The organism is Chryseobacterium arthrosphaerae, from assembly GCF_001684965.1.
Lineage (GTDB): Bacteria > Bacteroidota > Bacteroidia > Flavobacteriales > Weeksellaceae > Chryseobacterium > Chryseobacterium arthrosphaerae.
The window spans coordinates 2,595,221-2,710,563 of record NZ_MAYG01000001.1 but is presented as its reverse complement, the minus strand read 5'-3'; the positions used below and the strand labels follow the sequence as shown (position 1 = coordinate 2,710,563).

Annotated in this window: 105 protein-coding genes, 1 other RNA gene and 1 pseudogene (2 of these 107 running past the window's edge); 79 read left to right on the top strand and 28 right to left on the bottom strand. The window is 36.6% G+C overall.

The window, feature by feature from the left end; genetic code table 11:
- Positions 1–1,060: the 3' portion of an asparagine--tRNA ligase gene (gene asnS / locus BBI00_RS12160; RefSeq protein WP_065399018.1), read on the top strand. It extends 389 nt beyond the left edge of the window; 1,060 of the gene's 1,449 nt are visible here — the last part of the coding sequence; its start codon lies beyond the left edge, outside the window; its stop codon occupies positions 1,058–1,060.
- A 159-nt stretch (positions 1,061–1,219) separates the two neighbouring features.
- On the top strand, positions 1,220–2,683 hold the full coding sequence (rpoN, locus tag BBI00_RS12155) for an RNA polymerase factor sigma-54 (RefSeq protein WP_065399017.1): 1,464 nt from the start codon (positions 1,220–1,222) through the stop codon (positions 2,681–2,683).
- A 399-nt stretch (positions 2,684–3,082) separates the two neighbouring features.
- Here the strand turns inward: rpoN and BBI00_RS12150 are convergent, their stop codons facing one another.
- Genes BBI00_RS12150 through BBI00_RS12140 form a run of 3 tightly spaced genes read right to left on the bottom strand, consistent with a single transcriptional unit; the run spans position 3,083 to position 5,921 of the window.
- Positions 3,083–4,702 (bottom strand): AMP-binding protein, encoded by a 1,620-nt coding sequence (locus tag BBI00_RS12150; protein ID WP_065399016.1) that lies wholly within the window; start codon positions 4,700–4,702, stop codon positions 3,083–3,085.
- 60 nt (positions 4,703–4,762) lie between these two features.
- Complete coding sequence (locus tag BBI00_RS12145) at positions 4,763–5,437, bottom strand: MFS transporter (RefSeq protein ID WP_065399015.1); 675 nt, start codon at positions 5,435–5,437, stop codon at positions 4,763–4,765.
- Positions 5,430–5,921 (bottom strand): RNA polymerase sigma factor, encoded by a 492-nt coding sequence (locus tag BBI00_RS12140; RefSeq protein ID WP_027374652.1) that lies wholly within the window; start codon positions 5,919–5,921, stop codon positions 5,430–5,432. The genes BBI00_RS12145 and BBI00_RS12140 overlap by 8 nt, the downstream gene beginning before the upstream one ends.
- Positions 5,922–6,114: 193 nt before the next feature.
- Here BBI00_RS12140 and rnpB point away from each other — a divergent pair.
- Positions 6,115–6,439, top strand: an RNA gene (rnpB, locus tag BBI00_RS12135) — RNase P RNA component class A.
- A gap of 81 nt (positions 6,440–6,520) precedes the next feature.
- Here the strand turns inward: rnpB and BBI00_RS12130 are convergent.
- Together BBI00_RS12130 and BBI00_RS12125 are read right to left on the bottom strand one after the other, a co-directional pair.
- Positions 6,521–7,390 carry a polyphosphate kinase 2 family protein gene (locus BBI00_RS12130; protein WP_065399014.1) on the bottom strand — a complete coding sequence of 290 codons (870 nt, stop codon included), beginning with the start codon at positions 7,388–7,390 and terminating at the stop codon, positions 6,521–6,523.
- A 166-nt stretch (positions 7,391–7,556) separates the two neighbouring features.
- A complete protein-coding gene (locus BBI00_RS12125; protein WP_065399013.1) occupies positions 7,557–8,018 on the bottom strand; it encodes a DUF1573 domain-containing protein in 462 nt (153 codons plus the stop codon).
- Between the two features lie 128 nt (positions 8,019–8,146).
- Here BBI00_RS12125 and BBI00_RS12120 point away from each other — a divergent pair, with 128 nt between their 5' ends.
- From BBI00_RS12120 to BBI00_RS12100, 5 genes are all read left to right on the top strand, one after another.
- Positions 8,147–10,762 carry a valine--tRNA ligase gene (locus tag BBI00_RS12120; protein WP_065399012.1) on the top strand — a complete coding sequence of 872 codons (2,616 nt, stop codon included), beginning with the start codon at positions 8,147–8,149 and terminating at the stop codon, positions 10,760–10,762.
- 93 nt (positions 10,763–10,855) lie between these two features.
- Positions 10,856–11,491 (top strand): DUF4241 domain-containing protein, encoded by a 636-nt coding sequence (locus BBI00_RS12115; protein WP_065399011.1) that lies wholly within the window; start codon positions 10,856–10,858, stop codon positions 11,489–11,491.
- Between the two features lie 68 nt (positions 11,492–11,559).
- Entirely contained in the window at positions 11,560–12,450 is an 891-nt protein-coding gene (locus BBI00_RS12110; protein WP_065399010.1) for a ribokinase, read from the top strand.
- An 88-nt stretch (positions 12,451–12,538) separates the two neighbouring features.
- Positions 12,539–13,381, top strand: coding sequence for an alpha/beta hydrolase family protein (locus BBI00_RS12105; RefSeq protein WP_065399009.1), 843 nt, complete (start codon positions 12,539–12,541; stop codon positions 13,379–13,381).
- Entirely contained in the window at positions 13,381–14,025 is a 645-nt protein-coding gene (locus BBI00_RS12100; RefSeq protein ID WP_065399008.1) for an HD domain-containing protein, read from the top strand. Before BBI00_RS12105 ends, BBI00_RS12100 begins: the two co-directional genes overlap by 1 nt.
- Here the strand turns inward: BBI00_RS12100 and BBI00_RS12095 are convergent.
- On the bottom strand, positions 14,022–15,254 hold the full coding sequence (locus BBI00_RS12095) for a porin family protein (RefSeq protein WP_065399007.1): 1,233 nt from the start codon (positions 15,252–15,254) through the stop codon (positions 14,022–14,024). The two genes, BBI00_RS12100 and BBI00_RS12095, sit on opposite strands and share 4 nt — an antisense overlap.
- 68 nt (positions 15,255–15,322) lie before the next feature.
- Between BBI00_RS12095 and BBI00_RS12090 the strand changes: the two genes are divergently transcribed.
- The gene (locus BBI00_RS12090) at positions 15,323–15,922 is read left to right on the top strand and encodes a hypothetical protein (protein WP_083988487.1); all 600 of its coding nucleotides are present in this window, start codon (positions 15,323–15,325) and stop codon (positions 15,920–15,922) included.
- 61 nt (positions 15,923–15,983) lie between these two features.
- Here BBI00_RS12090 and BBI00_RS12085 read toward each other — a convergent pair whose 3' ends face one another.
- The 6 genes from BBI00_RS12085 to BBI00_RS12060 all read right to left on the bottom strand — a co-directional run bounded on the left by BBI00_RS12085 (position 15,984) and on the right by BBI00_RS12060 (position 22,936).
- The gene (locus tag BBI00_RS12085) at positions 15,984–16,214 is read right to left on the bottom strand and encodes a hypothetical protein (protein WP_065399006.1); all 231 of its coding nucleotides are present in this window, start codon (positions 16,212–16,214) and stop codon (positions 15,984–15,986) included.
- 176 nt (positions 16,215–16,390) lie between these two features.
- Positions 16,391–17,281 carry a DUF72 domain-containing protein gene (locus BBI00_RS12080; RefSeq protein ID WP_065399005.1) on the bottom strand — a complete coding sequence of 297 codons (891 nt, stop codon included), beginning with the start codon at positions 17,279–17,281 and terminating at the stop codon, positions 16,391–16,393.
- 99 nt (positions 17,282–17,380) lie between these two features.
- A complete protein-coding gene (locus tag BBI00_RS12075) occupies positions 17,381–19,525 on the bottom strand; it encodes a T9SS type A sorting domain-containing protein (protein ID WP_065399004.1) in 2,145 nt (714 codons plus the stop codon).
- A gap of 303 nt (positions 19,526–19,828) precedes the next feature.
- Positions 19,829–21,487: a ribonucleoside-diphosphate reductase subunit alpha gene (locus BBI00_RS12070; protein WP_065399003.1), complete on the bottom strand. Its 1,659-nt coding sequence runs from the start codon at positions 21,485–21,487 to the stop codon at positions 19,829–19,831.
- Between the two features lie 55 nt (positions 21,488–21,542).
- On the bottom strand, positions 21,543–21,833 hold the full coding sequence (locus BBI00_RS12065) for a hypothetical protein (protein WP_065399002.1): 291 nt from the start codon (positions 21,831–21,833) through the stop codon (positions 21,543–21,545).
- Positions 21,834–21,961: 128 nt separating this feature from the next.
- Positions 21,962–22,936: a ribonucleotide-diphosphate reductase subunit beta gene (locus BBI00_RS12060; RefSeq protein ID WP_065399001.1), complete on the bottom strand. Its 975-nt coding sequence runs from the start codon at positions 22,934–22,936 to the stop codon at positions 21,962–21,964.
- Positions 22,937–23,361: 425 nt separating this feature from the next.
- Here BBI00_RS12060 and BBI00_RS12055 point away from each other — a divergent pair, with 425 nt between their 5' ends.
- The 46 genes from BBI00_RS12055 to BBI00_RS11830 all read left to right on the top strand — a co-directional run bounded on the left by BBI00_RS12055 (position 23,362) and on the right by BBI00_RS11830 (position 71,983).
- On the top strand, positions 23,362–24,051 hold the full coding sequence (locus tag BBI00_RS12055; protein WP_065399000.1) for an ABC transporter ATP-binding protein: 690 nt from the start codon (positions 23,362–23,364) through the stop codon (positions 24,049–24,051).
- A 77-nt stretch (positions 24,052–24,128) separates the two neighbouring features.
- On the top strand, positions 24,129–25,358 hold the full coding sequence (locus BBI00_RS12050; RefSeq protein ID WP_065398999.1) for an ABC transporter permease: 1,230 nt from the start codon (positions 24,129–24,131) through the stop codon (positions 25,356–25,358).
- Between the two features lie 96 nt (positions 25,359–25,454).
- Positions 25,455–26,726 (top strand): ABC transporter permease, encoded by a 1,272-nt coding sequence (locus BBI00_RS12045; protein ID WP_065398998.1) that lies wholly within the window; start codon positions 25,455–25,457, stop codon positions 26,724–26,726.
- A 104-nt stretch (positions 26,727–26,830) separates the two neighbouring features.
- Positions 26,831–28,042 carry an efflux RND transporter periplasmic adaptor subunit gene (locus tag BBI00_RS12040; RefSeq protein ID WP_065398997.1) on the top strand — a complete coding sequence of 404 codons (1,212 nt, stop codon included), beginning with the start codon at positions 26,831–26,833 and terminating at the stop codon, positions 28,040–28,042.
- Positions 28,043–28,261: 219 nt separating this feature from the next.
- Positions 28,262–29,791 (top strand): glycosyltransferase family 39 protein, encoded by a 1,530-nt coding sequence (locus tag BBI00_RS12035; RefSeq protein WP_065398996.1) that lies wholly within the window; start codon positions 28,262–28,264, stop codon positions 29,789–29,791.
- Between the two features lie 102 nt (positions 29,792–29,893).
- Positions 29,894–30,799, top strand: coding sequence for an NAD(P)/FAD-dependent oxidoreductase (locus BBI00_RS12030; RefSeq protein ID WP_065398995.1), 906 nt, complete (start codon positions 29,894–29,896; stop codon positions 30,797–30,799).
- Positions 30,800–30,950: 151 nt separating this feature from the next.
- On the top strand, positions 30,951–32,216 hold the full coding sequence (glyA, locus tag BBI00_RS12025; protein ID WP_065398994.1) for a serine hydroxymethyltransferase: 1,266 nt from the start codon (positions 30,951–30,953) through the stop codon (positions 32,214–32,216).
- Between the two features lie 55 nt (positions 32,217–32,271).
- Positions 32,272–32,730, top strand: coding sequence for a regulatory protein RecX (locus tag BBI00_RS12020; protein WP_083988486.1), 459 nt, complete (start codon positions 32,272–32,274; stop codon positions 32,728–32,730).
- Between the two features lie 600 nt (positions 32,731–33,330).
- On the top strand, positions 33,331–35,259 hold the full coding sequence (locus tag BBI00_RS12015; protein ID WP_065398993.1) for a polysaccharide biosynthesis protein: 1,929 nt from the start codon (positions 33,331–33,333) through the stop codon (positions 35,257–35,259).
- Positions 35,260–35,297: 38 nt separating this feature from the next.
- Positions 35,298–36,119, top strand: coding sequence for a polysaccharide biosynthesis/export family protein (locus BBI00_RS12010; RefSeq protein ID WP_065398992.1), 822 nt, complete (start codon positions 35,298–35,300; stop codon positions 36,117–36,119).
- 7 nt (positions 36,120–36,126) lie between these two features.
- Positions 36,127–38,502 (top strand): GumC family protein, encoded by a 2,376-nt coding sequence (locus BBI00_RS12005; protein ID WP_065398991.1) that lies wholly within the window; start codon positions 36,127–36,129, stop codon positions 38,500–38,502.
- A gap of 3 nt (positions 38,503–38,505) precedes the next feature.
- The gene (locus BBI00_RS12000; RefSeq protein WP_065398990.1) at positions 38,506–39,798 is read left to right on the top strand and encodes a nucleotide sugar dehydrogenase; all 1,293 of its coding nucleotides are present in this window, start codon (positions 38,506–38,508) and stop codon (positions 39,796–39,798) included.
- Positions 39,799–39,805: 7 nt separating this feature from the next.
- On the top strand, positions 39,806–40,996 hold the full coding sequence (gene lhgO, locus BBI00_RS11995) for an L-2-hydroxyglutarate oxidase (RefSeq protein WP_065398989.1): 1,191 nt from the start codon (positions 39,806–39,808) through the stop codon (positions 40,994–40,996).
- A gap of 41 nt (positions 40,997–41,037) precedes the next feature.
- Complete coding sequence (locus tag BBI00_RS11990) at positions 41,038–42,162, top strand: DegT/DnrJ/EryC1/StrS family aminotransferase (RefSeq protein ID WP_065398988.1); 1,125 nt, start codon at positions 41,038–41,040, stop codon at positions 42,160–42,162.
- Positions 42,163–42,173: 11 nt separating this feature from the next.
- Positions 42,174–42,746 carry an acyltransferase gene (locus BBI00_RS11985; RefSeq protein WP_065398987.1) on the top strand — a complete coding sequence of 191 codons (573 nt, stop codon included), beginning with the start codon at positions 42,174–42,176 and terminating at the stop codon, positions 42,744–42,746.
- 10 nt (positions 42,747–42,756) lie between these two features.
- Positions 42,757–43,767: a Gfo/Idh/MocA family protein gene (locus tag BBI00_RS11980; RefSeq protein ID WP_065398986.1), complete on the top strand. Its 1,011-nt coding sequence runs from the start codon at positions 42,757–42,759 to the stop codon at positions 43,765–43,767.
- An 8-nt stretch (positions 43,768–43,775) separates the two neighbouring features.
- Positions 43,776–44,819, top strand: a complete 1,044-nt coding sequence (gene wecB, locus BBI00_RS11975; RefSeq protein WP_065398985.1) for a non-hydrolyzing UDP-N-acetylglucosamine 2-epimerase — start codon at positions 43,776–43,778, stop codon at positions 44,817–44,819.
- 2 nt (positions 44,820–44,821) lie between these two features.
- A complete protein-coding gene (locus tag BBI00_RS11970) occupies positions 44,822–46,096 on the top strand; it encodes a lipopolysaccharide biosynthesis protein (protein WP_065398984.1) in 1,275 nt (424 codons plus the stop codon).
- Positions 46,090–46,710: an acyltransferase gene (locus BBI00_RS11965; protein WP_065398983.1), complete on the top strand. Its 621-nt coding sequence runs from the start codon at positions 46,090–46,092 to the stop codon at positions 46,708–46,710. The genes BBI00_RS11970 and BBI00_RS11965 overlap by 7 nt, the downstream gene beginning before the upstream one ends.
- An 11-nt stretch (positions 46,711–46,721) precedes the next feature.
- Complete coding sequence (gene hisH / locus BBI00_RS11960; RefSeq protein ID WP_065398982.1) at positions 46,722–47,342, top strand: imidazole glycerol phosphate synthase subunit HisH; 621 nt, start codon at positions 46,722–46,724, stop codon at positions 47,340–47,342.
- Entirely contained in the window at positions 47,342–48,103 is a 762-nt protein-coding gene (locus BBI00_RS11955; protein WP_065398981.1) for an AglZ/HisF2 family acetamidino modification protein, read from the top strand. The genes hisH (BBI00_RS11960) and BBI00_RS11955 overlap by 1 nt, the downstream gene beginning before the upstream one ends.
- Entirely contained in the window at positions 48,100–49,257 is a 1,158-nt protein-coding gene (locus BBI00_RS11950; protein WP_065398980.1) for an N-acetyl sugar amidotransferase, read from the top strand. The genes BBI00_RS11955 and BBI00_RS11950 overlap by 4 nt, the downstream gene beginning before the upstream one ends.
- 1 nt (position 49,258) lies before the next feature.
- Entirely contained in the window at positions 49,259–50,437 is a 1,179-nt protein-coding gene (locus BBI00_RS11945) for a glycosyltransferase family 4 protein (protein WP_065398979.1), read from the top strand.
- A gap of 5 nt (positions 50,438–50,442) precedes the next feature.
- Positions 50,443–51,708: an O-antigen ligase family protein gene (locus tag BBI00_RS11940; protein WP_083988485.1), complete on the top strand. Its 1,266-nt coding sequence runs from the start codon at positions 50,443–50,445 to the stop codon at positions 51,706–51,708.
- A gap of 80 nt (positions 51,709–51,788) precedes the next feature.
- The gene (locus BBI00_RS11935) at positions 51,789–52,859 is read left to right on the top strand and encodes a glycosyltransferase family 4 protein (protein ID WP_228394755.1); all 1,071 of its coding nucleotides are present in this window, start codon (positions 51,789–51,791) and stop codon (positions 52,857–52,859) included.
- 2 nt (positions 52,860–52,861) lie between these two features.
- Positions 52,862–53,479: a CatB-related O-acetyltransferase gene (locus BBI00_RS11930; RefSeq protein WP_065398976.1), complete on the top strand. Its 618-nt coding sequence runs from the start codon at positions 52,862–52,864 to the stop codon at positions 53,477–53,479.
- A gap of 9 nt (positions 53,480–53,488) precedes the next feature.
- The gene (locus BBI00_RS11925; protein WP_165602519.1) at positions 53,489–54,400 is read left to right on the top strand and encodes a hypothetical protein; all 912 of its coding nucleotides are present in this window, start codon (positions 53,489–53,491) and stop codon (positions 54,398–54,400) included.
- Between the two features lie 12 nt (positions 54,401–54,412).
- Positions 54,413–55,555, top strand: a complete 1,143-nt coding sequence (locus BBI00_RS11920; protein WP_065398974.1) for an N-acetyl sugar amidotransferase — start codon at positions 54,413–54,415, stop codon at positions 55,553–55,555.
- On the top strand, positions 55,552–56,166 hold the full coding sequence (hisH, locus tag BBI00_RS23340; protein ID WP_065398973.1) for an imidazole glycerol phosphate synthase subunit HisH: 615 nt from the start codon (positions 55,552–55,554) through the stop codon (positions 56,164–56,166). The genes BBI00_RS11920 and hisH (BBI00_RS23340) overlap by 4 nt, the downstream gene beginning before the upstream one ends.
- Before the next feature lie 6 nt (positions 56,167–56,172).
- The gene (locus BBI00_RS23335; RefSeq protein ID WP_065398972.1) at positions 56,173–56,937 is read left to right on the top strand and encodes an AglZ/HisF2 family acetamidino modification protein; all 765 of its coding nucleotides are present in this window, start codon (positions 56,173–56,175) and stop codon (positions 56,935–56,937) included.
- A gap of 50 nt (positions 56,938–56,987) precedes the next feature.
- Positions 56,988–58,022, top strand: coding sequence for a polysaccharide biosynthesis protein (locus tag BBI00_RS11905; RefSeq protein ID WP_065398971.1), 1,035 nt, complete (start codon positions 56,988–56,990; stop codon positions 58,020–58,022).
- A gap of 12 nt (positions 58,023–58,034) precedes the next feature.
- Positions 58,035–58,463 (top strand): WxcM-like domain-containing protein, encoded by a 429-nt coding sequence (locus BBI00_RS11900; RefSeq protein WP_065398970.1) that lies wholly within the window; start codon positions 58,035–58,037, stop codon positions 58,461–58,463.
- Entirely contained in the window at positions 58,460–59,578 is a 1,119-nt protein-coding gene (locus BBI00_RS11895; RefSeq protein ID WP_065398969.1) for a polysaccharide biosynthesis C-terminal domain-containing protein, read from the top strand. The genes BBI00_RS11900 and BBI00_RS11895 overlap by 4 nt, the downstream gene beginning before the upstream one ends.
- Before the next feature lie 4 nt (positions 59,579–59,582).
- Entirely contained in the window at positions 59,583–60,794 is a 1,212-nt protein-coding gene (locus BBI00_RS11890) for an O-antigen ligase family protein (RefSeq protein WP_123902270.1), read from the top strand.
- Positions 60,742–61,878: a non-hydrolyzing UDP-N-acetylglucosamine 2-epimerase gene (gene wecB / locus BBI00_RS11885; protein WP_065398967.1), complete on the top strand. Its 1,137-nt coding sequence runs from the start codon at positions 60,742–60,744 to the stop codon at positions 61,876–61,878. The genes BBI00_RS11890 and wecB (BBI00_RS11885) overlap by 53 nt, the downstream gene beginning before the upstream one ends.
- Positions 61,879–62,091: 213 nt before the next feature.
- Positions 62,092–63,081 carry a glycosyltransferase family 4 protein gene (locus tag BBI00_RS11880; protein WP_228394754.1) on the top strand — a complete coding sequence of 330 codons (990 nt, stop codon included), beginning with the start codon at positions 62,092–62,094 and terminating at the stop codon, positions 63,079–63,081.
- A gap of 14 nt (positions 63,082–63,095) precedes the next feature.
- Positions 63,096–63,707 (top strand): sugar transferase, encoded by a 612-nt coding sequence (locus BBI00_RS11875; RefSeq protein ID WP_065398965.1) that lies wholly within the window; start codon positions 63,096–63,098, stop codon positions 63,705–63,707.
- The gene (locus BBI00_RS11870) at positions 63,700–64,668 is read left to right on the top strand and encodes an ATP-grasp domain-containing protein (protein ID WP_065398964.1); all 969 of its coding nucleotides are present in this window, start codon (positions 63,700–63,702) and stop codon (positions 64,666–64,668) included. Before BBI00_RS11875 ends, BBI00_RS11870 begins: the two co-directional genes overlap by 8 nt.
- The gene (locus BBI00_RS11865) at positions 64,658–65,299 is read left to right on the top strand and encodes an HAD family hydrolase (protein ID WP_065398963.1); all 642 of its coding nucleotides are present in this window, start codon (positions 64,658–64,660) and stop codon (positions 65,297–65,299) included. The genes BBI00_RS11870 and BBI00_RS11865 overlap by 11 nt, the downstream gene beginning before the upstream one ends.
- A gap of 34 nt (positions 65,300–65,333) precedes the next feature.
- The gene (locus BBI00_RS11860; protein ID WP_065398962.1) at positions 65,334–66,470 is read left to right on the top strand and encodes an aminotransferase class I/II-fold pyridoxal phosphate-dependent enzyme; all 1,137 of its coding nucleotides are present in this window, start codon (positions 65,334–65,336) and stop codon (positions 66,468–66,470) included.
- 14 nt (positions 66,471–66,484) lie between these two features.
- On the top strand, positions 66,485–67,054 hold the full coding sequence (locus BBI00_RS11855; RefSeq protein WP_065398961.1) for a sugar transferase: 570 nt from the start codon (positions 66,485–66,487) through the stop codon (positions 67,052–67,054).
- Between the two features lie 15 nt (positions 67,055–67,069).
- Positions 67,070–67,615 carry a dTDP-4-dehydrorhamnose 3,5-epimerase gene (gene rfbC, locus BBI00_RS11850; protein ID WP_065398960.1) on the top strand — a complete coding sequence of 182 codons (546 nt, stop codon included), beginning with the start codon at positions 67,070–67,072 and terminating at the stop codon, positions 67,613–67,615.
- Between the two features lie 95 nt (positions 67,616–67,710).
- Positions 67,711–69,012: a 30S ribosomal protein S12 methylthiotransferase RimO gene (gene rimO / locus BBI00_RS11845; RefSeq protein WP_065398959.1), complete on the top strand. Its 1,302-nt coding sequence runs from the start codon at positions 67,711–67,713 to the stop codon at positions 69,010–69,012.
- A gap of 374 nt (positions 69,013–69,386) precedes the next feature.
- A complete protein-coding gene (locus BBI00_RS11840; RefSeq protein ID WP_065398958.1) occupies positions 69,387–70,127 on the top strand; it encodes a hypothetical protein in 741 nt (246 codons plus the stop codon).
- Between the two features lie 2 nt (positions 70,128–70,129).
- Positions 70,130–70,861 (top strand): hypothetical protein, encoded by a 732-nt coding sequence (locus BBI00_RS11835; protein WP_083988483.1) that lies wholly within the window; start codon positions 70,130–70,132, stop codon positions 70,859–70,861.
- Between the two features lie 750 nt (positions 70,862–71,611).
- The gene (locus BBI00_RS11830; protein WP_065398957.1) at positions 71,612–71,983 is read left to right on the top strand and encodes a septal ring lytic transglycosylase RlpA family protein; all 372 of its coding nucleotides are present in this window, start codon (positions 71,612–71,614) and stop codon (positions 71,981–71,983) included.
- 70 nt (positions 71,984–72,053) lie between these two features.
- On the opposite strand, the gene BBI00_RS11825 is transcribed toward BBI00_RS11830, so the two are convergent.
- The 4 genes from BBI00_RS11825 to BBI00_RS11810 all read right to left on the bottom strand — a co-directional run bounded on the left by BBI00_RS11825 (position 72,054) and on the right by BBI00_RS11810 (position 76,560).
- Positions 72,054–72,818: an exodeoxyribonuclease III gene (locus BBI00_RS11825; RefSeq protein WP_065398956.1), complete on the bottom strand. Its 765-nt coding sequence runs from the start codon at positions 72,816–72,818 to the stop codon at positions 72,054–72,056.
- A complete protein-coding gene (locus BBI00_RS11820; protein WP_065398955.1) occupies positions 72,815–73,108 on the bottom strand; it encodes a YciI family protein in 294 nt (97 codons plus the stop codon). Before BBI00_RS11820 ends, BBI00_RS11825 begins: the two co-directional genes overlap by 4 nt.
- Before the next feature lie 110 nt (positions 73,109–73,218).
- Positions 73,219–74,763: a T9SS response regulator signal transducer PorX gene (gene porX / locus BBI00_RS11815; RefSeq protein WP_065398954.1), complete on the bottom strand. Its 1,545-nt coding sequence runs from the start codon at positions 74,761–74,763 to the stop codon at positions 73,219–73,221.
- A 132-nt stretch (positions 74,764–74,895) separates the two neighbouring features.
- On the bottom strand, positions 74,896–76,560 hold the full coding sequence (locus BBI00_RS11810; protein WP_123902269.1) for a S41 family peptidase: 1,665 nt from the start codon (positions 76,558–76,560) through the stop codon (positions 74,896–74,898).
- A 229-nt stretch (positions 76,561–76,789) separates the two neighbouring features.
- Between BBI00_RS11810 and BBI00_RS11805 the strand changes: the two genes are divergently transcribed.
- The 9 genes from BBI00_RS11805 (at position 76,790) to BBI00_RS11765 (ending at position 84,864) form a co-directional block, all read left to right on the top strand.
- Entirely contained in the window at positions 76,790–78,016 is a 1,227-nt protein-coding gene (locus BBI00_RS11805; protein WP_065398952.1) for an HD domain-containing protein, read from the top strand.
- Positions 78,017–78,087: 71 nt separating this feature from the next.
- The gene (gene lpxD, locus BBI00_RS11800; RefSeq protein WP_065398951.1) at positions 78,088–79,119 is read left to right on the top strand and encodes a UDP-3-O-(3-hydroxymyristoyl)glucosamine N-acyltransferase; all 1,032 of its coding nucleotides are present in this window, start codon (positions 78,088–78,090) and stop codon (positions 79,117–79,119) included.
- A complete protein-coding gene (locus BBI00_RS11795) occupies positions 79,112–80,509 on the top strand; it encodes a bifunctional UDP-3-O-[3-hydroxymyristoyl] N-acetylglucosamine deacetylase/3-hydroxyacyl-ACP dehydratase (protein WP_065398950.1) in 1,398 nt (465 codons plus the stop codon). The genes lpxD and BBI00_RS11795 overlap by 8 nt, the downstream gene beginning before the upstream one ends.
- Positions 80,510–81,298, top strand: coding sequence for an acyl-ACP--UDP-N-acetylglucosamine O-acyltransferase (gene lpxA / locus BBI00_RS11790; RefSeq protein WP_047095900.1), 789 nt, complete (start codon positions 80,510–80,512; stop codon positions 81,296–81,298).
- Position 81,299: 1 nt separating this feature from the next.
- Positions 81,300–81,650: a hypothetical protein gene (locus BBI00_RS11785; RefSeq protein ID WP_123902268.1), complete on the top strand. Its 351-nt coding sequence runs from the start codon at positions 81,300–81,302 to the stop codon at positions 81,648–81,650.
- A 26-nt stretch (positions 81,651–81,676) separates the two neighbouring features.
- Positions 81,677–82,243, top strand: coding sequence for an elongation factor P (efp, locus tag BBI00_RS11780; protein WP_065398948.1), 567 nt, complete (start codon positions 81,677–81,679; stop codon positions 82,241–82,243).
- A 67-nt stretch (positions 82,244–82,310) separates the two neighbouring features.
- Positions 82,311–83,213, top strand: a complete 903-nt coding sequence (locus BBI00_RS11775; protein WP_065398947.1) for a UDP-3-O-(3-hydroxymyristoyl)glucosamine N-acyltransferase — start codon at positions 82,311–82,313, stop codon at positions 83,211–83,213.
- 90 nt (positions 83,214–83,303) lie between these two features.
- Positions 83,304–84,176, top strand: coding sequence for a succinate--CoA ligase subunit alpha (gene sucD / locus BBI00_RS11770; RefSeq protein ID WP_065398946.1), 873 nt, complete (start codon positions 83,304–83,306; stop codon positions 84,174–84,176).
- Positions 84,177–84,192: 16 nt separating this feature from the next.
- Complete coding sequence (locus BBI00_RS11765) at positions 84,193–84,864, top strand: porin family protein (RefSeq protein WP_065398945.1); 672 nt, start codon at positions 84,193–84,195, stop codon at positions 84,862–84,864.
- A 253-nt stretch (positions 84,865–85,117) separates the two neighbouring features.
- On the opposite strand, the gene BBI00_RS11760 is transcribed toward BBI00_RS11765, so the two are convergent.
- The 3 genes from BBI00_RS11760 to BBI00_RS11750 form a co-directional block, all read right to left on the bottom strand.
- Entirely contained in the window at positions 85,118–86,428 is a 1,311-nt protein-coding gene (locus tag BBI00_RS11760; protein WP_065398944.1) for an ABC transporter permease, read from the bottom strand.
- 3 nt (positions 86,429–86,431) lie between these two features.
- On the bottom strand, positions 86,432–87,343 hold the full coding sequence (locus tag BBI00_RS11755) for an ABC transporter ATP-binding protein (RefSeq protein WP_065398943.1): 912 nt from the start codon (positions 87,341–87,343) through the stop codon (positions 86,432–86,434).
- A 104-nt stretch (positions 87,344–87,447) separates the two neighbouring features.
- Positions 87,448–87,798 carry a T9SS type A sorting domain-containing protein gene (locus BBI00_RS11750; RefSeq protein WP_065398942.1) on the bottom strand — a complete coding sequence of 117 codons (351 nt, stop codon included), beginning with the start codon at positions 87,796–87,798 and terminating at the stop codon, positions 87,448–87,450.
- Between the two features lie 118 nt (positions 87,799–87,916).
- Between BBI00_RS11750 and hemB the strand changes: the two genes are divergently transcribed.
- Positions 87,917–88,906, top strand: coding sequence for a porphobilinogen synthase (gene hemB / locus BBI00_RS11745; protein ID WP_065398941.1), 990 nt, complete (start codon positions 87,917–87,919; stop codon positions 88,904–88,906).
- Between the two features lie 129 nt (positions 88,907–89,035).
- Here the strand turns inward: hemB and BBI00_RS11740 are convergent, their stop codons facing one another.
- The 3 genes from BBI00_RS11740 to BBI00_RS11730 form a co-directional block, all read right to left on the bottom strand.
- Positions 89,036–89,224 carry a bacteriocin gene (locus BBI00_RS11740; RefSeq protein WP_065398940.1) on the bottom strand — a complete coding sequence of 63 codons (189 nt, stop codon included), beginning with the start codon at positions 89,222–89,224 and terminating at the stop codon, positions 89,036–89,038.
- 47 nt (positions 89,225–89,271) lie between these two features.
- Positions 89,272–90,000: a hypothetical protein gene (locus tag BBI00_RS11735; protein WP_065398939.1), complete on the bottom strand. Its 729-nt coding sequence runs from the start codon at positions 89,998–90,000 to the stop codon at positions 89,272–89,274.
- A gap of 72 nt (positions 90,001–90,072) precedes the next feature.
- Positions 90,073–90,366 carry a TM2 domain-containing protein gene (locus tag BBI00_RS11730; RefSeq protein ID WP_065398938.1) on the bottom strand — a complete coding sequence of 98 codons (294 nt, stop codon included), beginning with the start codon at positions 90,364–90,366 and terminating at the stop codon, positions 90,073–90,075.
- A gap of 154 nt (positions 90,367–90,520) precedes the next feature.
- Here BBI00_RS11730 and lptB point away from each other — a divergent pair.
- The 4 genes and pseudogenes from lptB to BBI00_RS11710 all read left to right on the top strand — a co-directional run.
- Positions 90,521–91,246 (top strand): annotated as a pseudogene (gene lptB, locus BBI00_RS11725) (LPS export ABC transporter ATP-binding protein); the annotation flags it as partial.
- A gap of 419 nt (positions 91,247–91,665) precedes the next feature.
- The gene (locus tag BBI00_RS11720; protein ID WP_065398937.1) at positions 91,666–93,492 is read left to right on the top strand and encodes a DKNYY domain-containing protein; all 1,827 of its coding nucleotides are present in this window, start codon (positions 91,666–91,668) and stop codon (positions 93,490–93,492) included.
- Between the two features lie 165 nt (positions 93,493–93,657).
- Positions 93,658–95,385, top strand: a complete 1,728-nt coding sequence (locus tag BBI00_RS11715; RefSeq protein WP_065399721.1) for an ABC transporter ATP-binding protein — start codon at positions 93,658–93,660, stop codon at positions 95,383–95,385.
- A gap of 60 nt (positions 95,386–95,445) precedes the next feature.
- A complete protein-coding gene (locus BBI00_RS11710; RefSeq protein WP_065398936.1) occupies positions 95,446–96,396 on the top strand; it encodes a helix-turn-helix transcriptional regulator in 951 nt (316 codons plus the stop codon).
- A gap of 110 nt (positions 96,397–96,506) precedes the next feature.
- Here BBI00_RS11710 and BBI00_RS11705 read toward each other — a convergent pair whose 3' ends face one another.
- The gene (locus tag BBI00_RS11705) at positions 96,507–96,998 is read right to left on the bottom strand and encodes a DinB family protein (protein ID WP_065398935.1); all 492 of its coding nucleotides are present in this window, start codon (positions 96,996–96,998) and stop codon (positions 96,507–96,509) included.
- A 171-nt stretch (positions 96,999–97,169) separates the two neighbouring features.
- Between BBI00_RS11705 and BBI00_RS11700 the strand changes: the two genes are divergently transcribed.
- The 6 genes from BBI00_RS11700 to BBI00_RS11675 all read left to right on the top strand — a co-directional run bounded on the left by BBI00_RS11700 (position 97,170) and on the right by BBI00_RS11675 (position 104,558).
- Entirely contained in the window at positions 97,170–97,754 is a 585-nt protein-coding gene (locus tag BBI00_RS11700) for a hypothetical protein (RefSeq protein WP_065398934.1), read from the top strand.
- Positions 97,755–98,100: 346 nt separating this feature from the next.
- Entirely contained in the window at positions 98,101–100,521 is a 2,421-nt protein-coding gene (locus tag BBI00_RS11695) for a TonB-dependent receptor plug domain-containing protein (RefSeq protein ID WP_065398933.1), read from the top strand.
- Between the two features lie 195 nt (positions 100,522–100,716).
- Positions 100,717–101,286: a cob(I)yrinic acid a,c-diamide adenosyltransferase gene (locus BBI00_RS11690; protein ID WP_065398932.1), complete on the top strand. Its 570-nt coding sequence runs from the start codon at positions 100,717–100,719 to the stop codon at positions 101,284–101,286.
- A complete protein-coding gene (locus BBI00_RS11685; protein WP_065398931.1) occupies positions 101,276–101,905 on the top strand; it encodes a thiamine diphosphokinase in 630 nt (209 codons plus the stop codon). Before BBI00_RS11690 ends, BBI00_RS11685 begins: the two co-directional genes overlap by 11 nt.
- A 260-nt stretch (positions 101,906–102,165) precedes the next feature.
- Positions 102,166–103,041 carry a tyrosine-protein phosphatase gene (locus BBI00_RS11680; protein WP_065398930.1) on the top strand — a complete coding sequence of 292 codons (876 nt, stop codon included), beginning with the start codon at positions 102,166–102,168 and terminating at the stop codon, positions 103,039–103,041.
- Between the two features lie 122 nt (positions 103,042–103,163).
- Positions 103,164–104,558: a type III PLP-dependent enzyme domain-containing protein gene (locus BBI00_RS11675; RefSeq protein WP_065398929.1), complete on the top strand. Its 1,395-nt coding sequence runs from the start codon at positions 103,164–103,166 to the stop codon at positions 104,556–104,558.
- Positions 104,559–104,674: 116 nt separating this feature from the next.
- Here BBI00_RS11675 and BBI00_RS11670 read toward each other — a convergent pair whose 3' ends face one another.
- Positions 104,675–105,334 carry an HAD family hydrolase gene (locus BBI00_RS11670; protein WP_065398928.1) on the bottom strand — a complete coding sequence of 220 codons (660 nt, stop codon included), beginning with the start codon at positions 105,332–105,334 and terminating at the stop codon, positions 104,675–104,677.
- 185 nt (positions 105,335–105,519) lie between these two features.
- Here BBI00_RS11670 and speB point away from each other — a divergent pair, with 185 nt between their 5' ends.
- The 4 genes from speB to BBI00_RS11650 all read left to right on the top strand — a co-directional run bounded on the left by speB (position 105,520) and on the right by BBI00_RS11650 (position 109,496).
- The gene (gene speB, locus BBI00_RS11665; protein WP_065398927.1) at positions 105,520–106,380 is read left to right on the top strand and encodes an agmatinase; all 861 of its coding nucleotides are present in this window, start codon (positions 105,520–105,522) and stop codon (positions 106,378–106,380) included.
- Positions 106,381–106,449: 69 nt separating this feature from the next.
- Complete coding sequence (locus BBI00_RS11660) at positions 106,450–107,292, top strand: bifunctional helix-turn-helix domain-containing protein/methylated-DNA--[protein]-cysteine S-methyltransferase (protein WP_065398926.1); 843 nt, start codon at positions 106,450–106,452, stop codon at positions 107,290–107,292.
- Between the two features lie 127 nt (positions 107,293–107,419).
- Complete coding sequence (locus BBI00_RS11655) at positions 107,420–108,832, top strand: toxin-antitoxin system YwqK family antitoxin (RefSeq protein ID WP_123902267.1); 1,413 nt, start codon at positions 107,420–107,422, stop codon at positions 108,830–108,832.
- 52 nt (positions 108,833–108,884) lie between these two features.
- Complete coding sequence (locus BBI00_RS11650) at positions 108,885–109,496, top strand: alpha-ketoglutarate-dependent dioxygenase AlkB family protein (protein WP_065398924.1); 612 nt, start codon at positions 108,885–108,887, stop codon at positions 109,494–109,496.
- Between the two features lie 161 nt (positions 109,497–109,657).
- On the opposite strand, the gene BBI00_RS11645 is transcribed toward BBI00_RS11650, so the two are convergent.
- The 4 genes from BBI00_RS11645 to BBI00_RS11630 form a co-directional block, all read right to left on the bottom strand.
- Positions 109,658–111,517 carry a CocE/NonD family hydrolase gene (locus BBI00_RS11645; RefSeq protein ID WP_065398923.1) on the bottom strand — a complete coding sequence of 620 codons (1,860 nt, stop codon included), beginning with the start codon at positions 111,515–111,517 and terminating at the stop codon, positions 109,658–109,660.
- Between the two features lie 141 nt (positions 111,518–111,658).
- Positions 111,659–114,376: a TonB-dependent receptor gene (locus tag BBI00_RS11640; protein WP_065398922.1), complete on the bottom strand. Its 2,718-nt coding sequence runs from the start codon at positions 114,374–114,376 to the stop codon at positions 111,659–111,661.
- A 93-nt stretch (positions 114,377–114,469) separates the two neighbouring features.
- On the bottom strand, positions 114,470–114,889 hold the full coding sequence (locus BBI00_RS11635) for an SH3 domain-containing protein (RefSeq protein ID WP_050019998.1): 420 nt from the start codon (positions 114,887–114,889) through the stop codon (positions 114,470–114,472).
- Positions 114,890–114,895: 6 nt separating this feature from the next.
- Positions 114,896–115,343: the 3' portion of a BON domain-containing protein gene (locus BBI00_RS11630; protein ID WP_065398921.1), read on the bottom strand. 41 nt of this gene lie beyond the right edge of the window; only the last 448 of its 489 coding nucleotides appear in the window; the start codon falls outside the window, past its right edge — the gene reads right to left on this strand; the stop codon is at positions 114,896–114,898.

The following is a 115,343-nucleotide window of genomic DNA, read 5'->3' as shown; positions in this document are numbered from 1 at the left end:
CCTCTTCGGAGCGGTGTTCAGAGTGCGTCATGCTGTGAGCTTTGCTGTACACTCATTCTTCAACCAAAACCAGTTCTTCTATATCAACACACCTGTGATTACCGGTGCAGATGCAGAAGGAGCAGGAGAAATGTTCGGAGTTACAAACTTTGACCTGAACAACATGCCGAGAACTGAAGAAGGAGAGATTGATTTTTCACAGGATTTCTTCGGAAGAAAAACGAACCTTACCGTTTCAGGTCAGCTGGAGGGAGAAACTGCAGCAATGGGATTGGGAAGAATCTATACTTTCGGACCTACATTCCGTGCTGAGAACTCAAACACAACGAGACACCTTGCAGAATTCTGGATGATTGAGCCGGAAGTGGCATTCAACAACCTTGAAGATAACATCGACCTTGCGGAAGATTTCTTAAAATATGTGATTCAGTATGTATTGGATAACTGTAAAGACGATCTTGACTTCTTAGACAAACGTTTTGCAGAAGAGCAAAAGACAAAACCTGAAAAAGAAAGAGCAAAAGAAGGACTGATAGAAAAACTTCAGAACGTAGTGGCTAAACGTTTCAAACGTGTAAGCTATACAGAAGCTATCGAAATCTTATTGAACTCTAAAGAGAACAAAAAAGGTAAGTTTGCGTATCCGGTAGAAGAATGGGGAACTGATCTTCAGTCTGAGCACGAAAGATATCTTGTGGAAAAACATTTTGAAAGCCCGGTAGTATTATTTGATTACCCGAAAGAGATCAAAGCGTTCTATATGAAACTGAACGATGACAACAAAACCGTTGCAGCTATGGATGTTCTGTTCCCGGGAATCGGTGAGATCATCGGCGGATCAGAAAGAGAAGCAAGATTAGACGTATTAAAACAGAAAATGGCAGATATGCATGTAGATGAGCACGAGCTTTGGTGGTACCTTGATACCAGAAAATTCGGTTCTGTACCGCATGCAGGTTTCGGTTTAGGACTGGAAAGACTTGTTCTTTTCGTAACGGGAATGACGAATATCAGAGACGTAATTCCTTTCCCTAGAACGCCGAAAAGCGCTGAATTCTAGAACAATAAAAAAAGCCTTAATCAAAAGTTAAGGCTTTTTTTATTTCTTAATAGTTTATTATGTTAGGATGTATAATGCAAAAATCATGCTAAATGTATTTTTTATCAAATAAATTTATTAAATTCGTAGAATATGTTATGTTAAAACGCAAATAAGAATATGCTTAAACAACACTTACAACTCAAATTAGGGCAGAAGCTGGCCCCTCAGCAGATCCAGTTGATGAAGCTTATTCAGCTTCATACTCTTGAATTTGAAGAGGAGTTGGAGCGAGAGTTAGAGGAAAACCCTGCTTTGGAAATTGCGAAAGAGGATTCTAAGGAGGATGAATATTCTTCTTTGGAAGACGCTTATCAGGATGAGGGTACGGAAAGCATTGAAACAGATTTTGACGTCAATGAATATCTTTATGACGACGAACCAAGCTATAAAACCGCATCCAGCAACTATTCTCCGGATGATGAAGAATTTGATAATGAGAGCCTTCTGACGGAAGGACAGTCATTGTACGATTATCTGATGGAACAGATTCATCTGGTAAACATCAATGAAGAGGACCTGAAAATTGCAGAATACCTTATCGGGAATCTGGATACGGATGGATATTTAAGAAGAGAGATTAAATCTATCGTGGATGATCTTGCTTTCTCCCAGGGCGTGTATACCACCAAAGAAAAAGTAGAAGATATCCTTGAAAACTATATTCAGAAGCTTGATCCGCCGGGAGTAGGAGCAAGAGGCCTTCAGGAATGCCTGCTGCTGCAGATCGAAAAGAAGGTCAGTTCAGATAAAGCGGTTTCTTTAGCCGCAAATATTTTAAGACATCAGTTTGATGCCTTGACAAACAAGCACTATAATAAGATCATTCAGAAGTATGATATTGAAGAAGATGATCTGAAAGATGCGTTGGATGAAATTTCCAAGCTTTCTCCTAAAGTAGGAGGGAATTTTGATACCCAGACGATCACCATCAACCAGGAGATTATTCCGGATTTTGTGATTCAGGTAAAAGATGGCCAGGTAATTCCTATGCTTAACAGCAAAAATGCTCCCACATTAAGAGTTTCTGAGGAATACAAAGATATTCTGTCTACCTATTCTCACGATAAAAATTCATCAGAGCATAAACAGGCAGCATTATTCATCAAACAGAAACTGGATGCCGCAAAGTGGTATATTGATGCCATCAACCAGCGCCAGAATACCCTGTTGCAGACGATTACCGCTATTGTGAAATTCCAGAAGGATTATTTCATTACAGGGGATGAAAAGTCTCTGAAGCCGATGATTCTGAAAGATGTTGCTGATATTACAGGTTTTGATATCTCTACGATCTCAAGGGTGGTAAAAAGTAAATATGCCGATACTCCTAATGGTATCGTCTACCTTAAAGACCTGTTCTCAGACAGCCTGACCAACGATGACGGGGAAGAAGTTTCTACGAAAGAGATTAAAACCCATCTTCAGGAGGTTATCAGTAAAGAGAACAAGAGAAAGCCACTAACGGATGACGCTCTGGTAGTGATCTTAAAAGAACAGGGCTATAATATTGCGAGACGGACGATTGCAAAATATCGGGAGCAGCTCAATATTCCTGTAGCAAGGTTAAGAAAAGAACTTTAAAACATAAAAAAGCATTTCATCTGAAATGCTTTTTTGTTTTTATGATAGGTTGTGAAAACCACCCTGTCAGATTTTCAATTTGCCTCCCTCCAGAGGAGGAAATATTTGCAGTATCACAAAAATCAGAGATTTTCAAGACTTAGGTGTACTTCTATACGCAAAGCTTGTCACTTCAAATAACTTAAGTGTTAAAAAACTTTTGTGACTTTGCGGTTAATCTTCCATCCTTTCCTCCACAAGAGTAATCGGCTATAATCTTATGCTAGCATCCAAGAAAATCAGAGATTTTCAAGACTTACGTGTACTTCTATACGCAAAGCTTGTCACTTCAAATAACTTAAGTGTTAAAAAACTTTTGTGACTTTGTGGTTAATCTTTCAGTTTAAATTTTCTTGTGAGTTAAGCTCTGCTTTCCAACCCCAGTTCCTTCATCGAAATTTCCCTCATTTCCACCTTCCTTATTTTTCCGGAAATGGTCATTGGGAATTCATCCACAAACTTCCAGTATTTCGGGACCTTATAGTGGGCAATTCTTCCTTTACAGTATTCCTGGAGTTCTTCTTCGGTGATTGTAAATCCTTTTCTCACTTTTACCCAGGCCATAACCTCCTCCCCAAATTTCTCACTGGGAACACCGATGATCTGAACATCCAGAATGTTGGTATACGTATATAAAAAGTCTTCAATTTCTTTTGGGGATATATTTTCTCCACCCCGTATAATAAGGTCCTTGATTCTTCCCGAAATGGTAATATACCCGTCTTTATCCATTACGGCCATATCCCCGGTATGCATCCAACGTGCGTCATCCAATACCTTTTTGGTGTTTTCATGGTCATTCCAGTATTTCAGCATGACGGAATATCCTCTGGTACAGAGTTCCCCATGTTCCCCACGTTTAAGGATTCTTCCGTTTTCATCCACGATCTTTATTTCCAGATGATCCTGAACGGTTCCTACGGTGCTGACCTGCTTTTCCAGTGGAGTTCCGATCAGCGTCTGTGTAGATACGGGAGACGTTTCTGTCATTCCATAGCAGATGCTCATTTCCTTAATGTTCATCAGGCTTTCTACTTTCTTCATAATTTCAGGAGGGCATACTGAGCCTGCCATTACTCCTGTTCTTAAGCTTGAAAAATCATATTGATCGAAATCTTTTACAGCCAGCTCCGCAATGAACATCGTAGGTACGCCGTACAATGAAGTACATTTTTCATCAGAAACTGCTTTTAAAGTTATTTCCGGATCAAAGCTGTCATTGGGAATTACCATACAGGCTCCGTGAGCGGTACAGCACATATTGCCGATGACCATTCCAAAACAGTGGTAAAAAGGAACGGGGATACAGACACGGTCTTTCTCTGTATATTTTAACCTGATCCCAATAAAATAGCCGTTGTTCAGGATATTATGATGGGAGAGTGTCACTCCCTTTGGAAATCCGGTTGTGCCGGAAGTATATTGGATGTTTACCGGATCGTCAAACTGTACATGTTCCTCGAAGCTGTGTAAAACTTCATCCGAAATATCCTGTCCGTTATTGACAAAGTCTTCCCAGTTGTCATCAAAGAAAATCTCATGTTCAAGTGTAGGACATACTTCTTTAGCATATTCTACCATTTCCTTGTAATTACTTGTTTTAAAGCTTAAAGCAGAAAAAATGAAGCGTACTTCAGACTGATTGAGTACATAGGTCAATTCATGGGTTCTGTAGGCCGGGTTGATGTTGACCAGGATCGTTCCTATTCTGGCGGTGGCATATTGCAGCAGTACCCATTCATAACGGTTGGAGGCCCAAATTCCGATTCTGTCACCGGCTTTTGCTCCTAAAAAAATTAGGGCTTTGGCAACTGCAGTGGTCTGATTGTAAAATTCCTGATAAGTAGCTCTGTAGTCCTGGTGAACGCAGACAAGCGCTTCCTGATGGGGGTATTTTTCGACAGTACTTTTAAGGTTTCCACCAATAGTCTGTCCTAATAATGGAACCTCAGAGGTCCCATAAACGTATGATAAAGGCATAGTAAAAAGATTTGGCGAAATAAAATTAACAATAATATCCCGAACTATAGCCTATGGATGTTAATTTTCCTGAGAATCTATTTCTTTAAGCTGTTTAAGGTTTTTATCAAGCTTTTTAATAATGCTTCCGTATACCAGTCTGTAATAAACCCAGATCATAGATACTGCAAGCAGTGTACTGATGGTAATTCCTGCAATAATGATCGTAAGGTTGGCATTGGTAGGCTGTATATTCTGAGAACTTAATGTGTAAAATATAAAAGAAATCAGCACAAAAGTAAAGGTAAGCAGCAATACAATGCTGATCAGGATAAATGCGTTGACGGTTTTTTTGAATTTGATAATCCGGGTGATAAGCCCTTTAAGGTTTTCCTCAATTTTGATCCTGCGGTAATTCTGATAAAATTTCAGGACGAAATAAGCCGTAATCAATAAGCTCATGATTTTTATAGCCAGATAAGCATGTCCGAAATTATTTTCCACTTCCGGAGCTTCCTGGGCACCCAGTCTTTCCAGCACCTTACGGAAACTGTCTGATTCTTCTTCCTGAAAGAAGTAGAACAGGCCTAAAACAGAGAAGAACAAGAATTCTACAACACTGATCCAGAAAATATATTTCACATAATTGCGTGACTTTCTATTCAACATCTGAAGAATCTCACGGTTGTCATATTTAGGCTGGACAGGCTGTTCCTGCCATGTTTTTTTAAAGCTATCTAAATCAAATTCAGGCATATTTTTCCATCTGTTCTTTAAGGGTTTTCTTTAATCTGTTCATTTTTACACGTGCATTAACTTCGGTGATTCCGAGGTTTTCTGCAATATCCTTGTAAGGCAGATCGTCAAGATACATCATGACAATGGCTCTTTCTATATTAGGAAGAGTCTTGATTACAGTATACAAAAGCGATATCTGCTGCTGCTTTTCATCATCATCTTCCACAAAATCCTTGTGGTTGATATCCAGTTCGTTCGTTGGCAGACTTTTGCTTTTTTTTCTAAAAAGAGTAATGGCTGTATTGAGTGCTACACGGTACATCCATGTGGAAATTTTAGAGTTTCCTTTGAATGAATCGTAACTTCTCCAGAGTTGCAACACAATTTCCTGGAAAAGATCCTCTTCATCCTCCAGAGAATTTGTGTACAGACGGGATACCTTAATAATCAGGCCCTGATTATCCTTGATAAGCTGTGCAAATTCTTTTTCTCTGGAATTCATAGATATATAATGGCACGAAGATAATAATAAAGTGCTAATTGGAGAAGAAGAATAAGAGCAAATCATGAAAGATAATTCTGATCAGATTGTAAGGCTGTTATTACAGATGGTATTCCCGCAAATAACTTCCGGCTTCTGGCTGCCGGCTCCCAACCTTATATTTTACCGTAAAATTTATGTATCTTTGCACCTGCGAGAAAATCGGCCTGTTGATTTCCCGTTTTACGGGAGGTAGGAAAGTCCGGACACCATAGAGCAGCAAAGCGGATAACATCCGTCACCCGTGAGGGTAGGACAAGTGCAACAGAAAGCAGGTACAGTTCGGCTGTAGTGAAACCAGGTAAACTCTTTGCGGTGCAATGGTAAGTATATCGGTTCTTTTCAGTAATGGAAATAGGGGCGGCTCGTCCTGAAAACCGAGGGGTAATCAGCTCAAGTTTTGCAGCAATGTAAAGCGTAGATAAATAACAGGCACTTCTTCGGAAGTACAGAATCCGGCTTATAGATTTTCTCGTGATTTTTTTACTGTCAGAAGACCTGCAGAAGCAAGCGTCAGATAAAATAGAAATCCTCAGATCAATGGTCTGAGGATTTTTGTATTATTCATTTTCAAGGCTGTTCTTGGCATCAACGAGGCTTTGTTTTTCTTTTTCTGAAAGAGTGGGGTATTTAAGATCCATTTTTTCCAGTGTTTCAATGATGATCTGAATCGCGGCAAGTCTGGCAAACCACTTATTGTCGGCAGGAAGTACATACCATGGAGCGTGATCTTTTGAAGTTTCGTTAATGGCGGTTTCATAAGCCGTCATATACTGACCAAATAAAGCCCTTTCCGGAAGATCTCCTGCAGAAAACTTCCAGTTTTTCTCCTGTTCATTGATTCTGTCCAGAAGTCTCTTCTTCTGTTCATCCTTAGACACATTCAAAAAGATCTTGATAATGGTAGTTCCGTTGTCAGAAAGGTGTTTTTCGAAATTACGGATGCTCTCATAGCGGTTTTCCCAGAATTTATCATCAAAATCTTTTACAGAAGACCATGTTTTTTCGCTTAAATTATATTCCGGATGTACTTTGCATACCAGAACACTCTCATAATGGGAACGGTTGAAAATTCCGATCATCCCTTTCTGAGGCAGCGCAAGATAATGTCTCCACAGGAAATCATGGGAGTATTCTTTAGAACTAGGTGTTTTAAAACTTGTAACATTACATCCCTGTGGGTTTACCCCTCCAAAAACGTGTTCTATCAGACTGTCTTTTCCGGCAGCATCCATCGCCTGAAGTACAACGAGCAGAGATTGGGTTCCGTCAGCATACAGCTTTTCCTGAAGTTCACGAAGCTTTTCTTTTTCCTTAATTAATAATTGTACTCCTTCTTCTTTAGTAAGTTTTCCATTATAAGCAGTAGATGATTTCTTGATGGAGAATTTTCCGTTGATCTGAAAATCGTCTGAGAAATTGGTGTCCATATATTTTTTAGATTATAGATTATGTTGTGGTAAAATTGAATATTGGCTTTAACCCAAGCTTAAAAATCAGCAGGCAGTATTTCCCTCATTCATCTTAATACCTAACATAAATATAATAAAAAAACCGTCTCGAAGGAGACGGTTTTTTTATTTTTTTGAGTAAAGATTACTTTGCAGCAGCCTTTTTAGCTAGTTTTGCAGCTTTTTTCTCAGCTTTAGCAGCTTCTTTTTGCTCTGCAGGAGTCAATACTTTTTCAGGCGCATTAGCATCTACATTACCTTTGATATAGATTACGCTTCTGTTATTGGCAGGGTCGTTAGAGAAAACCTCAATCATTTTGTTGAATGGTCCTGCAATCGCTGTGTTGTATCCTACTTTGATTTTAGCAGATTTTCCTGGCATGATCGGATCCTGGCTAAATTCAGGAGTCGTACATCCACAAGAAGGTTTTACATTAGAAAGGATCAAAGGTTTGTCACCTGAGTTAGTTACTGTAAAGAATCTTGTACCATCAGCGTTTGGCTTGATTGTACCGTAATCAAAAGTAGTTTTATCAAACGTAATAGTTTGTGCAGATGCCAGGGCAAATGTTCCGAATAATGCAATTCCTGCGATTAATTTCTTCATATTCTTGAATGTTAATATGTTTGTTAGATAAATTTTGTGAAACAAAGTTAAAAATTATTTTAATTCATGCTTAAAAATTTTTTTCTTTAGACTATTTTTGCAAATTGTAAGCCAAAGAAATAGAATTTATGCAGATTTCAGAAAAATATAATCCACAGGAAACAGAACAGAAATGGTACAAATACTGGTTAGAAAACAAGTATTTCCATTCAGAGCCGAATGATAAACCACCATATACTGTGGTAATTCCTCCGCCAAACGTAACGGGGATCTTACACATGGGGCATATGTTGAATAATACCATTCAGGATGTTCTGGTCCGTCGTGCAAGAATGAGGGGGTTTAATGCCTGTTGGATTCCGGGAACAGATCACGCTTCCATTGCTACCGAAGCTAAAGTTGTTGCTAAACTGAAGTCTGAAGGGATCAATAAGTCAGATATTACCCGTGAGGAGTTCTTAAAACATGCCTGGGACTGGACTCACAAATACGGAGGAACTATCCTTGAGCAGCTAAAAAAGCTGGGATGTTCATGCGACTGGGACAGAACCCGCTTCACGATGGAAGATAACCTTTCCAAGCAGGTGATCATCAGTTTCGTTGATCTTTATAATAAAGGGATGATCTACAGAGGATACAGAATGGTCAACTGGGATCCTGAAGCAAAAACCAATATCTCAGACGAAGAGGTAATATTCAAAGAACAAAACGGGAAATTGTATTTCCTTAAATATAAAATTGAAGGTTCAGAAGAATTCCTTTCGGTTGCTACTACACGTCCTGAAACCATTTTCGGGGATACTGCGGTATGTATCAATCCTAATGATGAAAGATATGCACACCTGAAAGGGAAGAACGTAATCGTTCCGATTGTAAACAGGGTAGTTCCTATCATTGAAGACGAATATGTGGATATTGAATTTGGAACGGGAGCATTAAAAATTACCCCGGCACACGATATCAATGACTACGAAATCGGACAGAAGCATCAGCTGAAAATGATCGATGCTTTAGATGATGACGGAAATCTGAACGAGCACGGTCTTCACTATGCCGGAAAAAACAGATTTGAGGTAAGAAAGCAGATCGCTAAAGAATTAGAGGAAAAAGATCTTTTGCTAAAAGCAGAAGACTATGTAAATAAAGTAGGAACTTCTGAAAGAACAGGAGCTGTGATCGAACCTAAGATTTCAGTACAGTGGTTCCTGAAAATGTCTGAACTGGCTAAGCCTGCTCTGGACGTAGTAATGGATGATGAGGTGAAATTCTATCCTGAGAAATTTAAAAATACCTATAAGCACTGGATGGAAAACATCCGTGACTGGAATATTTCACGCCAGTTGTGGTGGGGGCAGCAGATACCTGCATTCTATTATGGAACCGGAGATGAAGATTTCGTAGTGGCAGAAACTGCTGAAGAAGCTCTGGAACTGGCAAAGCAGAAGACAGGAAACAATGAATTGACGACAGAAAGCCTTAGACAGGATCAGGATACATTAGACACCTGGTTCTCCGCATGGCTATGGCCAATGTCTGTATTTGAAGGACTTTTGGATCCTGATAATAAAGATATCAACTATTACTATCCTACTTCAGACCTTGTTACGGCACCGGATATTATTTTCTTCTGGGTAGCGAGAATGATCATGTCCGGATTGGAATACAAAAAAGAAGTTCCGTTCAAAAACGTTTACTTTACAGGGATCGTAAGAGATAAGCAGAGAAGAAAGATGTCAAAATCATTAGGAAACTCTCCGGATCCGATCGAATTGATGGAAAAATATGGGGCAGATGGAGTACGTGTAGGGATCTTATTAAGCTCTGCGGCTGGAAATGACCTTCTTTTTGACGAAGATTTAATGCTTCAGGGAAGAAACTTCATGACGAAAATCTGGAGCGCATTCCGCCTGATCAATATGTGGAACCACGAAGATAAGCCGGCTGCTGCTACAGATAACCAGGCAATCGAATGGTTTGAAAATAAATTGAATAAAACAATTGTTGAAATCAATGATCAGTTTGAGAAATTCAGAATCTCTGATGCATTGCACCTGATCTATAAATTGATCTGGGATGATTTCTGTGGTTGGTATCTTGAGGCAATCAAGCCTAATTACGGAGAAGGTATTTCTAAGGAAGTATATGACAAAACAGTATATTTCTTTGAAGAGCTGATGAAACTGCTTCATCCGTTTATGCCTTTCCAGTCTGAAGAGATCTGGCAATTGATTTCGGAAAGAAGTATTGATGAAGCACTTGTGATCGCTCAGCAGAAGAATGCAGACAACTTTAATGAAGAGATCATTAAAAACTTTGAAATCACTGCAGAATTGATTTCAGGCGTTAGAAACTACCGTCAGACCAAAGGAATTTCACCAAGAGAAGCAGTAGAAGTTTATACCAATGCTTCTGAATTTGCCAATGAGGCGATCGTAAGAAAGCTGGCGAATGTTTCTGAAATACATTTCGGACAGAAAACAGATAAACCAAGCTTTACATTCCTGGTGGGAGCTACCGAAGTTTCTATTCCTTTAAGTGAAAACTTAGATTTAGGGGAAGAAAAAGCCAAAACTGAAGAAGAACTGAAATATCTGAAAGGATTTTTAATTTCAGTAGATAAAAAACTTTCCAATGAAAAGTTTGTTGCTAATGCAAAACCTGAAATTGTGGAAGTGGAGCATAAAAAGCAAAAAGATGCTCTTGACAAGATTGCGATCCTGGAAGAGAAGCTGAAAAGTTTGTAATAAAAACATAGACAATTATTAATTTTGTCATAATCTCAGGCTGGATACAGATGAATACTTGTATCCAGCCTGATGGTTTAAAGAATAAATAAAATGAAACATATAGAAAACATAAAAAAACTATTCTCAAGGGATTTTGTGGAAAACCCGTTACTGGAAAGTTTTGAAGTAGGAAAAATCTATCTTTCCAGTGGAAAACTGGTAGCCTGTGATCCGCTGATCACCAATGATATGCTTCCTTTTACTACAGAATTTCCCAAAGGAGACTTTTCTGTAATGCTGCATAAGGAAAGAGAAAGTAATTGCGTGGCCTATGCCGAAATTATATTCAGTCATGCTGAAATAAAAGACTGGAAGCTGGCAACTACGTCGGGACAAAATCTGAAGGAGCTGGCAGAAGGGGAAGTCTTTGGATATCCGGTAGAAAGCGGTATGGGATGTTTCATGGATGTGGATACGCAGAACAGTCTCAATGTGCTGGAACAAAAACTCTATCAGAATAAAGGAGGAGATTTCATGGGAATCTATGAAGAATTTTTCCATGATTATTTCTTTGATGAAAACGGAGCTATAGATCAGTACGCTTTTCTGAAGCCGGCAAAAGATCATCCCGGAACTATATTTGCATTTGAGACAGGATACGGAGAAGGTTTTTATGCCAGTTATATTGCTTATGACAAGGATCAGTTACCGGTAAAGATAATTACTGAATTTATTGAAATAAGTTAATTAAAAATAGTTATTTTTGATCTGCTATTTTTTAGAAATATTAAACTTTAATGCCAATATAAAACACAATGAATTTCTCATCAGAACAACCCCGAATTATCGTTGTAGGTAGTTCATCAATAGACCTGGTCCTGGAAACTGAAAAACTTCCTTTACCCAATGAAACGGTTTTAGCTGTTAATTCAGACAGCTATTTTGGAGGAAAAGGAGCTAATCAGGCGGTAGGAACTGCCAGACTAGGGGCAAGCGTTTATTTTATAGGATGTGTGGGGATGGATCCTCTTGGGCAGCAGATCATGAGGAATCTGGTAAGTGAAAATGTAAACGTAGGCTTTGTTCATGAGACAGATAAAGAATCAACAGGAACAGCTTATGTAACCACCTCCGACGGAAATGCAGCTATTGTTGTAGTTCCGGCAGCCAATAAATACCTCAATAACGACCATATTGACGAGGCGGATAAATATTTTCACACCGCAGATCTTATACTTGTACAGCTTGAAGTGTCTATGGCAGTTGTAGAATATACCGTCAGAAAAGCCAAGAAATATGGTAAAAAAGTAGGATTATATGCTTCTCCTGCAATGAGGGTGAGCGAAGAGATTTTAGAGCAGGTAGACTTCATTGTGGCCAAAAGCAGCGAGCTGTATACTATTTTTGGGGAAGAGAAGAGAGAAGATGTTCTTAAAAAATATTTCAACAAAGTATTTGTAAGAGACGATACCAATTCTACCATTTATTTTGATGGAACAGAGATGAAATATTACAGGAACGATAAAGACGAGACAGTTTACAAGATGGGAATGGGAGATGCATTCACCTCAGGGTTTGCCATAGCACTTTGCCATGGAAATTCTATCGAGGAATGTGTGAAGTTTGGAAATGAAGTGTCATCAAGGGTTTCCGGAGGTAAAGGATCCCAGACAGGATTACCGAGAATCTCAGATTTTCTTTCTTAAGCTATTTACGGCATATCAAAAGTATGAAACTTAACATAAAGATATACTTAAAATGTCCACTTTTATAGTGGATTTTTTCTTTTATGCTATGGAAAAACTAATACTTACTACAGAAGACCATGCTTCGCTCGCTGTCCACCTTTTTAAGCCGGAAAAAAGCAACGGAAAATTATTACTCATCAACTCGGCAACAGGAGTTAAACAGCAGGTATATTTTTCTTTTGCCAGCTATTTTTCTGAGCAGGGATTCACGGTTATTACCTATGACTATCGGGGAATAGGACTCTCCAAACCAAAAGATATGAGGGGCTTCCACAGCTCTATGAGAATATGGGGTTCCAGAGACTATAAAACACTGACGCAATACATCAGAACAAATTTCCCGGAATACCGGAAATACTGCCTGGGACATTCTGTAGGGGCATTGATTTTAGGGATGAATGAAGATTCCAAAATGTTTGATGAATTTGTTTTTGTAGGAACACAAAATGCTTTTGTTGGTAACCTGAGACCAAAAACAAAAATTGAAGCCTATCTGGGCTTTGGAATTGTTCAGCCATTAACCACTTCATTATTAGGATATTTCCCGGCACATTGGTTCGGACTTGGAGAAAGTCTTCCAAAAAATTGTGCATATGACTGGAGAACCTTAATTTTAAACAGGAAATCCACCAACAGACTGTTGGAAAAAATTGAGGACTATTCTAAAAAATTAACACAGAATGTATTTGTCATTCGTGCCGAAGATGATGTATGGCTGACGGAAAAAGGCGTATTGAGCTTACTGAACAATACCTATCCTAATCTTAAACCTAAGTACAGACTGGTGAAAACTTCCGAATCTGATAAAAAAGAAATCGGACATATTAATTTTTTTAGAAGTTATAACAGTAAACTCTGGGATATTATATTAAATGAACTGATAGATTAATGAAAAGTACGATTGATAACACCGTAAAATTTGTAAAAGAAAAGTTAGAAGGAGCTGAAGCAGGACATGACTGGTTCCATATTGAAAGAGTCTGGAAACTGGCAACTAAAATTGCTGAAACCGAAGATTGTGATAAAGACGTAGTAGAGCTGTCAGCACTTCTTCATGACATTGCAGATCCCAAATTCCATAACGGTGATGAAACCATAGCTCCGAAGATTTCCAGAGAATTTCTCCAAAGTCAGGAAGTTTCTGAAGAAACAATAGAAAAGGTCTTATTTGTGATTGAAAATATTTCCTTTAAGAACAGAAGTCAGGCCCCGGAAAATCCACCGGTTGAGCTTAAAATAGTACAGGATGCAGACCGCATCGATGCCATTGGAGCGATTGGAATTGCCAGAACGTTCAATTTCGGAGGCTTTAAAAATAATCCGATGTATGATCCTGCGGTTCAGCCCAATTTAGGAATGTCCAAAGAAGAATATAAAAAGTCCAATGGTACAACCATCAATCATTTCTACGAAAAATTACTCCTTCTGAAAGATCTCATGAATACAGAACAGGGAAAAAAAATGGCCGAAGAAAGACACAATTATATGATGAATTTCCTCGACCAGTTTTATAAAGAGTGGAATGTAGATTAGAAAATATTGTATCCTATAATTAAGGAAGTATATTTCAGATCGGCATAAGGCCCTTTTTCCTCCAACATATTAATGCTGGTATTATATCTTGCTTCTATACTGTATTTGTTGTTATAATTGAATCCTATTCCAAAAACAGCACTTTTGAAACTTTGGGATGATGACAATTTCAATCTGTCAAATACATAACCGTCATAGTCTACTGCATAATCTTTAGACGAACTGGTTTTCAGCGTAAGGAAGTTAATACCGGCATTGATGAAGATTTTAGATTTATCATTGATAAACATATAATGTCTTATACTTAGCGGAATACTGATAAATGAATAATTATCCACATGCATATTATAAAGGTCGTCAGAAGTCCTGATTGTTGCCTTATTGTTGTAAAGAGAGAATGTAGGTTCAACCACAACCGACCATTTGTTTCTGTTAAATGGTAATACCAGCTCTGCTTCAGCTCCTATCCTGAATCCTGTTTTTGAAGGAAGACCATCATTACGATAAGCCCCGGCGATGTCTACCGGAGAATAGAAATTAAGTCCCGGCCTGATATTTAAGTTGAATTTTGATTTCTTTGTGGAATCAGAGAACGACTGTTCATAGGAAGTTCCCGAAACCTTAGCATTGTATGCCCTGAAAATTTTCTTAAGGTCACTGCCGGTATATTTCGTTTTTCCAGCTTGTATCTGCACATTACTGTCGTCAGGGAAGATTGTTTTCAATTGATCAATATACTCTTCGTTTACGGCGATCTGAGAACTGTTCCCGTTGAAAAAATATTTTTTATAGATTAGCGGCTGAATAGAAGAATCTGCATCGGCATAAAAATATCTTATGACATTTTCTCCCTGATAAGAATATAGATTTTTATTACCGGTTACGATTTCTTTTAAAAATACGGATGCTTTTCTTAATTCCGGTTCCTTGCCCGAAGAAAGATCTGTGATATTATCAGATGAATAATCGATATCCCCGTTGTACGTAACGTATTTTACATCATTGTAAATCCCGAATTCTTTAATGACGGATGGAGTTCCTGTGGTTTCAGCAGATTTTTCATCTGTCTTATAAACGAAGCTGTTAGGATTGCTTACCCATCCCAGATTTTTGATGAATACTTCTTTTTTAGTGTTATCACTGCTGATGATATAGCCTTTTTCAAATTTAATCTGTGCACAGATGGCAATAATGAAGAAGGAAAAGAAGCCTGTCAATGCTTTTTTCATGGTTATTTGAGTTAAAATTTCGGTGGCAAATATAGATAAAATACAGAGAAGAAGTATCTTTGTAAAATATGACACTCATTATTTTTATAATATTTCTGGCTTCTGTTCTTTCTTTGGTCCTGTTTAAGGTAAAATCCGGAGGAATGGCGAAATGGGCAAAACTGTTTCGTATCGTAACGGTGGTTTCTTCTATTTCTGTTTTCACCTATTGGTTTATCAAGAAAAGTGCGGTGGCGTTTGTAGACAATTCCGTGGGTCTTCAGGTGATCAATAAGCTTCCTCAGACGCTGGATTTCTATCTGATCAATGTAAACAAAGCAGATAATAATGTTATCCTTCAACCTAAGCATATCGGAAAGATACGGCCGGAATATTACAGAATAGAATACCTGAAAATGGATAAGTCTGATGAATACTGGATCGCCGGATATCTCGGAAAAAAAAATCTGGTCTATTTTTCACAGCATTCTGTACCCAATAAAAATATTGATCAGATTGTAGAAGTACAGAACTATATCAATCAGAGTATGAAGCTTTCTGATGCGGCAAAAAAACAGGTAGATGCCTATAATTATGAAAATGTAAAGCTGGGGATCTGGATTACATTAGATTTTCTGCTGTTGTTTCTGAACCTGGTGTTGCTTCTGAAAAAAAATAAAACTGCATAAAGATCCTGTAAAAATAAATGAGCCATTGAAAATCAACGGCTCATTATTTTTATTTTACGGATCAGGGATAATCCAGGATCTGCATGATTCGCTCTTTAAATTCTTCAGGACAGCTCCTGACTAATTTATCTTTATTTTGTTTGCTGATCTGGCCGGGTTCCAGCCATTCAACTTTATTGGAATTCAAGCTGTGATTATCGAATACTCTTTTGATTTTGTGATTCTCATAAAAGATATATTCATCACCGAGCCAGTTGCTCGCGATACTGATTTTACAAATTTCCTTTTCCATGTCTAATTTTTTTATACATACCGTTTAGTGAATTACGGTATACTCTAATGTAAGAAAAAATCTGTTATGAAAAGGGTTTGTAGCTTTTGTAAGACTAAATTAAAATGAGTCTATTTAATTTTTTTAAGCTTGAATAATTGTTAGCTTTTGAATAATCCCTGCAAACATTAATGGATTTAAAACAGGGTTCCCGTATTTTCCGTTGCCATTTGTGGAATGTGAAGATCAGTTTTCCAATCCTCATTCAGCTTTTTGATAAAGTATGCGGACAGAAGGGGAGATGCCTTTTCTATATTCTGATGAACAAAAAAGTAGATATTCTGAAGACCTTCCTTTTTCCATTTTGTCAGATGTTTCATCCAGTCATCCAGTCTTTCATAATCACTTTCCGCATTGGCTCCTACATAGCGGATAAAGGCATTGGGAGTGGTAAGGCGCATATGAAGCATATCTCTTCTTCCGGCAGTATCTACAATAATGTTGGTGATATTGTGGGCTTCAAAAAGTTCACAGGTTGTATTGAGGATTTCTTCATCTGTAAACCATTCCGTATTTCTGAGCTCTATCGCCAAAGGAACTTCTTTGGGCCATTCTTTCACAAATTTCTCTAATCTGTCGTAATCTTTAGGTTTAAAATTATCATGAAGCTGAAGGAAGGCCATTCCTAATTTCTCATCAAAATTAATGACTGCTGAAGCAAACTGGGTAACAGGATCTGTCACATCAATCAGTCTTCTGAAATGGGAAACGGTATTGGTGATCTTAGGGAAAAACTTAAAATTTTCCGGAGTCTTCTCTTTCCATGTTTTTACCTGGTCAGGGGTAGGCATTCCGTAGAAAGTGGCATTCAGCTCAATAGAATTGAATTGTGTGGCGTAATAGGTCAGTTCGTCTTTCGTTCCCTTGGGATAAAAACCTTTAAGGTCTGTTTTATTCCATTTGGCACATCCTATAGAGATATTTTCCAGTCCTTTTTTATTCTGGCTTAAAATTTCTTTGGTTCTGGGATGATCCTGAGGAAGGGTGAAATCTATTTTTGACGGGTCTTCTACTTGTCCGAATTTCATATCTGTTGTGTTATAGCATTAAACAATAAACACAAATATAAACCAAAAAAATCATAGAAAGTTCTATGATTTTTGGTGAAAATAATAGTACCGTAAATATTATTTTTTTATAATTTTTTCAGTAACCTGTTTTTTATCGGTTGTCACTTTTATAAAATAAACAGCCGTAGGATAGCCCGAAAGATCAATTTTTACAATATCCCGGTTAACATCTCTGTTGAGAATAATTCTTCCCTGGGAATCGATAAGCTGTATGTTCTTTATGGGAGTATCAGAGCTTACCTGTAATATATCTTTCACCGGATTAGGGAAAACTCTGATCTGTTTTGTATTGATTTTTGCAGTATCAATTTTCAGGAAAGAATTTCCGCAGTTGGTAGTAAATGTAATATCCGGATACATGGTCTGAAGATCGCTGAGCTGGGCATCATCCACACAAACTGATACATTCGAATTGTTATTGTTAAGATCAACGAACTCTTCTATGGAGCCGTTTCTCAGATTAACAGAAGCAAGATTAGTCATATCCGATAATACAACAGATTCCAGATGTGATGATGTGGAAAAGTCAAGCTGATGAATCTGAGGACACCTATGAACACGTACATTGCTTAGATTAATATTATCAGAAGTATTCACCTGAGCCAGCAATGGCAGATCTGCCAATGATAAAAATTCCAAATTGGTATTGTTTGTCATATTGACTGAATTGAGAAGGCTGTTTTCATAGAGATTCAAGGATTGCAGTGCCACACAGTCTTTGGTATCCAGAGATGTTATTTTTGTATTGCTTACCTTAATATCTTTAAAACCGGTACATTGGCTGAGGTTGATATTTTCTAAATTGGAGAACATATATCCGATGGATAAGTTTTGCAGTCCCGGGCAATTCTCCAGATCCAGTTTTCTTAAATCCTGATTGTTGCCAAATTCAAAATTGGTGAGTGTGATACAGTTTTTAGCAACAATATTTTGAAGATTTGCCGGTCCCTGTGTATTGCCGGTCATAAAACGATCTGTTTTTAAAGTATGCAGAAGTGAAAGGTTACTCACATCCACTGTATTCATATATCCACAGGTATTGGTGACATCAATATTTTCCAGCGCTTGTGCAGCACTGAAATTTACATTATTGGCTATTTTCTGATTGAAAGCTTTTAAAACTTTAAGCTTGGGAAGCCCTGCAAGATTTAATGTATTGACATTTCCGAAATAGACTCCTGAAGTGGTATAATATACATACCTGTTATAGAAAGCGCAGTCTAATTCTTCAAGATTGGTCAACCCTGCAGCACTGAAATCAACAGTTGGAGTGTTTAGACCTTTTATTTTCTTTAAAGATGAACAGCCATTAAGGTTTATCGCAGAGAAATAGGATCCGTTTGAATCGTAGTGATCTGTATCAGCAATGACTTCCTGAAGGTTGGTACAATTATTGGCAATCAGTTCGATATTCTGGTTAGAGTTGGCTGTAGTGGAAGGAAAATATCCCCCTGTGATCGCAATTTTTGTGAGTGTATTCAGATGAGGAACAGTAATCTTCTCCAAAAACTTACAGGAATCAAAAGTTATCGTTTGAATACTGGAATTTTCAATATACAGTTCCCTCAGTTCAGCAGAACTGATCAATGCATTACCGTTAATTTGCTGACAGTTTTTGATCCTTAAACTATTTTCATCAGGAGACCATGGATTACCGGAAATCTGATAAGCGATAACGTCTGCAATGTTCTGAATTCCCGGGCAGTTATCAAAGGACAGATTAATAGGAGAAGCTATATATTGGCCTCCTTGTGATAAATCATAATAAAAAGGTCTTCCTTGTACTTTTTTTATTGTAGAATTATTGCTAAAGCTGATGTTAGCCGTTTTGGTATTCCAGAAATAAAGTTCTTCAAGATTGGGGAAAAGCTGTGCATCTGAAATTCCGTCCGGCAGGTGGCTGTTGTAATAGGCTGTTTTTATGTTAGCAGGATCAGATGTATTGCCGCCAGGATTAATGTATGCCTGGTCAGGATCCATTCTGATTGTCAGAACTTTCACCTGCTGTGCTTCTGAAAGCTGGATTTCTCCGTCTCCGTTCGTGTCTATAGCAATAGAGTTTCCGTTAAAGTCCTGTACAATGTGGTTCGTGGCATTGGAACTTAGAAGTAAAGCTTTAAATTTTGCATCAGAAAAATTAAGATGCTGAGCGTAAGCGATAGAACATCCGCTTACACATAAGGTAAGAAAAATTTTTTTCATATTTGAGTTTTTAGGTTATATAAGATTGTTTACAAATCCCTTGCTGTACAATTTTATCGTGTAAATATAATATCTTTTTTTGAAATAAATAGATTTTAATAATGTATAAATCGTTTTCCACTGATCCCTATATTAAATTAAAAAGTATCACCGAAAACGAATTCAACAGGAACGGCTTCAGTCTGTTTTTAAATATAAAATTACTCCATTGGCTTAGCTTAAACCTATTTCTTTAGCAGAAACAAGAAAAGCACCCCTTTCGGCGTGCTTTTGTAAATAATATAGTGTGTTTATTACTTGATCCTATGCTTCACAGCTTGAGCATGATACAAAGTTCACCATCATTTCTTTCGAAACGGAAGAACTTCTTTGGTAGTAAAGTGTTTTTACCCCTTTTTTCCATGCTTCAATATACAGGTAGTTTACATCTTTTACAGGCATTGTAGATGGGATCTGAAGGTTCAGAGACTGTGCCTGGTCAATGTATTGCTGTCTTTGTGCTGCCTGAGAAATGATCTCCATCGGAGAGATTTCCTTGAATGTTTTGAATACTGCTTTCTCTTCAGCAGTAAGCTCGTTCAGGTGCTGTACAGAACCATGGTTCAGCATGATTGTTCTCCACGTTTCTTCGTTATCCAGTCCTTTTTCTTTCAATAGTTTTGCCAGGTATTTGTTCTTACGCATAAAGTTTCCTTTTGCAAGACCTGCTTTATAATAGTTGGAAGAGAAAGGTTCAATTCCCGGAGAAGTCTGTCCCAGGATTGCAGAACTGGAAGTGGTAGGAGCAATAGCCATTGTAGTGGTATTTCTTAATCCGTACCCTTTCAGTACTTCCGGCTCTCCGTAAATGTTAGCCAGTTCTCTTGAAGCCTGCTCAGCCTGCTCTTTAATATGTCTGAATGCTCTTGCGTTGAACTGAGTCGCTTCAAAGCTTTCAAATGGGATCATGTTTTTCTGCAGGTACGAATGGTATCCTAAAACTCCTAATCCAAGGGCTCTGTGACGCATTGCGAAGTTTCTTGCTCCCTGTAAGTAGTAGTTTCCTTCCGTTTTATCAATGAATTCAGATAATACGGCATCAAGGAAGTATACTGCCAATTTTACCGCATCTGTATCTTTCCACTCATCATATAATTCAAGGTTCATGGAAGACAGACAGCAGATGAATGATTCTTCCATTGTGGATGGAAGCATGATTTCAGAACAAAGGTTACTTGCGTTTACCGTCATTCCTAAATCTTTATATACCTGAGGTTTGTTTCTGTTGACGTTATCGGTAAAGAAAATATAAGGAAGTCCTTTCTGCTGGCGGCTTTCCAATACTCTTGCCCAAACTTTACGCTTGTCCATATCACCGTCAATCATATCCTGCATCCAGTAATCCGGAACACATACTCCGGTGAACAGGTTCTGAATCGGGCTACCGATATCTTTAATGGATAAAAATTCTTCAATATCTCCGTGGTCAATATCTAAGTAAGCAGCAAAAGCCCCTCTTCTTACACCTCCCTGTGAAACAACATCCATTGCGGTATCAAAAAGCTTCATAAATGAAACAGCTCCGGAAGATTTTCCGTTATCCGTTACAGCTGTTCCTCTGTTTCTAAGCTCTCCGAAATAGCCTGAAGTACCACCTCCGATTTTTGTCTGCATGATCACTTCACCCATTTTATGGGTAATTCCTTCAATGCTGTCCGGAATGTGGGTGTTGAAACAAGAGATCGGAAGACCTCTCTCTGTTCCCATATTAGCCCATACGGGAGAAGAGAAACTGATCCATCCTTTTGTGATCATTTCTTTGAAAGCTGGCTGAAGTTCCGGCTTGTATAACCTTTTTGCAGCAGCAGTGGTGATTCTGTCGATAGCTCCGTCTACCGTTTCACCTTTCAACAGATATCCTCTGTTCAACATCTGCTCAGACTCTTCGTTGAGCCACCATATATTTGAATTTTGCTCTTCCATAGATGTTATATTTTCGAATTCCGGGATGAGATAACCACCCCGGAATTTTGTTTTTTTATAATATTGATTGTAAAAATTCTACTTTGTGGGAACCGTTCAATCCGCTTTCGTCCCTTAATTTCTGAAATTCTTTAAAAGACGGTACATTCAAAACTTCATGCTGAACTTCTTCATTACTATAGTTTGAATAGTGTACAAAAGTAACGCCATCTTCCTTTACAAAAACTTTGTATTCAAAAGTAGAGGGATCTAATTTTTTAAAATCCTCCAGGAATTTTTGAATATTCGCTTTATTGCTGGGAACGAATCCGGGATTTACCGTATAGGTTACGATTACATTAATCATCTTTTATATTTGTGCCTGTTGTATGTAAAAACTTAGTGTCATATGTTTCTCATAAGCTCATAAGCTTATTTTCAGAATGACTGCGCTGATACTATCTGCTTTGACGCTCGCTTCGCTCGCGCCCCGCATTAGAACAAATCGTTGGCTGTAATACTCTTATCGTGTTTTGTATAATCCACAGGTCGTTTTGCAAAGAAATCATCCAATGAATTGGCGAAAACTTCTTCCTCGAACCATACCATTGGTCTGTATTGTTCCGGAGTGATGTTGTATCTTGTTTTCATATTGATTTTCTTAAGGCTGTCATCCACACGGTATTTCATGAAGTTTAACAGGTCTTCTTTAGATACGTTATCGATTTCACCCAGTTCAAAGATCCAGCTCAGGATATCGCCTTCTTTTGCGATGGATTCGTCTACAAGAGTATAGATATCTTCGATGTCACTTTCTGTCAACAGGTCCGGTTGTTCTTCACGGATTTTATTGATCAGGTAGATTCCTGCATTGGCATGAATTTGTTCATCTACGGAAGTCCATGCAATGATATTGGAAACATTTTTCATGAATCCTTTGAATCTCGTGAAAGAGAGGATGATGGCAAATTGAGAGAAAAGAGAAACATTTTCTACAAGAATACTGAATAATAACAATGCTGAAACGTACTCTTTAGGCGTTGCGGAATTAGCATGTTTCAAAGCATTTCCAAGAAATTCGATTCTTCCTTTTACGGCAGGAATTTCAATTACGTTAAGGAATTCATCATTATATCCCAATACCTCCAATAAACGGGAATAGGCTTCAGAATGACGGAATTCGCATTCTGCAAAAGTAGATCCTAATCCATTGAATTCCGGTTTCGGCAGGTGATTGTATAGATTTCCCCAGAATGTCTTTACAGACACCTCGATCTGTGCAATGGCTAACAGCGCATTTTTCACAGCGTGCTTTTCATGTGGTTCCAACTGCGAATGAAAATCCTGAACATCTGCAGTAAAGTCCACTTCCGAATGTACCCAGAACGATTTGTTGATTGCCTCTACAAATTGAAGAACCTCCGGGTATTCAAATGGCTTATAACTTACTCTTTTATCAAAAATTCCCATATTAAATATCTTTATAATTAAAATAATTTAGATCTCTGTGGATAACGTCCCGGAAATACTTAAGCTTTTGTTTTTCTGAGGGTTGTGAATAGAAGTTATTCACTTTTTCAGTTTCGTATTTCTTGTAAAGAACTAGATACAAAGTTCGAAAAAAAGAACTGATTTTGAAAGAGGTAAATACTAATAGGCTGACTTTTAGCCTGAAAAGTTTTCCACATTTACATGAAACAGGCTCGAATAATAGGCTGGAAGGGAATATTGAGGGTAAAAGGATACAAATCTGAAGTTACAGTTAAACAATTAAACATAAAATACTATAAATAAAGGTTTAATGAGTTAAACAAAAAAATATTTGAATAAATTTTCTTTCTTGTAACAATTTGAAAATCTCGCCTACTTATTGGGTATAAAACATACATCACTTAATGTTAGTAATTCAGGATTTACATAAGTCATACGATACGGGAAAAAGCAAGCTTCACGTTCTCAAAGGAATTAATCTGAATATTTCAGAGGGCGAGTTTGTATCTATTATGGGAAGTTCCGGTTCCGGAAAATCTACCCTTCTTAATATTATTGGTATTCTGGACGAAAAAGATTCCGGTACCTATGAATTGGATGGAGTTCCTATCGAGCACTTATCAGAGATAAAAGCTGCTGAATACAGAAGTAAGTTTTTAGGATTTATTTTTCAGTCTTTTAACCTTATCAGTTACAAAACGGCACTGGAAAACGTAGCGTTACCTCTTTATTACCAGAATGTACCCAGAAAGGAACGGAATCAGAAAGCTTTGGAATATCTTGAAAAAGTAGGGTTGGGACAATGGGCAAACCATTTGCCTAACGAGCTTTCAGGAGGGCAGAAACAGAGGGTGGCCATTGCAAGAGCACTGATTACCAATCCAAAAGTAGTACTGGCGGATGAACCTACCGGAGCCTTGGATTCGAAAACCACCCATGACATTATGAAACTTCTTCAGGATATCAACAATGAAGGCAAAACCATCATTGTAGTAACCCACGAACCGGATGTTGCCGCACAGACCAAAAGAAATGTAGTGCTGAAGGATGGGATCATTGAAAGTGATGAGTTTATAAAGCAGATTGTACTTTAAACAATTTGAAAATTTGAAAATGAGATAATTTGAAAATTAAATGATTTTAATTTTTCAATCTTTTAATACTAATAAAAATGTTTGACCTAGATCGTTGGCAGGAAATATTCAGTTCTATCCGCAGTAATGTACTTCGGACGGTACTTTCAGGGTTTACAGTGGCCCTGGGGCTGTTTATTTTTATTGTACTTTTTGGAATCGGAAAAGGCCTGCAGAATGCTTTCTCAGAAGGGTTTGCAGGAGATGCCAAAAACCTGATCACCATTTATACCGGGAAAACCACTTTGGGCTATAAAGGACTGCAGTCTGACAGAAATGTGACCATGACTAACAGTGACTACGATTTCCTTGTGAATACAGATAAAGAAAAAGTAGGAGCGTCCAGCCCCAGATATGCCACCAACCTGATGGTGAAATACGGAAAGGAAAGCGGCCTTTATCAGGTGCATGGTGCAGAGCCGGGGGAACAGGTTATTGAGAACAGAAAAGTAATTGACGGCCGTTATATCAACTCTTTTGATCTGGAAAGAAAACAGAATGTTGCTGTAATCGGAAGAATGGTACAGAGAGACCTCATAAAAAACGGAGGATCTATAGGAAAGGAGCTAGATATCAACGGAACCATGTTTAAAGTAGTGGGAGTGTTCTCTGATGACGGAGGTGACAGGGATGAAAGACATATCACCGTTCCTATTACCACTTTGCAACAGATGAAAAAAGGATCTGATACTGTTAATATAGCTTATATCGCTTACAATGAAAAACTTACCCCTGAGCAGGCCATCAAATATGGGGATGAGCTGAAAGATAAATTAAAAGCCAGAAAAAATGTTTCTCCGGATGATGAAAATGGAGTCCGTGTCTGGAATAATGCCAAAAACATGAACGATACCTTTACATTTATGGCGGTTCTTACAGCCATTGTCGGATTTATCGGGCTTGGGACCCTGTTGGCCGGAATTATCGGGATCAGTAATATCATGGTTTATATTGTAAAAGAGAGAACCAGAGAAATTGGAGTACGGAAAGCAATTGGAGCTAAGCCGGGAGGTATTGTTGCTCTTATTGTACAGGAAAGCGTTGTGATTACAGTGATTTCCGGATTTGTAGGCGTAGGAATAGGAGTCCTTACACTCAACCTGCTCGGCGATAGTCTTGAAGAATTTTTCATTAAAAACCCAAGTGTAGGATGGGGAACTATTTTTATGGCATTCATTGCACTGGTCTTTTCGGGACTGGTAGCAGGTTTTGTTCCGGCATACAGAGCTTCGAGAATTAAACCGATTGAAGCCTTGAGGACAGAATAACAGTAACCTGAAAGCAGAATAATTTGAAAATTTAGCCTAATAAAAACCATCACAGTTCGGATGGGCTATGATTAAATAATTTATAATAACAGAGAAGTGAACATCATATTTAAAAAAGATACTTGGCAGGAGATCTATTATTCTTTGAGGAATAATAAGCTCCGTACATTTCTTACCATGATCGGCGTAGGATGGGGGATGTTTTTGTATGTAAGCCTTCTTGGAGCAGCAAAAGGAATGGAAAATGGTTTTGATAAACTGTTTTCCGGTTTTGCAACCAATTCGATCTTTTTGTGGGCGCAGAAAACATCTATTCCTTACGAAGGATTTCCTAAAGGCAGGGATGTTCATCTGAACCTGTCCGATATGGAGGTGCTGAAAAAGAAAATACCGGATATTGATTATATCTCGCCGCAAAATTCAAGAGGAAGCTTTACGGGAGGTCCCGGTGAAGCCATGTCAAGAAACGGGAAAAATGCTACTTATGCCCTTACGGGAGACTATTCCGTAGGAAACAAAATTTCAGAAAAGAAACTGATCTTCGGACGTTACATCAATGATGCAGATGTTGCAGGTAACAAAAATGTGGTCGTGATCGGGGAAGAAATTTATAAGAACTTTTTTGATGCCAAGAAAAATGAAAACCCAATCGGAAAATCTGTTAATATCAAAGGATTATTCTTTAATGTGATCGGAGTTTTCCGGGTCAAGAAAGGAGGAGGCTTTGAAAGTGACCAGTCGGCCTTTATTCCCCTTTCCACCTATACCAAGATGTATAATGCAGGAGACCAGGTTGATCTGTTTGCTATTGTCGGAAAGCCTACTGCAGACCTTAATGTGGTGGAAGATCAGATAAAACAGATTTTAAAAACTAAAAATAAGGTTTCCCCTGAAGATACCAATGCATTCGGAAGTGCCAACGTACAGAAAGAATTTAAAAAGCTGACAGGGTTTCTTTCCGGGATGCAGCTGCTGACCATCATCGTGGGAACCCTTACAATCCTTGCAGGGGTAATTGCAATCTCCAATATTCTTTTGATCACCGTAAAAGAAAGAACAAAAGAGATCGGGATCAGACGGGCTTTGGGAGCAAAACCTGCGGAAGTAAGAAATCAGATTCTGCTTGAAAGTGTTGTGATCACCCTTTCTTCAGGGCTTTTGGGATTTATGTCCGGGATTTTTGTACTTATGATCTTAAATATTGCTACCCAGGGCCAGGATTCATTTCCATTCTATAACCCGACTGTTAATTATGGGAATGTATTTGCAGCAATGGCAGTGATGGTGGTTTTAGGATTGATCATCGGAATGATTCCCGCGCAGAGAGCAGTGAAGATTAAACCGATTGAGGCATTAAGAACAGAGTAATTAATTTAAATGATATTATTTGAAAATTTGAAACGGGAGACAACACGGATTGGTCTTTTAAACTTAAATCTTTCAACCTTTTAATTAAAAAATAAACTATACATATGAAAAAGAAATTCACTTGGAAAAAAGCCATTTATATAGTATTGGGGCTTTTCTTTGCAGTGGCATTGTTCTCAGGGATTGGCTATCTTATAAAATCAAACTCTAAGGAAAGTGAGGCTTTCCTTACCCGTAAACCTACCATTCAGAATATGGATGATAAGGTGATGGCTACCGGGAAAATTGTACCGAAGGAAGAGATTGAAATTAAGCCCAACATTACAGGGATCATCGATAAAATCTTAGTGAAAGAAGGAGATAAAGTAGAAGTGGGGCAGCTTATCGCTACGGTGAAAATCGTACCGAGTATTTCTGAAGTAAACGCCGCTCAGCAGGAAGTTCAGAATGCTCAGCTTCAGATCAGCAATGCACAGCTGAATGTTGCTAATATGCAGAAGCAGTTTGAGATGCAGGAAAAGCTTTATAAGCAGGGAGTAGCTTCTAAACAGGAATACCTGAACTCACAGCAGCAGCTGTACTCCCAGCAGCAGACCCTTAAAAATTCCCAGCAGCAGTTGAATACCGCCCAGAAAAGATTACAGATTGCCAAAACCGGTGCTACACCTGAACTTCAGGGGCAGGGACTGGCGACTACACAAATCCGTTCCAAAGCTTCAGGAACCGTTCTTGAAGTTCCTGTGAAATTAGGTAGCCAGGTGATTGAGGCCAATAACTTCAATGCCGGTACAACGATCTGTTCCGTAGCCGATCTGAACTCTCTTATCTTTAAAGGTGAAATTGATGAAGCTCAGGCTGGAAAACTGAGACAGGGGATGGATATGAACATCGTGATCGGTGCCTTACAGAATAAAACCTTCCCCGGGAAACTTACGATGATCGCTCCTAAAGGAAAAGATAATGCAGGGACCATTAAATTTCCGGTAGAAGGAAATGTGGACAATCCTAATAATGAATACATCAGAGCTGGTTTCTCAGCGAATGGTGAAATTGTATTAAGCTCTCAGAAAAATGCTTTATTGATGGACGAATCCTTAGTTCAGTATGAGAAGAAACAGGGAAAAGATGTTCCTTTTGTAGAAGTAAAACAGAAAGACGGCAAATTTAAAAAAGTATATATGAAACTGGGCGCCAGCGATGGAATCAATGTTCAGATTCTTCCGGGGTCTGAGATTACAAAAGATTCTGAAATAAAAGTATGGAACCCGTCTGATAAAGATAAAGAAGAGTTGAAAGAAAAGTCTAAGGCCAAATAATAAACTCACTATAAACTACTAAACTGTTAGGTCCCGGAGGAATATTTCTCCGGGATCTTTTTATTATCTGCTCATTATCAGGAACCAAATAATTCCTACATTTGAACTTAGGTAAATCCGAAATCATCAGATAGAATAAGTTGTTTTTAGAGCAGAAGATTGAGGGATGTCACATAAGAGGAACTTAAATTGTCTTAATAGTAATCCAAACGATAACCTATGAAAAAAAACTATTGGGTTCTTGTCCTTTTTGTTCTTGCTAAATTTATACTTCAGTATTCACTGATAAGCCCGGAATATGAGCTTCACAGAGATGAATACCTGCACCTTGATCAGGCAAATCACTTAGCTTGGGGATACCTTTCAGTACCGCCTGTCAATTCTTGGTTGGCATGGTTAATCAAGGAATTGGGTAATACTGTATTCTGGGTCAAATTTTTTCCGGCTTTGTTCGGAGCTTTAACAATAGTGCTTACATGGAAAACAGTTGAAGAGCTCAATGGAAGCCTGTTTGCTAAAATACTCGCCTCTCTGGGAATCTTGTTTTCGGTGCTCCTTCGGGTCAATATGCTGTTTCAGCCCACTTCCCTGGAGATTTTTCTTTGGCTGTTCCTGTATTTCAGTCTGATCAGATATTTTAATTCCCGAAAAGTAAAATGGCTGTACATAGGAGCTGTCATTTTCGGAATAGGAATATTGAATAAATACAATATTGCTTTTTCCTTATTAGGACTTGTTCCTGCCCTGTTATTAACAGAACAGAGAAAGATTTTTATGCAGCCTCATCTATATTGGGCAGCACTTTTAGCTTTAATTATTATTTCCCCTAATCTTCTTTGGCAGTACCAGAATCAGTTTCCGGTCATTCATCACATGAAAGAGCTTTCGGAAAGACAGCTGGTGCATGTCAGCAGTGCTGAGTTTATGAAATCTCAGGCTTTATTTTTCGTTGGAGTCTTTTTTGTGATGATCGCAGGGTGGGGCGCTTTACTGTTGTATAAACCTTTTGAAAAGTTCAGGGTCTTCTTTTGGAGTTATATCATCACAATTACCCTGTTTTTGTTTTTTAAAGCAAAAGATTATTATGCAATAGGGCTTTATCCGGTATATATTGCTTTTGGATCTGTTTTTCTCGGAAATATTTTTGAAAATGGCTGGAAAAGATTTTTGAAACCCGTCAGTATCAGCATCCCTGTCCTGTTATTTCTCCCATTATATAATCTGGCCTTCCCGAATAAAAGCCCTGAATATATTGAGACTCATCAGGATCAGTACAGGAAAATCGGATTGCTGCGCTGGGAAGACGGAAAAGACCATTCTTTACCTCAGGATTTTGCCGATATGCAGGGATGGAGAGAACTGGCCCAAAAAGTAGATAAACAATATTCCCAACTGTCGAAATCAGGAAATACATTGGTGCTCTGTGACAATTACGGACAGGCAGGTGCAATTAATTATTATTCAGAAATTGGTGTAAAAGCGATATCATTGAATGCTGATTATATCAACTGGATAGATCTGAGCAAAAAATATAAAAATGTGATCAGGGTTAAAGATGCCTCTGAAGCTGGAAAAGAACTCAAAGAATCCGGTCCTTTTTTTGAACTTTCAGGATTGAAAGATTCTATTGCCAATCCGTATGCAAGAGAAAGGGGAACCGCTGTTTTCAGTTTACAGGGAGCGAAAACAGATATCAATAAAAGAATTCAGGACGAAATTGATGAGACAAGAGATCGCTGGAAAAAGTGAGCTTTCAATATAAAGTCAAGGGAAATAAAATAAAAAACATTATTGCAATATAGTTGCATTAGTGTTTTTTGCTTTACATTTGTATTTTAAATCATTAAAGCTATGCAAAATAAAAACTTCGATGTCATCATTACAGGAGGCAGTTACGCCGGATTATCCGCAGCAATGGCTTTGGGAAGATCTCTGCGAAATGTTCTGGTGATTGATAACGGAAAACCCTGTAACAGGCAGACTCCGCATTCTCATAATTTTATTACCCATGACGGGAAAACTCCAAAGGAAATTTCACACCTGGCTAAAAAAGATGTTGAAAAATATGATACCGTTCATTTCTATAACGGAACGGTTATCAAAATGTCAGAAAGCAATTCCGGTTTTGCAGTCGAAACAGCTTCCGGTGACATATTTTCTGCTAAAAAACTGATTCTGGCTTCCGGGGTGAAGGATGTCATGCCGGATATTCCAGGTTTTGCAGAATGTTGGGGGATTTCTGTGCTGCATTGCCCGTACTGTCATGGCTATGAAGTAAAAAATGAAGTGACGGGAATTCTTTCCAACGGAGAAATGGCTTTTGAATTTTCCAAACTGATTTTTAATATGACCAAAAGCCTGACCTTGTTTACCAACGGAAAAGCAGTTCTTTCTGACGATCAGATTGAAAAGCTGAAGCAGAATACAATCAGTCTTAATGAAAATGAAATTGAAAAAATTGAACATGCAGATGGCTATATTCAGCAGATAATCTTTAAAAATGGAGAGACCGTATCATTACAGGCCCTGTATGCCAAGATTCCTTTTGAGCAGAATATTGATGCATCGGGAAACCTTGGCTGTGAACTGACGGAGCAAGGATTTATCAAAGTAGATTTTATGCAGAAAACAAATGTTCCCGGAGTTTTTGCCTGTGGTGATAACGTAACCATGATGAGATCCGTAGCCAATGCTGTAGCACAAGGAAATTTTGCAGGAGCTATGGTGAATAAAGAGCTTTCTGATGAAGCATTTTAATGTGTTTTTTGGGGAAAATAAAATCAGCAGGAATAATAAATCTACTTTTCAGACTTCCCTTTTTGGTGTTTAAAAATCATTTTTTTAATACCGGAATCTCGGTGAAAAATCCGTACATTTGGGGGGATAAATTTCAAAAACTAAAAGTAAAATGGATATTATTTTCGACCTGATTGAAAAGGAAAGACAAAGACAAACCCATGGATTAGAGCTTATCGCATCAGAAAACTTTGTTTCTGAAAATGTGATGAAAGCAATGGGAAGTGTACTGACAAACAAATATGCTGAAGGATACCCCGGAAAAAGATATTACGGAGGATGCGAAGTAGTAGATGAGGTTGAAACACTGGCTATCAACAGAGCAAAAGAACTTTTCGGAGTAGATTATGTGAACGTACAGCCCCATTCCGGTTCTCAGGCGAATGCTGCCATTTATCTTGCCGTTTTGAAACCAGGAGATAAGATCATGGGAATGGACCTTTCAATGGGAGGGCACCTTACTCACGGTTCTGCTGTTAACTTCTCAGGAATCCAATATGAAGTGGTTTCTTACGGAGTAGAGAGAGAAACCGGTCTTATCGATTACAATCAGATGAGAGAAGTAGCTCTCAGAGAAAGACCGAAAATGATGATTGCAGGTTTCTCTGCCTATTCAAGAGACCTTGACTATGCTAAATTCAGAGAAGTGGCTGACGAGATCGGAGCAACGCTTTGGGCAGATATTGCACACCCTGCAGGTCTGGTAGCAAAAGGATTATTGAATTCTCCATTCGAACACTGCCATGTAGTGACCACTACCACCCACAAGACTTTAAGAGGTCCTAGAGGAGGAATGATCATGATGGGGAAAGATTTTGAAAATACTTATGGTCACAAAACGCCAAAAGGAGAAATCAAAATGATGAGCCAGGTATTGGATGGTGCTGTATTTCCGGGTATCCAGGGAGGTCCGCTGGAGCATGTGATTGCCGGTAAGGCTGTGGCTTTCGGTGAAGCATTGGACGTACAATTCGAAACTTACGCAAAACAGGTTAAAGCTAATGCACAGGCGTTATCAAAAGCGATGATCGACAGAGGTTTTGATATCGTAAGTGGAGGTACAGACAACCACCTGATGTTGGTAGACCTTAGAAACAAAGGAGTAAACGGTAAAGAAACAGAAAAAGCACTGGTACTTGCTGATATTACTTGTAACAAAAATATGGTTCCTTTTGATGATAAATCTCCGTTCACTACATCTGGTATCAGATTGGGAACTGCTGCCATTACCACCAGAGGGCTTAAAGAAAATGATATGGATACTATTGCAGGGCTGATCTCTGAGGTGGTAGATAATATCAAAAATGAAGAAGTTCTTGCATCTGTAAGAAAGAAAGTGAATGAATTAATGGAAGGTAAAGCGCTGTTCAATTACTAACAGGCATTATAATATCATACAAAGAATGGGCGTAAGCTCATTCTTTTTTTATACAATGGAAAAAAAATCTTTTACTTTCGAGGAAATCAAGCAGAAACTGGTCAGCTATTGTGTTTACCAGGACAGGTGTCATGCAGAAGTAGAGCAGAAGATGAAAGAATTCCTGCTGATTGATGAAGCGAGAGAAGAAATTATCCTGTATCTCCTCAAAGAAAACTACTTAAATGAAGAACGCTTTACAAGGAGTTATATCAGAGGTAAATTTTACATCAAGCATTGGGGGAAGAATAAAATCAGAATGCATCTGAAACAGAAGCAGATATCCGAAAAACTGATCAACTCGTGCTTTGATGAAATATATGAAGATGACTACATCAAAACCATCAAAAGAATTTATGAGGATTACTCTTCTAAACAGAAAGGATTACAGGAATATCAAAAAAAATCAAAAACTATAAAATATCTCATGAGCAGAGGCTTTGAATATGAGAAAATAAATGATATTTTTGACTAAAAATTAAACACAGGAATATTGGAAGAAAAAATTAAACATCATCAGCACAACATAAAGAACAAATAGGAATATGTTCATAATACATTAATGTTAAGCTGATATTCTCACTAAATCAATACTGATGAATTTAAGACATTTTTGACATTAAGATTTAATTGCTACTTTTTGTAGTATCTGCTGCTTTTGATAAAAAAGAAGCAATTGTTAAAACGAACAGTTCATTAAATACAGTCACAATAGAATGAAATAATAAAGGAATAATTAAAAAGAAAAATTTAAAAGAAATTTTAATAAAATACTCTAAAAGTCAGAATCTTATTGAAAATAAGTGTTGTTTAGAAAAAAAACATTTTTTTACAATTAATATTTATGGTATGCTTTTTGACCCTAGTCAGTATTTATTATTGGTACTAAATTTAAATGATGAAAAAGAATAGGATAAGGAATCTGGAGATACAATCCAGAAATTAATTTTATTTTTTTGAAATCTAGAATATAGATGATATTTTATTTTAATTTTGCATGAATGCTTTTAAAGCAATTAAATTAGTAACCAAGATTAGTACCGTATTAATTAACATATGAATACCAATATAGACAATGTATAATTCTCTTAGGAAAACAATATTTGGAGGAGATAATGTTGTCAATCTCTCAGACGTAAGATATCTTCCCAGATGGATAATACTTATAATAGATATTATTATTCTGGTCATCTCTCTGTTCCTTTCAACTTACATTATTGAAAAAATTACACAAAAAGAGTTTATTTACCATGATGATAAAAGTACTGTTTTTGCTTTTATTATTGTAGTAAACACAGTCTTTATGTATCTTTTTAAGACCTATGCAGGAATTATAAGACACTCAACATTTATAGACCTTTTTAAATTGTTGGTATCCTGCTTCTGTACGATGTTTACTATCGGGACCATTAATATGTTTTATTTCTGGACAAGCGGGAGCAAATTTATTCTTACACCTTACCTGATCCTGTATTTTGTTATCTCTTTTATGGGACTGTTTCTTTTTAGGCTCTATGTTAAAGAATTTTTTCATATCGTAAGAGAATATAGAAGAAGTGCACTGAAAAAAAGAATTTTAGTATTAGGAATTGATGAACAATCTATAGCCATTGCCCGTGCTATTTTGGATAATCCAAGTTTACCTTATCAGGTAGTAGGGTTTCTTACACAAAGAACGGATTCTAAAAGAGCTTCACTGCTTGGAAAACCCATATATGAGAAACAAAAGATTGAAGAAAATTCAAAAGATGATCTGATCATTGATGGAGTCCTCATCGTTAAGGAAATGATGGCCAGGGATGAAATGAATAGTTGGGTGAATTTATTTCTGGAAAAAGATTTGAATGTTTTCAAGGCTCCTTCTGTACAAAAACTGCGAGACAGCGATTTAGGCGGATCAATTAAAAATCTTCAGATTGAAGATTTATTAAATAGGAAGCCCATTAAAATTCAGAATGAAAAAATTCAAAGCAGACATTTTGATAAAACTGTATTGGTTACAGGTGGTGCTGGTTCTATTGGTAGCGAAATTGTAAGACAGGTTGCATTGGTAAATCCATCTTTGATTGTTGTTTTGGACCAGGCAGAAACACCGCTTTACGAAATTGAGCTTGAAATGAGAGAGAAATTCCCTCATATTGCATTTAAGTTTGTTTTAGGTGATGTTTCAAACCAGCATAGAATGGAATCTTTATTTCAGATGTATAATTTTTCTATGGTATATCATGCGGCTGCTTACAAGCATGTTCCTTTGGTAGAAGAAAATCCTCACGAGGCCATTTTTGTCAATATATTAGGTTCGAAAATTGTTGCAAGACTATCAAGTAAATATAAAGTGAATAGATTTGTTATGGTGTCTACTGATAAAGCAGTGAACCCAACAAATGTAATGGGAGCCTCTAAACGTGCTGCAGAATTGTTTGTACAATCTCTTCAGAATGTAGAAGGTAATACCACAAAGTTTATTACTACAAGATTTGGAAATGTATTAGGGTCTAACGGTTCAGTGATTCCTCACTTTAAAAGACAAATTGAAGCAGGAGGTCCGGTAACTATTACTCACCCTGATATTGTGAGATACTTCATGACTATTCCTGAAGCTTGCGAGCTTGTTCTTCAGGCAGGAACAATGGGGGAAGGAGGAGAAATTTTTGTTTTTGATATGGGAGAGCCTGTTAAGATTCTGGACCTTGCCAATCGAATGATAAAACTTTCTGGGCTTGAGCCGAATATAGATATTAAGATTATTTATACAGGGCTGAGGCCAGGAGAAAAACTTTATGAAGAGCTGTTAAGTGATAATGCTAAAACACTTCCGACTCATAATGAAAAGATTATGGTTTCCAAAGATCCGTCAATGGGATTTGAAGAAATAGATCTGTTGACAAAACAGATAACCAAAGCCTCTTTACGAAGAGATAAGGTGGAAGTAGTAAAAATTCTAAAAACAATTGTACCTGAATTTAGAAGTAATAATTCTATCTACGAGGCGTTAGATAAATAGTAAAATATAAATGTATATTTGCACAATTTAAAAATATAATGAAAGGAAAAATATTAGCAATAGCATTGATTTCTTTATTGGTTTCCTGTAAAGTAAATCCTAGTGCTAAAAATGAATTGAACTATATGCAAAATATAGAACAAGTGGCTATAGATGCATCGGCTAAAAATTCTAATAATACGATTCAAGTAGGAGATCAGCTTGTTATTTTGATTACAGCAAAAGATATGGATGTTGTAAAACCTTTTAACCAAAATTATTCTTCATCAGAATCTATCCAGACTAATACCAGTGCAGGAGGAAATACTCCCAGCCAAGGAGTAAGTGTGATTACAGGACCTACTTATATTGTAGATGCAGATGGAAATATTGATTTTCCGATTTTAGGAAAAATAAATACAAAAGATAAGTCATTAACCGAGTTTAAAGATGAATTGAGAGGGAAAATGACTAAATATGTTATTAACCCTACAGTGAATGTTCGTTTAGCCAACTTTAAAGTTACTGTATTAGGAGAGGTAAACCGTCAGGGAGACTATTTTATATCAAACGGACAAGGAACTATTCTTAATGCATTAGGAATGGCTGGAGATTTGACGATGTATGGGAAAAGAGACCAGGTTCTTATTATAAGAACAGAGAATGGAACAGTTACTCACGGACGAATCAATCTTCAAGATGCTAATCTTATTAACTCTCCTTTTTATAATTTAAAGCAGGGAGATGCCATCATTGTTGCTTCTAACAACACAAAAGACGTTACAGCAAAACAAAACCCCAATACAGGACTTTACTTGACGGCAATTTCGATTGGTGTTACTGCCATCGCATTAGTATTTAGTTTATTTAATAAGAAATAAAAGATTGATGGATAATCAAAATTCTTCACAGTTTTTCGAGTCGGAAAATAATAACATTAAAATTAACGAAATAATTAAGCCGTATTTAAGGAAATGGCCTTTGTTTGTAGGTTTTGCAATAGCAGCTCTTGTTATAGGTTTTGTTTCACTTAAATATATGACAACTGTATACAATGTACAGTCTACAATTCTTATTAAAGACGCAAGTAATAATTCAACTCCATCCAGTAACGAATTGGGTATACTTCCGGATTTAAGTACATTTGGAGGTCTTAAAACCAATAGTATTGCTAATGAGATAGAAATCCTGAAGTCTAAACGTTTGATGAAAGAGGTTGTTATTAAGAAAAACCTTCAAACGAATATTTTTGGAGAAGGTAAATTTACCAATATAGAACTTTACAAAGAAACATCTCCGATTATTGTAACTGTTATTAATGATAAGCCCAGCCCAACAAGAGATCCTGTTAAGTTGAATATTAATAAAGATAAACTTACATTGAATGTAGGTAAATCCAAAAAAGAAATAGTAACAGGGTTTGGAAAAACAATAGGCTTGCCTTTTGCCAATATCATCATTACTAAAAATAAAAACTTTGACCCTAAGGCATTACCTGGAATAGACTACAATAATCTTATTCTTGATATTGCTTCTGTAGATGCAAAAGTAGGTGGATTATTAGGAGGGTTGAATGTGAATTTTGTAAATAAAGATGCAACAGTTCTTAGATTAATGATGAGATATCCTCAGATTGATAAAGCACAGGATATTATTAATGATCTGATTACAGCCTATAATTATGATGCTATCACAGATAAAAATTCTGAATCAAAGAAAACATTAGATTTTATTGAAGACAGGATTGCTAAACTTTCTGTAGAACTTGGCCAGGTAGAAAATGAAAAAGAAGGTTTCAAATCAAAAAATAACCTTTCAGATATAGAAGTAGAAGCAAAAATAAGCCTTGAAGGTGCAGCTGCTGCAAGATCAAAACAATTAGAGCTTGACGCCCAATTGGAATTAACAAACTCATTGCTAGGATTTGTATCTAAACAAGGACAATACCAGGTACTTCCTGTGAATGTCGGATTAAATAATGCAGAAGCAGGTTCTGAAATATCAGTTTATAATCAGCTTATTGCTCAAAGAAGTCGATTATTGGAATCAGCAACTCCAGAAAACCCGGCAGTTATTGATGTTACAAGACAGATAAACTCTATGCGTTCATCCGTTATACAAAGTCTTCAAAGGAGCAAGGCTGGATTAGAGCTTGCAAGAAATGAATATTTGGGTGAGCAAAATAAAATTTCAGATAAAATTTCAAAACTTCCATCTATCGAAAAAATATTCAGAGGAATAGAGAGGAAGCAACAAATCAAAGAAAATTTATATATTCTCTTATTACAAAAAAGAGAGGAAACTGCAATTGCCGAGTCAATTACTGCACCGAAAGCTAAAATTTTAGATGCAGCCTATACCACTGGTCCGGTAGCGCCAAAAAGAAATTTCGTTCTTTTATCTGCACTTTTAGTAGGGCTACTTATTCCATTTATCATCGTATACTTAGGCGAATTATTGAACAACAAAATTCGTACAAAACATGATTTGGAGAATTCATCTAATACACCAGTTATTGGTGAGATTCCTAGTCTTGAAAAAGGAGATCATGATCTGATTCAAACCAATGATCTTTCTCCTATGGCTGAAGCTTTCAGGATTATGATTACAAATATGAACTATATGCTGCCTAAGAGAAATGGTGGGAAAAAGATATATGTAACTTCTACAGTAAAAGGGGAAGGAAAAACCTTTGTTTCTGTAAACCTTGCCCTTACCATGGCAACACCGAAAAAGAAAGTCATTATCATTGGTGCAGATATACGAAATCCTCAGTTACAGAGATATAATCCTGCGAGAAAAGGACTCAGTGGTCTTACCGAGTTTTTATACTCTGATGATACTCAGTTAGAGAGTATTATTCATACCTCTTCTTTTAATCCTCATCTGGATGTAATTTATTCAGGAATGATCCCGCCCAATCCTACGGAATTACTTTCTAATGGAAGGTTTGAAATATTGTTAAAAGGATTAGAGGTTCAGTATGATTACATTATTTTAGATACTGCGCCATTAATGTTGGTTACCGATACATTACTTATAGCTGATTATGCGGATGTGACATTGTATGTTACCAGATCCAAATATACAGAGAAAACCCTTGTGGATTTTGCCAATACAAATATCAGTCAGAAGAAAATCAAGAATGTTGGTTTTGTTATCAATGATGTAAATAAAAACTATTTTGGCTATGGTAATAAATATGGCTATGGTTATGGAACAAAAGAAAAAAACTGGTTGGAAAAAATAAAAGACAGATTATAAAATATGAAATTATACACAATAGCAGTTATTGGGCAAGGCTATGTTGGTTTGCCATTATCTCTTGAATTTGCAAATCATTATCCTGTATTAGGTTTTGATATAAATGCTCAGCGTGTAGACCAGCTTAATAATGGTCTAGATATAACACTTGAGGCAGATATTGATAAACTTAATGAAGGCTTAAAAAAATATAAAGAATCAGAAGGTAAAATAGGATATGTTGCTACAAGTCAGTTAGCTGACATTGCAAAGGCTAATGTATACATTGTTACCGTACCGACCCCTATTGATAAATATAATGCTCCGGATTTAAATCCGTTGATTTCAGCATCAAAAATGCTGGGAGAAATTATTAAGAAAGGGGATATCATTATTTATGAGTCAACTGTCTTTCCCGGATGTACAGAAGAAGAGTGTGTTCCTGTTCTTGAGAAATACTCAGGACTTACATTTAATGAAGATTTCTTTGTAGGATATTCACCTGAAAGAATTAACCCGGGAGATAAAGTAAATACGCTTACCAGTGTAAAAAAAGTAACTTCCGGTTCTACTGAAAATATTGCGGAAGAAGTTGATCAGTTGTATAAAACAATTATTACAGCAGGCACACATAAAGCACCTAGTATTAAAGTAGCAGAAGCTTCCAAGGCCATTGAGAATGCACAAAGGGATGTTAATATTTCTTTTGTGAACGAGTTGGCTTTGATCTTTGACAGAGTGGGTATTGATACTAATGATGTATTGGAAGCTGCGGGAACAAAATACAATTTTCTTAAATATAAACCCGGATTAGTAGGTGGGCACTGTATTTCTGTAGATCCTTACTATTTGGCTCACAAAGCAGAACAATTGGGATATCATCCTGATGTTATATTATCTGGAAGAAGAGTGAATGATTCTATTGCAAAATTTGTAGCTTCTAAAGTGGTAAAATTACTTATTGCGAAAGGAGGGATTATTAAAGATTCTAATGCCCTTATATTAGGAGTTACATTCAAAGAAAATTGTCCGGATGTTAGAAATACAAAAGTAGTTGATATTTATAACGAACTTGTTGACTACGGCATCCATGTAGATATCTACGATCCATGGGCAAGTAAGGAAGAAGTGAAACATGAATATGGAATTGAAATCCTTGAAAAACTTCAGGATGGTAAAAAATATGATTCGCTTATTATTGCTGTATCACATAATGAGTTCCTTGAAATGGATCTTAACACACTGAAAAAAGATAATGCTGTAGTTTTTGATACTAAAGCATGCTTAGACAGAAATTTAGTAGACGCAAGATTATAACAGACAAATGAATTATGACATTGTAATCATTGGTGCAGGTCTGGTAGGTCTGGCTACAGCCTATCAGGTTAAAATTAAAAATCCGGATTCTAAGATTGTTGTTTTAGAAAAAGAACATGACGTTTCACTGCACCAATCAGGGCATAACAGTGGTGTAATTCATAGCGGAATTTATTATAAACCAGGTAGTCTTAAGGCAAAGAATTGTATCGATGGTTATAATTCAATAATTAACTTTGCCAAAGAACATGGTATCAGATATGACCTTTGTGGTAAGATTATTGTTGCCACTTCACAGGAAGAGCTCCCTCTTTTGGATAATATCTATAAAAGAGGTGTAGAAAACGGACTTCAAAATTTGCAATATCTTTCCAGGGAAGAATTCCAAGAAATTGAACCCCATTGTGAAGGAGTCAGAGCTATTAAAGTTCCTCAGACAGGTATTATAGATTACCCTGGTATTGCAAAGAAAATAAAAGAACTTTTCGAAGAGCTCGGAGGAGAGGTTAAATTTAATCATGAAGTAAAGAATATTGTCAATAGAAGTTCTGAAATCATTATTAAAACTATTCACTCTGAATTTAAAGCCAAAAAACTGATTTCCTGTGCCGGTCTTTATTCGGATAAAATAACAAAAATGACTAATGAAAAGAATGATGTAATCATTATTCCTTTCAGAGGTGAATATTATAAGATTAAAGATGAGAAAAAGCATCTTGTGAAACACCTGATTTATCCGGTACCAGATCCTAATTTTCCTTTTTTGGGTGTGCATTTTACAAGAATGATAGATGGGAACATAGAAGCAGGCCCCAATGCGGTGCTGGCTTTTAAAAAAGAAGGATATAAGTTCTTTGATTTTGATTTTAATGAAACAATGCAAACGCTTACCTGGCCTGGTTTTAGAAAAATTGTTGCAAAATATGGGAAAACAGGAATGGGTGAAGTTCATCGCTCGCTTTCAAAATCTGCTTTTACAAAAGCATTACAAAAATTATTGCCAGAAATACAAGAAAGAGATCTTATTGCTGGAGGTTCAGGAGTTAGAGCTCAGGCTTGTGATAGAAACGGTATATTAATTGATGACTTTGATATCGTGAAAAATGGAAATATCATCCATGTAAGAAATGCACCTTCTCCTGCAGCAACTTCTTGTCTCTCTATCGGAGATAAAATCAGTGCGCAAATAGGGAACTGAGTATGTATTTCTGAATGATATCCACAACATAAAAACTGTATATGAAAATCCAAATGGTTGATCTTAAAGGTCAATATCAAAAAATAAAGAATGAAATAGATGCCGGTATTCAGGAATCTATTGATAATACAACATTTATAAACGGTCCTGCAGTAAAAGAGTTTCAACAAAATTTCGAAAATTATCTGGGGGTAAAACATGTAATTCCATGTGCTAACGGAACTGATGCTTTGCAGATTGCGATGATGGCTCTTGAGCTGAAGCCTGGAGACGAAGTGATTTGCCCGGCTTTTACTTACGTAGCTACTGCAGAAGTTATTGGACTTTTAGGACTGAAGCCTGTCATGGTAGATGTTAATGAAGATACTTTCAATATTGATTTTCAGAGATTAGAATCTTATCTTACTCCCAATACAAAAGCTATTGTTCCGGTTCATTTATACGGTCAGAGTACCGATATGGAAAAAATTCTTGAGTTTGCTAAAAAATATAATCTTTTCGTCATAGAAGATAATGCGCAGGCAATTGGCTCAGATTATACATTTTCTGATGGAACCACAAGAAAAACGGGAACCATAGGCGATATTGGATGTACTTCATTCTTTCCTTCAAAAAATCTAGGATGCTATGGTGACGGAGGAGCATTGATGACCAATAATGATGAATTAGCATCAAAAATAAGAATGATTGCCAATCATGGTCAGGAAAAGAAATATTATCATAAAGTATTAGGTTGTAACTCTAGACTGGATACCTTACAGGCTGCAGTATTAAAAGTTAAGCTTAAATATCTGGATGAATATTCTGCTGCCAGAAATAAAATGGCAGATTATTATGATCAGAATTTAAAAGGTATTGATCAGATTCAGATCCCTCGAAGAGCAGAAAATTCAACCCATGTATTTCATCAATATACAATTCGAGTAAAAAATGGAATGAGGGACGGTTTGCAGAAATACCTAGCGGAAAAAAATATTCCCAGTATGGTTTATTATCCTTTACCACTTTACAAGCAAGAAGCTTTTTTACAATATGTAGAAGAAGGATTTGTACTTCCGGTTACAGAATTACTTTGTTCAGAAGTGATTTCTCTACCCATCCATACAGAATTCAATCAGGAAGTGTTGGATGTCATTATTGATGAAATTAAGAACTATTTTAATTAAAATAAAAAGATATGTCAGATTTTTTTGCACACGAAACAGCCGTTATTGATGAAGGATGTCAAATAGGAGCCGGAACAAAAATCTGGCACTTTTCGCATATTATGCCTGGTTGTATTTTAGGAGAGAAATGCAATATTGGTCAGAATGTAGTGATCTCGCCTAAAGTAATTTTAGGTAAGAATGTAAAGGTTCAAAACAATGTTTCTATTTACGAGGGGGTGACTTGTGATGATGACGTTTTTTTAGGGCCCTCTATGGTTTTTACTAATGTAATAAATCCAAGAAGTGCTGTAAACAGAAAGAATGAATATCTGAAAACACATGTAGGGCAAGGGGCTTCTATAGGAGCCAATGCAACAATTGTTTGTGGCCATGATATAGGTCGTTTTGCATTTATAGGAGCAGGAGCCGTAGTTACAAAAGAAGTGCCTGACTATGCCTTGGTGGTGGGTAATCCTGCCCGACAAATGGGATGGATGAGCGAATTTGGACATCGCCTTCATTTTGATGAACAGGGAATGGCAATATGTGAAGAGAGTAAAGAACAATACAGATTAGAAAATAATAGAGTTTCGAAAATTTAAAAAATTACAGATGTCTGAAAAAATAAAATTTGCGGTTGTTGGCTGCGGGCATATCGGGAAAAGACATGCAGAAATGGTCTCCAGAAATGCAGAATGTGAATTGGTAGCCTTAGTAGATGTAAAAGAGAAATCTACATTGGGGATTGAAAGCCATAATGTCCCTTTTTTCCAATCATTGGACGAACTCCTGAACTCAGGTATTGAAATTGACGTAGTCAATATTGCTTCTCCCAATGGATTTCATTTTGAACAAGCATACAAAGTTATTGATGCTGGGAAACATGTAGTTGTGGAAAAACCCATGGCTCTTAATAAGCAGGATGCTGAAAAATTGATTTTTCAGGCACTTCATAAGCATAAACAAGTATTTGCTGTAATGCAAAACCGCTATTCCCCGCCTTCTGCATGGATTAAAGAAATGGTAGAAAGTGGAAGATTAGGTAAAATATTCATGGTTCAGCTTAATTGTTATTGGAATCGTGATGACAGGTATTACAAGCCTGAATCATGGCATGGTAAAAAAGATTTGGATGGAGGAACATTGTTTACCCAGTTCTCCCACTTTATAGATATTATGTACTGGCTATTCGGGGATATAACTAATATTCAGGCAAAATTTGAAGATTTTAACCATAAAGATCTGACAGATTTTGAAGATTCCGGGTTTATAAGCTTTGATTTTGTAAACGGAGGAATGGGATCTTTAAATTATTCTACATCCGTATGGAACCAAAATCTTGAAAGCTCAATGACAATTATTGCAGAAAACGGATCTGTAAAGATTGGAGGACAGTACATGGATAAAGTAGAAGTTTGTAACGTTAAAGACTATGTGATGCCAGAGTTGCCTCCTACTAATCCAGGGAATGACTATGGAGCATATAAAGGTTCGGCAGCCAATCACCATTATATCATTGAAAATGTAGTGGATGTATTAAAAGGTAGAAATACCATTACAACTAATGCTTTGGAAGGATTAAAAGTTGTTGATATTATCGAAAGGATATATCATTTAAAATAAAATTAAGGATGAAAAAAATAATTGCGATTATTGGAGCGAGACCTCAGTTTATCAAACATTTTCCTTTTGAAAAAGCAGCTGAAGATAAAATAAACCTTATCACCATTCATACAGGACAGCATTATGATGAAAATATGAGTACCATATTTTTTGATCAGCTAAATATGAAAAAGCCGCAATATATCTTACAGAATGGAGGTGGGAATCACGGTGAACAAACAGGGAAAATGATGATTGATATAGAAAAGATCATTCTTGATGAGAAACCTGATGGCGTAGTAGTATATGGAGATACCAATTCTACTCTGGCCGGAGCTTTGGTAGCCGTTAAATTACATATTCCTGTATTTCATATAGAGGCAGGACTGAGAAGTTTTAATAAAGAAATGCCAGAAGAGGTAAACAGAATTTTGACTGATCATATCTCCTCAAAACTATTTGTGACATCAGACGTTGCTGTAGAAAACCTTTCTCAGGAGGGACTTTCCAAAGATGCTGTTATGGTAGGAGATATTATGAAGGATCTGGTGAATCTTGTTATTGCTGAAAATAAAATCGGTGATAAAAAGTCTGATTTCGGATACTATTACGTTACTATTCATAGGCCTTATAATACAGATAATCTTGAAAGACTTACAAAAATTTTCAAAGCCTTAAACAGCCTTCCCGAAAAAGTGATCATTGCCTTGCATCCGAGAACAAGAAAAATGGTACAGGACTTTGGTATCAAAACAGAAGACTTTTCTAACCTGATTATTATAGAACCACAGAGTTATTTTGATAATTTAAATTATCTATATTATTCGAAAGGGTTGATTACGGATAGTGGAGGCATGCAAAAGGAAGCTTATTGGCTTCAGAAAAGATGTGTTACGGTACGTACGGAAACTGAATGGACGGAGACTGTTGCGTTGGGGGGAAATACCCTTATGTTTGATGACTTATCGGATTTAGGTACTGAATTATGCAAATTTCCTGCTGATTGGAATGGAACCCTTTATGGAGATGGAAATGCTGCAGGAAAAATTGTTAATGAAATTGTGAAATTCTAATTATGATAAGGAGGATAATCGACAAATATAAAGGGTCCGAATTCATCAAAAATGTCGCTGTTGTTATGACAGGGACTGCTGTTTCACAGCTTATTGCGATTGCTGTAACCCCTATATTGACAAGAAATTATACTCCGGAAGATTTTGGGTATTATACAACATTTATTGCCATTTATACAGTTTTGTGTTCATTTGCTACAGGCAAATATGAGCGTGTAATTTTACTATCTAAAAATGAAAATGATATTGTAGTAGTATCAAGTCTGGGAATGGCAATAAGCATCTTTTTCTCCACATTCCTTATTATTCTTATCTATCTTTCTTCTTTATTTTTTGATTTAAATTCATGGGGAATAGATAGTTTGCTTATGAAGTGGCTTTATCTGATTCCTTTTTTACTAATCATTTATGCTGTAAACCTTATTTTCTTAACTTTTTTGAATTATAAAAAAAACTTTAAGGAGATATCAAAATCAAGGGTGATTAAAACTTTTGTATCTATATCGGTTTCTCTTATATGTATCTTCTTTTTGAAGAATATGGGGGGGCTTATATTGGGCGAATTGTTAGGACTGCTTTTTTCAACAATTTACTTGTTTCCTAAACTGAAGTTTTTGTTTCAATTTCAAAATAAAATTACATCTCAGTTCTCAGCAGTGGCCTCCAGATATAAAGATTTCCCTCTGTATAATATTCCCTCTGATCTTTTGAATAATTCATCAGCCCAAGTACCTGTCTTCTTTCTTACTCCTATATATGGAGTACAGGCAACAGGGCAATATTCATTGATGAAAAGAATGCTTGACGCTCCTGTTACACTTCTTTCATCTTCTATATTAGAAGTTTTTAGGCAGAAAGCTTCAGAACAGTATATTGCTTTCGGAGATTGCAGAGAACTTTTTGTGAAGACAGCAAGAAACCTAGCTCTTATATCTATAGTCCCATTTTCTGTATTAATGATTTTCGGAACGGATATTTTTGCATTTATTTTTGGAGAAGAGTGGCGTGAGGCCGGAAAATTTGCGGGAATTTTTGCAGTATATTATTTTTTCAAATTTGTATCAAGCCCGCTTAGTTATATGTTTTACATTGCCGAGAAACAAAAAATGGACTTCTTGTTGCATATTTATATGTTTGTTTCGTCCCTAGTGATATTTTATCTTCCAAAGCTATATTCTGTTTCCATTACAGAAACACTTTGGATTTATAGTATTAATTTTGTAATTATTTATTTAACGTATTTCATACTATCATATAAATATTCTAAAAAATGTTAGGACTTGTAAAAAAAGGAATTTGGAAAATTGTAAGGGCTATTCCATTCACTCGTTTCTTCTATGAAACAAGAGATACTCAAACCCCTATCAGGTTTGGAATGTGGTTTATGCAAAAAGTAGTAGGATATAATAGAGACGCCTATTGGCCTATGCATTTTACAAGTATAGTAGGAAACCCTAAAAATATTTATGCCGGTATAGATACTTCTCCCGGATATTCTCCCGGATGTTATATTCAGGGGGGAGGTAAGGTATATGTTGGTGATTATACACAAATTGCTCCTAACGTAGGGATCATAAGCTCTAATCATGATCTGTATGACAGCCGCAAAAAAATAGTAAAGGAGGTAAGAATTGGCAAGTACTGCTGGATTGGTATGAATGCTGTAATACTTCCAGGGGTAGTAGTAGGTGATTTTACCATTATTGCAGCAGGTGCTGTAGTAACAAAGTCATTTGAGGAAGGATATTGTGTTATTGGAGGAAACCCGGCCAGAAAAATAAAAGATCTGGTAAAAGAAGAATGCGTTCCTTTTACAAATGAATATGAGTATAACGGATATATTTCTGCTCAGGATTTTAAAACATTCAGAGCAGAAAAATTGAACATTTAAAAAGCAAATAGATGATTTTAATTATAGATTATGGTATAGGAAATTTAACTTCCATAGCCAATATGCTTAAAAAAGCAGGAGCGGAAAGTAAAATTTCCAATCGTGAAGAAGATATACTTAAAGCTGATAAAATTATACTTCCGGGAGTAGGTTCCTTTGAATACGGAATGAATAAACTTAAAAGCCTTCCTTCCTTTACTACATTGGAAAATGAAATCCTTAATAATAAAAAACCGATTTTGGGTGTATGCCTTGGAGCACAGTTGCTTTTTAAAAGTAGTGAAGAAGGAAATCATCCGAAAGGATTGGGTTGGATTGATGGGACCATTCAGAAATTCAGAGATCAGGAATTTCTGGCAGGAGAGAAAATACCACATATGGGATGGAACTGGGTAGAGAAAGCAAAAGAAAGTAAATTATTGGAAGGACTGGACGAGCAAAGTAGATTCTATTTCGTTCATAGTTATCATATGATGGTTAATCATCCGGAGGATGTATTATTGAAAACGTCATACAGTTATGAGTTTGTTTCTGCTGTAGAAAAAGGAAACATTTTGGGAGTACAGTTTCACCCGGAGAAAAGCCATAAATTCGGTCTTAAATTATATAGTAACTTTGTAAACAATTATTGATGAAAAGAATTATTCCGGTTTTACTGATAAAAGATGGAGGATTAGTTAAATCAATTAAATTTAAAGACCACAAATATGTAGGAGATCCTATCAACGCAGTAAAAATTTTCAACGAAAAAGAAGTTGATGAAATCGTTATCCTGGATATCAGTGCCACAAAAGAAAACAGGCCTCCGGATCTTAATTTGATCAAAGAAATTGCCGGTGAAGCTTTTATGCCGTTGGCTTATGGTGGGGGTATAACCACTATAGAGCAGGTGAAAGATATTTTATTTCAAGGAGTTGAAAAAATAGTATTTAACAAAAGTGCGCTGATCAATGAAGAACTGATTAAAGAAACAGCGAAGAGATTTGGAAGTTCAAGTACTGTTGTTTCAATAGATGTTAAAACTAATCTTTTTAAGAAAAAATATGTGTATTCCGATAATGGAAAGAAAAATACATCGCTGGATGTAATAGAATATGCTCAAAAGATGGAGAAACTAGGAGCCGGCGAGATATTTTTGAATTCTATAGACAGGGATGGGACGTACAGAGGTTATGATCTTGAATTGATAAAAAAAGTAAGTAATTCAGTGGGGATTCCGGTAATTGCCTGTGGAGGAGCTAAGGATGAGGATGATCTTGTGAGAGCCATCAATGAAGGAGGAGCATCTGCCAGTGCGGCAGGAAGTTTATTCGTTTATAAAGGAGTGCATCGGGCTGTCCTTATCAATTATCCGGACTGGAATAATATTCAAGCTAAAATAAAATTGAAATGATAAAAGAAAATATAAGAATTTGTAAAAGATGTGTGATGGATACTACGGATCCAGTCATTACATTTGATAATGAAGGACATTGCAATTATTGTAATAGTTACCTCCAAAATGATTTCACTTATTCACCAGAAAAAGAGCGCCAGTTACAGCTTGTCATTGACGAAATTAAACAAGCCGGAAAAGGAAAAAAATATGACTGTATCATTGGGGTAAGCGGTGGAGTGGATAGCACTTACGTAGCATACGAAGTAAAAAGAAGAGGGTTGAGACCACTTGCTGTTCATTTGGATAATGGCTGGAATTCTGAATTAGCTGTATCCAACATTCAGAAATGTTTGGATAAATTAGGGATTGATTTGTATACGTATGTTATTGACTGGAAGGAGTTTAAGGATCTTCAGATGTCTTTTTTAAAAGCTTCTGTTCCTGGAATGGAAATTCCAACAGACCATGGAATCATTTCTATTCTTAATCAAACTGCGATTAAAAATAATGTGAGATATATCATCAACGGATCCAATGGTTCTTCAGAGTTTATTATGTCTCCAAGATGGTCTGAAGGAGAGGCCCAGAGAGACTGGCTGATGGTTAAGAATGTTCATAAACAGTTTGGAACGGCGAAACTTAAAACTTTCCCGAGAACAACGATTTTTGATAATTTCAAAAATAAACTTGTGCATAAATTAGCAGTTATCAATATCCTTAACTATGTGGATTACAGCAAGGAAAAAGGGAAAAAGTTGATTGAAGAAGAGTTAGGCTGGGTATATTATGGAGGAAAACACTACGAATCTATCTATACAAGATTTACTCAAGCTTATATTCAACCTAGAAAGTTTAATATAGATAAAAGAAAAGCACACCATTCAAATCTTATTTGTGCAGGTGAAATGACTCGCGAAGAAGCTCTTTTAGACCTACAGCAAGATCCTTATCCAAACCCAACAATGATGGAAGAGGACAGGCAGTACTTCATGAAAAAATTAGGAATGTCTGAAACTGATTTCCAAAATATGATGAATGCTCCTACAAAAAGCTATCTTGATTATAAAGGATATTATAACAGTGGTTTCTACAAAAAACTATATGATACTGCATTTAAGTTCCATGAATGGTTGAAAACCAAGAATTATTACGGAGAAAGAGCTGACTAAGATGGAAATTCTGTTATTAACAAATGTATGGACAGGGGCTACTTCATTTTTTTATGAAGGAAACGTGAGATCCAAAGGAATGCCTGCTTTTAATAATGTATTCTTACGATTATTAGATGATCCGCGTGTTTCTTTGGTTCATATCATTATATGGCAACCTGATCAAAAAATTAATCTTCCCAAAGAATATTCAGATAAGATTAAGTACTATATCCTTCCTAAAAGAGCAGGTGGATTTGTCAATGGAATGAAGTTAATTTATGAAACGACATTATTGGGAAAAAAAATAGTAAAACAGAATCCGAACATTAGCAGAATTATAGGATTTGGATCGTTGGGCGGAATTACTTCCTTAATCGGAAAATGGGTTAAAATACCTGATTTCAGACGGATCTACGGAACATTTCTTATTAATGAAATTACCGACAGTAAACTATCTATATTTGCCAAACACCCATTAGAATATCTTACTTTTTCTACCAAAGGAAAAGGCTTACTTGTTACGAATGATGGTACCAAAGGCGATCTTGTTTTCAAAAAACTTGGAACGTCTTCTCTTCCTTTTTACTTTCCTATCAATGGAGTAGATAAGAACATAATTGAGAATATTGAAAAACCGGATTTTGAAATCCCTGACGAATATATCATTTATGTGGCAAGGATGGATCCCTGGAAAAGGCAGAATCTTTTGCTGGAAGCACTTGGAGATCTTTCTAAAAAAGGAAAAAAATTTCCAATGACCTATATTGTGGGATCTGCACATGATGATGAATACGTGAAAAGTCTCCATCAGATTGTAGAAAAACATAATTTACATAATCATGTGAAATTTATTTATGGTCTCCCTATTCAGCAAGTTCATTATATGATGTACCATGCAAATCTTACTTTCTCTTTATACCATACTTCAAACCTTGGAAATGTATTTATTGAATCAATGCAACTTGGAGTACCTATGATTGCAATCAATGATACCGGATCACTTGATCTTATAGAGAAATCGGCTTATTTTGAGCTGAAAACAGATAATGTTGAAAAAATTGCTGAAGCTATAGATTTATTATTGACGGATGAAATTAAAAGACAGGAATTAAAAAAAGAAGCGATTAATTTTGCCAACAAAAAATTAAGCTCTTGGGAAGATAGAGCTAAGTATGAAATAGATTTGATGTTAAATTAAAGTAAATGCTAAGTATATATCAAAAGAAGGTAGGTAATTTAACAGAATGGTTGGTTGTTCTGTTGTGCTTTGCCTATCCTATATCTGCAGTCCTATCTTTTTTTTTAGGAGTTAACTCAACTATTTTTAATATAGGATATAGAGGTATTGCCATGCTATTGGCTATCTATATCATTTTTAAGAGTATAAAACTGCCGGTAGGAAAGCAAAATCTTTATATACTTCCTGTCATTGTTTTTTTTGTTTTCTATTTTTTTAGATTACTCTACGATATATCAATTACCAATGTAGAATCGGATCAGAAACCTTTTCAGATATTTTCGTTTTTTATTGGTAATATCATACTTTCTATTTTTGCTATTTCCAGAGGAATCGTTTATTGTGACTTCGGGAGAATGGTAAAAAGGTCTTTTTATACCCTGATGGTCGTAAATCTTCTGATATTATTTACTTTTCTTTTCCAGAACGATTTTTCCTTGTCACCTGAAGTTCTTTTGGCCAGAGCGGAAGTGAAAGGACTGGAAGAAAACTCATCGTTGGTAAACTCTATTTCATATGGCTTGTATGGTGGGTATCTCCTCATTATATGCATGTCTATGGTAGTTTTTATGCCTAATGAATATACAAAAAAGTTTAAATTGTGGATATATGGATTTTTGGTGCTGGGATTGGTAAATCTGATTTTAGGATCCTCTAGAGGACCATTTATCTTTACTATAATGGACTGCCTTTTACTTTGCTGTATCTATCTTTATGCGGAGAAAAGAGCCGGAAGGTATGTTCGCTTTTTGGTTGTTATGGTTACTATGTTCTTTTTTGGAGGATATATATTGAGTTACTTAAGTTCAAACAATGTAGAGCTAGGACTTTTTGATAGGATAGGAAGGCTTGGGGAGCAGGTTCAGAGTGGTGAAAAAGAGAGTAGGAATTACTTATATGATCAAGCACTGGAAATGTTTTATGATTCTCCAGTAGTGGGAAGTCAATATGTATTGATTCCTGAAGGAGGATACCCTCATAATATGTTTCTGGAGGTATTGATGAGTTTAGGGTTTCTGGGATTGATTATGTATCTTGGTATATTATTTTCATATCAGAAAAAAATTCGGGCTTTTAAAAGCTATCCACCACAATTTCTTGCTTTTGTGTTTTTGTCGTTCCTCTCTTTCGGATTGACAATGACTACGGGAAATATTTATCAGAATGTAGATTTCTGGAATTTATTGGGAGTGACATTATTATTCCCGGTATTAAAAAAAGAATATAAATAATGAAAATAGTACACCTTTGTTTATCGAGTTTTTATATCGATGATTATTCTTATCAGGAAAATATGTTACCGAAGTATCATATGAAAATGGGATATGATGTTACAGTCATCGCCTCTCTTGTTTCTTTTAATAGTGAAGGGAAGCCATGCTTCTTGCCCCAAGCAAGTGAGTATTATTCAAAAGACGGATATAAGGTTGTAAGGTTAGATTATAAAAAAAGTAATTATAAATTCAATAAGTTCATCCGTATTTATGAAGGAACGATGGAGGTTCTGAAAAGAGAAAAACCAGATATCTTATTTATTCATGATTACTCCTTTATGGATATTGTTAAAGTGATGAATTATGCCAAAGAAAATAATATTAAGGTATACATAGACTGCCATACAGATTATATAAACAGTGCAAAATCATGGATGTCAAAATATGTTTTTCACCACACGATCTGGAGATATATAGGAAAAAAAATTGCACCTCATGTTAAAATGTTCTATGGCGTCACTCCACTCCGGTGTAGTTTTCTGAGAGATGCTTACAGAATTCCACAGGACAAAATTAAATTATTGGAAATGGGGCTTGATGATGAAATATTCAAAGAGAAGATTGCTGCCAATAACAGTGACGCTTTGCGTAGTAAAATTGGTGTTAACAATGACGATTTTGTAGTTCTCACAGGTGGTAAAATAGATATTTTAAAAAATATACATCTTGTTTTAGAGGCTTTCAAAAATATTCATACACCAAAAGTAAAACTGGTGGTGTTTGGAACTATAGCACCTGAAATACTTGATTATATAAACGGCTTACTAAAATCTCCTAATGTTATTTTTGTCGGATGGCTGTCGGCAGATCAAATATTAGATTATTTTATAATGGCCGATCTCATTGTTTTTCCTGGTACCCATTCTGTTTTATGGGAACAGGCCGTCGGTACAGGCACGCCTACAATTTATAAATATTGGGATGAAATGACCCATATGGATATTGGCGGAAACTGTATGTTTCTGAAAGAAGATTCTGCAGAGGAAATTGAAAAAACACTTCAATATGTTTTACAGTCTCCTGATATTTATAATAAAATGAAGATAGCTGCTGAAGGAGGATTGTCTAAATTTGCTTATTCATCTATTGCAAAACGTTCATTAGCTTAAATATGTTAGGAAAAATTGAATATTACTGGTCTAAGATTCTTAAGAAAATAAGATTAAGAGCACTTGTGAATGTTGAAATTCATTCAACATCAAAGGTTTGCTCAGGTTCGCAATTGGTGAACGTGAAGATGGGAAAATATTCTGATATCGGATATGATTGTATTATTTTGAATACCGATATTGGGGCATTCTGCTCATTTGGAGCCAACATTATTATTGGGGGAGCTCCACACACTATAGATTGGGTGTCTACCTCTCCTGTTTTCAATAAAAATAAAGATCATTTACCCAAAAAATTTGCTCTTCATGATTTTTCTCTTGAAGGACATACCAGTATTGGAAATGATGTATGGATTGCAAACAATGTACTTATCAAAACAGGAGTAACGGTAGGAGACGGTGCGGTAATAGGGATGGGAAGTGTGGTTACAAAAGATGTAGGGCCTTATGAAATATGGGCGGGGAATCCTGCCAGATTCATCAAAAAAAGATTTGATGATGAAAGTATAGAAGCAATGCTGGCCATAAAGTGGTGGAAATGGGATGATAGAAAAATTGAAGAAAATGGCTTTCTCTTTAATGATGTTAAAAAATTTATTGAAACCCACCAAAACAAGTAAAAAATGAAAATGTCAAAATTGTTTCAACATATTTTTGCTTTTTTGCTTTTGGTTTTTATGATTCAAAAGATAGATGCCCAGATTAAAAATAAACAAAAGCTTTATTTTTATTTTGATGCGGTAGACGAAAATCTGAAGACATTTACCAAAACCAACAAAATTGAAAAAGTTTTATTTATTGATGAGCATGCAGTCTCTACTGGGCAATACCTGGGATTAGACGCTGATAAGCTTAAGCAAAATATAGTTTCCTTATATCCTAATATTTCGGATACAGGTTTGTGCTATATCGATATAGAATCTCCATATATTGATCATCTGATCAATGAAAATGAAAATTCGCCCAAATTTCGTGAGTCTCTGGATTATTTTATAAAAATTATTAAAACTGCAAAAAGTATAAGACCGAAAGTTAAATGGGGCTTTTATGGAGTTCCTTTTACGACTTATTGGGATCTTGAAAAAGATTTTTTCAGCAAATATCAAAAACTCAAACCTTTACTTGAAATAAGTGATGCTTTTTTTCCGTCAATGTATTTCTTTTACTCAGATGAAGAACCTAATGGATATATGAATGACAAGTTTGCACGAAAAAACATTCAGGAACTTATCAAAGTAGGGAAGCAATATAACAAACCTGTATATCCTTTTGTTATGGAAAGATATCATCCAAGTAATCAAAAAATTGGATTAAAAAAAATTCCGGAGAAAGAGTTCTTGAAATATATGAATATAATTCTGAACGAATCTTACAAAGGAAAAAAAGTGGATGGAATTATCTGGTGGAATGCCGATAAATACGGATACAATCATAATTTGTATAAAGAAGAATTCAGAGCTAAAGATATCAATACCTTTATTCAAAGAAATAATGAGTCTAATATAGACTTGATGAAAAAGATATTAAAATTTATAAAATAGGGAAAAATAGATATGGAAATAAAAACGCAACAAATATGCACAAAAACAATAATGGATACCACCGATCCACATATTGTTTTTAATGAAAAAGGTGAAAGTGATTATTACACAAACTATATTGAGAATATATTACCCACATGGCATACTGATGAAAGAGGACAAAGAGAGTTGGAGCAGGAAGCCGAAAAAATAAAAAAAGATGGTAAAAACAGAGATTTCGACTGTATAATAGGGTTAAGTGGTGGACTGGATAGCTCTTATGCTGCCTACGTAGCCAAAGAAGTAATGGGACTTCGTCCTCTTATTTTTCATGTTGATGCAGGGTGGAATACAGATAGAGCTGTAAGCAATATTGAAAAATTAGTTAACGGACTTAATCTGGATCTATATACAGAAGTGATCAACTGGGAAGAAATGAAAGACTTACAGGTAGCATTTTTGAAAGCTCAAATAGCAGATCAGGATATGCCTCAGGATGTAGCATTTTTTTCAGGGCTATATAAATTTGCAAAAAAACATAAAATCAAATATGTGTTGACAGGTGGGAATTATTCTACGGAATGCTGCCGTGAACCTGAAGAATGGGGTGCTTATCCAGGAATAGACAAAACATTGATTTTAGACATCCATAAAAAATTTGGGAAAAGAGATCTTAAAACATTTCCCATAGTAGATATCATGAATTATAAACTATACTACAAATATATTTTGGGTATGCAGGTTTATAAACCACTCAATTGCCTTCCGTATATTAAAAAAGATGTTGAACAGATGCTGTTTGATAAGTATGGATGGGAAAGCTTTCAGCATAAACATCATGAATCAAGGTTTACGAGATTCTATGAGGATTATTGGATGCCAAGAAAATTTGGATATCAAAAAAGAAAAGCACATTTTTCAAGCTTAATTCTTACCGGGCAGATGACCAGAGAAGAGGCTCTGGACAGAGTTTCAAGACCGGAGCTTTCTGAAGAATTTTTACAAAAAGAATTTGAATATGTAGCTCATAAACTCGATCTTACCACTGAAGAACTTCAGACATTATTTGAAGGACAGAATAAGACTTTCCATGACTATAAAAATAAAAGATCATTAATAGGAATAGGAGCTCAGACAATGAGAAAACTAGGTCTTGAAAAAAGATTATTCAGATGATAACAATTATTGATTATGGTGTTGGAAATATCAACGCCTTCGTTAATGTATATAAAAGGGTAGACGTTGCCGTAAAAATCGCTAAAACAAAAGAAGATCTTGAAGGAGCGCAAAAGCTTATTCTTCCTGGAGTAGGGCATTTCGATCATGCAATGACTCAATTGAACAATTCAGGAATGAGAGATAAGCTGGATGATCTGGTCTTAGGTCAGAAAGTTCCTGTTATTGGAATTTGTGTAGGAATGCAAATGATGGCAAATAATAGTGACGAAGGTAAGCTGGATGGCTTAAAGTGGATTGATGCTACTGTTAAGAAATTTGATGAAACAAAAATTCATCAGGTAACCCGTCTTCCTCATATGGGATGGAACGATGTAAAACCTGTAAAAGATATTGAATTGTTTAAAGGTTTGGAAGATAACTCAATTTTCTACTTCCTTCATACCTACTATTTCCATTGTAATAATCAGGAAGATATTATGGCTATTACAGATTATGGTGGTGAATTTGCATCAGCCGCTCACCATGAAAATAAGTATGGAATACAATTTCATCCGGAAAAAAGCCATCATTATGGTGAAATCCTATTACACAACTTTGCAAAACTTTAAATATACATGCTAAGGCCAAGAATCATACCGAGTCTTCTGATCCAGGATAACGGACTTGTAAAAACAGTTAATTTTAAAACCCCAAAATATGTAGGGGATCCTATCAATGCTGTAAGAATTTTTAATGAAAAAGAAGTTGATGAACTTGCTATCTTTGATATTGATGCTACTGCCAAAGGTTTGGAACCTAATTATAGTCTGATTGAAAGAATTGCCAACCAATCTAGAATGCCTTTATGCTATGGTGGTGGAGTGAAAACTGTAGAGCAAGCTCAGAGAATTTTTGGATTGGGAATTGAGAAAATAGCTTTGTCTTCAGCAGTACTGCAAAATCCTCAATTAATTACCGAAATTGCAGAAAGAGTAGGATCACAGAGCGTTATCGTAGTTTTGGATGTAAAGAAAAAGCTTTTTGGCGGTTATGAAGTTTATACCCATAACGGAAAGAAATCTACAGGAATTAATCCTTTTAAATTTGTAGAAGAAGCGCAGAGATTAGGAGCCGGAGAAATTGTGATCAATTCAATTGATCAGGATGGGGTTATGAAAGGATATGATATGGGACTTATTGATAAAATAAGAGAAAAGATATCCCTTCCTCTTACAGTGTTAGGTGGCGCAGGTTCTCTAAATGATGTAAAACAGGTTATTGACAAACATGGAATAATAGGTGTTGCGGCAGGAAGCTTGTTTGTATTTAAAGGAGTTTATAAAGCTGTTTTAATAAATTATCCTACTTTTGAAGAAAAGGAAAAGCTAATAAAGAAATAACGGATGTATATTACCCGTATGGGGATTGAAGCCGTATAGAACAAACACATATGCAAATAAAAGATAAGATACTTCTTATTACCGGAGGAACAGGTTCATTTGGAACTGCTGTTTTAAGAAAGTTTATAAATACAGAACATTTTAAAGAAATCAGAATCTTCTCTCGTGATGAAAAGAAGCAGGATGATATGAGAAACCAGTTTAAAAATGATAAACTGAAATTTTATATCGGAGATGTAAGGGATTATAAAAGTGTGGAACCTGCTATGAGAGGTGTAGATTATGTTTTTCATGCTGCAGCACTAAAGCAAGTACCTTCTTGTGAGTTCTTTCCAATGCAGGCCGTAAAAACCAATGTAGAAGGAACACAAAATGTAATTGATGCGGCAGCCTTTAATAAGGTGAAAAAAGTAATTTGTTTAAGTACAGACAAAGCGGCATACCCTATCAATGCTATGGGAATTTCCAAAGCAATGATGGAAAAAGTTGCGGTTGCAGCCTCAAGAAATCTGGAAGATACAGTTGTATGTCTTACAAGATATGGTAATGTAATGGCGTCGAGAGGCTCTGTGATTCCATTATTTATAAAACAGATCAAAAGCGGAGAGGATATTACAATAACAGATCCGAATATGACCAGATTTTTAATGTCATTGGAAGAAGCGGTAGATCTTGTATTATTTGCTTTTGAACATGGAAATCCTGGGGACTTATTTGTTAATAAAGCTCCTGCCGGAACTATAGGGGATTTAGCTATCGCTCTGAAAGAAATGTTTAAAGCAGATAATCCTGTTAAAATCATAGGTACCAGACATGGTGAGAAATTATACGAAACCCTGTGTACACGTGAAGAAATGATTAAGGCTGAGGATATGGGCGATTTTTACAGAATACCTGCTGATAACAGGGATCTTAATTATGCTCAATATTTTTCTGAAGGAGTAGAAGATATTTCTAAAATTGAAGATTATCATTCCCATAATACGGAGCAACAGGATGTAGAGGGTATGAAAAATCTATTACTGAAACTGCCATTGATCAGAAAAGAAGTTTTGGGAGAAGATATCATGCAATATCCGGACTAAATAAGATAGGTCATGGATATTCCCAGAATCATAGAAGGAGGAAAATATACTGATGAAAGAGGGGCACTTTTTTATAATAATGATTTTGTACTTCAGAATATTAGAAGAATATATTGTCTGGAAAATACCGATACAGAATTAATAAGAGGATGGACGGGGCACAAGATCGAGCGAAGATGGTTTTCAGCTATATGTGGAAGCTTTATCTTAAGATTGATCAAAATTAATGATTGGGAAAATCCGGCCGAAGATTCCGATATACTGGAATTCGAGCTCAATGCAGATAAACTGGATGTGTTATATATGCCCGCAGGATATGCCAGTGCTATACAGGCAAATGAAAGAAATTCAAAGTTAATGATAATGGTAGATCATCTTTTAGGTGAGGTAGAGGATGATTATCGGTTTCAAATAAATTATTTTAAAAAATTATTACGATGAAAAAAGTTGGAATTACAGGCCAGAATGGCTTTGTTGGTTCACATTTATATAATACGATAGGATTAAGGCCAGAAGAATTTCAAAGAGTGGATTTTGATAAAACATTCTTTGACTCTCCGGAAAAACTGGATGAATTTGTAAAACAGTGTGATGTGATTGTTCATCTTGCTGCAATGAATCGCCATCCGGATCAGGAAGTTATTTATAACAATAATGTAAAACTTGTAAAAGAACTGGCAGCATCATTAGAAAGAACGGGTTCCAAGGCCCATGTACTTTTTTCATCTTCTTCCCAGGAAGAAAGAGACAACCTTTATGGGAAATCTAAAAAAGAAGGTCGGGAAATTTTTGCAGAATGGGCACAGAAGTCTGGTGGAAAATTTACAGGAATGATCATTCCCAATGTCTTTGGACCTTTTGGAAAGCCCAATTACAATTCATTTATAGCAACTTTCTGTTATAAACTTACCCATGGAGAAACTCCGGTTATTGATCATGATGGAGAAGTAAAGTTGATTTATGTAGGCGAATTGGTTCAGGAAATTATTGATCAAATAGAAGCAGGAGAAACAAAAAATGTTTACGAAGTTTCTCATACTTCAGTAAATAAAGTTTCAGAAGTACTCGGAAAATTGGAAAATTATAAAAAACTTTATTTTGATAATGGAGAAATTCCTGTATTAGAGTCAAAATTTGATCTTAACCTTTTCAATACATTCAGATGCTATTTTGATATACCTTCTCACTATCCTGTAAAATTCACTCAACATACAGATCCCAGGGGAGCTTTTGTGGAAGTCATAAGGCTGGGAATAGGAGGACAGTGTTCCTTTTCTACAACAGTTCCGGGAATTACCAGAGGAAATCATTTTCATACAAGGAAAATAGAAAGGTTCGCAGTGATAAAAGGAAAAGCATTGATTCAGCTCAGAAAGATAGATACTGATGAAGTTCATGATTTTTATCTTGACGGTGCAGAACCGGCTTATGTGGATATGCCTGTTTGGTATACCCATAATATTAAAAATATAGGAGAAGAAGAGCTTTATACAATCTTTTGGATTAATGAACCTTTTAATCCGGCAGATGCCGATACCTATTTTTTAAATGTCTAAGAACATGGAAATCGTAAAAAAAGTCAATATAGGATTTATTTTTTTTCTGACTTTTGGGTATATATTTTTCTACTCATTTGCACGTCCTTTCCTTATTTCAAATGACTTTTTTTCTATTCCATTTCGTATCATTTTCTTTTTTTTTAGTTTGTACATTTTGTATCTCAACTTTGAAAATGTAAAGAGAAGAAAATCAACTGTTTTTTGTATTGCCCTTTTTTGGATATTTTATTTATGTAAAGCAGTACATAGTTTTAGAAATGATTTTTTTTTATCTAAAATAATCAGTGATGAATATCAGATTTATGCAAGAATTTTAGGACTGAATCTGATACCATATATTGCTGTTTTAAGTATAAATTTTTCAAAGGAAATTGCAGTAAGACTGAATGGAATAATTTTTAATTTTTTATGGGTTGTACTTGGAATAAGTTGTTTATATACAATTATTGTCTATAGAGCTTTTGAAAAGTCAAGCGGAATATTTGCCAGTTCCTATATTAATGTGGGACATTATGGGCTATCACTGCTGATCATTTCCTTATATTATTATTTCCAGTCATCTGAAGGAAAAATTAAACCTGTATTAGGAATATTCATTGGGATATTTACCATCTTTAGTTCTTCAGCAAGAAGCCCTATATTAGCGGCATTTATTATTGTACTGGTCCTGTTTTGCTATATAAATAAATTAAAATATTGGATTGCTTTATTCTTTTCTATTCTTATTTTTATGATCGGTATTTATTTATTAAAACAAACATCGGTATCAGACTTTGAATTTGTAGATAGAATGTATAATGCCCTTTTTCAGGGGAATGGAAGCGGAAGGTCTCTTTTTTTGTTAAAAGGCTGGAATGTTTTTAAAGAAAATATTTTTTTAGGTGGCCGTATTCTTTTTGAAGATGGAATGTATCCACATAATATCATTGTTGAGATACTTATGAGCATGGGAGTAGTGGGAGTAGGGTTATTTTTATTGTATTACAGGGATCTATGGAAGTTTAAAATAAAGTACCTCAGGGAAAATATATATTATTTACCATTTTTTTTGTTTTTTATTCAGTACTGTGTGTTGGTTCTTACTTCTGGCAATATATTTGGGAACATGGAGTTTTGGAGCTTTTCAGCAGTAACTATATCTATAATTTTATTTTGTTATGATGAAGAAATTAAAAGTAATGACAGTCGTGGGAACACGACCGGAAATCATTAGATTGTCAAGAGTATTGTCTGCTTTGGATACCTCCGAAGCTGTAGAACATATCATTGTCCACACCGGACAAAACTACGATTATGAACTTAATCAGATTTTTTTTGAAGACCTGGGACTTCGTAAGCCTGATTATTTTTTGGAAGCAGCAGGGAAAACAGCAACAGAAACTGTCGGAAATATTCTAATTAAAATAGATCCACTGCTGGAAGAACTGAAACCGGATGCTTTCCTTGTATTGGGAGATACCAATTCTTGTCTTTGCGCAATCCCTGCGAAAAAAAGACAGATTCCTATTTTCCATATGGAAGCAGGGAACAGATGTTTTGATCAGCGTGTTCCGGAAGAAACTAATCGTAAAATTGTAGACCATACTTCAGACATTAATCTCACCTATTCAGATATTGCCAGAGAATATCTTTTAAGAGAAGGACTTCCTGCAGACAGGATTATTAAAACCGGATCTCCAATGTATGAAGTATTGAATCACTATCTGCCTCGGATCAAAAGCTCAGATGTTCTTTCAAGGCTTAACCTTGAAGAAGGCAAGTATTTTGTGGTGTCATCTCATAGAGAAGAAAATATTAATTCTGATAAAAACTTTAGAGGATTAATAGATAGTCTTAACGCTATTGCAGAAACATTTCAATATCCTATCATTGTATCTACACACCCTAGAACAAGAAATATGATTGATAAGATGCAATTGGAAGTAAGACCGGAGATTCAGTTTTTAAAGCCATTAGGTTTTCATGATTATAACGCGCTTCAAATGAGAAGTCATGCTGTGCTTTCAGATTCAGGTACCATTTCAGAAGAATCATCAATTCTCAATTTTAGAGCTCTTAATATTAGAGAAGCCCATGAAAGACCGGAAGCTATGGAAGAGGCATCCGTAATGATGGTGGGGCTATCTCCGGAAAGAATTTTACAGGGCCTTGCTCAGCTGAACCAACAGAAAATAGGTACAGAAAGAAATTATCGTCAGGTTGCCGATTACTCTATGCCTAATGTATCAGAAAAAGTCGTAAGAATTATTTTAAGTTATACTGATTATATTAACAGAGTGGTCTGGAGTAAAAAATAAGTTATGAATATATTGTTTCTTACTTTAGTTAAAATAAATACATTGCAGGAGCGAAGCATTTATCATGATTTGATGCGTGAGTTCTCAAGTCATGATCATAATGTATTTATCGTAAGCCCTGTGGAAAGAAGAGAGGGACAGAAAACCAATCTGAAAAAAGAAGGAAATGTAACCTTTCTGAATGTTAAAACGCTGAATATTCAGAAAACGAATTTGATAGAAAAAGGAATTTCTACTCTTACAATTGAAAAATTATTCTTGAAAGCAATAAAAAAATATTTCAAGGTAAAATTTGATTTAGTTATTTATTCAACACCACCCATTACATTTACCACACTGATTAAATATATTAAGAAAAGAGATGGTGCCAGAACCTATTTGCTTTTAAAAGATATTTTTCCACAGAATGCAGTGGATATGAAGCTAATGTCTGATAGAAGTGTTTTATACAAATATTTTAGAAAGAAAGAAAAAGAGTTATATATGGTTTCAGACAAAATAGGATGTATGTCAGAAGCCAATGTTCAATTTGTATTGAAACATAATTCTTTTATTGAAAAAGGTAAAATAGAAGTTAATCCGAATTCTATACAAATATTTCCTTTAGATGAAGACAGAGAAGAACAAAGAAATATACGCTCCAGATACGGAATACCATTTGACAGAAAAATTTTTATTTATGGGGGGAATTTAGGAAAACCTCAAGGAATAGATTTTCTTATAGAAACGCTGGCCGCAAAAGCAGAAGATAAAAGAGTTTTTTTTGTGATTGTAGGATCAGGAACTGAATTTGCCAAAATCAAAACCTGGTTTGACCGGTTTCAACCCAAAAATGCAATATTGCTGTCTGCTGTTCCTAAAAGTGATTATGACTTATTAGTTCAATCCTGTGACATCGGACTTATATTTTTGCATAAAGACTTTGTTATTCCTAATTATCCGTCAAGGCTGCTTTCATATTTGGAATTTGCAATGCCGGTACTTACAGCTACAGACATACACACTGATATTGGATCTGATGTTGTGAAAAATAAATGTGGATTTGCCGTACAATCCGGAAATTTAGATGAAATGGTAAAAGCTATAGACGCCCTAGCTGATATGGAAAATGAAATGTTTGAGAATATAAGGAAAAATAGCCGGAAGTTTTTAGAAAGAGAATTTCATGTAAAGGGCTCTTATGATAAAATAATGAATGCTTAAAATAATACAAAAAAATGTATCGTTTTTTTTTAAAGAGATTAATTGATTTCATCCTTGCTTTAATTGGTTTGATTGTTTTAAGTCCGATTTTTGTTTTGGTATTGATCGCTTTGGCCTTTGCCAATCAGGGAAAACCATTTTTCTTCCAACAGCGCCCCGGTAAAAATGGTAATGCTTTTATGATTGTAAAGTTCAAAACCATGAATGATAAGAAAGATAAAGAAGGAAATCTTTTGCCTGATGCAGACAGACTGACACCAGCCGGTTTATTCGTTCGCAAAACATCTCTTGATGAGATTCCCCAACTTATCAACGTACTAAAAGGAGATATGGCGCTTATTGGGCCCAGACCTCTTTTAATGCAATATTTACCTTTATATACAAAAGAACAGGCAAGAAGACACCAGGTAAGGCCAGGAATTACTGGTTGGGCGCAGGTTAATGGAAGAAATGCGATCTCGTGGAAGAAAAAATTTGAACTGGATGTATGGTATGTTGATCATATATCTTTTTTACTTGATTTAAAGATAATTTTCCTTACTATAAAAAAAGTTTTTATAAGAGAAGGAATTTCTCAGGAAGGACAAGCAACTATGGAAATGTTTACACAAAAAGATAATGAATAATATACTTATAAGCTCTGCTGGACAAAGAGTTTCACTGGTTCGAGCATTTCAGAAAGAACTAAGAAAGATAAACCCTGATGCCAAATTATTTACAGTAGATCTTAATCCTGTGCTTGCACCTGCCTGTCATGTTTCAGATGGTTTTGAAAAAATTGACAGAGTTACAGCACCGGGTTATATTTCAGAATTGTTGGAAATCTGTAAAAAGAAGAACATTAAAATGGTTATTCCAACCATTGATACTGAATTATTAATATTGGCAGAAAATAAAGATCTTTTTTTACAAAATGGAATCATCCCTATTGTTTCTTCATTAGACTTTATTAAAAAGTGCAGGGATAAACGTGTTATCAACGAATTTTTCACAGAGAATAATATTGATATTCCTAAAAATTTGGATAAAGATAATCTTACCTTTCCCTTATTTATAAAACCCTATGATGGATCTTTAAGTGCAGATACCTTTTTGATACGGCAAGCTTCTGACCTTACGGAGTATCATTTCCAAAATCCTAAACTTATGTTTATGGAATATATTGATCATCAGATTTATGATGAATTTACGGTAGATACTTATTACAATAAACACGGAGAACTCAGATGTGTAGTTCCTCGTAAACGTATTTTTGTAAGAGCAGGTGAAGTAAATAAAGGAGTTACAAAAAAAAATGAAATCCTTGAATACATCAAGAGAAACCTTCCCAAAATTGATGGAGCAATAGGATGCCTGACAATGCAGTTCTTTTTCCATCCCGTAGAAAAAAGAATCGTGGGAATAGAGATTAATCCTAGGTTTGGAGGAGGATACCCGTTAAGCTACCTTGCAGGGGCAAATTATCCTGAATGGCTGCTTAAGGAATACTTTATGGGTCATGATATCCCTTATTTTGAAGATTGGGAAGATAATTTATTAATGCTTCGTTATGATGATGAGGTTTTAGTTCGAAATTATGAAGCCTAAATATATTATCTTTGATCTCGATGATACATTAATGTATGAGATCGATTATCTCGAATCTGCATATCGTGAAATAGCAGATTTACTTGGTGGAGGAGACAAGGATCGCCTATATCAGGATATGATGAATTGGTATTATGAAAACAAAGATGTTTTTGGACTGCTGGAAGAAAAATATTCCCGTGCAAAAATAGAATTGCTGGATATTTACAGAAATCATTTTCCTGCTATCAAAATAGGAAAAGATGTAAGAGAAGTTTTGAATTACATTGCTGAAAAATCATATAAGCTGGGTTTAATTTCAGATGGAAGATCTATGACTCAAAGAAATAAACTGAAGGCTTTGGATATTGAAGACCTTTTTGATAAAATTGTTATTTCAGAAGAGTTTGGAAGTACAAAACCTGATCTTAGAAACTTTGAGATATTTATGGATAATGAAAATATGGAATATTTTTATATTGGTGATAATACTAAAAAGGATTTTATTGCCCCTAATAAACTAGGCTGGGTTACCATTGCTCTGAAAGATGCAGGAAGAAATATTCATAAACAGGACTTTGATGGTATTATGGAGCATAAGCCAAAATTTATAGTAGATAATTTGAAAGAAATAATAAATCTGATAAACTAAAATAATCGTAGTTTTAAATTAAACAAAGCATAGAATGTCACAAAAAATATGGCTCTCCTCACCCCACATGGGAGGAAACGAATTAAAATACATCAACGAAGCATTTGAAGAAAACTGGGTAGCTCCATTAGGACCTAATGTGAACGGATTTGAAAATGACCTGGAAAAATTTTTAGGTGAAAATGCCAAAGTCGCAGCTCTTTCTGCCGGTACAGCAGCATTACATCTTGCCCTCATTGAATGTGGTGTAGAACATGGAGATGAGGTCATCTGTCAGTCGATGACATTTTCAGCATCAGCCAATCCTATTGCTTATTGCGGTGCAACTCCTGTTTTTATTGACAGTGAGCCGGATACCTGGAATATGTGTCCGGATGCTTTAAAAGAAGCAATTCAAGACAGAATACAAAAAGGAATAAAGCCAAAAGCAATTATTGTAGTCCATCTGTATGGAATGCCTGCAAAAATGAATGAAATTACAGCCATTGCTGCAGAATATCAGATTCCTATTATCGAAGACGCAGCGGAAGCCCTGGGATCATCTTATCAGGGAAAAGCATGTGGAATATTCGGACGCTTTGGGATTCTGAGCTTTAATGGGAACAAAATTATTACCACTTCAGGAGGAGGTGCTTTGGTTTGTCACACTCAGGAAGATAAAGATAGAGCGGTTTTTCTTTCCACACAGGCAAGAGATAATGCTCCTCATTATCAGCATTCACATATTGGTTTTAACTACAGAATGAGTAATATTGTGGCCGGAATAGGAAGAGGGCAAATGGAAGTTCTTAAAGATAGAGTTGCTGCCCGTAGAGCCATGCATGATTTTTATATTGAGATTTTTAAAAATATAGAAGGAGTAACTGTATTTACAGAACCGGGAGATGACTATTATTCCAATCACTGGCTTTCAGCGGTAATTATTGATCCTCAAGTGACAGGGAAAGACAGAGAAGGTTTAAGACATGCATTTTTAGACGATAATATAGAGTCAAGACCTCTTTGGAAACCAATGCATTTGCAACCGGTTTTTGAAAATGCACCATATTATGGCACGGATATTTCAGAAAAGCTATTTGATAATGGATTGTGCCTTCCTTCAGGTTCAAACTTATCGGATGAAGACAGAAATAGAATTGCAAATGTCATCCGTAACTATTTCGGGATTTAATCTTTCTTGAAATTATGAATCGGTATACCTATTGGAAAGTGGTGTTAGATTTTATCTTAGCGGTAATGCTGACCATTTTCCTTATGCCTTTACTGATCATTTTATTTGTCATTGCTAGTCTGGATACTTCTTCCAACGGGATTTTTTTTCAAAAAAGAATAGGCCAACATGGAAAATCTTTTACCATTTATAAATTTAAAACAATTCATGGACAAAAGAGGACCTGTTCCGGAATAGGACAGACTCTCAGAAAATTTAAATTGGATGAATTTCCTCAGTTATTTAATATTTTGAAGGGGGATATGAGTTTTGTAGGCCCAAGACCAGATATTGAAGGCTACTATGATAAGCTTGTAGGAGCAGATAGAAAAGTTTTGGAGCTCAAACCGGGGCTCACCTGTGAAGCAAGTATCAAATACAGGGATGAGGAAAGTCTTTTGAGGAAGCAGAAGAATCCCTTGGCATATAATGATGAAATATTATTTCCGAATAAAATAAAAATGAATCTGGATTATTTTGAAAATATGTCTTTCAAAAACGATGTAAAGATTTTATTTAAAACATTAATAACCCTATTGAAATAGAATTTTTTCACTATCATGAAAATTAAAGAAACCCCGCTTAAAGATTGTTACATCATAGAGCCTACCGTTTTTGAAGACGAAAGAGGTTACTTTTTTGAAAAGTTCAACGAAAAAAGATTTGAAGAACTCACCGGGATGAATGGCCATTTTGTACAGGACAATATCTCTAAATCATCCTATGGAGTACTAAGAGGGCTTCACCTTCAAAAAGGCGAACATGCGCAGGCAAAACTGGTGTCATGTCTTGAAGGAAGCGTATGGGATGTAGCGGTAGACCTTAGAGAAGATTCTCCTACATTCGGGAAGTGGTTCGGGATTGAACTTACCGCTGAAAATAAATTACAGCTATACGTGCCAAGAGGTTTCGGACATGGATTTTCAGTATTGAGTACCCATGCCGTATTCTCTTATAAATGCGATAACTTTTACAATAAAGAATCTGAAGGCAGTGTGAAATTCAATGATCCGGATCTCAATATAGACTGGAAAGTAGACGAGAAAGATGCTGTATTATCAGATAAAGATCAGAATGCCCCCGGCTTCAGAGAAAAAAACTTTTAAAAGAATGTACTGAAAACCACTTTTCTAAAGTGGTTTTTATTTTTTAATACGAACTCTCTAATATTTCGTATCTTTGCAGACTCAAAATCAAAAAGATGCGTACAAAATCTGTAGGGAAGAAGAAAATCAATGTAGTCACTCTTGGATGTTCCAAGAATGTATATGATTCTGAAGTATTAATGAGCCAGCTGAAAGCCAATGGTAAAGAAGTGGTTCACGAAGACCGTGGGGACATTGTGGTCATCAATACCTGCGGATTTATTGATAATGCCAAAGAAGAATCCATCAATACCATCCTTGATTATGTAGAAGCAAAAAACAGAGGCGAGGTAGAAAAAGTATTTGTTACCGGATGCCTTTCAGAAAGATACAAGCCGGATTTGGTAAAAGAAATTCCTGACGTAGATCAGTATTTCGGAACAAGAGATCTTCCGGTTCTGTTAAAACACCTGGGGGCTGATTACAAACATGAATTGGTAGGGGAAAGACTTACCACTACGCCAAAGCATTATGCCTACCTTAAAATCTCTGAAGGATGCGACAGACCATGTTCTTTCTGTGCTATTCCGTTGATGAGAGGAGGTCACATTTCTACACCTATCGAAAAACTGGTTTCCGAAGCTCAGAAATTAGCAAAGAAAGGAACCAAAGAATTAATTCTTATCGCTCAGGATCTTACTTACTACGGATTGGATCTTTATAAAAAGAGAGCATTGGGAGATCTTTTGAAAGAACTGGTAAAAGTAGAAGGAGTGGAGTGGATCCGTCTTCATTATGCTTTCCCAAGCGGTTTCCCTGAAGATGTTCTGGATATTATCCGTGAAGAACCTAAGGTTTGTAACTATATAGATATTCCTCTGCAGCACATCAATTCTGATCTGTTAAAATCAATGAAGAGAGGAACCACTCATGAAAAAACAGATGCTCTGTTAGGAAAATTCAGAGAGAAAGTTCCTGATATGGCAATCAGAACCACGCTTATTGTAGGATATCCCGGAGAAACAGAAGAAAGATTCCAGGAGCTTAAAGACTGGGTGAGAGAACAGAGATTTGACAGATTGGGATGTTTCACCTATTCCCATGAAGAAAATACGACTGCCTATGTTCTGGAAGATAATATTCCGCAGGAGGTGAAAGAAGCACGGGTAGAAGAGATCATGGAGCTTCAGTCCCAGATTTCCTGGGAAAAGAATCAGGAGAAGATAGGTAAAGTATTCAGATGTGTTTTTGACCGTAAAGAAGGGAACTATTTTATCGGAAGAACAGAGTATGATTCTCCGGATGTAGATAATACCGTACTGGTTTCTGCTGAAGATACTTACATTTCAATAGGAGAGTTTGCAGATGTTAAAATTACTTCCGCTGAAGAATTTGATTTATATGGAGAATTAGTCTGAATATAATTCCTTATTAATCAGGCTGAAAGTAATCTGAAAAAGTGGAGTATTAAGTAAATTTAACATTACCTGTTGATGGTTAGGATGCTTTATATATATCTGAAAATCAACCACTTGTTATTATTCGACAATATATTACTCCAATTTTCTTTTATAAACTATTTGAAATAGAAAATTAAATGTTAAATTTGCGGAATAAGCAATATTTTTAAAACATGTACTTTCAATAAGTTATTCATTGAAAACATACTAAAATCCGGTTAAATAAATATTTTTAAGCCGCTTTTAGTTTAAAAATAATAATCACAGGTTGGGATGTGTTTCCTTTGAAAATATTGATGAAAAAAAAATGTAATTTTAATCTTTAAAAACTTATGAAAAAAATTTTATTATCAGCAACGATGCTGGTTTGCTTCACGGCAATTTCCAAGGCTCAGCAAGGGCGAGTGGGGATTAACACAACCACACCTGCCACCACTTTAGATGTAGTAGCAGATGCTACCAATACTTCTAAGCCTGATGCCTTACTAGTCCCTCGTCTGACAAGAGCTCAGCTTACAGCTAAAGATGCTGTTTATATTGCAGCACAAAACGGAGCGCTTGCTTTTGTTACCACTATTGACGGTACTGCAAGTACTAAAACTGCCAATGTTACAGCGGTAGGTTTTTACTACTATGATTCTCCGTCTACTACATGGAAGCCACTAGGTGGTGGTGCTTCAGTGGATACCAGCATTTATGCCGGCGACGGTGTTCTGGCTGGTCCTAGAACTGTTAACCAGTCTAACAATAATCTGACATTTACTACAGGTACAGGACAATTTATTGTCAACGGAACAAGTAATCTGAAAGGTGCTCAGTATACGAACATCAGAGTGGAGCCTAATGCTAATTTTTCGGTTCAGCCTGGTGACTATATGATTCACTATACCGGAGCTGGAGGAACTGTAACTCTTCCTGCTGCTGCTACAGAGCAGGGACGTGAATTATGCTTCTATGCAGAAACTGCTACTCTGAATACAGGAGCTTTAGGTAACGGAGCAAATGCACAGCCAGGATATGGTACCTGTATTATTTCAAACGGTACAATTTGGATAACTAAAAGCGCACTTTAAAAATGATGAAAAATATATTTACAACAGTTTTAGCTATTGCTAGTGTTTCCCTATCTGCACAGCTAAGAAATAACCTGACACCTGCCAATGGAGCTGTTACTTCTACTACAGCTTTCTTAGATGCTTCATCTTCTTCAACATGGAATAGTAGTACTAATAACGGTAAAGGTTTGGTTTTCCCAAGAACCAATCTGGTGTCAATGACAACTTTAGCAGCTCCAGTTAATGGATTGCCTACTGCTTTTCCTACCTTATTAGATGGTATGATTGTTTATAATACTGCAACAGGTACGGCCGCAACCGGTACTGCCGGAGTTTCTGTAGTGCCAGGTTTCTACTACTACGATAACAAAACATCAACTCTTAACGGAGGTACATGGAAGCCATTCAATGCAGCTATAGATCCTAAGTTTAATGTTACCAACGCTGCAGCAGGAACGGCAACCAATACATTGGTTGACGGAACTCAGGTGTATGCTGTTAAAGGACAGTTTACAACTACAGCAGGTTCTACTGCGGTAACAATCACTCCACCTACCGGTATTACATCTATGTATGGTATTACGATCTACAAAAAAGCGGGTGTAGGTACAGGTAATGGTAATAAAGTAGTTTACGCAAGAGATTTATATTCATATGATATTGCAACCGGAGCAGCCGTTACAGGTTCTCAGAATATTTCAGTTGTTTATCCTCAGGATACTTATGAATACATATTAGAATATTTAAAATAATATTTTTATTTAATTACATAAAAAAACCAATGAGCAATCATTGGTTTTTGTTTTTTAAGAGGGATGTTCTTTGTTTTCCGGATCAATAGATTAATGATTATTCAATATAAAACAGCATTAAGGGGTAATATTTCTTACAAATGAATTTTAATCAAAATAAGAAGCCCGGAGGGACCTTATGAGTGTGCTGTACCGGCGCAGTTGTATTTGTTTTTTATACTTAATTTCAGAACCTCTATTGAATGCCAACTACTTGGGTAACATATTAAAGTTAGTAGAATAATAAAATGGTGCATTTTTTGAATGAACAACATCAGGTTTGTAAAAAATAAATCCATTGATCAGTTTTAACAGAATAAAAGGATGTTAAAAACAATCTTTAAAATCCGGTTGGATGACTTCAAACGTGTTCTGTCAGAAACTTTTTCAGTGATCTGTCATTTAAGACTTTTAAACTTTTAAGATTGATTTTCGGGCTTTATTTTAACTTTTCGTATTTTGTAAAATTCTGATTATAAGCGTTTTACGGATTGCTGTTTTTTAAATTATGCATGAATTAGTTAATTATATTAACTTTTATAGCGTTTTTTTAACACTTTTTAACAATGCGCCTGTAAATCCCTGTTTATAGGGGCTCGCAGTGATCGTTAACATATTTTTAAACTTTTATTAACGGTTTTTAACATATCGAATAGGGACTTGTGAAGATTCCTGATACTTTTGCCCTGTCAAAACCAATAAAAGTTCAAAATGATGAAAAGATTCATTCTCGTAATCATAATGATGATTTCAACCTTAGGTATTTACTCGTTTACAGCAAATGCCTTAGATGCGAAAAAAACAAGTTATGCATCGTACTACCACGATAAATTTAACGGTAGAAAAACAGCTAGCGGAGAAATCTTTGATAACTCAAAGTTTACTGCAGCAAACAGAACGCTTCCATTCGGAACAAACGTTAAGGTAACAAACCTTAAAAATGGTAAAGAAGTGATAGTGAGAATTAATGACAGAGGACCTTACCATTCATCAAGATCTTTAGATATGTCTAAAGCTGCGTTCGATGAGATCGGAGATATCAGTCATGGTACCATTCCGGTTGAATATGAAATTGTCGATTAATCTTATGATTTAAATTAAAAAAAGCCAGCTGATTCAGCTGGCTTTTTGTTTTAGGACTCTGCCTTATATATTATACATCCAATTCCAGCAAAGCAGGGCAGTGGTCAGAATGCACAGCTTCCTTTAAAATAACCGCCCGGGTAAGCTTATCCTTTAAGCTATAGGATGTGAAGTTGTAATCTAGTCTCCAGCCTTTGTTTCTTTCCCTTGAATTCTGTCTGTAGCTCCACCAGGTATAATGATCCGGCTCATTATTGAAAAACCTGAAACTGTCAATCAGCTCACATTCATTGATGAAACTGGTCATCCATTCCCTTTCCATAGGAAGAAAGCCTGAAACGTTCTTTAAGCCTGCGGGATTATGAATATCAATAGCCTCATGGCAGATATTAAAATCACCGGAAATAATCAGATTGGGAATTTCCTTTTTTAAATTTTTGATGTATTCCAGGAAGTCATGGCAGAACTGCATTTTAAAATCCAGTCTTTCAATATTGGAGGCAGAAGGTACATACACGGAAATGGCAGAAAAACCATCAAAATCTGCGCGGATGATCCTGCCTTCATTATCATAGCTTTCAATACCGCAGCCATACTCTACATGGTTGGGTTTTATTTTTGAGGCAATTCCGACCCCACTGTAGCCTTTTCTTACTGCGGAATGCCAATAACTGTGATAGCCCAGTTTTTCAAGGCTTTCAATATCGATCTGGTCATTTCCGGCTTTGCTCTCCTGAATGGCTATAATATCCGGATCTGCAGTCTTCAGCCAGCCTAAAAAATCTTTGGTAAATGCTGCCCGGATTCCGTTGACATTGTAGGTAATTAATCTCATGAGTCTTTTATAAAGAATTTAAAATTTTCGTTGTATTTCGATGGAAAGAATTCCGTGATCTCATAATCTGCGATCTGGTGGATATGAAAAGGATCTTCCGTAATGATCTGCTCTACTTCAGTTATGGAAGAAGCGTTACAGATAATAATCCCTCCGTTCCTCGGCTCTTTTCTTCCCGATGCAATAAATAATCCGGCATCATAATACTGTTGAAGAAAAGAATAATGTTCCGGAATATGGACCTCCACATTCTCAAGAGGAGCCTTATAGGTAAGGGAAATAATAAACATGAAGTATTTTTTACGAAGATATGAACTCTTGCAGACTCTAAAAAAAGAAGCGGGAAAAATCAATTGATTTTTCCCGCTTAAACCCAAAATTAAATAAACTATGAAAAAAACTACTTGGGTTCTAATACACTGATAGGAATGATACATTCTTCCAATGAAATTCCTCCGTGCTGATAGGTTTCTTTATAGTAATTTACAAAATGATTGTAGTTCTTAGGATAAGCCAGGAATATATTGTTTTTCGCAAAAATATATTTGGAACTTAAATTTCCTTTCGGAAGGAACAGTTTCTCCGGGTTGGTGATTGCCCATACGTCACTGTCGTCATATGTTAAGCTTTTACCGGTCTTGTATCGGATGTTGGTGGAGGTTTCCCTGTCACCTACAACTTTACTTGGTTTTTTAACGTATACCGTTCCGTGGTCTGTGGTGATGACCAGTTTGTAACCGTTTTCAGCCGCTGCTTTGATGATCTTTAAAAGGGAAGAGTTTTCAAACCAGTTGAATGTCAGTGAACGGAAAGTCTTATCATCACGGATAAGCTGGTCCACAATATGATTGTCTGTCTTCGCATGAGAAAGAATATCGATGAAGTTGTAGACAATCACCAGAAGATCATTGTTTTTATGTTGATTGAAATCATCGTAGATCTTTCTTTCAAAATCAGCGTTCAGTACTTTCAGGTATTTCATCGATTTTGATCCCAGACCAATCCTCTTCATCTGATCCTCAAGGAAGTCTCGCTCAAATTCATTTTTATTACCTTCTTCATTGTCATTAAACCATTTATCAGGAAAACGTTTTTCAATCTCTGACGGCATCAGCCCGGCAAAGAAAGAGTTTCTTGCATATTGGGTAGCGGTAGGAAGGATACTGTAATAATAATCTTCAGATATCTTGTTATAATATTTTGTAAATAAAGGTTCAATCACTTTCCACTGATCGTAGCGAAGGTTGTCAACCATTAATAACAGGACTTTCTCTTTTTCAACCTCAGGCTTTATTTTTTCTTTGAAAAGCGTGTGGCTCATCATAGGCTTGTCAGAATCTGTCAGCCAGTCTTCGTAATTCTTTTCAATAAACTTCGCAAACTGAATGTTGGCTTCTTCTTTCTGAGACTGTAAAAGATCGGCAAATTCATTATCAGCTACTTTATCAAATTTAATCTCCCAGCTGAGGATCTTTTTATAGTATTCTGCCCATTCCTGATAAGTTCTCAGGTAAGACAGCTCCATAGAAAGGTTTCTGAACTCCTGCTGGTATTGTAATATTGTCTTTTGCTCCACAAGATTATCCTGCTGAAGATTTTTCTTTAACGAAAGCAATATCTGATTAGGATTTACAGGCTTAAGGATATAATCGGCAATCTGAGATCCGATAGCCTCTTCCATAATATGTTCCTCTTCGCTTTTGGTCACCATTACAATCTTCAGGGAATTATCTTTTTCCTTGATCATAGGAATAGCTTCCAGTCCGGAAATACCCGGCATATTTTCATCAATGAGTGTTAAAGCAAATTTCTCTGAATCCATAAGTTCCAAAGCCTCGTTCACGTTATTCACCGGGGTTACCTGGTAACCTTTCTTTTCTAAAAATACGATATGAGGTTTAAGTAAATCTATTTCATCATCGATCCATAATATCTTTTCTGACATAATTTATTTTTTACATGGTTATTGTATCAAAATGTTGACCAAATCCTTTTAAAATCTCACAAAATCGAAATATTAAAAGTTAAATATTAGTTAAATGAAAATACCATAGGATATTTCATCTTTCCGTTTTATTTATTCATTATTTTTTATGTACTCCAAAGCCCTTTCAAGCACTTCATCTTTTCCCGCTTTAATGCCTTCTATACTGGGTTTTATCATAATATCCGGTACAATTCCGATTCGCTGGGTTTCTCTGCCGTCAGGATAGTAAGCCCCTAATCCGGAAAACTGAGTATTGAGATCTGCAATCTTAAAGGCAATTACATCCCCGTTGGCTCCTGAAGTATTGCTCCCGATAATTTTAGCTTTGGGATGCTGTTTAAACATCATTACTGTAGTCTCTGCCTGGCTTTGGGTACTTTCATTTACTAAAACGATGACATTGCCTTTATAGTATTCACGATTTTTTCTTCCGACAGTATTGATCCCCGAATAATATTTACCGGGATAACGGGTTTCCGGATAAGTAAACTGATAATAGGGAACTGCTGTTGGCAATAGAAGAAAGCTTAAAGGATGGATCGTCTGCTTAGGATAATTCCTGATATCAAAGATAATGGATTTTGCAGATTTTAAATTCCTGTACATTTCATTCAGGTCTTCTTTTTCTATAACCCCCATATCAACATAGCCGGTTTCCTTCTGAGCATCCAGAAACTTCCATTTATCAGGAATGCTGTTTTTTTCACGGATAATATCCTTTACAGGGTAGGTTTTAGCCGTTACCGTTATATTCTGTCCATTTCTTTCGATTCTTAAAGTAAGAGAATCCTTACTGCTGAAAAGGAATTTATCCCTCACTTTATATATTTTTCCCCAGGAATTGGAGGCAGGAATGTATTGTCCGAAATAGTTAACCATTTGCGGAATCGTTTTTCCTTCTATATCGTAAATAACATCACCAACGATTAACGGACCTTTCTCTTTGTAACGGGTAGCATTGATTTTTGTGACAACGAGCTTCCCTTCTGCATAAGAATATTCCACAGGCACTTTTCTGCTCCCGTACAGATGAAGGCTGATAGGGTTTGAATGCAGATAAGCATGCGAATCATCCGTTTTTGTGATCAGTTCAGCCAATGCCAGATGATAGCTTTCATTACGGTCGGCTATGAGAATCTTGGGAATCATTTCGGTAAGAACATTATTCCAGTTCTGATCGGTCTGGTATTTATAAGGAAAAAAATATTCTATATAATTCCAGTATCTGAAGAGTTCAAGCAAACTCACCGCTTTGGAAGTAAACCCTGCACCATATGATTTTTCATGCCGGAAATATATTTTTTTATTGCCTGTCCCGAAGTAATAATGATCCCCCGTATTTCTGTTGTTTTCAATATAACGGAGCTTTTTTGAAATATTCTTATCGAGCAGGTCAGAATTATCGATCCAGCTCAGGTCAAAATTTTTTAAGAAATAGGTTGTATGGTCTTTTTCTGAACAGGCTGTACAGGGTTCAATTTTTCCGAGGCTATCAATCCATTGAGAATATAAATCATTCAGGGCTTTCTTATTATCAATATTTTCAAGTTCGTCAATCTTCCTGAGGAGCTGATCATCCCATTTCAGATTTCCTTTGGCTACATTGGGGTGATAGTATTTTAAAAATCCCCAGATCCGGCAGAGGGATTCAAGTTTTTGATTTTCAGATACAATCTGTGCAGGAAAATTTAAACTGAAAAAGAACAGAATGAAAAGAAAATGCTTTATCATTAAAGGCTGTCGTGTTTCTTTCAAAGATAGATTTTTAATGGCAGAGCTGCAATTGTTTTTTTGAAGAATATCAGGTGGTAAGGGATTTTGAGGCCAGAAGCAGGAAGTAATAGATCATAATAAATATATATTGTCTCATATGCGATAAAAACTTCCGGCTTCCTTCTCTATGCCTCCATCTTTCTTTTAATACTAATTTAATCATGCCCCAAATTAAAAATGCCTAACTTTGTTTACTAATACTGACGTTTCAATGCAGAATAAGCTAAAAATCATCAACGATCCCGTTCACGGATTTATCAGGATTCCCCACGAAATTTTATTTGATATCATTGAGCATCCCTATTTTCAGAGACTGAGAAGGATAGGGCAGACCGGGCTTTTGAATCTGATTTTCCCGGGAGCTACCCATACAAGATTTCATCACGCTTTGGGAGCAATGCATCTTATGTTTACCGCTTTGGAGACATTGAAGCAGAAAGGGGTAAAGATTTCTGAAGAAGAAGAAAAAGGGGCGATGCTGGCTATTCTGATGCATGATATTGGTCATGGTCCGTTTTCCCATGCTTTGGAAAGTATGCTGATGGATGACTGGCACCACGAAAAATTATCTTTATTGCTGATGAATAAGCTGAATGAGGAATTTAACGGGCAGTTGTCTATGGCTATTGAAATGTTTCAGGGCAAATACCACAGGAAGTTTTTCAATCAGCTGATTTCCTCTCAATTGGATGTAGACCGGCTGGACTACCTGAAAAGAGACAGCTTTTTCACCGGCGTATCAGAAGGAAATATTAATACCCAGAGAATTATTTCGATGATGAATGTCTGCGAAGAAGGAGAACTGGTGATTGATGCAAAAGGGATTTATTCTATCGAAAATTTCCTTACTGCCAGAATGTTCATGTACTGGCAGGTGTATTATCATAAAACATCAGCATTGGCAGAATTTCTTCTGGTGAAGATTCTTGAAAGAGCAAAATACCTGATCTCTCAGGGGGTGGAACTTCCGGCAACAGATAATCTGAAATATTTTCTGTACCGTGGCAAGAGTGCCGCAACCGCTGAAGATATAGAAAGATTCACAAAACTTGATGATAATGATGTGATTCAGGCCATGAAAGAATGGCAGAACTCGGAAGATTTTGTATTGTCCTACTGGTGCCGATGTGTGATCCAGAGAAATTTACCCAAAACTATCATTTCTTCACACCCTTTTCATGAGGAACTTATTGCTGAGAAAGTGGAAAATACCAATAAATTTTTCGGAATTGATAACGGTCATGAACTGGTATATGAAATAAAAAGGAAGCTTTTGCCTTATGATACCGAAAAGCAACCGATTTACCTGCTGCAGAAGAACGGTAAAAAAATGAAACTTCATGAGTCTGAAGATCAGCTTCTATCAGGGCTTATGATCAATAAAACGACCCGTCATATTCTTATGTTTCCAAGAGATATCTCCCGGATAGACTCTTAAATAATATTAAAATTTACGATCTGAATCCAAAAAATGTTTGCAAATTATAGAATTTCTTATCTTTGCAGAATATGGAATTTACAGCTTCGCAAATTGCAAGTTTTATTGACGGAAAAATAATAGGTGACGAGAATGCACTTATTACAGGGGTTTCACCAATTGAAAATGGGGAATCAGGACATCTGTCTTTTATCGCACAAGATCGGTTTTCTCACTTTTTAGATACCTCAAAGTGCTCTGTTATCATCGTTTCGGAAAAACTTCTGGACAAAAATAATTATATCCCTACCTTAATCGTTGTAAAGGATGCCTACCTTTCTTTTCAGGTTCTGATGAACTTGTACCAGGAAATGAAAGGAAGAAAAGAAGGTATTGAAGATGGCTCGTCCATTCATGATACCGCTGTGATTGGCGATAAAGCCTATATCGGAGCATTCACTTATGTTTCCGAAAAAGCTAAAATCGGGGAAGGCTCACAGATCTATCCGCATGTGTATATAGGAAAAGGCGTAAAAATCGGTAAAAACTGTAAAATAGACAGTGGTGCCAGAATTTATGATTACTGTATCATTGGAGACAACTGTGTGATTCACTCCAATACGGTAGTAGGAGGTGACGGATTTGGATTTCAGCCAACCGCTGAAGGATTCAAAAAGATTCCACAGCTGGGAAACGTTATTATTGAAGATGACGTGGAAATTGGTTCCAACTGCAGTATAGACAGGGCTACGATAGGTTCTACCGTCATTGGAAAAGGAACAAAAATCGATAACCTGATTCAGATTGCCCACAACGTGAAAATCGGTCAGAACAACGTGATTGCTGCCCAGGCGGGAATTGCCGGTTCTACCACGATCGGTGACTGGAACCAGATCGGAGGCCAGGTAGGCGTTGTAGGACATATCAAAATAGGAAATCAGGTGAAAATTCAGGCTCAGAGCGGTGTGAATTCCAGCGTCAATGACAGAGAAACATTGTATGGTTCACCGGCAATCAGCTACAATGACTATTTGAGAAGTTATGTTCATTTCAGGAACTTACCTGGAATAGTAAACAGAATAAATAATCTTGAGAATAACTCAAAAGATAATACTAATGAGTGATATGCAAAAAACACTTCAGCAAGAGGTAACTCTTTCTGGAATTGGTCTTCACACTGGTAAAGAAGTAAAACTTACCATTAAACCTGCTAAAGAAAATACAGGTTTTGTATTTGTAAGAACAGACCTGGAGGGACATCCTCAGGTAGAAGCAGATGTAAATTATGTGGTAGCTACGGAAAGAGGAACTACATTAGAAAAATTAGGGGTAAAGATTACCACATGCGAGCACCTTTTAGCAGCTTTAGTAGGTTGTGATATTGATAACGCAGTGATGGAAATGGATGCTTCTGAGCCTCCGATTTTGGATGGATCTTCAAAATACTTTGTGGAAGCAATCGAAAGTGTTGGAGTAGCAGAACAAAGTGTAGCAAGAGAATATCTTGTGGTAAAAGAAGTTCTTACATACAGTGATCCGGCTACAGGTTCGGAAATCACCATCATTCCTTCAGATACTTACGAAGTAACAACCATGGTAGATTTCGGGACTAAAGTTTTAGGAACCCAGAATGCCACTCTTAAAAATATTTCAGAATTTAAAGACGAAATCTCTTCAGCAAGAACATTCAGCTTCCTGCACGAATTGGAAATGCTTTTGGATCACGGCCTGATCAAAGGTGGAGATATTTCCAATGCGATTGTATATGTAGATAAAGATCTTACTCCTGAAACAACCGAAAAATTAAAGAAAGCCTTTGGAAAAGACAATGTATCCATCAGACCAAACGGTATTCTTGATAATCTTAACTTAAACTACCCTAACGAAGCGGCAAGACACAAGTTACTTGATGTAATCGGTGACCTTGCTCTGGCAGGAGTAAAAATAAAAGGTAAAGTTATTGCCAACAAACCGGGACACTATGTGAATACCCAGTTTGCGAAAAAACTAAACCGACAGTGGAAATTGCAGAAAAAGAAAAACGTTCCGGATTTTGACCTGACTAAGGAGCCGGTATTCGATATCAACGGAATTATGAAGCTGATGCCTCACAGACCTCCGTTCTTATTGATCGATAAAGTTCTTGAGCTTTCAGATTCACACGTAGTAGGTCTGAAAAATGTGACGATGAATGAACCGTTCTTTGTTGGACACTTCCCTAAAGAACCCGTAATGCCTGGAGTACTGCAGGTAGAAGCATTGGCACAGACAGGAGGAATTCTGGTACTGGCCAGCGTTCCGGATCCTGAAAACTATTCTACTTATTTCATCAAAATTGATAAAGTGAAATTCAAGAGAAAAGTAATTCCTGGAGATACACTTATTTTCAAAATTGAATTGATAGAGCCTATCAGAAGAGGAATTGTTCATATGCAGGGGTATGGATATGTAGGAGATACAGTGGCAGTAGAAGCAGAGCTTATGGCTCAAGTTGCAAAAAATAAAGTTGATTAAATGATTCATCAATTAGCAGCCGTAGATAAACGTGCGAAAATCAGCAAAAATGTAATCGTAGAACCTTTCACTACCATTGCAGGGGATGTAGAAATAGGAGAAGGAACATGGATTGGTCCTAATGTAACCATTATGGATGGGGCAAGAATAGGTAAAAATTGTAGGATTTTTCCCGGGACTGTCATCTCTGCAATTCCTCAGGATCTGAAATTTGATGGTGAAGATACCCAGGTAATTATAGGTGATGATACAACCATCAGAGAGTGTGTCACAGTAAACAGAGGGACAAAAGCTTTAGGCTATACTAAAATAGGAGCCAACTGTCTTATTATGGCAACTTCGCATATTGCACATGATTGCGTTATTGGAGATCACGTTATCATCGTAAACGGGTGTGGTATTGCAGGACATGTGGAAATTGGAGATTATACAGTAATGGGAGGTTTATCAGCGGTTCACCAATTTGGTAAAATCGGAAAACATGTAATGATTTCCGGAGGTACTCTGGTAAGAAAAGATATTCCGCCTTATGTAAAAGTAGCAAGAGAGCCTATGTCTTATGCGGGGATCAATTCTGTGGGTTTGAGAAGAAGAGGATTTACAAATGAAAAGATCTTCGAAATCCAGAAAATCTACAGGGCAATTTTCCAGATGAAGATGAACGTTTCCCAGGCTATTTCCCATATTGAAAAAGAAATGCTGCCAACGGCTGAAAGAGATGAAATTCTACAGTTTATTCAAAACTCTCCAAGAGGTATCGTAAAAGGATACGGAACCGGAAAAGAATAATATGAAAAAAACGCTTTTGATATTCATGGGCCTGTTTCTTTCTTCCGGCTATGTTTCCGGACAGGTGGAAGGTAAACTGAACTTGAACCGTGATCGTAAAAAACTGGAATTATCAGGTTTGGATCAAAAGCAGAATAATCAGACAGAATCATTTTCCGGAAAGAATATAAATCTGAGTATCAGTCAAAGCCTGAATACCCTCTTTATTAAAAACAACGGTTTTAAAAAAGAAACAGATTATTTTAAATCCGGTGAAAATGTTTTTGTAAACGAATTTGGGAAGGTAAAACTGAATACATCAGCTTCCCGTGATCTTATGGAATCCTATCTGAATATGATTCTGAACAAATAGAATTAAAAAGTAATATAAATAAATTAATGGCAACAAGTAACGATATCAAAAAAGGGCTGTGCATTGAGTATAGCAATGATATTTATAAAGTAATCGAGTTCCTTCATGTAAAACCAGGAAAAGGACCTGCTTTCGTAAGAACAAAATTAAAGTCAGTAACTAACGGTAAAGTAATTGATAATACTTTCTCTGCAGGGCATAAAATTGATGAAGTAAAAGTAATCACAAGAAAGTTCCAGTATCTTTATGATGATGAGAACGGATTCCACTTCATGAACAATGAAGACTTCTCTCAGTTATACATCAACAAAGAGATGATCGAAAATGCTCAGTTTATGAAAGCAGGTGAAGAAGTAACCATTATCCTTAAAGAAGCTGATGAAACTCCACTTTCTGCCGAACTTCCTCAGTCTGTATATCTGGATGTGATCGAAGCTGATCCGGGTGTGAAAGGAAACACTGCAACCAACGCTCTTAAAAACGCCATCGTTGAAACAGGAGCTAGAGTAATGGTTCCTTTGTTCATCGAGCCGGGAGACAGAATTAAAGTAAGCACTGAAGACGGAAGCTACTTAGAAAGAGTAAAAGAATAAATACAATCTACATAAATTCGGTTTGCATCAGCAGTCCGAATTTTGTTTTATAAGAAAATCTATTGTTATGAGATTCCATTCTCCGCAAAAGCTTAAAACCATTGCAGATCTGATAGGCTCACAGTTTGTCGGTCCGGAAGACTTTGAAGTATTGGGAACCAATGAAATTCATATGGTGAAACCAGGTGATATTGTTTTTGTAAATCACCCGAAATACTACGATAAAGCACTAAACTCTGCAGCCACTATTATTTTGATCGATAAAGAAGTAGACTGTCCGGAAGGCAAGGCACTTCTGGTTTCTGATGATCCGTTCAGGGACTTTAACAGGATCAATACTCATTTTACAAGAATCTATAATTTCACAGAAGAACTTCACGATGCGGAAATAGGAGAGGGAACCAGAATTCACCACTCAGCAGTCATTGGAAATAATGTGAAAATCGGAAAAAATACCTTAATTTTCCCTAACGTTGTGATTGGTGACAGAACCGAGATCGGTGATAATGTCGTTATTCAGTCCAATACCGTTTTGGGTGGAGATGCATTCTACTACAGAAAACTGAACGGAAATTTTGACCGTTTGATTTCAGTAGGAAATGTGGTAATCGGAAATAATGTGGAAATAGGAAACGGATGTACCATTGACAGAGGTGTTACAGATTCCACAGTGATTGGCGAAGGATCGGTTTTGGATAATCAGATCCAGATCGGACATGATACCATCATCGGAAAAAAGTGCCTGATCGCTTCTCAGGTCGGAATTGCCGGATGCTGCATCATTGGCGATGAGGTCACATTATGGGGGCAGGTGGGCATTGCTTCAGGCAATAAAATTGAAAGCGGATCTGTACTTCTGGGAAAAACCGGAGTCAACAGAGATCTTGAAAAAGGAACCTATATCGGGATGTTTGCAGAAGATTTCAAGACTTACCTGAAAAAAGAAGTAAAACTGAGAAATCTCAAATAAACAATTCCAAAGGTTTTATCCAAAATCAAAGAAATTTGAGTAAATTTGTGAGCATTAATAAAATAATAAATAAATTAAAACAACAATAAAATGTCAATTTTAGTAAACAAAGATTCTAAAGTAATTGTACAAGGATTTACAGGGAACGAAGGAACTTTCCACGCTGGTCAGATGATTGAATACGGAACAAACGTAGTAGGTGGTGTTACTCCGGGAAAAGGAGGTAGCGAGCACTTAGGAAAGCCTGTATTCAACACCGTAGCTGACGCTGTTGAAAAAGCAGGAGCTAACGTGAGTATCATTTTCGTACCACCGGCATTCGCAGCAGACGCGATCATGGAAGCTGCTGAAGCAGGGATCAAAGTAATTGTATGTATTACTGAAGGTATTCCTGTAGCTGATATGGTAAAAGTAAAATCTTACATCGCTGACAAAGACTGCAGATTAATCGGACCAAACTGCCCTGGAATCATTACTTCTGAAGAAGCTAAAATTGGTATTATGCCAGGTTTCGTTTTCAAAAAAGGTAAAGTAGGTATCGTTTCAAAATCAGGTACCCTTACTTACGAAGCTGCTGACCAGGTTGTAAGAGCAGGTTTCGGTATTTCTACAGCAATCGGTATCGGTGGTGACCCAATCATCGGAACTACTACAAGAGAAGCTCTGGAATTATTCATCAACGATCCTGAAACTGAAGCGGTTGTAATGATCGGTGAAATCGGTGGAGGATTAGAAGCTGAAGCTGCAAGATGGTACAAAGCAAGCGGATCTACTAAGCCGGTTGTAGGATTCATCGCCGGACAGACAGCTCCGAAAGGAAGAACAATGGGACACGCTGGTGCTATCGTAGGAGGTGCAGAAGATACAGCTCAGGCAAAAATGGAAATCATGAGAGAAAACGGTATCAACGTTGTTGATTCTCCTGCTGACATCGGTGCTACTGTAGCTAAAGTTCTAGGATAATATAAAACCAAACCATATGAAAAAACTTTTATTAGCCTCAGCTTTAACCCTGTCTGCTTTATCCTTTGCCCAGGTGCAATGGGGAAGTACAAGATTTGGTGTTACGGGAGGTTTAAACTACTCAAGAGTAGCCAATGCCCACAATCCCTCAGGCCCGAGATACACTTTTCAAGCTGGAGCTCTGGCATTAATCCCCTTAGGGAAGGCAAATCAGTTCTTTATACAGCCTGAAGTCCTGTATTACGGTGCAGGAGAAACCGGGAAAGATAAAGATGCTAAAGGTAGAGATGGTTATGACGCAGTATATGCCAATAACTATCTGAGTGTACCTCTTTATTTCAAAGGATACTTTTCAGAAGCTGAATCGGAATTCTTTGGATTGATTGGTCCGAGATTTAACTTCCTGCTAAGCCAGGACGTTAAGAACGCACCTCTTGCCAGACCTTATTATGATCCGGACGTTACAGATCCTTCACAGCCTTCAGGTGTGAACGGGAAAGCGAAAAGCTTTAACTGGGGACTGGGACTAGGAATCGGGTACAGTTATAAGAGACAACTTGAGGTTGCCCTTAAATATGACCTGGGTCTTGGCGATACTTATCCTGGCCTTAAAAAAGAACTTAAGGGAAGTGATAAGAAAAAATCAGAACAGGTGTTAGCCGTTACCTTAAGCTACATATTCAATTAGAATTTTGTATTCAGAATATAAAAGTCCCGGAATTTTTTCCGGGATTTTTGTTTTTTATTAAAACGAAAAGGTAGGGTTAACTTTATGCTGTTTTTAGATTAATGATATAGGCATATGGCATCTTGAGTAAAAAAACAGCACTTCTTAGCTCCTTTCAGTAAAACATTCGAATCTTCTTATATTGAAAACAAAAAGAGCAGGTCCACATCATGGCAGATCTGCTCTTTTTTATTTGTATTGAAGCTTTTTCAGATTATCCTCTGATCCATTTCCAAAGCTCTTTCAGGGTCGCTTTATTGCCATACATCAGAATACCTACACGATAGATTTTTCCGGCAAGGAAGATCATAAAAATCGTTGTTCCCAGCAATAATACAATAGATAATGCAATCTGCCATGCAGGTACACCAAACGGAATCCTAGCGATCATGGCAACAGGAGATGTGAACGGTATGATAGATAACCAGAAGCCTAACGGGCCATCCGGATTGTTCATTAAGGTAAAGCTTCCGTACATTCCTAATGTTAGCGGTAAAATAGCAAACAAAGTGAACTGCTGTGTTTCAGTTTCATTGTCCACTGCAGAACCGATGGCTGCATACACCGAACTGTAGAAAATATATCCCAAAAGAAAGAAGACGATAAATACAAAGATGATCAATGGGAAATTAAGCTCAAGAAGGCTATGGGAGATCTGAGTAGCAAGCTGACCCATATCCAGTTTACTGGCAATCTCGTCATTTCCTCCGGGAATACCTTTCTGAAGCGGAGAGAAACCTGTATTCAGAACCAATGCCCCGATGACAGACATGGTGATCCAGATCACAAACTGAGTAAGCGCAACAAAAGTAACTCCTAAGATTTTTCCCATCATCAGTTCAAAAGGCTTTACGGAAGAAATGATAATTTCCACAACACGGTTGTTCTTTTCCTCAAGAACACTTCGCATCACTCTTACCCCGTAAATAATAATAAACATGAATGTTACATACATCAGCACCATACTAAGGCCTGATTTTACCCCGAAAGAAAGATCGGAATCTTCTTTGTTATTGTTGCTGACATTAATGGTTTTCAGGCTGAAGCTTTTATCAAGATCATTCAGCTGTGCTTCCTGAATTCCTAATTGCTTGATCTTTTCTTTTTTCACAACATCACTGATGTCAGAAACGATTCTTTGCTTGGTATCAAAACCTATTTTAGTATTGATGACCAGTCTTGTATCCTTTTCAAGCGCATCAAAATCCTGGTTTTTCAGTTCAGGCAGGATCAGGATACCATCCAGGGATTCATTGCCCTTTAAATTATTGATCTTTGATTTTTCATCAGCAGCAGAAACAAATACATAGTTCAGCTTGTCATTGGATTTCAGCTGGTTCGTGAAAAGCCCGCTTTTATCAACCACTTCTATGATACTGTGTGACTCATTGGCTTTGAACATTAATCCGATCACAGCACCGAAGGCAATGATCATAACAGGAGCCAGTAAAGTCAGTATGATGAAAGATTTTTTCTTCACCTGCGTAAGAAATTCTCTCTTTGTAATTAAAAAAATATTTTTCATAAATTAAGAATGGTTACTTACAGCATTAATAAACACCTCATTCATACTAGGAATTCTTTCATCGAATGATCTTACTTTTCCTACATGTACGAGATCAAGAAGAATGTTATTCTGGTCAGCTTCATTTTTCAGATCGAAAGAAACAAGGCTGTTCTCATGAGAAAAATTAAAGATTTCATATTTACCCTTAAAATTTTCCAACTGATCATGTCTGACATCAGAAAGCGTAACCCCGAAAATATTTTTCTTGAATTTTTCTCTTACATCAAAGACCCTACCGTCAATGATCTTCTTGGAATTATTGATCAGAGCAACATAGTCACACATCTCTTCCACACTTTCCATTCTGTGGGTAGAAAGAATGATCGTAGTACCGTTATTTTTAAGATCAATGATCTGATCTTTGATTAAGTTGGCGTTTACAGGATCAAAACCGGAGAATGGCTCATCGAGAATTAAAAGGTGAGGTCTGTGAAGTACGGTTACCACAAACTGGATCTTTTGGGCCATTCCTTTAGAAAGTTCAGACAGTTTTTTCTTCCACCACTGGTCAATATTCAGTTTATCAAACCATTTTTTGGCTTCATTCAGTGCATCATTTTTGCTCATTCCTTTCAATTCTCCGAAGTAAAGGATCTGATCTCCTACGCTCATATTTTTATAGAGCCCTCTTTCTTCGGGCATATAGCCAATATCTTTGATGTGGTTGGGATTCAGTTTTTCTCCGTTGATGAAGATATTCCCTGAATCAGCCTGGGTAATTTGGTTGATGATCCGGATGAAAGAAGTCTTTCCGGCTCCGTTGGGTCCTAAAAGGCCATAAATACTGCCTTTGGGAACATGGATGCTGAAATCATCCAGTGCGACCTTTTTTCCGGCATTATAGGTCTTTTTAATATGTTCAGCTCTTAGCATTAAGTTATTTTTTTACAATTAGTAGAAAAAGTCCTTAAAGTTACGGAAATATTAAAAGAGATGAAGGGAAAAGAAAAAATCCTGATGATTATCAGGATTTTAATTTATTGTTTTACGATCTGGGTAACTTTCTGCGTATTGTCGCTTAAAATATAACGGATCATATATTTTCCGGGCTTCAGTTTTTCAATATTGATCTCACCGGAGTTCATATTCACTGTATAATTAGCAACCTGCATACCCAAAATAGAATAGAAGGTCACGCTTTTGATTCTTAAAGAAGAATCTTTTGCCTTAATGATAAGGTAATCCTTTGCAGGATTCGGATAGGCAAGCAACACTCCATCATCCGCTTTCTGGGTGGTGGAACTCGGCTCTCTAAGCTGAGCTTTTAAATTGTTGGAAAATCCAACAAAAGTGCCTACAAATAAAATTAAAAGTAAAAGTTTTTTCATCAAATTTATAATTTCTCGAATATATATAACAAATGTAACAAATTCTATAATCTCATACAATAGTTTTTTATAGAACTTATATTAAATTTGTAGAAACTTATTCAAAAAGTATTCCAAAATGATACATTCAAGAAATAGAAGACTTAGAGTTAATGAATCTATCAGAAGTCTGGTAAGAGAAAATGTGCTTACAACTGATGATTTTGTAATGCCGATCTTCGTAATGGAGGGCGAAAACAAGCAGGAGGCAATCCCGTCTATGCCGGGAATTTTTAGGCGGAGTATAGATTTAACAGTGAAAGAATGTAAGGAATTATTTTCTTTGGGTGTAAAAGCTGTCAATTTGTACATGAAAGTGTCAGAACATCTGAAAGACAATACAGGAAAAGAAGCATGGAACAAGGACGGATTGATGCAGAATACGATAAAGGCTATCAAAGATGCCGTGCCGGGAATGGTCATCATGCCGGATGTAGCTTTAGATCCTTATTCGATCTATGGCCACGACGGAATCATTGAAAACGGAAAAGTTTTAAATGACGCCACCAATGATGCTTTGGCAAGAATGTCAGTTTCTCATGCAGAAGCAGGAGCAGACCTTGTGGCACCGAGTGATATGATGGATGGCAGGGTACAGGTGATCCGTGAAGCGCTGGAACAAAGCGGATTCACAGATGTAGGGATTGTAAGCTATGCAGCTAAATATGCAAGTTCTTTCTATGGGCCTTTCAGAAGCGCTTTAGACAGTGCTCCGAAAGATGATATGGAAATTCCGAAAGATAAAAAAACATACCAGATGGACTTCCACAATACCCGTGAAGCATTGAATGAAGTATTTAAGGATATTGATGAAGGAGCAGATGTGATCATGATCAAACCGGGACTTCCTTACCTGGATATTGTTTCCAAAGTGCGTGAAGCGATTGATCTTCCGATTGCTGTATACAACGTAAGTGGAGAATATGCCATGGTAAAAGCTGCTGCCCAGAATGGCTGGCTGGATAATGACAAGACGATCATTGAAAGTTTGACTTGCTTCAAAAGAGCTGGTGCAGACATGATTTTCACCTATTTTGCAAAAGAAGCTGCCATCCTGTTGAATAAATAATAAGCATCAAACTACAGAATCAGATACGAAAGATGCATTACAGAGTATTTGGTTTGTATCAACTGATGATTTCATTATAAAAAAGAAAAGGAGGTTGTCGTATTTTACAGACAACCTCTTTTTTTGTGATTAACCGTTCCCAAAGCATGCGGTGTAATGACGGTGTCCCTCATGAATAGGGTCTTGTCCGCCATTATCATCTACACAGATATTAGTAGGGCACAGATACCAGCCTGCCGGGCAGTTTCCATTAGCATCCGGGAACCTTAGACTTCCCCCATTAATGTTTTTCAGATCTTTTTTCGTTAATTTTCTCATGATACTTATTTTTATTTGGTTTAGTGAACCTAAAATAATAAAAAATATCACATAATGTTGAAATCCTTTCCTTTTGTGAATTTTGCTGCAAAAGGAGCTTGATTTCCAGAGTATTTTAAAATAAAATGTTTCCGGGTATCAGTATCGATTTTGGTATCCACTTCTACATCTTGGGTCTGAAAGCTGAGGTCTAATCCGGAGGCAGCATCTTTTTCCAGGAAAATTTCCACACTTTCGGCATAGAATAATGAGGTGCTCAGATAATTAAACTTAATATTCTTTCTGTACGTCTTAGATTTTGATTGGGTAAAAAGAGAATAATTTTTCAGAATTTCAATTCCGGGAGAATCAATATTTGTTATTCTCGATTTGGTTACATTGTTTACCCTTACGGAAAAACTTTTTGCATTTTTAATATCCCCGTTTACTCCGATGTTGAATAAAGAAGGAAGAGACAGACCGTATTCGATCATACTTTCCCGGGTAAATTCAAAATCAGGGATCAGGGCAGGATGTTTTGGAGTATTGATCAGTTGTTCCTTTACGGTATTTAAAGCACCGTCGGAAAAAAGATACCCGATAAGATTGTTTCCTGTAGTTCTCCAGTTTCGTCCGTTCCACTCAAAAATCTCACAAAGCAGGGTATCTGTGGAAGAATGGGGAAGGAGATCCATGTCCTGCCATTTGAATACCTCTTTTGCATAAGGTCTCCGGTTGGTAATACTCACTCCCAGGTCCAGGGCCAGAAGATCAGTAAGTTCCTGATTATTTTCCATAATAATTCTTTCTTGATTTGATGCTGATAAAATTATGGAATTAAAAATTCACAATACAAAAAAATTGTTTTTTTATAACCAGCCTTTTCTTCCGTAAACATAAGTGTCGTCAAACTGTTTATCACTCATAAAGAGGTACAGGATACCTTCAATAAAAGGGATAATGGAAGCTGCACCCAAAGTCACTACGTTCAGGATCAGCTGAATAAAGCCTTCTTTGGTATATCCCAGATAAAATTTATTCAAAGCCAGCCAGCCTACAAGAATTCCCAATAAAGCAGCCGGAAGTTTTTTCTCCGAACGGTATGGAATATTGTTTTGCTGATTTCCTGTATTTTCTGTTTTCGTATAGCCGTAATTTTCCATTTTCTTAGTATTTGTAATGAATTGGTTTGTTTCATAATAAGTAGATGGAAATCATGAAAAGTTACAATGATTTGGAGTGAATAAGTTTGCATATGGTGTAAACAAGTTTACATTAACATATAAGTGAAGTTTATATTTTTGATATATTTGCCCTATGATTTTACGAGGAGAAAACTTAATCAAAGAATACGGTCCTAAAAAAGTTGTAAAAGGCGTTTCTGTACAGGTTCAACAGGGAGAAATTGTAGGTTTGCTGGGTCCTAACGGAGCTGGAAAAACCACATCGTTTTATATGATCGTAGGGTTGGTTAAGCCCACTTCAGGGAAAATTTTCCTGGATAAACAGGAGATTACCACCGATGCAATGTACCGTAGAGCTCAGAAGGGAATCGGTTACCTGGCACAGGAGGCTTCCGTTTTCAGAAAGTTGTCTGTAGAAGAAAATATTATGGGAGTACTGCAGCTTACCAAGCTTTCCAAGCGTGAGCAGCAGATCAAATGTGATGAACTGATCGAAGAGTTTTCTTTACAGCACGTTCGTAAAAACAGAGGAGATCTTCTTTCCGGAGGGGAAAGACGTAGAACGGAAATTGCCCGCTGTCTTGCCACAAGCCCGAACTTTATCCTTTTGGATGAGCCGTTTGCCGGAGTAGACCCGATTGCCGTAGAAGATATCCAGAAAATCGTAAGAAGTCTGGTTGATAAAAATATCGGAATTCTGATCACCGACCACAACGTACAGCAGACCCTTGCCATCACCAACAAAACCTATATCATGTTTGAAGGAAAGATCCTGAAAGAAGGACTTCCGGAAGATCTTGCCAATGATCCGCAGGTAAGAGAAGCTTATCTTGGTGAAAACTTCGTTTATCAGAGTATTTTAGACAAACCAAAGAAGAAAAAGTATGCCTACAATATCTGGGCTGGGAATTTTGATTCAAAAACTCACCTGCAGGGATTTGTTGACGAAAACTTCAAGGAATATGATAATCTGAGGCTGATGCATGGTTTTGAAGATGTAAGTTTTGCTTCATTAGGAAACTCAGAGATCGAACATATCTTTAGTGAGGTAGTGGATAAAAATGCAAACAATTCATTTGTTTTCCAGAAAAAAGAAATCAATTCACAATATTCTCTGGAGCAGGCACAGGCAGAATCTAAAAAAGTAAGCCAGCCGGAACTGCATTATCTTACAACCTATATGTACGAAGGATAAAATTCAGTTTTTTTCAGAGAATAATAAAATAAATTCAGAATCTTTGAAATTACTATATTAGTGCCATAACATACATTGGTATTATGAGGTGTTTTCTACTTATTTTATCTTTTGTTTTTTCAATAAAGACATATGCTCAGAAAACCGATTCCATAAAGGCTCCGGTTATTAATCCTGATTTAGTGTTTGAAGAGAAACCTAGGCTGGCTCCTTACACCTATTTGATCAATGACCATTCTCTTGTTTATCAAAAAGACAGAAGAACCAGAAAGGTGATCAAAGCTGATACGAAATCATTTACATTTTCCAGGAACAGCAGTGAAGCAGGGATGGCTAAAAATAAAGACGGAGTCTTTGTGAATGGTGATTTTGTGAAAACAGATACATTAGGCTATCAATACCTTGGATTTACAAATGATGGTACTTTCTGGCGTACCCAAAAAGCCATTTATAAAAACCTTACTGAGCTTAAAAATTTTAAAGCTTCAGAATTTATCCCTCTTAAAGATTCTAAAGGTAATTTTGCCGATAAAGGATATTACCAGTATAATAACAAGGTATATTACTATGATCAGTTAACCAATATTGATATTCATACGGTTATACTTCAGGAATGGGAGCGGTGTTATGATAAAAACGGGATCTATGAACGGGGAGAGAAACTTCTTTTTGAAGGAGAGCCTCTGCAGTACCTCAGTCCTCATTTCCATAGGGTGAAGAATAAGCTTGTGATGAATGATTCTTACCATACAGTCATTCCGGATGGCGATGCCGACTCTTTTGTTCAGCTCGGAGAGCATTATTCCAAAGATAAAAACCATGTTTATTTTGATAAAAGGATTTTAAACGGTGCAGATATACCTTCATTTGGAAGTGTATCAGGTTATTTTGCCAAAGATAAGGATCATGTGTATCATGAGGATGATGTTTTAAAAGATGCAGATGCGGCTTCATTTGTGCATTTGGAAGGCCCGTATTTTAAAGATAAAAATCATATTTACTGCAGTGATAGTATTCTGCCTGTTGACATTGCAGATGCGGACAAATTGAAGATATGGAGTGCTGATGGTCATCATATAACCAGCCCTCTGATTACAGATGGTAAGAATATCTTTTTGTATAACACTTTATTGGAGGGCACTCAACTGGATATTCCGAGTTTTGGAGTGGTCAGTAAGCAACCGCTTTACTATGATAAAAATGGAATTTATGAAATACATTATACGCAGAGATCCGAGAGATATTTTCTTAAAAAGATTCCATTTCATTATACCGTCTCTCCGGATAACAGCAATGTGTTTATAAGTGATAAAATAAATGAGTACCTTTTCTATAATGATCAGGCATATAATAGAACTACAGGCTTTTTTGAAAACCTGACTCAGGAACAGATTGATCTGACCAGAAGGCGGGAGAAGGATCTTGTCAGAATTAATGGTGCTGTCCGGTTGAAAACGATTTACAGTATGTTGTTAGGGCAAACCGGTAACAAAATATATTGGGGAAATGAAGAAACGTCAGCAGATCCGGAAACCTTTGAAAAAATGACAGGCACCTATGCTTATTATAAAGATAAAAATAATGTATACCTCTATTCTTACGGTGACGGGCTGATTACTCTAAAAGGAGTAGATCCGGGATCTGTACGGTTGTTTAATGGGTTTTTAGCGGATAAGGATTATATTTATACCCATAACTTCAGAATCATCAAAAGTGAAAATGTAGAGCTTCTTGCCGTATATGAAGGCTCATGGCCAATGTGTGGCGTAGGGAATCCGGTTTCGTCAACAGCGTATCTTTTAAAAAACAGTGAAGGATACTGGCTGGCATTAATCTCAAATAAAAGTGTTGATGTGAATCAAATCAAAGCTACGGATCCGGCTCTTAAAAAGTTTTTAGGAATCAAATAAACCGGAAATTTTAGCCTGAAAATCATAATAAAAACGTACCTTTTTCTTTTGAAAACGGTACGTTTTTCAGTTTAAATAATTCCTATGGCAAAACCATTCAACAGAACCGTTACTTTATTCGGAATTTATAAACAGCTTGTCCCTTTCATCAGACCTTACCGATTAATGATCTATGGAACGCTGTTTCTTACTTTTTTAGGAGCACTTGCTGCCCAGGTGAACCCTATTGTATTGAAGTATACCGTAGATGAGGTGACCAAGCTTACCCATCTTCCGCATCCGATGACAGAAGGTATTCATATCCTGATTGTTATTTCCATTATTTTACTGGGAAAAGAATTGTTGAATATCTTTATCAATTTCGGACAGAAATTTTATGGGGAAAAGATCAGGATCAATGTAAGTTCAGTTTTGGCACAGTCTGCTATTGATAAGATTCTGACGTACAAAGTAGCTTATTTTAATGATGAAAATCATGAATCCGGAAAATTACAGATCAGAATAGACCGTGGGATTGAAAGCCTTACCAAGCTGGTCCAGAATTTTTTTATTGATATTCTGCCCCTGTTTTCCAATGCCATTATTGCCCTGATCATTATGTACATGCAGAATGTGTACGTGGGGGCTGTTTCTACGATTATTGTTCCTATTTATTTTTACATAAGCTCTTTGCAGGCCAAAAAACTGAGCGGAGTACGCAGACAGCTTAGAAATCAACGGGAGAAAAAAACTTCAGGGCTGTTGAATCTGATCAACTCTATTATGGTGATCAAGAGTTTTGTCCGTGAAAAATTTGAAGGTAAAAAACAGTATGACCTTCAGATGCAGCTGATGGAAAGCCAGATGTTCACCAGAAAGACCAATTTTATTTACGACGGATTAAAGACATTTATTGAACAGTTCGGAGTGGTTCTGATCATTCTTCTGACCGTTTATCTGGTGCTGGATCAGCAAATGACCATTGGAGCGATTATGCTTCATATTATGCTGTTCAACAATGTTTCGGCACCTATCCGCCAGCTGCACAGGATTTATGATGATATGAATGATGCGATGATCTATGCAGAAGGGTATTTTGATATTTTAAATGCTGATGATGAAACCGAGCCGAACGGGAATTTTGTAGAAAAAGCGATCAGGGGAACCTTTGAACTGAAAAATGTAGATTTTACCTATCCCAATGGTACAAAAGCGCTTCATCATGTTTCTATGAAAATTGAGAACGGAAAGACAACTGCTTTGGTAGGGCTGAGCGGAGCGGGTAAATCAACGGTGATTAATCTTTTATGTAAATTTTATCTTCCGGATTCCGGAGAAATTTTACTTGACGATGTGAATCTTAATGATTATAACAATACCTTTCTGAGAAGTGACTTGGGACTGGTGCTGCAGCGTAATCACATCTTTCAGGGAAGCATTGAAGATAATATCCGCTATGGAGATATGAATGCAGGTTTTGAGCAAATAGAGGAAGCCGCTAAAAAAGCCTATCTGCATGATCAGATCATGGACCTTCCTGATGGCTATAAACATGATGCAACCCAGCTTTCGGGTGGTCAGCAGCAGAGAATTGCCATCGCAAGACTGTTTTTGAAAGATCCGCCGATTATCTTTCTGGATGAGCCTACAGCGAGCCTGGACGCCATTGCCACAGAGCAGATCAAAAACTCTCTGGATGCTATAAAACAGGGGCGAACCGTTATCATTATTTCCCATTCTTTATCCCAGATCTTAGATTCGGATACCATCTATGTGATGAAAAAAGGAAGAGTAGTGGAAAACGGAACCCATGATGAGCTTTACAATAAAGACGGAACGTACCGTGAAATTTTTGATGCATCTGCCCGCAGTTTAAATCTGGATAAACTGGTGAATACCTATAAAGAAAATTGATTGAAAAAGCTTATATGATAAGGCATACCTCAAAAAAGAATTTTAGCTTTGTGAAGCAATATGAACGACCACTATCTTAAAAAATTGGACCGGGTAACGGCAATTCTTACCCAGCTTCAGTCTAAACCTGTTGTGAGGGCACAGGATCTGGCTGAAAAATTTGATGTGAGCATCAGAACCATTTACCGTGATGTGAAAACCCTGGAAAACGCAGGCATTCCTATTGTAGGAGAAGCAGGGAATGGTTATTCTTTAATGGATGGTTATAAACTTCCACCCATTATGTTTACCAAAGAAGAAGTACTGAGTTTCATTACTGCGGAAAAACTGATGCAGAAATTTTCGCATCAAAGTTTAGGAAACCATTATCAGGCGGCTATGGAGAAAGTCCGTTCAGTATTGAGGTATTCAGATAAAAATCTGATTCAGAATATCGAAAAACAGATTGATGTTTTCACCGCCCATTCCAGTCCGGGAGATTCTCTGAAAAATGTTATTCCCATTATCCTGGAAAGTATCGCAGAGAAAACCCAGCTGAATATAGAATACCAGACCGTAGATGGCAGAGTGACCAACAGAACCATAGAAGCGGTGGGAATTTTCTTTGAGTTCAATTTCTGGTATATTATGGCATATTGTATCCTGAGAAAAGATTTCAGGCAATTCAGGGTTGACAGAATTCAGCAGATCTCCAAAACGCAAACTCCTTTTTTACAGGAATACGGTCAGATCAATGATTATAGAAAATCACATGGAAATAAAGTTAAGGCTAAACTTCTGGTCGACAAAAAAATCATGGGGCACCTGGTAAACTCTAAAAGATATTATGGCCTGGTAGAAGAAGTGGAAACAGAACATGGCGTAGAGCTGACCTTTGAAACGGAATGGATGACAGACGGATTTCCGCGCTGGCTGATTACTTTTGCAGATTATGCCACAGTGCTGGAGCCGGAAAGTCTTCGCTCCAGACTCAATGAATTGCTTGTCAAAATGACGGAAAGACATCAATAAACCCCAACAGATTCCTGCTGAGGTTAAATTGACTGAGTTATGCAAATAGATGAAATGGTTTAAAGGCTAAGAGAAAAAGCTGATCAGTAAATTGATTCTCCTGGCTTCAGTTAAAATCTTTCCCAGAAGAAAGGCGGTTCAATTCCTAAAGCCCGCAGATACACATATCCCTGGCCACGGTGGTGGATCTCGTTGTCTATAAAATAAAGAACATTTTCATACACCGGGAATTCATACTGACCGAACAGGTTGAAAGTTTCCTGGAAACGCTCTTCAGAGATCTGATTAAAATAGTGATTGATTACTTCTGTTTCTTCATCCCACTTTTTTAAGATCTCTTCTTTTGTTTTCGGATTAAACCCTTCTTCGGTATATCCTTCCATATTTCCCTCTACAATTCCTTTTAATGCAGGACCGCCGATGCTGATCAGCTCTACTGCCAGTTTTGCAAAAGGTCTCATACCGCCCACTGAAAATTCAAATAATTCTTTCTCAGGAAAAGCTTCAATCACTCTTCTTGTCAAATTTCTGTGTCCCTGCCAGTCTTTTAATAATTGATCAGTGGTCATGAATTGTTTTGTAGCTGTTACTGTAGTTGTCATAATGTATTGTTTTTGTTTGTTGTTGATACAAAGGTAAGCGGGGGTTATGACAACAGCTTGTCAGTAGTATTTTGAGTATTGAAAAAAATATTTTTCCTTTGCTAAAATATACCTGACTACTTTTCCGTTAAAAGAAGGTATATTAATAAAAAGAAATGATCAATTAGAATTATGAAGAAGTACATTTTGCCCGCTATTACCACTCTTTTATTAGTATCGTGTAATAAAATTGAAGAAAAAATAGACCAGACTGTTCAGAAAACAACCGAAACAGTACAGCAAAAAGCCCAGCAGGCGGTAGAGGAAACAGTAAAGAAAACGGTCAATGAATCTATCAATTCTTTAACCAATTCCCAGGATGTGAAGTTCAATGAGGTTTTTCCCAATACAGGAAACCCCATAGTATCCGAAGAAAAGGGAAAGAAAATCAAAATTCCCGGAAGACCTGAAGGGTACGTATTCAAATACAAGGCTGATATTGCCGTATTGCTTCCTTTTCTGGAGGGACAGCCTACTTCAGATGAGAATAAATCTGATAAGAAAGCCCGTAAAATTGATGGGCAAAGTATTGTGGATAAACTAAGTTTTTTATCAAAATTCCTTCCTGACAATACCTTTGATACCAGTCTTCTGGAAGATATTAAGAATGATAAGAATATTGAATATTATAAACTGAAGAGATTTCCTAATAGCAGTACAATCATCTACAACCCAAAAAATCAGACCATCATACAGTACGTAGAGGTAAATAAATAATTTGGATATGGCCGGTTTTTACCGGCCATTTTTCTTTCCCAGGCATTTCCAGGCATTGCGGGCTACAGGCGAAGCAATCTTAACCCCGTTGAAAACTACTTATCAGAACGAATAAAATCATGTTTATTTCAGATGTTCACTAATTGATTTTTTTATACAAATGTGATGTTATTGATTTATTTTTTTTCATTTTATTAATAAATTAATTTACATTTTGTGTATCAATTATTATTTTAGTGAAATGGCGTAATTTTCGTAAATATGAAATTGAATTGATATTATATTTTTTATTTTTATATTTAATATTAATCTTTTTGCTAGATTTATTGAATAATTAATAAATGGTATGAAGAATAGTTTATTTAATGGAAAAATCTATGCATTAGTATTAAGCGGAGCTGGTGCAATGGGATATGCTCAGGACAGCATAAAACAGAATAAAATAGATGAAGTGGTGGTAACCACGGGTAGAACCAAACCCAGAACCATCATTACCTCAGCAATTCCTATTGATAATATTTCCGCCGTACAATTAAAATCCACAGGACAGGTTACTTTTGATAAAGCTTTAACCTATGCCGTTCCCTCTTTCAATTCATCACAGCAAACCGTTTCTGATGCAACGGCTCATTTTGATCCTGCTGATTTACGAGGATTAGGACCTTCCAGAACATTGGTTTTGGTGAACGGTAAAAGGAAAAATCAAAGTGCTTTAATTTATGTAAATGATACCCCTGGAAAAGGTGAAGTAGGTACGGATTTGAAAAGTATTCCTTCAGCAGCCTTACAAAACGTTGAGGTATTGAGGGATGGAGCATCTGCACAATATGGTTCTGATGCTATTGCAGGAGTTATTAATATTATTCTTAAGAACAGTGTTGGAAAAAGTACAGTTAACCTTTTTTCAGGTATTACTTCAAAAGGAGACGGCTTTAATATCGGAGCAGATTTTAATACCGGAATCAGAATAGCAAAAACCGGAAGTCTGAATCTTACATTAGGGTTTTCATCCCAAAATAAAACGAACCGTGCCGGATCCATTACAAAAGATGAACTTTTTGGTGTGGATAACGCCTGGACGCAGGCTAATCCGGGTTTAGGAATGATCATAGGGCAGCCGGAAACAAAAGTGGGCAATATGTTTGTCAATTTTGAGCTGCCAACAGGAGAAACAGGCAAATTTTATGCTTTTGGGGGTACAACTTACAGAAATGGGACTAGTTTTGCTTTGTATAGAACACCTTATTGGGTAACTTCAGATTTTGGCTTATTAACTCCAAAAGGACAACCTTACAACGGATTTCAACCGGAATTTAAAACAGATGTTTATGATTATAATTTAACTTCAGGGTGGAAAGGGATGTTTGGAAAATGGAGTTTTGATGGGAGTGCAACCTTTGGTTCTAATGCAGTAGATTATGCTGTAGCAAATACCATTAATACATCTTTAGGTACAAATTCCCCAACCCGTTTTAAAGCAGGTGGCCACCAGTTCAGTAATATTATAGGAAACATAGATATCAGCCGGGATTTTGGTGCACTTGTTTTAGGAGCCGGAGCTGAAGTGCGCAATGAAAATTATCAGGCAAGAGCAGGAGAGGAAGCGTCTTATATAGGAAGTGGTGCAGAATCATTTCCGGGACTGCAGCCTCAAAATGAAGTCAATAAAAATCGTCAGAATATCGGAGCTTATATGAATGCGGAATGGGATGTTACGAAAAACTTGTTACTTGGAGGAACTGTGAGGTATGAAAATTTCAGTGATTTTGGGAATAATGTTTCCTGGAAAGGAAATGCAAGGTATAAGCTGTTAGATGATAAATTGGTTTTCCGTGGATCTGTTTCTACAGGATTCCGTGCACCTTCATTACATCAGATTTATTATTCCAATGTACAAACCAAAATTACAGGAAACACGGTAGCCAATCAGGGTACTTTTAACAATGACTCTCAAATTATAAGATCTGATCTCGGGGTACCCAGATTAAATGCTGAAAAAGCCTTTAACATTACGGGAGGATTTGCCATAAAACCTTTTAAAAACCTGACTATAACAGCAGATTATTATAGAATAAAAATTAAAGACCGGGTACTTTTCTCAGGAGATATTGGGTACAAAACCGGTGCTCCGGGGAATCCGGATCTAACAAATCCAGTGGAAGTCATACTAAACAATAATAAAATAACCTCCCTGAAGTTTTTCACTAATGCTGTAAATACAGTTACGGAAGGAGTAGATTTTGTAGCTAATTATTATACTTCTGCTATTGGCAAAGGAAAACTGGGAATTATTGCTGCTTTTAATTATAACGAAACTAAAATAGTAGATAATATTGCCGTTCCACCTATTTTGGCTCAAAATGGCTACTCAGAAAACTTTTTTGACAGAAAAGAACAATCCAGAATTATCTCTGCAAGACCAAAAACAAAGACTATTCTTAGTCTTTCGTATGACATGTCAAAGTTTAACTTTAACCTTAATAATACTTATTTTGGTTCTGTTACATGGCAGCACGCCACTGATCCTGCCAAAGATCAGACATTTTCTGGCAAGGTAGTTACAGACATCGTTTTAACTTATAAAATCACGAATGATCTTAAAGTTTCCGGAGTTGTAAATAATTTATTTAATATTTATCCGGATGTAATAGACAGCAAAGGAGATGTGGTAACAGATCTTGGAGGAAGGTTCAAATATCCTTGGGAGGTTAATCAGTTTGGATTTAACGGAACAGTTTTTCAGTTAAATGTTAATTATACTTTTTAATTCATATCTAAAGGAATTGGGATTCGCTTTGTCATCCTTAACAAAGAACAGGCAAATCTCAAAAATTATAAAATCCCGTTATGCAAATATTAACTGACATTAGTTTCTAATGTCAGTTAATTATTTTCTGATAGAATAAGAAGCTATTACTACATTTTACTTTTTACATTGTTCAAAAAAAGGTATTTTAGTACTATGAAAATTTACACGAAAACAGGAGATAAAGGCCAGACGGCACTTTATGGCGGAACAAGAGTTTCCAAAGCCAGTGCCAGAGTAGAGAGCTATGGAAATATAGACGAACTGAATTCCTTCATAGGAATTGCAAAAAGCCATATTGAAGATGAAGAGGTGCTGAAGCAACTGAAAAAAATACAGTTCGATCTATTCACCGTAGGTTCAGAAGCTGCAACGCCGGTAGATAAACTGATGCTGGCCAACGGAAAATCACGTTTGCCCATCATTATTTCAGAAACAGAAATTGAAGAACTGGAGCAGTGGATGGATGCTTTTGATGAAAAACTGGAACCCCTTCAGTATTTTATTCTTCCCGGCGGTGGAAAATCTGCTACATTTTTGCACGCTGCCAGAACCATCTGCAGAAGAGCCGAGCGTTCGCTGGTGTTTTTGAATGAATCTGAAGAAGTACGTCCTGAGCTGATCAAATATCTGAACAGATTGTCAGATTATCTTTTCGTGCTGGCAAGATATGTTTCAAAACTAAATAACGAACAGGAAGATTACTGGAACCCGAATGAAAGATAAAGTATTACTTTTCATCAACGGAGACGCTCCAAAATCATTTCCGGATCTGGAAAAATACGGATTAATTGCCTGTACCGATGGTGCTTTTCATTATGTAAAAAGAATGAATTTCCCATTAGAGAAGCTGGATTTTATTTCCGGTGATTTTGATTCACATTCCGGTGCTGATGAAAATATTTATCATGAGAAATTTATCCATACACCGGATCAGGATCAGACAGATTTTTACAAAGCGTTAGATATTATTGCCGGAAAAGGATATAAGGAAGTAGATGTTTTTGGCGGAAGTGGGGGAGAACAGGATCATTTTTTAGGAAATCTTACGGTAGCTTATGCTTTTAAAGATAGAATGGATCTGAAATTTTATGATGAATTTTCTGAATATTATTTTGTTCCGAAAAATTTTAAACTCAAAGAAGTGAGGGATAAGATGGTGTCACTGTATCCGTTTCCTTCCGTAGAAAATATTACGACAAAAGGATTGAACTGGCCTTTAACGAATGGAAGTTTAAGCATTACCTCAAGAATCGGAACCCGGAACTTTGCCGTTGAAGATGAAGTTTCCATAGACTATGAAAAGGGAGATCTGCTGATTTTTATCGGGAAAAATTATTTGTAATTTAAATACTGATTATAAATTCATTTTTTGTGGAAATCATTCGGCATCTCTATCGATAGAAACGGGCTTTAGCCCGTTTAATAAAAAGAAAATAAATCCATTGGCTTTAGCCAAAAAACGTAATATAAAAACCTTCAGCAGACACTTTAGAAGAATATCAGAGATTCAAAAGCGTAAGTGTACTTTTTAAACGGTTTATCATAAACTAAAAGAATTTAAGGATTTAAAACTTTGTGCCTTTTGGTGTTAAATAAAAACTATTGAATAAGACAGTAAAAATATTATCGGTCACCCTTTCACTGTTCTGTATTTTTTCATGCAGGACTCAGCATTTTGAAACCCCGGAATATGGCAGAGGTGAAACTGAAAAAGTAACCGGTATCAGAAAAGTAGCCAATTTCCGGACAGTAGGAAATATCAAAAATACAGAAGGAAGAACTTTAAAAGAAGGCAAGTTGTACAGAAGTGCTCATCTTCATCAGCTGAAAAAGAAATCCTTTAATGATTTTGAGAAGCTGGGAATAAAGGAAATCATCGATCTCAGAAACTCAAAAGAAATAGCCGAGAAACCGGATCAGCTTCCGGATGGAGTCATCTATAAAAAATATTCAGCTTTTGAAGATGAAGGAGATCAGCTGGCCCAGGCAAAAAAACTGGTTCTCAAGGGAAAAGTAAATGCTTCGGATGCAGACAAAAGAATGGTGGACTTCTACCGTGAATATGTTACCGAAAATCCTGAAGTGATCAGGAAAATTATCACAGGAATTCTGGAGTCTGATCAGCCCGTGCTTTATCACTGCACAGCAGGTAAGGACCGGACAGGAATTACTACCGCTCTGATTCTGACCATCCTGAAATTTGACCGGGAAACCATCTACAACGAATATCTTCTATCCAATAATTATAGAAAAGAACTTGTTCAGAAAAGGCTGAGGCTGGCGAACAATCTGCATTTCCTGTATCCGAAAATGGATTTACAGGTGCTGGAAAAGCTGAGCTGGGTAGAAAAAAGATACCTTGATGCCGCTTTTGAGGAGATCCGTAAAAAGTATGGTTCCACAGATGCTTATATTCAGCAGGCATTGGGAATTTCAGACGCAAAAAGAAGCGAGTACATTCAGAAGTTTACCTATTGATTATCAGAGATCAATTGTCACAGAATATAATATTGGGTCTTTATTTAAAATTATAATAATTTTAACACCTAAAAATCAAACTTTTTTAGCAATTTTGCATTTCTTAATTCACTTGTTTAGAAATGAAAATAAAGTACTCGGAACTTATTGATCAGACATTATATTTTCCTACAGAGGAGTTTAATGTTTCTGAGAACAATTTGTTGTTTCACGATGTTCCTTTAATGGATGTTGTTGAACAATTTGGCACCCCGCTAAAGATTAGCTACCTGCCGAGAATTTCTCAAAATATTCAGAAAGCGAAAAGCTGGTTTAAAGAAGCTTTTGAGAAAACCGAATATAAAAAGAATTATACCTACTGCTACTGCACAAAATCCAGTCATTTCAATTTCGTGTTGGAAGAAGCTTTGAAGAATGATATTTCAATAGAAACGTCTTCGGCTTATGATATGGATATTGTGAAATCTCTTTATGAAAAAGAGAAAGTAGATAAAAACATTGAAGTGATCTGTAACGGATTCAAAACGGATGATTATCTGGCAAAGATTTCAGACATGATCAACAGTGGTTTTGAAAATATTACGCCGATTCTGGATAACTACCGCGAGTTGGATAAACTTACAGAAAGTATTGATTCTACATTCAATATCGGAATCAGAATCGCTTCAGAGGAAGAACCGAAGTTCGAATTCTATACCTCAAGACTGGGAATCGGATATAAAGATATTATCCCTTATTACAGCCAGAAAATTGCTGAACACCCGAATGCAAGACTGAAAATGCTTCACTTCTTCATCAATACGGGAATCAAGGATACTTCTTACTACTGGAACGAACTGTATAAATGTCTTCGTGTATACGCCCGTCTGAAGAAAATTGCTCCGGAAGTGGATTCACTGAACATTGGTGGCGGTTTCCCGATCAAAACTTCTCTGAACTTTGATTATGACTATCAGTATATGGTGGAAGAAATCGTTTCCCAGATCAAGAAGTTCTGTGAGGAAGAAGGAGTAGAAGAGCCTAACATCTATACTGAATTCGGAAGCTTTACCGTTGGAGAAAGTGGGGCCAATCTTTACAAAATCATTTCCCAGAAACGTCAGAATGACAGAGAAAAATGGAATATGATCGACTCTTCTTTCATGACAACTCTTCCTGATACATGGGCCATTTCAAGACACTTCATCATGCTTCCGCTTAACCGTTGGGAAGATACTTACGAAAGAGTATTCCTGGGTGGGTTGACTTGTGATTCGGATGATTATTATAATTCTGAGCAGCATACCAACGCCATCTATTTACCGGTTTTCAGTGATACGAAACCTTTGTATATCGGATTCTTCCATACAGGAGCCTATCAGGAAACCATCGGAGGTTACGGCGGAGTTCATCACTGTCTGATGCCTCAGCCAAGACACGTCCTTATTCAGAAGGATGAAAATGGAGAGCTGAAGTATGAGATTTTCCGTGAGAAACAGGAACCGGAAGATATATTGAAACTTCTTGGTTATAAATAATTTACCTATCAATAGAAACTATCAATAGGAACGGGCTTTACCCCGTTTAAAATAAATCCATTGGTTTAGCCAAAACTTATAATAAAAGCTCTCAGATTTTCTGAGAGCTTTTTTATTTAAAAATATTTTGAAATCTTATCCAGTTCGAGATCTTCATAATCGGAAATCACAGTATCCGCCAAAGTGTAATCCTGATTTTTCGAATGTGGGCTCCGGTAAGCGGCACAAAAGATTTTTGCCCTGTGAGCTGCGAGAATTCCATTGGTGGAATCTTCAATCACCATACAGTTTTCTCCGGGTTCACCCGCCATTTCAGCTGCCAGTAAGAACACTTCAGGATGAGGTTTGGATTCCTTTAAATCTGCTCCGCTGATCTTGCCGCTGAAATATTTCTCAAGCCCGAATTTCTCAAAAACCATATTGATTGTGGTCATCGTAGCTGAAGAAGCCAGTATAAGCTTGATGCCGTTTTCATGATAATGCTCAATCAGCTTTCTTACTCCGGGAATCAGATCAAATTCATCATCATTATAAAAATAATCTTTGAAATGAGATCTTTTGATGCCGGCGATGGCCTCATGGGTATGATTCAGACCAAACTGACTGATCAGCGTTTCACAAACCCTTTTGGTAGAAGCTCCTGTAAAAGAGGTATACAGATCTTCGGAAACTGCAATTTCCAATTCATCGAACGTTTTGAAATAAGCTTTTCTATGCAAGGGTTCCGTGTCTACAATTACCCCATCCATATCGAAAAGAACAGCTTTTAAAGACATATTTAAAGTTTTTACAAAAATAACTTTTAAAATTTAAACGGTAAAAGATTTACAATTTTAAACATCAGAATGAAGGTTAAAAATTCATAACAAATAATCTATCATCTATAACTCAGGGACTATTTTGTATCTTTGCGGAATCATTTAACTTTTTAATCATTTAATTTTTTAATTAATAATTATATATGAAAACATACGCAGGAATTCCCGAGGAAAATGCAACGTTAGAGAATTCGAAAGTAATGTTGGTAACAGTTCCTTATGACGGAACTTCAACATGGGGTAAAGGAGCTGATAAAGGTCCTGAATTATTCCTAGACGCTTCTGAAAACATGGAGCTTTATGATATCGAAACACAGACTGAGCCTTATCTTCAGGGAGTATATTTAGCCGGAGAAGTTTCTGAAAATTCTACTCCTGAAGCAATGACGGAAGCTGTTTATCAGAAAACGAAAGAGCTTTTGAAGAATGAAGGAAAAATATTTACTTTATTTGGAGGGGAGCACTCTGTTTCTATCGGTTCTATCCGTGCTGTAGGGGAGAAATTTGAAAACCTTACCGTTCTTCAGTTAGATGCCCACACAGATTTACGTCCTGAGTTCCACGGGTCCACTTCTAACCATGCCTGTGCGGTGTTTGAAGCCAACCAGAAACACAATCTGGTGCAGGTGGGAATCCGTTCTATGGATGCTGAAGAAGCTCAGTATCTGCCGGAAGGAAGAGTATTCTTTGCTCACGAAATTGCTCACAATGAGAACTGGGTGAATGATGTTCTTGAGAAAGTTTCAGGAAACGTATATATTACGATAGACCTTGATGCTTTTGATCCTTCTATTGCCCCTTCTACAGGAACTCCTGAACCAGGCGGATTACAGTGGTATCCTACATTGGAATTATTAAGAAAAGTATTCGAAAAATGTAACGTAGTGGCATTCGATATTGTAGAATTAATGGATTCTCCAATGGCTAAGCCTACCGCTTTCCTTGCAGCTAAGTTATATTATAAAATGCTTGCGTATAACGATATTTACAACAACAATAACTAATATTCCGCAAGAATCGGATTTTTTCTGCCGTATATTCTTTGGAAATTTGTGAGGTAAAAACAATACAAAATGTCCACACAAAATCAAATAGATTATAACAGAATTGCCAAAGCGATAGAATATATCCAGAGCAATTTCAGGCTTCAGCCAAGTTTGGAGGAAGTGGCGGAAAATATTCACCTAAGTCCGGCTCATTTTCAGAAGATCTTTACGGATTGGGCAGGAACAAGTCCGAAGAAATTTTTACAGTTCATCAGTCTTGAACATGCTAAGAATTTATTGAAGGAAGAAAAAGCAAGTTTATTCGATACCGCATATGAGACGGGACTTTCCAGTACAAGCAGACTTCATGATCTGTTTGTAAAAATAGAAGGAATGTCTCCGGCCGAATATAAAAACGGTGGAAAAAGCCTTGCCATTAATTATAGTTTTTCAGAAAGTCCGTTTGGAAATATCCTGGTAGCTTCTACAGAAAAAGGAATCTGCTATATGGCTTTTGAAAACGATAAAAATACAGCATTAGGGGATCTTAAGCATAAGTTCCCTAATGCTTCTTTTTTTGAAAAACAGGATGCTCTTCAAAAGAATGCACTGTCCATATTCGATAAAGACTGGACAAAGCTCAATACCATCAAACTTCATTTAAAAGGAACTGATTTCCAGTTAAAGGTTTGGGAAAGCCTATTAACGATTCCCATGGGGAAATTATCTACTTATGGCAGCCTTGCAGAAAAAATCGGAAATCCGAAAGCATCCAGAGCAGTTGGTACAGCCATAGGAAGTAATCCGGTTGCATTTCTCATTCCCTGTCACCGTGTGATTCAGTCTACGGGACACCTTGGCGGCTATCGCTGGGGAAGTGACAGAAAACAGATGATTGTAGGCTGGGAAGGTTCACAGATCTATTCATAAAGCTTATTGTATAGACATATTCATCTTATCTGTTTTTATTTATTGATAAAACGTTTAGGAAATTTATGTTTTATCTTATCTTTGATTAAGGGTATTGTATCTGATGAAATACCTTTTTAATACACCCATGAATTTTAAAACTACAGATGGCAAGGGATTAATTGCTCTTGAATATAATTTCAATAAACATAGTGAATGCCTGACAATAGGAAAGGAGCCGGCTCTTTTTTTATGGGATGACTGTGATGATCCGGGCGATGAAAATATGGTGCTTTTTTCCATAAAGGAGGACAATCATAACCGTATTAATAAGGCCCTTGAAGGCATTGATTTTACTATAGATTATACAGGTAAAGAAGAAGATCTGTTTCAGGCTTTACAGCCTCTGTTGGGAATAATGCAGAACGGAAACTATACATTAAGTTTTTCTGAAGATAAAACATGGTCTGTTTATAGCAATGCCGCTGTATTTGGAGAAGAAAGGCTGGATCAGAAAGAAGTGGAGGAAGAGATCAGGAAGTATGATGAGAAATTATCACAAAACCTCATCTATAGCTATGAACCTTATACCGTTTACGCAGATACCTGTCATTTCAATGTATATGAATATCCTTTTATAGCCTGGAAATCTGAAAAAGAAATTGACCCGGATCTTGTAAAACATTATACAGATCTTATCTTGTCAGGAGTCAGACCTTTTGCTGTTATTCTGAAAGGAAAATATGGAGAGAACGATTATTTCCATGACTATATTCTCGATGGACACCATAAACTTATTGCTTACAGAAACTTGAAAATAGAACCTCTGTTTGCCATTATTGAGTTTTTTCCGGAAGACAAATCAGAAATAAAAATGGATATGGACCGTATCTGCCAAATATTGTATCCCTGGCAGTTCAGCCATTACTACAATACCTGGAGTGCATACCGTAAACGGAAGTATTTACAAAACAACCCTGACAGTCTGCTCAAAAAGCATTTCAAAAACGGTTGTATTACCTTTCTTTATCCTGATGACAAAAAAAGGGCTGAAGTATTTTACATCAATGATGTGGAGGATGGTGAATATAAATACTGGTATAATAACGGTGATTTGCGTATTGTAGGGAATTATGCACTGGGGAAAAGGATCAATAAGTGGATATATTACTTTTCAACAAGTGAAATAAGTGAAAATGCTTCGGCCTCTACAGTAAAAGAAGGATGGATGGAATACGAGTATATTTATAAAGATGAATTTCCGTTGGTCCGTAAAAGATGGAATACCTCAGGAGAGATTGAATACATAGAATATACTTTTAAAAATCAGTTGATTAAATTTCCTTTGACTGAGGAAATGATTTTGAAATATTCTGCTGAAAGGTATGAAAACACAATAAAGGAAAAGAAAACAGAAGCTGAAAAAAAAAAATCTGAAAAGAAAAAGCTAGAGGCCAGGCTTGCTGAAATAAAGAGAGATGAAAGAATATATAAGCTACTGAAACTGCTGTTGCTTGCTGTAGTAATTGTACTTGTCATAATATATTTCAGTACGCTGTAAATTATTGCTATACAATTATATATGAATTAATTTAACAAAAAAATCGCTGATTATGCTAAGCCTGTTTGAAGATATATCCGATCATCCCTTAAACATTCTTCCACATGACGGAACCGTTCATTACTACGGAAAAGTTTTCTCAAAAGAGAAATCCGGTTTTTATTATGATTATTTACTCAATCAGATTCCATGGGAACATGATGAAGCAATGATTTTTGGAAAACTGATCCTGACCAAAAGAAAAGTGGCCTGGTTTGGAGAAAAACCCTTTGAGTATACCTATTCAAAGAGAACAAAGCTGGCAAAATTCTGGACTCCCGAATTATTGGAGCTGAAGAAAAAATGTGAAGAAGTTTCCGGTGAAACCTATAACTCATGCCTTCTTAATTTATACCATGATGGAAGCGAAGGAATGGCTTATCACAGCGATGGGGAAACCGACCTGAAAAAACATGGTGCTATAGCCTCTCTGACCTTCGGAGCGGAGAGAAAATTCCTGCTTAAGCATAAAAAGACAAAAGAAAAAGTAGAAATATTCCTTGAAAACGGCAGCCTGCTGATCATGAAAGGAACCACCCAGGACAACTGGCTTCACAGATTACCCCCTACAACAAAAGTGAAAACGCCAAGAGTAAACCTTACCTTCAGAACGATTGAAGAATAAAAAACAGCTGTAGATTAAAGTGGCTAAACTGTGCTTTTATCAATAAAAGTGGGCTTTAGCTCATTTCAAAATATAAATTAAATTCCTGCGGCTTTAACCAAAACCTATAAGCCGTGAGAATCAAAAAATAAAAAAGCTGTTCAGACGAACAGCTTTTTAGTTTATTTCAGGATTTCAGCTTCAATGGAACTGTCACCATATATTTTGATAAATGCTTTTGTATAATCTTCCTTAGATGCAAAATTCGGATTATCCATAAATTTCTGGGGATTCACGGCAAAAAGCGGGAACCAGGTACTGCTGATCTGGATCTGGATCTTATGCCCTTTCTTGAAAGTATGAACCACATCCTGCAGTCTGAAGTTGACCGCTGTTTTCTGACCGGGAACTAACGCTTCACCTTTCTCTCTTGTATTTCTGAATCTTGCAGGCATAATCTCGCTTCTTACCATCTGATGATAATTTCCGTATACCACACCGTCTTTCTTTTCTGCAGGTTTAAAATCTTCAGGATATACGTCGATCAGTTTTACCGCAAAATCAGCATCGGTAGAAGAAGAGGCAATGTTCAGTTTAGCCATGATCTCTCCGGCGAAAGTAATATCCTCCGTTAAAACATCTGTGGTGAATGTCAGAACATCAGGTCTTCCTTCCGCAAATCTCTGGTCTTCGGACATATAATTTTTAGGAGTGAAGCCATTGAAATCCTTTAAATGATCAGAGCTTACAACCGGGTTGTCAGGATCACTGTAGTATTCGGAATATCCTTGTCCGGAAGTCTTTTTCAGTGTTTTATCTGACAGGTAGAAATTTACTTTCTGCGCATTTTTTGGTGGGTAGGAAGCGAATTCTTTCCATACTTTGGCGCCTGTGTCATACATCAGTGCTTCAGGAAGTCCGGCGTCTTCTTTGGTATTTCCTTTCAGATAATGATTGAAGAATTTCGTCTCAACATTTTTCTGGTAATAGGTAGCAATGCTGTCACCGAAATAGGTTTCACTATGGAAATGCTTCCCCTGCTCCTGAGACCATCCGCCATGAGAGAAAGGGCCCATTACAATGGTATTCTTTGCTTTAGGGCTTGTCTTTTCAATTGTTTTATAAATATTCAGAGGTCCGGAAAGGTCTTCCGCATCAAACCATCCGCCAACGGTCATTACAGCGTGGTTGATATTCTTAAGATGAGGAAGAAGTCCTCTTTTCTGCCAGAACACATCATAGTTGGTATGATTCATAATTTCCGTCATGAAGAAATTATTTTTATAATATTTTTCATAGCCATCTTTCAGGGTCCCCATCTCCCTGTAGAATTTTAAGCCGTCTTCAGAAGTTGGTTTGATGAAGGAATCCATATACCATGCTTTATCTTCCGGTTTAGTTTTCTGAACTCCAAAAACCGGGAAAGTCCTGAAGTATCCCAGCATAAATCTTCCGTTGTGAAGGAAATCATCATTCCAGAAATCAGAGATCGGAGCCTGTGGGGAAGAGGCAACCAGGGCCGGATGCTGTGCCAGTGTTCCTACAGCAGTATAAAATCCGGGATAAGAAGTTCCGAATTGCCCTATTTTACCATTATTGTCTTTTACGTTTTTCAATAGCCATTCAATCGTATCGTAGGTATCTGTGCTTTCATCAACATCTTTTTTGGTTTTGCGTTCCACCTGCGGAGTCATATTGGTAAATGTACCCTCACTCATATATCTTCCACGTACATCCTGATAGACGAAGATGTATTTGTCCTGCATCAGGTAAGAGTTGGGGCCAACCTTTGTTTTGTATTCATTTTCTCCATAGGGAGCAATGCTGTAGCAGGTTCTCTGCATCAGGAAAGGATATTTGTTCTTTTTCGAAATATCTTTCGGGATATAAACGGCAGTGAAAAGCTTCACTCCGTCACGCATCGGAATATAAAATTCTTTCTTGGTGAAATTGTCTTTAACGAAATTATCTTTCTGTTCCGCTTTTTGTGCTTTCCCAAGAATGAAACAAAGAATCAATAAAACTGAAATATGGATTTTCATAAAAAAAATTTGCAGCTAATTTAAACATAAAAATGCTGCTGAAGCATTTTATCAGAGAAATCTTATTTTAAAAACAGAATCAGCTGCGTTTTTCAGAATTGAATGTAAAAGCCGTAAAAAGAGTGCTGCCCAAATAAAAGACTATTTCTTCTTCATCTTTTTGCCATTGAATTTATTGAGTTTTAAACTGAGCGAAAACATAATATACCGTTTCAGGATCAGCTCTTCACGATCCTCAAAATAAGTATTGGTGATATTTCTGCTTACACTCTGATTCTGATTCAGCACATCATAGATCTTCACTTTTGCTGTAAGCTGCTTTTTGTAGAAGGAGTAGCCCAGACTGGTATTCCAGAAATAAAAATCTTTTTTGAATCCCGGGGCAATATTCGAATTGGTATTGTATTCGAAATCATTTCCGAAAACAAGGCTGCTGTGGAACAGATAATTGGTAAGCTCCAGCTTTAAAGACTGATTGGCGGTATTGATGTTGCTGATATCCGAATTGGAATATTTGGAGAAATTATATCCGAGCCTGTAGGAAGGCTTTATCGTAAATTTATCCTTGATTTCGAAACTTAAATTTACTGAAGGCGTTAAACTGTAAGTCCTGCTTTTGATCAGCTGCGCGTTTACGGAACTGTTGTTAAAATTATACACCATCCCGAACCTCGGACTGACGGAAAGTTTTTTATCCTCCCATTTGAAAGTTTTATTAAAAAAAGCATTAACGTTAAAAGTTTTGTTTCCGCTTATGTTATCATACGTGACGATCTGTTTTCCGGCATCATCATACCTGGTGTAATTGATGACATCATTATTCCTGTAGATAAAACCTACATTAATGTAATAATTGAAGTTCGATACAATATTATAGTTGTTGAAAGAAATAGTACTGCTGTTCATCCAGGAGTTTTTAAGATCAGGATTTCCGGTATAGGTAACCAGGGGATCCGATTCGTCTTTATATGGAATTAACCTTTCTGCTCCGGGAATACCAAAGCTTGAAGAATTGGCAAACATAAGCCTCTTACGTTCAGAAAAAGCGTATTGAAAATTCACCGAATAACTTGGAAGCACAAAGCTTTTCTGAAGCTCATACTGCTGACCTTTGAAGACAGAGTTGACCTTCATATCCGAAATCTCAAGATTGGCAGTACTCCAGACATTGAATTTCTTTTTAAAAATAGAGAAAGAAATTTCAGGAGTGATCTGACTGATATTTTGCTGCATGCTGTTTGAGAGCGCAATATTATAATTGGAATAATGTCCGGTAGCAGAATCATAATCGCTGATATCTCTGAAATCCCTGGACAGTTTTGAACTGTAGCTGATATCAAAACTTACCATCGCAGAATCGGAGACAGGCTCAGTATACCCTGCCCGGAAAGTATAATTATTGATCTGGTTCTGGTTCTTCTGCAGCTGATCCCGGTTATCTGTAATGATCCCGGATTTCCGGTAGAAGGTGTTCTGCGACTGGTTGACTGTATGGGTTTTGGATTCAGAAATGGTACTGTTGACCGTAGCAGAGATGGCACGCCCTTTCTTTTTCAGGTTCCTGGAAAAATAGATATTGGGACTGAAAGCATTGTTTTCTCCATTCATGCTGTTCAGAGATGTACTTTCATTCAGAAGCTTACCATCCTTTGAAGTGGAAGATACTGATCTGCCGGAACTGACACTTTCAGACCTTGAAAAAGAAGGCGAAAGGTAAATATTGGTCTTTGAATCCGGTTTAATGACCGTTGAATTATTAAAATTATAATCCTTCGAGTCATTTTCACCGCTATTTTCAGAATCGGTCTTCAGGGTAGAGTCACCCGGAAGAAGCGTACTTCTGGAAGCTTTGGAACGGGTTTCCCTGTTAGATTCCGAATATCTTAAGCTGAGGTTATCCAGACTTGCATCCGATGAAAATTTATCATTATAATTGATCCCAACAGTTGAAAATCTTTGAATGCCGCTTCCACTGCTTTGTGAACCGCCCCCTCTGCTGCCCATAGTATCAAAAACCTCATCGGCAGAAACACTTCTGGAGTTGATATTATTGGAAGAGGCTATCAGGCTGAGATTGGTATCTCCATTAAAATAGTTGGCCTGTATATTTCCCTCATATCTTTTATCAGAGCCGTATCCAGCCATTGCCTTTCCAAAAAAGCCTTTATTTTTCTTTTCGTCAATATTGAAATTGATGGTGGTATTCTGTGATCTTGCAGGTTTTTTGCTAAGCTCTTCCTCTTTTGTTTTGGTAGTCGTAAACTGAATATTTTTAATAATATCTGCCGGAAGATTCTGAAGGGCGATTTTACCGTCTTTATCAAAAAAAGCTTTGCCATTCACTGTAATCTGGTCTACTGTCTTACCATCCACCGTAATTTTATCATCATTGCTGATGTCTACTCCGGGGATCTGTTTCAGAAGCTCCTTGATATTGCTGTCAGGACGCACTTTGAGAGAAGAGGCATTGAATTCTACAGTATCATTTTTTATTTTTACCGGCGCAACGGAAATTTTTACCTCATCAATACTGATTACTTTTTTGGGCTCAGGTTCAATATCTCCCAGTGATAAAGGTTTGTCAATTTTTTCAAAAATTCTGGAATAAGACAATCTTTCATTATCGATTTTCAGAATAGATGGAGCATCCTGTTCATCTATTTTCAACGAGAATTTCCCTTCCTTGTTGGTTGCCGTATAATTGACAATAGATGAATCTTTTGCCTTCAGCAGATATACGGTAATATTTTCTACAGGTTTTTTCTCTGAATCGGATACTTTTCCGTTGATATACAGTTTTTGAGCATGTACAATAAAAATATTGCCTATCAGCACCCATAGCAGTAAGATTTTCTTCATTGAGTTTTTCAAAGGTGTAAAAATAAAAAAACATCCCTTTTTAGGGATGTTTCTATGATAAATTTGTGAAAATTTATTATTTATTTATAAAAATTATGCTCTTAAATATCTTGAATAAGCATAACCTTCCTGGCCGTCAGCAGTTTTTACTTTCCACCAGTCATCAGAAGTCTGCTCAATTAAAGTTACGGAAGAACCTTTGGCAGCTTTACCTACAACAGCAGCTTCAGTAGAAGGCTCCTGTCTGATATTCAGGTTAGACTCATCGGTTGCTACAGTTAAAGAGGCTCCCGAAGCAAGACCTGCCACCTGTACATCAATGTTAATATCTGAAGCAGAATAAGTAGAATCAATAGCTCCTAAAGCATTCCATACAGCATCTTTCGCCGCAGTATTGGAAGCATTTCCGGATACATAAAGAATCCCGTCCTGCTCCTGAACCTGAAGGTTTGAAATTCCTGCAGACTGTGCTGCTGAAACTACGCTTGAATATTTATCTTGTAATTCGCTCATTTTAAATTATTTTACAATTAGGTTGTTGTTATACTTTCCGATTTTCAAAGCATCCACAGATTCTTTGATCTTTCTCGCCTGCTGGCCGGAAACATTTCCTGTAAGAGTAAGCTGTCCGTTTACTACTTCCACTTTTACAGATGGGAAATCTTTTACAGCATCCTGAACTTTTTTCTGAACCGCAGGGTCTACAGCAGAAGTAGTTTCAACCGGTGCAGGCGCAGGTGCTGCTGCTATAGTAGACATATCCATTACGTCTTTTACTCCGTTGATTGCTTTTAACTGTGCAATCATCGCATCCTTAGACTGCTGGTCTGCGAAAGTTCCGCTTAAGTGTGCTACACCTTCTTTTACTTCAACAGAAGCATTGGGATTAGAAGTTACTACAGTTGTAGCCTGAGTCTGAAGATCGGCATCAGAAACTTTCTTTTTACAAGAAACTGCCCCGAAAGAT

Excerpts from the sequence above, each read along its gene's own strand:
- rpoN (WP_065399017.1), top strand. The coding sequence starts at position 1,220 with ATGCTTAAACAACACTTACAACTCAAATTAGGGCAGAAGCTGGCCCCT.
- BBI00_RS12150 (WP_065399016.1), bottom strand. The coding sequence starts at position 4,702 with ATGCCTTTATCATACGTTTATGGGACCTCTGAGGTTCCATTATTAGGA.
- BBI00_RS12145 (WP_065399015.1), bottom strand. The coding sequence starts at position 5,437 with ATGCCTGAATTTGATTTAGATAGCTTTAAAAAAACATGGCAGGAACAG.
- BBI00_RS12140 (WP_027374652.1), bottom strand. The coding sequence starts at position 5,921 with ATGAATTCCAGAGAAAAAGAATTTGCACAGCTTATCAAGGATAATCAG.
- BBI00_RS12130 (WP_065399014.1), bottom strand. The coding sequence starts at position 7,390 with ATGGACACCAATTTCTCAGACGATTTTCAGATCAACGGAAAATTCTCC.
- BBI00_RS12125 (WP_065399013.1), bottom strand. The coding sequence starts at position 8,018 with ATGAAGAAATTAATCGCAGGAATTGCATTATTCGGAACATTTGCCCTG.
- BBI00_RS12120 (WP_065399012.1), top strand. The coding sequence starts at position 8,147 with ATGCAGATTTCAGAAAAATATAATCCACAGGAAACAGAACAGAAATGG.
- BBI00_RS12115 (WP_065399011.1), top strand. The coding sequence starts at position 10,856 with ATGAAACATATAGAAAACATAAAAAAACTATTCTCAAGGGATTTTGTG.
- BBI00_RS12110 (WP_065399010.1), top strand. The coding sequence starts at position 11,560 with ATGAATTTCTCATCAGAACAACCCCGAATTATCGTTGTAGGTAGTTCA.
- BBI00_RS12105 (WP_065399009.1), top strand. The coding sequence starts at position 12,539 with ATGGAAAAACTAATACTTACTACAGAAGACCATGCTTCGCTCGCTGTC.
- BBI00_RS12100 (WP_065399008.1), top strand. The coding sequence starts at position 13,381 with ATGAAAAGTACGATTGATAACACCGTAAAATTTGTAAAAGAAAAGTTA.
- BBI00_RS12095 (WP_065399007.1), bottom strand. The coding sequence starts at position 15,254 with ATGAAAAAAGCATTGACAGGCTTCTTTTCCTTCTTCATTATTGCCATC.
- BBI00_RS12090 (WP_083988487.1), top strand. The coding sequence starts at position 15,323 with ATGACACTCATTATTTTTATAATATTTCTGGCTTCTGTTCTTTCTTTG.
- BBI00_RS12085 (WP_065399006.1), bottom strand. The coding sequence starts at position 16,214 with ATGGAAAAGGAAATTTGTAAAATCAGTATCGCGAGCAACTGGCTCGGT.
- BBI00_RS12080 (WP_065399005.1), bottom strand. The coding sequence starts at position 17,281 with ATGAAATTCGGACAAGTAGAAGACCCGTCAAAAATAGATTTCACCCTT.
- BBI00_RS12075 (WP_065399004.1), bottom strand. The coding sequence starts at position 19,525 with ATGAAAAAAATTTTTCTTACCTTATGTGTAAGCGGATGTTCTATCGCT.
- BBI00_RS12070 (WP_065399003.1), bottom strand. The coding sequence starts at position 21,487 with ATGGAAGAGCAAAATTCAAATATATGGTGGCTCAACGAAGAGTCTGAG.
- BBI00_RS12065 (WP_065399002.1), bottom strand. The coding sequence starts at position 21,833 with ATGATTAATGTAATCGTAACCTATACGGTAAATCCCGGATTCGTTCCC.
- BBI00_RS12060 (WP_065399001.1), bottom strand. The coding sequence starts at position 22,936 with ATGGGAATTTTTGATAAAAGAGTAAGTTATAAGCCATTTGAATACCCG.
- BBI00_RS12055 (WP_065399000.1), top strand. The coding sequence starts at position 23,362 with ATGTTAGTAATTCAGGATTTACATAAGTCATACGATACGGGAAAAAGC.
- BBI00_RS12050 (WP_065398999.1), top strand. The coding sequence starts at position 24,129 with ATGTTTGACCTAGATCGTTGGCAGGAAATATTCAGTTCTATCCGCAGT.
- BBI00_RS12040 (WP_065398997.1), top strand. The coding sequence starts at position 26,831 with ATGAAAAAGAAATTCACTTGGAAAAAAGCCATTTATATAGTATTGGGG.
- BBI00_RS12035 (WP_065398996.1), top strand. The coding sequence starts at position 28,262 with ATGAAAAAAAACTATTGGGTTCTTGTCCTTTTTGTTCTTGCTAAATTT.
- BBI00_RS12030 (WP_065398995.1), top strand. The coding sequence starts at position 29,894 with ATGCAAAATAAAAACTTCGATGTCATCATTACAGGAGGCAGTTACGCC.
- glyA (WP_065398994.1), top strand. The coding sequence starts at position 30,951 with ATGGATATTATTTTCGACCTGATTGAAAAGGAAAGACAAAGACAAACC.
- BBI00_RS12020 (WP_083988486.1), top strand. The coding sequence starts at position 32,272 with ATGGAAAAAAAATCTTTTACTTTCGAGGAAATCAAGCAGAAACTGGTC.
- BBI00_RS12015 (WP_065398993.1), top strand. The coding sequence starts at position 33,331 with ATGTATAATTCTCTTAGGAAAACAATATTTGGAGGAGATAATGTTGTC.
- BBI00_RS12010 (WP_065398992.1), top strand. The coding sequence starts at position 35,298 with ATGAAAGGAAAAATATTAGCAATAGCATTGATTTCTTTATTGGTTTCC.
- BBI00_RS12005 (WP_065398991.1), top strand. The coding sequence starts at position 36,127 with ATGGATAATCAAAATTCTTCACAGTTTTTCGAGTCGGAAAATAATAAC.
- BBI00_RS12000 (WP_065398990.1), top strand. The coding sequence starts at position 38,506 with ATGAAATTATACACAATAGCAGTTATTGGGCAAGGCTATGTTGGTTTG.
- lhgO (WP_065398989.1), top strand. The coding sequence starts at position 39,806 with ATGAATTATGACATTGTAATCATTGGTGCAGGTCTGGTAGGTCTGGCT.
- BBI00_RS11990 (WP_065398988.1), top strand. The coding sequence starts at position 41,038 with ATGAAAATCCAAATGGTTGATCTTAAAGGTCAATATCAAAAAATAAAG.
- BBI00_RS11985 (WP_065398987.1), top strand. The coding sequence starts at position 42,174 with ATGTCAGATTTTTTTGCACACGAAACAGCCGTTATTGATGAAGGATGT.
- BBI00_RS11980 (WP_065398986.1), top strand. The coding sequence starts at position 42,757 with ATGTCTGAAAAAATAAAATTTGCGGTTGTTGGCTGCGGGCATATCGGG.
- wecB (WP_065398985.1), top strand. The coding sequence starts at position 43,776 with ATGAAAAAAATAATTGCGATTATTGGAGCGAGACCTCAGTTTATCAAA.
- BBI00_RS11970 (WP_065398984.1), top strand. The coding sequence starts at position 44,822 with ATGATAAGGAGGATAATCGACAAATATAAAGGGTCCGAATTCATCAAA.
- BBI00_RS11965 (WP_065398983.1), top strand. The coding sequence starts at position 46,090 with ATGTTAGGACTTGTAAAAAAAGGAATTTGGAAAATTGTAAGGGCTATT.
- hisH (WP_065398982.1), top strand. The coding sequence starts at position 46,722 with ATGATTTTAATTATAGATTATGGTATAGGAAATTTAACTTCCATAGCC.
- BBI00_RS11955 (WP_065398981.1), top strand. The coding sequence starts at position 47,342 with ATGAAAAGAATTATTCCGGTTTTACTGATAAAAGATGGAGGATTAGTT.
- BBI00_RS11950 (WP_065398980.1), top strand. The coding sequence starts at position 48,100 with ATGATAAAAGAAAATATAAGAATTTGTAAAAGATGTGTGATGGATACT.
- BBI00_RS11945 (WP_065398979.1), top strand. The coding sequence starts at position 49,259 with ATGGAAATTCTGTTATTAACAAATGTATGGACAGGGGCTACTTCATTT.
- BBI00_RS11940 (WP_083988485.1), top strand. The coding sequence starts at position 50,443 with ATGCTAAGTATATATCAAAAGAAGGTAGGTAATTTAACAGAATGGTTG.
- BBI00_RS11935 (WP_228394755.1), top strand. The coding sequence starts at position 51,789 with ATGAAAATGGGATATGATGTTACAGTCATCGCCTCTCTTGTTTCTTTT.
- BBI00_RS11930 (WP_065398976.1), top strand. The coding sequence starts at position 52,862 with ATGTTAGGAAAAATTGAATATTACTGGTCTAAGATTCTTAAGAAAATA.
- BBI00_RS11925 (WP_165602519.1), top strand. The coding sequence starts at position 53,489 with ATGTCAAAATTGTTTCAACATATTTTTGCTTTTTTGCTTTTGGTTTTT.
- BBI00_RS11920 (WP_065398974.1), top strand. The coding sequence starts at position 54,413 with ATGGAAATAAAAACGCAACAAATATGCACAAAAACAATAATGGATACC.
- hisH (WP_065398973.1), top strand. The coding sequence starts at position 55,552 with ATGATAACAATTATTGATTATGGTGTTGGAAATATCAACGCCTTCGTT.
- BBI00_RS23335 (WP_065398972.1), top strand. The coding sequence starts at position 56,173 with ATGCTAAGGCCAAGAATCATACCGAGTCTTCTGATCCAGGATAACGGA.
- BBI00_RS11905 (WP_065398971.1), top strand. The coding sequence starts at position 56,988 with ATGCAAATAAAAGATAAGATACTTCTTATTACCGGAGGAACAGGTTCA.
- BBI00_RS11900 (WP_065398970.1), top strand. The coding sequence starts at position 58,035 with ATGGATATTCCCAGAATCATAGAAGGAGGAAAATATACTGATGAAAGA.
- BBI00_RS11895 (WP_065398969.1), top strand. The coding sequence starts at position 58,460 with ATGAAAAAAGTTGGAATTACAGGCCAGAATGGCTTTGTTGGTTCACAT.
- BBI00_RS11890 (WP_123902270.1), top strand. The coding sequence starts at position 59,583 with ATGGAAATCGTAAAAAAAGTCAATATAGGATTTATTTTTTTTCTGACT.
- wecB (WP_065398967.1), top strand. The coding sequence starts at position 60,742 with ATGAAGAAATTAAAAGTAATGACAGTCGTGGGAACACGACCGGAAATC.
- BBI00_RS11875 (WP_065398965.1), top strand. The coding sequence starts at position 63,096 with ATGTATCGTTTTTTTTTAAAGAGATTAATTGATTTCATCCTTGCTTTA.
- BBI00_RS11870 (WP_065398964.1), top strand. The coding sequence starts at position 63,700 with ATGAATAATATACTTATAAGCTCTGCTGGACAAAGAGTTTCACTGGTT.
- BBI00_RS11865 (WP_065398963.1), top strand. The coding sequence starts at position 64,658 with ATGAAGCCTAAATATATTATCTTTGATCTCGATGATACATTAATGTAT.
- BBI00_RS11860 (WP_065398962.1), top strand. The coding sequence starts at position 65,334 with ATGTCACAAAAAATATGGCTCTCCTCACCCCACATGGGAGGAAACGAA.
- BBI00_RS11855 (WP_065398961.1), top strand. The coding sequence starts at position 66,485 with ATGAATCGGTATACCTATTGGAAAGTGGTGTTAGATTTTATCTTAGCG.
- rfbC (WP_065398960.1), top strand. The coding sequence starts at position 67,070 with ATGAAAATTAAAGAAACCCCGCTTAAAGATTGTTACATCATAGAGCCT.
- rimO (WP_065398959.1), top strand. The coding sequence starts at position 67,711 with ATGCGTACAAAATCTGTAGGGAAGAAGAAAATCAATGTAGTCACTCTT.
- BBI00_RS11840 (WP_065398958.1), top strand. The coding sequence starts at position 69,387 with ATGAAAAAAATTTTATTATCAGCAACGATGCTGGTTTGCTTCACGGCA.
- BBI00_RS11835 (WP_083988483.1), top strand. The coding sequence starts at position 70,130 with ATGATGAAAAATATATTTACAACAGTTTTAGCTATTGCTAGTGTTTCC.
- BBI00_RS11830 (WP_065398957.1), top strand. The coding sequence starts at position 71,612 with ATGATGAAAAGATTCATTCTCGTAATCATAATGATGATTTCAACCTTA.
- BBI00_RS11825 (WP_065398956.1), bottom strand. The coding sequence starts at position 72,818 with ATGAGATTAATTACCTACAATGTCAACGGAATCCGGGCAGCATTTACC.
- BBI00_RS11820 (WP_065398955.1), bottom strand. The coding sequence starts at position 73,108 with ATGTTTATTATTTCCCTTACCTATAAGGCTCCTCTTGAGAATGTGGAG.
- porX (WP_065398954.1), bottom strand. The coding sequence starts at position 74,763 with ATGTCAGAAAAGATATTATGGATCGATGATGAAATAGATTTACTTAAA.
- BBI00_RS11805 (WP_065398952.1), top strand. The coding sequence starts at position 76,790 with ATGCAGAATAAGCTAAAAATCATCAACGATCCCGTTCACGGATTTATC.
- lpxD (WP_065398951.1), top strand. The coding sequence starts at position 78,088 with ATGGAATTTACAGCTTCGCAAATTGCAAGTTTTATTGACGGAAAAATA.
- BBI00_RS11795 (WP_065398950.1), top strand. The coding sequence starts at position 79,112 with ATGAGTGATATGCAAAAAACACTTCAGCAAGAGGTAACTCTTTCTGGA.
- lpxA (WP_047095900.1), top strand. The coding sequence starts at position 80,510 with ATGATTCATCAATTAGCAGCCGTAGATAAACGTGCGAAAATCAGCAAA.
- BBI00_RS11785 (WP_123902268.1), top strand. The coding sequence starts at position 81,300 with ATGAAAAAAACGCTTTTGATATTCATGGGCCTGTTTCTTTCTTCCGGC.
- efp (WP_065398948.1), top strand. The coding sequence starts at position 81,677 with ATGGCAACAAGTAACGATATCAAAAAAGGGCTGTGCATTGAGTATAGC.
- BBI00_RS11775 (WP_065398947.1), top strand. The coding sequence starts at position 82,311 with ATGAGATTCCATTCTCCGCAAAAGCTTAAAACCATTGCAGATCTGATA.
- sucD (WP_065398946.1), top strand. The coding sequence starts at position 83,304 with ATGTCAATTTTAGTAAACAAAGATTCTAAAGTAATTGTACAAGGATTT.
- BBI00_RS11765 (WP_065398945.1), top strand. The coding sequence starts at position 84,193 with ATGAAAAAACTTTTATTAGCCTCAGCTTTAACCCTGTCTGCTTTATCC.
- BBI00_RS11760 (WP_065398944.1), bottom strand. The coding sequence starts at position 86,428 with ATGAAAAATATTTTTTTAATTACAAAGAGAGAATTTCTTACGCAGGTG.
- BBI00_RS11755 (WP_065398943.1), bottom strand. The coding sequence starts at position 87,343 with ATGCTAAGAGCTGAACATATTAAAAAGACCTATAATGCCGGAAAAAAG.
- BBI00_RS11750 (WP_065398942.1), bottom strand. The coding sequence starts at position 87,798 with ATGAAAAAACTTTTACTTTTAATTTTATTTGTAGGCACTTTTGTTGGA.
- hemB (WP_065398941.1), top strand. The coding sequence starts at position 87,917 with ATGATACATTCAAGAAATAGAAGACTTAGAGTTAATGAATCTATCAGA.
- BBI00_RS11740 (WP_065398940.1), bottom strand. The coding sequence starts at position 89,224 with ATGAGAAAATTAACGAAAAAAGATCTGAAAAACATTAATGGGGGAAGT.
- BBI00_RS11735 (WP_065398939.1), bottom strand. The coding sequence starts at position 90,000 with ATGGAAAATAATCAGGAACTTACTGATCTTCTGGCCCTGGACCTGGGA.
- BBI00_RS11730 (WP_065398938.1), bottom strand. The coding sequence starts at position 90,366 with ATGGAAAATTACGGCTATACGAAAACAGAAAATACAGGAAATCAGCAA.
- BBI00_RS11720 (WP_065398937.1), top strand. The coding sequence starts at position 91,666 with ATGAGGTGTTTTCTACTTATTTTATCTTTTGTTTTTTCAATAAAGACA.
- BBI00_RS11715 (WP_065399721.1), top strand. The coding sequence starts at position 93,658 with ATGATCTATGGAACGCTGTTTCTTACTTTTTTAGGAGCACTTGCTGCC.
- BBI00_RS11710 (WP_065398936.1), top strand. The coding sequence starts at position 95,446 with ATGAACGACCACTATCTTAAAAAATTGGACCGGGTAACGGCAATTCTT.
- BBI00_RS11705 (WP_065398935.1), bottom strand. The coding sequence starts at position 96,998 with ATGACAACTACAGTAACAGCTACAAAACAATTCATGACCACTGATCAA.
- BBI00_RS11700 (WP_065398934.1), top strand. The coding sequence starts at position 97,170 with ATGAAGAAGTACATTTTGCCCGCTATTACCACTCTTTTATTAGTATCG.
- BBI00_RS11695 (WP_065398933.1), top strand. The coding sequence starts at position 98,101 with ATGAAGAATAGTTTATTTAATGGAAAAATCTATGCATTAGTATTAAGC.
- BBI00_RS11690 (WP_065398932.1), top strand. The coding sequence starts at position 100,717 with ATGAAAATTTACACGAAAACAGGAGATAAAGGCCAGACGGCACTTTAT.
- BBI00_RS11685 (WP_065398931.1), top strand. The coding sequence starts at position 101,276 with ATGAAAGATAAAGTATTACTTTTCATCAACGGAGACGCTCCAAAATCA.
- BBI00_RS11675 (WP_065398929.1), top strand. The coding sequence starts at position 103,164 with ATGAAAATAAAGTACTCGGAACTTATTGATCAGACATTATATTTTCCT.
- BBI00_RS11670 (WP_065398928.1), bottom strand. The coding sequence starts at position 105,334 with ATGTCTTTAAAAGCTGTTCTTTTCGATATGGATGGGGTAATTGTAGAC.
- speB (WP_065398927.1), top strand. The coding sequence starts at position 105,520 with ATGAAAACATACGCAGGAATTCCCGAGGAAAATGCAACGTTAGAGAAT.
- BBI00_RS11660 (WP_065398926.1), top strand. The coding sequence starts at position 106,450 with ATGTCCACACAAAATCAAATAGATTATAACAGAATTGCCAAAGCGATA.
- BBI00_RS11655 (WP_123902267.1), top strand. The coding sequence starts at position 107,420 with ATGAATTTTAAAACTACAGATGGCAAGGGATTAATTGCTCTTGAATAT.
- BBI00_RS11650 (WP_065398924.1), top strand. The coding sequence starts at position 108,885 with ATGCTAAGCCTGTTTGAAGATATATCCGATCATCCCTTAAACATTCTT.
- BBI00_RS11645 (WP_065398923.1), bottom strand. The coding sequence starts at position 111,517 with ATGAAAATCCATATTTCAGTTTTATTGATTCTTTGTTTCATTCTTGGG.
- BBI00_RS11640 (WP_065398922.1), bottom strand. The coding sequence starts at position 114,376 with ATGAAGAAAATCTTACTGCTATGGGTGCTGATAGGCAATATTTTTATT.
- BBI00_RS11635 (WP_050019998.1), bottom strand. The coding sequence starts at position 114,889 with ATGAGCGAATTACAAGATAAATATTCAAGCGTAGTTTCAGCAGCACAG.